Source organism: Bradyrhizobium sp. S3.2.6 (assembly GCF_040546885.1).
GTDB lineage: Bacteria > Pseudomonadota > Alphaproteobacteria > Rhizobiales > Xanthobacteraceae > Bradyrhizobium > Bradyrhizobium cytisi.
Window position 1 is genome coordinate 56,484 of sequence record NZ_JBEPOS010000011.1, and the last position, 115,343, is coordinate 171,826.

Consider the following 115,343-nt stretch of genomic DNA (forward strand, 5'->3'; position numbering starts at 1 on the left):
GGCGCGCTCGTCTCTCCTGAACCATCGTTCCGCTAACTCACACCAGCGCCTTGCCGCCGGCGAACGCCTTGGCCGTGGCTTCGTCGTTGGCCTGCTCCGGCAGCAGCATCTCGTTGTGCGCCTTGCCTGAGGGGATCATCGGGAAGCAGTTTTCGAGCGCCGCGACGCGGCAGTCGAACAGCACCGGGCGCTTGACCGAGATCATCTCCTTGATGGCGCCTTCGAGATCGCCAGGCTTGGTGACCTGGAGACCGACGCCGCCATAGGCTTCCGCGAGCTTGACGAAATCCGGCAGCGCCTCCGAGTAGGAATGCGACAAGCGGTTGCCGTGGAGCAGCTGCTGCCACTGCCTCACCATGCCCATGTACTGGTTGTTGAGGATGAAGATCTTGATCGGCAGCTCGTACTGAACCGCCGTCGACATCTCCTGCATCGTCATCTGCACCGAGGCGTCGCCCGCGATATCGATGACGAGGCTGTCGGGATGGGCGACCTGCACGCCGATCGCGGCCGGCAGGCCGTAGCCCATGGTGCCGAGACCACCCGATGTCATCCAGCGGTGCGGCTCCTCGAAGCCGTAGAACTGCGCCGCCCACATCTGATGCTGACCGACTTCGGTCGTGATGTAGGTGTCCTTGCCGCGCGTCAGCTCGAACAGGCTCTGGATCGCGTGCTGCGGCAGGATGACATCGTTGCTCTTCTTGTAATAGAGCGAGTTGCGGGCGCGCCACTGCGCGATCTGCTGCCACCAGGTCTTGACGTCGGGCTTCTTCGCCTCGGCCTTGAACACCTGCAGGATATCGCCGAGGATGTTGCCGCAATCGCCGATGATCGGCACGTCGACGCGGATGTTCTTGTTGATCGAGGACGGATCGATGTCGATGTGGATCTTCTTCGAGTTCGGCGAGAACGCATCGACACGGCCAGTGATGCGGTCGTCGAAGCGCGCGCCAACGCACAGCATGACATCGCAGTCATGCATGGTCATGTTGGCTTCGTAGGTGCCGTGCATGCCGAGCATGCCGAGCCAGTTCTTGCCCGACGCCGGATACGCACCCAGGCCCATCAGCGTCGAGGTGATCGGGAAGCCCGTGACCTCGACCAGCTCGCGCAGCAGCTTCGTTGCCTCGGGACCGGAATTGATGACGCCGCCGCCGCTATAGATCACCGGACGCTTAGCGCCCGCGAGCAGTGACACGGCCTTGCGGATCTGCGTCGCATCGCCCTTCACGCGCGGCGCATAGGAGCGGTGCACGTCGGACTTGCGCGGCGGATGATAGGTGCCGGTGGCGAACTGCACGTCCTTGGGAACGTCGACGAGCACCGGGCCCGGACGGCCCGTGGTCGCCACGTAGAACGCCTCGTGCAGCACTTTTGCGAGATCGTTGACGTCGCGCACCAGCCAATTGTGTTTGGTGCAAGGGCGCGTGATGCCGACGGTGTCGCATTCCTGGAATGCGTCGTTGCCGATCAGATGTGTCGGCACTTGGCCGGAGATGCAGACCAGCGGGATCGAATCCATCAGCGCGTCGGTCAGCGGCGTCACCATGTTGGTGGCGCCGGGACCGGAGGTCACCAGCGCAACGCCGGGCTTGCCGGTCGAGCGTGCGTAGCCCTCGGCGGCATGGCCCGCGCCCTGCTCATGGCGGACCAGGATGTGCTGGACCTCGCTCTGCTGGAAGATCTCGTCGTAGATCGGAAGCACTGCGCCGCCGGGATAGCCGAAAATGTCGGTCACGCCGTGATCGATGAGCGCGCGGACGATCATCGCTGCGCCGGTCATCTGGTTCGGATCGTGGCTCTTGTCGCTCATTGGCTTGCTCCGGATGCGCTGTTTTCAGCGGCTTCATTCGTGTCTGATTCGGGAAATAAAAAAGGCCCCGAAGAGGGACCCTGCACACCGCCTGTCATGTGGATGGCAGCTAGCCACCCCCGGCGGTGTGCCTGGGTACGACGACGATAAGGAGGTTGGTAATAATATTACGCATGGCAGGCGCTCAGCTTCCCAAAGGTTGCGCGAAACATAACGACCAAAGCCCCGATGTCAAGGCAAAGCGGCCGTTCCCGCGCGATTTTAGTAATGTAGCGTTGTTCCCGGGGCTCGGCGAGAGGTAAAATCGGGAACTCGAGCACAAAAGCGCGTTTAGCGGGAGGCTCGGGCCGCGTTGGTGGCGCCCGCGAGCCATCCCCTCGCCTCGTCCGGCTTCACCCACTCGAATTCGGGAAGCTGGTGCCGGAACCAGGTGAATTGCCGCTTGGCATAGTGACGTGTGTCGGCCCGGCCGATCATCGCGGCGTCCTCCAGACTGAGCTCACCACGCAGCTGCCGGATCAGCGCAGGCACGCCATGAGCCTTCATGGCCGGCAGCAGTGGGTCCAGGCCGCGGGCGGCGAGCTGCTCGATCTCGGTCAGGGCACCGGCGGCCAACATGGCGTCGAAACGGGCGTCGATGCGGGCATAGAGCTCGTCGCGCTCGGGCGCGAGAAACACCGCGCGAAAACTGTCCTTCGGCAGCAGCGGCGGCTGGCCCTCATGGTGCCAGTCGAGCAGCGAACGGCCGGTCGCCTCGATCACTTCGAGCGCACGCGCGATCCGCGTCCGGTCGCGGAGATTCAGTCGTTCGGCCGCACGCGGATCGCGGCGCGCGAGTTCCGCATGCAGCGCCTCGACGCCGTTCCGCTCCAATCGGGCACGTACGTCCTCACGTATTTCCGCAACGATCGGCGGCACCACCGAGAGACCCGCCGTCAGCGCCTTGAAATACAGCCCGGTGCCGCCGATGAAGATCGGCAGGCGGCCCTCAATCCGCGCTTCTTCGAGCGCCTTCGCGGCATCAGCCACCCAGGCGCCGGCGGAAAAGTTCACGGCCGCATCGACATGGCCATAGAGGCGATGCGGAATGCGCGCCTCCTCATCCTGCGTGGGGCGCGCCGTGATGATGCGGAGGTCGCGATAGACCTGCATGGAATCGGCATTGATGACGATTCCGCCCGCGCTCAGCGCAAGCTCCAGCGCCAGCGCCGACTTGCCGCTGGCGGTCGGGCCTGCGATAAGCACGGCCTTGCTCGAATGCCTCTCGCTCACGAAAACCTCAAATGTCCCTCGTCGCCACGCTGATCTGCAACCCAAACAATCCCGCCCTCGACTCGACCATCGTCGACGGCGCCCGCGCTGTGCTGCCGCAAGCGGCACCCGCGCACTGGCTGTTCGACGGGGTTGCGGTCGACATTCCCTTCGGCGCCGACAGTAACCTCGAAGGCGACCGTCACGCCATCGAAGAGCGGTTGCGCGAGCTTCGCGGCGACCTGCCCATCGACATCGTGGTGCAGCCTGCCGGCGTCCGGCGCAAGAAGCTTTTTCTCGCCGACATGGATTCCACCATGATCGGCCAGGAATGCATCGACGAGCTGGCCGATCTCGTCGGGATGAAGGCCCACGTGGCCGCCATCACCGAGCGCGCAATGCGCGGCGAGACCGAGTTCGAGCCGGCGCTGCGCGAGCGCGTCGCGCTACTGAAGGACCTCCCTGCCGGCGTCGTCGACAAGGTGGTGGCCGAACGCATCACGCTGACACCGGGCGGCCGCGAATTGGTCGCGACCATGCGCGCCCACGGCGCCTATACCTGCCTCGTCTCCGGCGGCTTCACCCTGTTCACGAGCGCGGTCGCCGCAAAGCTCGGCTTCCAGGAGAACCGCGCCAACGAGCTCGTCGTGCGCGACGGCAAGTTCACCGGCGAAGTGAAGGAGCCGATTTTAGGCCGCGCGGCCAAGCTCGCGACGCTGGTGGATCTCATGGAGTCGTTCGATCTCGACGACATCGACTCGGTCGTGGTCGGCGACGGCGCCAACGACCTGGCGATGATCCAGGCGGCGGGCTTGGGCGTGGCGTATCACGCGAAACCGGCAGTAGCTGCAGCGGCAGCCGCGAGGATCGATCACGGCGATCTCACCGCGCTGCTGTATGCGCAGGGGTACAAGCGCGAGGAGTTTGTCGAGGGGTAGCGAACGCGGAGCCGCCGTAGGGTGGGCAAAGGCGCACTTGCGCCGTGCCCACCACTCTTGCTGCGACGGTAAAAAGGATGGTGGGCACGCTTTCGCTTTGCCCACCCTACAGGACGTTGCCTCGACTACTGCACGCTCAGCGCCACAAAGCGCAGCTCGCCGTCGCCGTTCGAGACCAGCAGCAGCGCGGACTTCTTGCCGTCCTTCTTGAGCTGCTCGATCCGCTTCTGGATATCGGCGCCGCTCGCGACCGCTTCCTGCGCGACTTCGACGATGACGTCGCCGGCGGAGAGCCGCTTCTCGGCAGCATCCGAATTGGCGTCGACATTGGTGACGACCACGCCCTTGACGGTGTCCTTGATCTTGTAGCGCGTGCGTAGATCCTTGTTCAGCACGGCGAGATCGAGGCCGAGCGCCTTCTGCGTCACCAGCTTCTCCGGCGGCGGCTCGTCGGTCTTTACGGCGGCCTGCACCTTGTCGGGATCCTGCAGGCGGCCGAGCGTGACCTTCTTGGTCTGCTCCTCGCCCTTGCGGATGATGACGACGTCGACCTCCTTGCCGACCGCGGTGTCGGCGACGACGCGAGACAGGTCCTTCGGGTCCTTGACGTCCTTGCCGTCGAACTTGACGACGACGTCGCCCGGCTCGATGCCGGCCGGCTTGGCCGGGCCCTTGTCGTCGATGCCGGCCACCAGCGCGCCGCGCGCCGGCTTGATGTTGAGGCTCTCGGCAATCTCGTCGGTGACGCTCTGGATGCGCACGCCAAGCCAGCCGCGACGCAATTCGCCGAACTGGCGGAGCTGGTCGACGACGCCTGCGACCGTCTTCGACGGCACGGCGAAGCCGATGCCGATCGAGCCGCCGGAGGGCGAGATGATCAGGGTGTTGACGCCGATGACGTCGCCTTCGAGGTTGAACAGCGGGCCGCCGGAATTGCCGCGATTGATCGCGGCGTCGGTCTGGATGTAGCTGTCATAGGGCCCCGAGGAGATGTCGCGGTTCTTGGCCGAGACGATGCCCGCGGTCACCGTGCCGCCGAGACTGAACGGGTTGCCGATCGCCACCACCCAGTCACCCAGGCGCAGCTTGTCGGAGTCGCCGAACTTCACCGAGACAAGCGGCTTCGGCGGCTTGAACTTCAAGACGGCAAGATCGGTCTTCTTGTCGACACCGACGAGGTCAGCCTTGATCTTGGTGCCGTCGTTGAGAATGACGTTGATCTCGTCGGCATCGGCGATGACGTGGTTGTTGGTCACGACGACACCGGAGGTGTCGATGATGAAGCCGCTTCCGAGCGAGTTGGTCTTGCGCGGCGGGCCGCTGCCGTTATCGCCGCCCTTGCTGCCGCCACCGGGTCCTTTCCGGTTCTTGAAGAAGTCATCGAAGAATTCCTCGAAGGGCGAACCGGGCGGCAGTTGCGGCATGGTGTTGCTGCCGCCGCCCTTGGCCTCGACCGTCTGCGAGGTCGAGATGTTGACGACCGCGTCGATCACCTTCTCGGCGACGTCAGCGATGCCCTCCGGTCCGCGCGCCTGCGCCGGCGAGCCGAACACGCTGAAAGCGCCGACGGCGAGCGCGGCCAGCCCAAACCGCGCATGTTGGCGCAAGCGGGTCGTGACAATGGTGGCAGCGGTCATTGTGGTCTCCAGGGAATAAGGATTCGGCCTCAAGACTGCGCTCGAACGGGGGCACGGCGCAAGCGCGTAGCTTAACGGGCCTCAAGACTCGAATAATACGGCGAAAACCCGCCTCCCGCCTTCACTTTGGCGTTGGCTGTGCGGCTAGATCGGCCGTCGCATCACCCAGATCAGGATCAGGCCGGCCACGGCCGAGCCGATCCCGACCGCCCGCAGGATATTGTCCGGCGTGGCGATGGCGCTTTTCATGGCCTTGCGCATCCAGTTCGGACTGGCCGCGAACATCAAGCCTTCCAGCACAAACAAGATGCCTAAGCCGATGAGGAAGTCGGCGAACGCAATGGACCTCATCGGATTGGAACCTCCCGTGGTGCTGTTCTTGTCTGGACGAAGGGCGGCCAAACCTGCCGCCCTTGTCTAGCTTACGGTTTCGCCGGCGTCCCGGTCGCCGTCTTGCCGGACGGGTTACCAAAATACCGGAAGAAATCCGAGTCCGGCCGCAGCAGGAAGCGGGTGTCGTCCTTCTTCAGTCCGTTCTCGTAGGCCGTCATCGACCGGTAGAAAGCGAAGAAGTCAGCATCCTTGCCATAGGCTTCGGCGAACAGGCGGTTGCGCTCGGCGTCACCCACGCCGCGCGTCTGCTCGGCGGTCGAGTTCGCTTCCGCGATGATCACCGTCGCTTCACGATCGGCCTTGGAGCGGATCTCCTGCGCCTTCTGGCCGCCCTGCGCGCGGAACTCGGCTGCTTCGCGCTGACGTTCGGTCTGCATGCGCTGGTAGACCGCCTGGCTGTTCTGCTCAGGAAGATCCGCACGGCGGATCCGGACGTCGACGACCTCGATGCCGTAGCCGTCGGCCTCGTGGTCGAGCTGCTCGCGGATGCGTCCCATCAGCTTCTCGCGCTCATCACGCACCACGGTGATGAAGTTGACCTCGCCGAGCACGCGGCGCAGCGCTGCGTTCAAGAGCGAAGTGAGCTGGAGGTTCGCAGCCTGGATCGAGCCGACGCTCTGATAGAAGCGTAGCGCGTCCTTGATGCGGTAGCGCGCAAAGGCGTCGACCACGAGCCGCTTCTGGTCGGAGGCAATGACCTCCTGCGACGGGTTTTCCAGATCGAGGATGCGCTTGTCGATGTTGATCACGGAGTTCCAGGGTGCCTTGAAGTGCAGCCCGGGGTCAGTGACGACGTCCACCGGCTTACCGAATTGCAGCACGATGGTCTGCTCGGTCTGTTGCACCGTGAACAGCGACATGTAGGCGACGATCATCACCAGCAGCAGCGCAAGCAGCGCGACAATGCCTGTAACCGGAGACCTCATCGTGTGCCTCCGCTCGACTGCTGACCCGTCGTGGTGGGCCGCTTGGTCGTCAATTCGTTGAGCGGCAGATAGGGCACGACGCCCTGGCCCGAGGAGCCTCCGTCATAAATCAGCTTCTCGGAGCCACCGAGCACCCGCTCCATCGTCTCCAGATAGATCCGTTCACGCGTCACGTCGGGCGCCTTCTTGTATTCCTCGTACACCTTCAGGAAGCGGGAGCTCTGGCCCTTGGCCTCGGCAACCGCCTGCTCCTTGTAGCCTTCGGCCGCCTGCACGATCTGCGCCGCGCGGCCTCGCGCGTCCGGCACGACCTTGTTGGCGTAGGTCTGGGCTTCATTCTGCAACTGCTCGAGATTGGCGCGCGCCGCCTGCACGTCGCGGAACGCGTCGATCACCTGTGCCGGCGGATCGACCTTCTGCATTTGCACCTGGGCGATCTGGATGCCCGCGCCGTAGCCGTCGAGCGTCCTCTGCATCAAATCCTGCACGGTGGTCTCGGTCTGCGTCCGCGCGCCGGTCAGGATCGGCTGGATATTGGAGCGGCCGATGACCTCGCGCATCGCGCTTTCGGCGACCGCCTTCACGGTGCCCTCGGGGTTCTGGATGTTGAACAGGAAGTTGCCGACGCCGTTGGGCTTGATCCGCCACAGCACGGTGAAGTCGACATCGACGATGTTCTCGTCGCCGGTCAGCATCAGGCTCTCTTCCGGCACGTCGCGGATCGAGCGGCCGCGGCGGGCGGGATCGTCGATCAGGGTCATGCCGATGGAAATGGTCGACACGCGCAGCGCCTTCGGCAGCAGCACTGTCTCGATCGGATAGGGCAGATGGTAGTTCAGCCCGGGGTCCACGGTGCGCACGTGCTTGCCAAAGCGCAGCACGACGCCCTGTTCTTCAGACTGCACCCTGAAGAAGCCCGACAGCAGCCAGAGCGCGACGATGATGAGCAGGATCAGCGTGATGCCGATGCCGGAGAAATAGCCGCCCGGCATGATCTGCTGCAGCCGGTCCTGGCCACGCCGCAGAAGGTCCTCCAGATCCGGCGGCCTCGGCCCGACCGGTTGTGGGCCTGTGCCCCATGGTCCTTTCGGACCCGAGCCCCATGGGCCACCGCCCTGATTCTTCCACGGCATTCGACGCTCTCCTCGGCAGGCCGGGACTAGAACTTAAGCCGGCCCGCATTGTCCGGTCCGGCTTTATAGGGGACCGAAAGGACCCTTACAACGCAAGCCTAACCGACCCACGAGCTATGCTCGGGGGCGGAAAAGTCAATGTAAACATTGGCGAATGCAGTTAATGGGACCGCCGCCGACGATATGTCACATAGGAGAAGTCGGCGCTGTCGTCGGGGCCGGCGGGATGGCGGACGCGCCCGGTCTCATCCCACCGCGCCCTGTCGATGTCGAAATGCGTGTCGCCGTCGGGCCGCGCATGCACTTCCGTGATCTCGAGGCGATCGGCGCGATCGAGCCATTGCCGGTAGATTTCGGCGCCGCCGATCACGGCGATTTCAGCGGCTGAACGCCGCAGGGCATCCCCAAGCGCAACCGCGCCCGCATCCGCCGCCGATGTCGTGACGACAGCGCCGGCGGCGCGATAGGCCGGATCGCGCGTGATCACGATGTTGGTGCGGTTCGGAAGCGGCCGGCGCCCAGGCAAGGATTCAAAGGTCTTGCGGCCCATGATCACGGGCCTGCCGATGGTGAGCGCCTTGAAGCGCGCCATGTCGGATTTCAATCGCCACGGGATCGCGTTGCCGGCACCGATGATGCCGTTCTCCGCAATCGCAACGACGAAGACGATCTCCATCAGGACGCGCTCCCTGCAAGCCGCGTCAGCGCAGGACCAGAGACGCGGCACAGCGTCCAGTCGTCCAGCCACGCCGCGCCGAGCGATTTGTAGAACGCGATCGACGGCGCGTTCCAGTCGAGCACCGCCCATTGCAAGCGCGACCAGCCGTTGTCGACGCATTCCTTCGCCAGATAGACCAGCAGCGCCTTGCCGAGGCCCCTGCCCCGATGCGACGGCCGCACATACAGATCTTCGAGATAGATGCCGTGGCGCCCGCTGAAGGTGGAGAAATTGAGGAACCAGACCGCAAAGCCGACCGGCTCGCCGTTCCACTCGGCAATCGCGCAAAACAGCCGCGGGTCGGCGCCGAACAAGGCGTCGGCGATGTCAGCCTCGGTCGCCTCGACCTCATGCGACAGCTTTTCGTACTCGGCGAGTTCGCAGATGAACGAAAGAACGAGCCCGGCTTCGCCCGGACGCGCGCGGCGGATGTTGAGCGACATCGGCGCTAGACCGCGACTGCCGCCTTGATATGCGGATGCGGATCGTAGCCGACGAGCTCGAAATCCTCGTAGCGGAAGGAGAAGATGTCCTTCACGTCGGGATTGATCCGCATCACCGGCAGCGCTCGCGGCGCGCGCGTGAGCTGCAGCCGCGCCTGCTCCAAATGGTTGGAATAGAGATGCGTGTCGCCGAACGAATGCACGAAGTCGCCGGACTTCAGGCCGGTGACCTGCGCCACCATCATGGTGAGCAGCGCGTAAGAGGCGATGTTGAAGGGCACGCCGAGGAAAACGTCGGCCGAGCGCTGGTAGAGCTGGCAGGACAGCTTACCGTTGGCGACGTAGAACTGGAACAGGCAGTGGCACGGCGGCAGCGCCATCTTGTCGACCTCGGCCGGATTCCAGGCCGAGACGATCAGGCGGCGCGAGTCCGGATTGCGCTTGATCATGTCGACGACATTGGCGATCTGATCGATGCTGCGTCCGTCCGGCGCCGGCCAGGAGCGCCACTGATGGCCATAGACCGGGCCGAGATCGCCGTTGGCGTCCGCCCATTCGTCCCAGATGGTGACGCCGTTGTCGCGCAGATATTTGATGTTGGTGTCGCCCTTCAGGAACCACAGCAGCTCATACACGATCGCCTTCAGCGGCAGCCGCTTGGTGGTCAGCATCGGGAAGCCGGCGGACAGATTGAAGCGCATCTGATGGCCGAACACCGACAGCGTGCCGGTACCGGTCCGATCGGTCTTCTCGGCGCCGTCTGAAAGAATCCGCTCGAGCAGGTCCTGATACTGGTGCATGTGCCAATGAGCCTTTGGGGAAGGCGGCAAACTTAACGGCCACCCCCGTGCTACGACAGCGGCGATTCGCTGGTCTCGCCGATTATACCCGGAAAAGTGAGTGTTCTCGGCGCAAACGACAAGGGGCGGAACTAGCGTCCCGCCTCACGCCTATCGGCTTGATTGTACTGATTAACTTGCCGGCTTGAGCACCGGGGTCCACTTCGCGATCTCGGATTTGACGAGGGCAGCGAGCGCCTCCGGCGTCCGTTCCGCAGGGGTGGGAATGACGCTGCCGAGTTCGAGCAGGCGCTTCTTCACGGTCTCGTCGTCGAGCGCCTTGACGGCTGCGGCGTTCAGGCTCGCCAGGATCGCGGGCGAGGTTCCCTTCGGGGCGAACATCGCGTTCCAGGCCTGGGCCTGGAATGTGGTCAGGCCCGCTTCCGCCGTCGTCGGCACGTTCGGCAGCGACGGATTGCGTTCCGGCGTTGCGATCGCATAGGCCTTGATGGTGCCGGCATTGATCTGCGGCACGGCGTTGACGATCTGGTCGCACATGTAATCGACCTGGCCCGCCACCAGCGCGTTCATCGCAGGCCCCGTGCCGTTGAAGGGCACGCCGACCGGCTTGATGTCGAGGATGGAGTGCAGCAGCTCGCAGGACACGTGCGAGACCGAGCCGACGCCGGCATGCGCGGCGTTCACCTTCTCGGCGTTGGTTTTCACGTAAGCGACGAACTCCTTGAGATCCTTCGGCGGGAAATCCTTGCGCGCCAGGATCAGGATCGGCGTGCCCGCCAGCAGCGCGATCGGCTCGAAGTCTTTCTCGGGATGGTAGGCGAGCTTCGGATAGAGCGGCACGGAGGCGGCGTGCGTGCCCATATGCCCGGTGATCAGCGTATAGCCGTCATTGCCAGCACGCGCAGCGCGCGTGGTCGCAGTGGTGCCGCCGGCGCCGACGGCATTCTCGATGATGATGCTTTGTCCGAGCGTCTGCGCCATGTGCGACGTGACGATGCGCGAGATCACGTCGGTCGGGCCACCGGCCGCGAACGGCACGATCATGGTAATGCTGCGGGTCGGATAGGTCTGCGCCTGAACCGGTGCGACAAAGGAGCACAGCGATGCAAGCACGGCTGCGCATGTGCCCGCGGCAAGCGTGCGAATAGACGTCATCTCGATCCCCTTGCCGTTCCCTTGCAACACAAAAATGCCGGCCTCACGGCCGGCATTCTCATTTCACGAAGCTGTCACGCAAGTCGATTGGACTTCCGAATGCGGCGCGCCGACGCAGGCGCGATCAGTTCTCGGATTCGGTGAACACCTCGTCGCGCTTGGCCCGCAAGAAAGGTAACACCGTGAGGACCAGCAGGAAGCCCGCGATCGCCAGCAGCACGGCCGATAACGGACGCGTCAGGAACACGGTCCAGTCGCCGCGCGAGATCAGCAGCGCGCGGCGCAAGTTCTCTTCCATCAGCGGTCCGAGCACCATGCCGAGCAACAGCGGTGCCGGCTCGAAATCGTGCTTGATCAGCCAGTAGCCGACCAAGCCGAACACACCTGCGAGGATGACGTCGACCGGCGCATTGTTCACCGAGTAGATGCCGATCGCGCAGAAGATCACGATCGAAGGGAACATCAGCCGGTAGGGAACGCGCAACAACCGCACCCAGATGCCGACCAGCGGCAGGTTGATGATGATCAGCATCAGATTGCCGATCCACATCGAGGCGATCATGCCCCAGACCAGATCAGGCTGCTTCTGCATCACCTGCGGACCCGGCACGATGCCGTGAATGGTCATCGCGCCCACCATCAGCGCCATCACCGCGTTCGGCGGGATGCCGAGAGTGAGCAGCGGGATGAAGGAGGTCTGCGCTGCGGCGTTGTTGGCGCTTTCCGGAGCCGCTACGCCCTCGATCGCGCCGCGGCCGAACCGCTTCGGATCCTTCGCAAGCTTCTTCTCGAGCGTGTAGGCAGCGAACGACGCAATCACCGCGCCGCCGCCCGGCAGGATGCCGAGGATCGAGCCGAGCACGGTGCCGCGCAGGATCGCCGGCGCCGAGTCGACCAGATCCTTCTTGGTCGGCATCAGGCCGGTGATCTTCTGCTGCACGAGATCGCGGTTCATCTCGGCACCGGCATCGAGGTTGCGGATGATCTCGGCAAAGCCGAACACGCCCATCGCCACCGTCGCAAAGCCGAGACCGTCGGCAAGCTCCGGAATGTTGAAGGCCATGCGCGAGGCGCCGGTCTCGATGTCCGAGCCGACCATCGACAGCAGCAGGCCGAACACGATCATCGCGATCGCCTTCAGCACCGAGCCCTTGGCCAGCACGACCGCGAAGATCAGGCCGAGCACCATCAGCGAGAAATATTCGGCCGGGCCGAACGCCAGCGCGAGCTTGGTCAAGGGCGCACCGAGCACCGCGATGAGCACGGTCGCTACGCAGCCGGCGAAGAACGAGCCGATGGCGGCGATCGCCAGCGCCGGGCCGGCTCGGCCCTGCTTGGCCATCGCGTGGCCGTCGATGGCGGTGACGACCGATGTCGCCTCGCCGGGGATGTTGACCAGGATCGACGTGGTCGAGCCGCCATACTGGGCGCCGTAATAAATGCCAGCGAGCATGATCAGCGCGCCGACCGGCGGCAGTCCGAAGGTGATCGGCAGCAGCATTGCGACGGTTGCGATGGTGCCGATGCCCGGCAGCACCCCGACCAGCGTGCCGACGAGGGCGCCGATCAGGCACATCAACAGATTGATCGGAGAGAATGCGACGGCAAAACCGTGAGCGAGGTTGGCAAAGAGCTCCATGACAGCCTCACTGAGCCAGGAAACGCGGGAACATCGGCATCGGCAACCCGAGCACGTACGGGAATAGAAGTGCGCAGCCGAGCGTCAGGCAGGCGCCGACGATGATCGTTTCGACCCAGCGCGTCTCATGCGTCCCCATCGCCGCGATCAGGAAGCTCACGAACGCCGAAACCACCACCCCAAGCGGACGGATCGCCAAGGCAAAGAAGACGATCGAGGCCATCACGAACAGCGGCCCGCGCCAGGAGTAATGCGCCATCGCCGGTCCATCGGCCAACAGTCCCGTCAATGCGATGCCGGCGCCAAGCGCAACGAGCAGCCCGCCGAACATCCGCGGCGCCGTGCCTGCGCCAAAGGAGAAGCCGCGCATCCCCTGCAAATCGCTCGAGGCCCACAGCGCGAACAGGGCGAGCGCCATCAGAACGATCCCGCCGACATAGTCCTGTGCCGACCTGATCGTCATGAAGATCGTCAGGATCGCCACCGCGAACAGCGGATAGGAATAGATCAGCGCCAGCAGCACATCCGATGACGCCTTCTTGGTGTCACCACCGACCGCGCCGAGCAACGCGCCGGGAGCACCCGCGAGCAGCGCAGTGGCATGGCTGACCACGACGGTGGCCGGGCCGCGGCCCACGCCCCAGCCGAAGATGGTTCCTATCGACCAGATGAACTCGAAAATCTGCGGCGCGAGCGCCAGCAGGCAGAACCCGATCGCCACCGAGGTGTTTCGTGTGGCTGTCGCCGAGTGGCCCATTGTATCGGCCATGCATGTCTCCTCCGCGACTCCTAAGTCACGAGCACTGTTGTTCTAATCGGCTGGAAAATGGATCCCCGGCCCGGATCATTGCCTAGCGATTTTCATCACACAATGCCAGCGAAACCCAACAGCCCCCCTGCGAGCAGAAGCCACAGCGGATTGATGCGCGAGACGGAGGCGATCAGGGCAACGGTCGCGGTCAGAAGCAGTGCAGCAATGGTGCGATCGGTCGATTGGGCCAGGATCAGGGCACTCGCCGCCATCAGTCCGATCGATAGCGGAACCAGTGCAGCCTGGATCAGGCCGGGCCAGCGCGATTGGCTCGGCCGGTTCAGGAGCCGGCTGACAAAATAGGCAAGCAGCGCCGTCGGCAGGCACATCGCCAGCGTTGCGGCCAGCGCGCCGGGGATGCCGGCAACGGCATAGCCGATTAGCGTGACGATAAGGACGTTGGGACCCGGCGAGAGCTGCGCTATCGCATAGGCGTCGGCGAACTGCTTGTCGGTCATCCAGTGATGCACATCAACGGCGATGCGGTGCATCTCGGGCACCGCCGCCGCCGCGCCGCCAACCGCGAACAGCGACATCAGACCAAAGATGGAGATCAGCGCCCAGATCGGGTTCTCGCTGGTCATGCTGCTACCTTCCGTCGCATCAGTGAGGTGACGCCGATGCTGAGCGGGATCGCGACCAGCAGCACCGCCTGCAACGGCAGGCAGAGCACGCCGATGGCTGTGAACACCGCGAGCATCAGGATCAGCGCGGCGGCATCCATCCGCTTGAGCAGCGGCGTCATCATCCGGAAGACCACCGCGATCAGGAGGCCGACGGCAGCGCAGGAGATGCCGGCAAGGCTGCGGCGCAGCACATCCACATCGCCGAACCGGGCGTAGATGATCGCGAGCACAGTCATGATCAGCGTCGGTGGCAACAGCAGCCCGGCGAATGCGGCAACGCCGCCCGCGATCCCACGCAGCCGCGACCCGAACACCATCGACAGATTGACGATGTTGGGGCCGGGCAGGAAGTGGCAGAGCGCAAAGGTCTCGTTGAATTCGTCCGCCGTCATCCAGCGGTGCTGCTCGACGATGGCCCGCCGGGCAAACACCAGGACCCCGCCGAAGCCCGCCAGCGACATCCTGGCAAAGGCCAGAAACAGCGCCCATAGGCTCGGCGGAAGGCGATGAACGGCGGCAGGAATATCCGGCTCTTGGGCGGCCGGTGCTGAATCCGGGGACATGTCAGGAGCTTAGAACGTGGACCTCTTTGCGGCCAAGTCCGTCCGGAACCTATCCAAAGGGAACATCGCCATGGCCGCGCCAAACCCCTGTCTTTCGAAACCTTTGCCCCCTATATTGGGGGTGCCGGTTCGCCGGCTATGGAAATAAACGGTCGTCGCAATAAACCATTCGGACCCGGGGGCGGTACCCGGCGCCTCCACCAAAGCCCACCGATTTTCGGGCTTCAGCCTGCCGAGAGGCGGGTTTTGGCGGGGGCGAAATAGGATCGACGAGGGCGTAAAGGGCGAACTTTTTCCCGGTATTGTTCCGCCGTTATCGGGCTATGCAATAGTTGCCAACGACAACTTTGCTCCGGTTGCTCAGGCTGCGTAACGCAGTTTGAAAGACCATTCTGAAGTCCTAACGGGTTAAGCTCCGTTAGGCGGGGTTCGGAGGCACCTGGCAACAGAAGCCTCCACTTACCTCTGATTTCCTTCCCGGCGGGGACTCCTGCTGACCCGTCAGGCGCGGTACTATTGCGGCTTGGCGAGTCGGGCCGGCAGGGCCCGCCTCCTGGAATGCAACAGGACCACCATGGCGACCGATCATATCCGATACGATGTGCTGGCCCGCGATGCGCTGCGCGGCGTGCTGCGCAAGGTGCTGACCGATGCCGCGGCCCATGGCCTGCCAGGCGAACATCATTTCTTCATCACCTTCCTATCAAAGGCCGAGGGCGTGAAGATCTCGCCGCGGCTGCTCGCGCAATATCCCGAAGAGATGACGATCATCCTCCAGCACCAGTTCTGGGATCTAACCGTGCTCGAGGACCGCTTCGAGGTCGGCCTGTCCTTCGGCGGCATTCCGGAGAGACTGATCGTGCCGTTCAGCGCGATCAAGAGCTTCCTCGATCCGTCCGTGAAGTTCGGCCTCCAGTTCGACACCTCAGATGTCGCCGAGGTGGCGGGCGAGAATTTGCCGGCGACCCCGGCACCATCAGCCGCAGCAGTGCCCGCACCGGTCACTGAAGCTGCGGAGACCGCGGAAGAGCCGACCCCGCCGAACCAGGGTGGCGCCGAGGTCGTGCGGCTCGATCGTTTCCGCAAGAAATGATCCAGGTTGGCCGCGAGACCGTCGCACCCGGCCAAACTCCCTATATAGAAGAGCACATGAAGAGGCCGCGCGGCGTTCGTGCGGCAGAATGGATGTGCTCATGGCCAAAGCTGCCCGCGCGAAGACCGCCCGCCCAGCGACCCGCATCGAGACCGACAGTTTTGGTCCCATCGAGGTCCCCGCCGATCGTTATTGGGGGGCGCAAACCGAACGCTCACGCCAGAATTTTCGCATCGGCATCGACCGCATGCCGATCTCGCTCGTGCATGCGCTCGGCATCGTCAAGCTTGCGGCCGCACAGTCGAATCTCGACCTTGGCCTGCTCGACAAGCGCCGCGCCAACGCCATCATCCGCGCCGCGCACGAGGTGATCGAGGGCAAGCTCGACGATCATTTCCCGCTTGTCGTGTGGCAGACCGGCTCGGGTACCCAGAGCAACATGAACCTCAACGAGGTCATCGCCAACCGCGCCAACGAGCTGCTCGGCGGCGACCTCGGCAGCAAGAAGCCGGTGCATCCCAACGACCACGTCAACATGAGCCAGTCGTCGAACGACTCTTTCCCGACCGCGATGCACATTGCGGCCGCAAGCCGCGTCACCGCCGATCTCGTCCCCGCCCTCGGCGAGCTGCACCGCGCGCTGCGCAACAAGGAGAAAGAGTTCGCCAAGATCGTGAAGATCGGCCGCACCCACACCCAGGATGCGACGCCGCTGACGCTCGGCCAGGAATTTTCGGGCTATGCCGCGCAGGTCGAGAGCGGCATCGCTCGGCTCAAGGTCGCGGTGAAGGACCTCTATCCGCTGGCTCAGGGCGGCACCGCCGTCGGCACCGGCCTCAACTCCAAGCCGCGCTTCGCAAAGCTGTTTGCAAAGCACGTCGCCGGGATCACGAAACTTCCCTTCACCAGCGCCGCCAACAAATTCGAGGCGCTGGCCTCGAACGATGCCTATGTGCTGGCGCACGGCGCCATCAATTCCGTCGCGACAGGCCTGTTCAAGATCGCCAACGACATCCGCCTGCTCGGATCGGGTCCGCGCTCGGGCCTCGGCGAATTGATCCTGCCGGAGAACGAGCCGGGCTCATCGATCATGCCTGGCAAGGTCAATCCGACCCAATGCGAGGCAATGACCATGGTGTGCTGCCAGGTGTTCGGCAATCACACCGCGATCACGGTCGCCGGCAGCCAGGGCCATTTCGAGCTCAACGTCTACAAGCCCGTGCTCGCCTACAACATGCTGCACTCGATCCGCCTGATGGCGGACGCCGCGCGCTCATTCACCGAGCATTGCGTCAGCGGCATCCGTGCCGACCAGAAGCACATCAAGGATCTGATGGAGCGTTCGCTGATGCTGGTGACCGCGCTCGCGCCGAAGATCGGCTACGACAACGCAGCCAAGGTTGCCAAGACCGCGCATGCCAACGGCACCACGCTAAAGGAGGAAGCGCTGCGGCTCGGCTTCGTCTCGGCGGATGAATTCGACCGCCTGGTGCAGCCGGAGAAGATGACGCGGCCTGGATGAATTCCGAATTCCGACAGTCATCCGTAATGATACGGAGCCCCAAGGCTCATAATTATAAGGCTTAAAGGACAGGATTTGATTACCGTCAATGTGGCATTGGGGCGCGTCCTACGCAAAGCCCCGCTGCCCCTGACGGGGCGGAATTCATCGTTTGATGGCCCCTAGAGGCCGATTGACGAGGACGAGCGAATGACGATCAAGTCTTGCGAGGCGCAACGCGGCGCCCTGTTTCTGGAAATTTCATCCAACCTGAAGAGGAGCGGGTGATGGAGACGCGGCATGGGGAACGTCATCAACCTGAATCGTTTCCGGAAGCGCGCCGAGCGGGAAGCCTCGGCGAAGCAGGCGGACGCCAACCGAACGAAGTTCGGCCGCACGAAGGCGGAGCGGTCGGCGGAGGAGACCCGCGCGGACCAGGCGAAGGAGCATCTGGACCAGCACCGGATCGATCGCGAGGAGCAGCCATGAAATCGCCCGTCGTGAAGCGTTCGATCGTGGTCGCTGGCCACAAGACCAGCGTCAGCCTGGAAGAGGCGTTCTGGAACGGCATGAAGGAGATCTCCGGCCTGCGCAACATGACGCTGTCCGAGCTCGTCGGCGAAATCGACGGCGCCCGCCAGCAGGGCAATCTGTCCTCGGCGATCCGCCTGTTCGTGCTCGACTACTTCAAGAGCCGCGCCATGGCCGCCATCCAGCAGGAAAAGGTCCCGGCGCAGTAGCGCCGGGGCGTTCCGCCCACGGCTTCGTGATCTGCACTTTAAAATCCCTCTAAGGTGCAGTTTCGACGAGCGTGCGCGCTTGACCTCAATGCCCTGCGTTGAAAATACAGGGCATGACCGACACCCATGATACGCGCCGCGAGATGCCGCTGGGCCTGGCCAAGCGCGGCTATACCGGCGTCATCCAGCACCTCTCCGCCAAGGACGCCGGCTCGGCTCTCTCCGACATCGAGCTCGAGAGCCGGCTGATCGAGCTCGGCTTCGTCGAGGGGGCCAGGGTGGAGGTCCTGCACGAGGGGCTGGTCGGACGCGACCCGATCGCCGTTCGTGTCGACAACATCACCATCGCGGTGCGCCGCCGCGAAGCCATGGCCATCATCGTCGCCTGAGATCGCGACCGGACATCCGATCCCATGGAATTACCCCTTCTGCATCTCGCCCTGGTCGGCACGCCAAACAGCGGCAAGACCTCGCTGTTCAATGCCCTGACCGGCAGCCGGCAGAAGGTGGCGAACTATCCGGGCGTCACCGTCGAGCGCAAGGAAGGTTTTTTCGTCACCCCGCAGGGCCGCCAGGTCTCCGTCGTCGACCTGCCCGGCACCTATTCGCTGCGCGGCCGCAGCCCGGACGAGGAGATCACCCGCGATTTCGTGCTCGGCAAGGCCTCCGGCGAGACCTTGCCGGACCTCGTGCTGTGCGTGGCGGACTCGACCAATCTGCGCCTGACCATCCGCCTGCTGCTCGAGCTGAAGCGCACCGGACGGCCGATGATCCTCGTGCTCAACATGTTCGACATCGCGAGCCGCCGCGGCATCTCGGTCGACGTCGAGCGGCTCGCCAAGGAGCTCGGCGTGCCCGTGGTCACCTCGATCGCGGTGCGCAAGGGCGGCACGGCCGACCTGTTGGCGCTGACCGACGAGATCTCGGCGAAGCTCGCGGCCGAACCTGCCGAGAACAGCTGGCGCGCACTCAGCGTCGCCGAGTTGCGCGCCACCCAGCGCGAGGCCGATCGCATCATCTCGGACTGCGTCAGCCTGCCTGCTAGCCCCGACACCTGGACCGCGCGGATCGACGCGATCGTGCTCCATCCGGTCGGCGGCCTCATCGTGCTCGCGCTCATCCTGTTCGTGATGTTCCAGGCAGTGTTCGCCTGGGCGCAGCCGCTGATGGAGCTGCTGCAATCGGGCTTCGACGCGCTCGGCGACATCGTCCACGCCACCCTGCCCGAGGGCCTGGTGCAAAGCTTCCTGCAGAACGGCGTGATCTCCGGCGTCGGCAGCGTCATCGTGTTCCTGCCGCAGATCATCATCATCTTCCTGTTCATCCTGCTGCTGGAAGATTTCGGCTACATGGCGCGCGCGGCGTTCCTGATGGACCGCATCATGGGCGGCGCCGGCCTGCACGGCCGCGCTTTCATTCCGCTGCTATCGAGCTTTGCCTGCGCCATCCCCGGCATCATGGCGACGCGCGTCATCGACAACAAGCGCGACCGGCTGACCACGATCCTGATCGCGCCGCTGATGACCTGCTCGGCGCGCATCCCGGTCTACACGCTGATCATCTCCGCCTTCATTCCGGCCAAGGACGTCTGGGGCTTCATCAACCTGCAGGGCCTCGTGATGTTCGGGCTCTATACGGCCGGCATCGCCAGCGCGCTGATCGTCTCGTTCGTGATCAAGTTCTTCATGCTGCGCGACTACGCGCCGGCGCCCTTCATGCTGGAGCTGCCGGACTACAAGATGCCGAGATTGAAATCGATCGCGATCGGCATCTTCACCCGCGCAAAGATGTTCCTGCAGCGCGCCGGCACCACGATCTTCTCGATGATGGTGCTGATCTGGTTTCTGGCCTCGTTCCCGCAGCCGCCCGCGGGCGCGACCGAGCCCGCGATCGATTTCAGCCTGGCCGCCATCATCGGCAAGGCGCTCGCGCCGCTGCTCGCCCCGGTCGGCTTCAACTGGCAGATCGCGGTGGCGCTGATCCCGGGCATGGCGGCGCGCGAGGTCGCGGTCGCCGCACTCGGCACCGTCTATGCGATCGAAGGCGGCAAGGAAGCGGCCGAGCAGATCGGCCAGGTGCTGGCAACGAAATGGTCGCTCGCGACCGCGCTGTCGATGCTCGCCTGGTACATCTTCGCCCCGCAATGCGCCTCGACGCTCGCCGTGATCCGGCGCGAGACCGGAAGCTGGGGCTGGATGGCGGCGACCTTCGCCTACATGCTGGTGCTGGCTTATGCGGCGAGCCTCCTGACCTACAACGTCGCGGTCGCGTTAGGGGCCGGCTAGCGTCCCACTCGAAACTGAAATGGCGAAAACAACCCCATGCACAGTAGATTGGGGGCGCCGGGATGTTATCCGGTGGCTTTTGCGAAGCCGTTGATGCGTCCGAAGAAATAGACGTAGCCGGTAGGATGGGTAGAGCGAAAGCGAAACCCATCACGCTTCAGCTCGGAGGCAACGATGGGTTTCGCAAGAGCTCTATCCATCCTATGCACTCGATGCGCGCTACGGATTACGCGGCGCTTGACCCGTCGGGCAAAACAGGCGCACGATGCCATCATCAATCTTCATCGATATGGCGAGGATGTCGTGATCTACCGTATCAGGCGGTGATACTCGAATCGCCGGCAGCTCGCAGCGTCATGAGGGCCGCCACGAGCCGCTCGGGCTGAAACGGCTTTTCGAGCAGCACGCTGTTGGGCACGCCCTGTGACTTCCACAATGCAGCGTCAGCGCCGCTCGTGATGTACACGACCGGAAGGTTTGGATCCTTCTCTCGCATGCGCCGGGCCAGATCCCAGCCGTTCAGCTTGCCGCCCAGATAGACATCAGTCACGAGCGCCTTGTGATTTTTTCCGCGCGCTATGAACACCGTGATCGCCTCCTCGCCGGAGGCGAGGATGTCGGACGTAAAGCCAGCCTGCGCCAGCGCCATTTCGAGCACGCCCTGAAGCAGATATTCGTCCTCGACGATCAGGATCGAAGGCTGTCCCGACATGTTTGCCTTTTGCTGGCCGGTTATCCGAAGCGGCGCATGTTCCAATTCGCGCGCAATCCAGCACGTGGGTTTGGCATTCTCGCGGCAGACCGCATGAAACCTGAACAGCCATTCAAGAAAGTTTCTTGCCAGTTCCAGCAACAGGCGATCGCGGCAGAAGTTGACCTTTCGACGATGCAGAAGGAGGAGGAACAGATGAGGAAGCTGACTTACGCTATCGCGGCAATCGCAACGCTTGCAATCGGTGCCCCCACCATCGCCAATGCGGGTGGCGTCGGCGTCTATGTCGGCGGCGACCGCGACGATTATTATGGCCCGCGCGCACGCTTCTACGAGCATGACCGCGGCTGGCATCATGGCTGGTACCACCACGATCGCGACTACGACCGCGGCTTCGTGATCCGTCGCCATCACTGGGATGACGATTAAGTCATGCCAGCACGGTGCAACGAGGAGGCCTCGCTTCGGCGAGGCCTTTTTGTATCTGATGCGGAACAGCTGTCAGTTCCGCCGAGAACGGCGCGACGCTTCACGGCTCCAGCGTGTAGGGCCGCCCGGGTTCAAGCACATAGATCGTCAGAAAGCGGAGCGGACGGTCCGGGTCGCAATTGCGAAAGTGCGTATGTGGAAGATCCGCGCGGTCCTGCAGCGTCTCCCCCGCGCGATACTGCCGGGGCGCGTCGCTGCCATAAGCGGACTCGGCAACGCCTTCGACGATGTAGATCGCGCCTGCAACGGGATGGCGGTGAAGCGGAGCGACGCCGCCGGGCGGATAGGTGACCTCGACGACCATGAGCTCCTGATTGCCAGGCAATGGAAGGCGTTCGAGAATTTTGCGCGTGACACCGGCAAAGCCTGCTAGTGGCGCGCTTGCGTGAGCGTCTGGACGTTCAGCCATACAGCACCTTTTCGTCGGCCTCAGATTTGAACGCAGCCCGGCAAAGGTCCGGCTGCGCGCACGGTAGTTCTCTATAAATCCCCGCGCGAATGACAGGAACAGTCCCACTCGAATTTGAATGGCGTTCCCGCAATCGACTGTCTATGGTCGGTACATGTCGCGCATTCTATGTCTATTTGTTGCTGCCATCCTGTCGCTGCTGCCGGTCGTTGCGCCCGCGGCGTCGGCGCCCAAAAAGCCCAAGCAAAGCTGGCATGGCTACGGTTTCCTGCCGGGCTATCGCCAGCCGCTCAGCAACAGCCAGCCGATCTTCATGCAGAAGAACGGCTTTCGTCGCTACGCGCGCGAGAACCAGCGCCCCTGGTATATCGATCCCGTGCCGAGCTATTACCGCTACATTGACGGCGAATGGCACTATTTCGGCCGGCCCGGCTTCGGCGGCTCCCGCTACAATGGCGGCAGCTTCGGTCCGTGCTGGACCCGGACGCCGATCGGCGCGATCTGGAATTGCGGCTGATCCGTCCGTCGCAATTCAATCAGGATCGAGCCGGCTATTCAGAACAAAACGTTCCGAAGACGCGATCCCACATGCTGGTGACCACGCCGAAATTGCACGGCCGCTTGCCATAGTGATGGCGCGTATGGCGGCGCTTCAGGCGCCAGAGATAGCCGCCGCGCTTCACGGGGTGATGATGGATGATATGGTGAAGCGCACCGAAATAGATGTAGCCCAGCATCAGCCCCGCCGTGACGGTGCAGGCGCTGCCAAACCCGACCAGCAGCCATATCGGCAGCAGCGATCCGCAACAGATCGATCCCAGGCTCAGCCACAGCGGCGAGCCGACCAATGCGCGCGGATCGGAATGGTGCATGTCGTGCAAGGCGGCCAGATAGGCCGGACCATGCAGGGCGAACCGGTGAATGACGTATTCGGCGAGGCTCCAGAGCAACAGCCCGCTTGCGAAACCGATCGCCGCTTCGTCCCAGCGCAGCGGCTCCCGCAAGAGCAAAGCGACCGCGACCAGCGCGGCACTTGCCAGCGGATAGAAGACGAAATCGGCAAAGTACAAGAACTTTTTCAGTCGCATGGGTTTGCGCATGGGCTGGTCTTGCTGGAACGCTCCATGGCCGCCCGTGCTTCGAAAATCTCCGGCAACTCCTGTGCGTTGGCGAACATCCCGATCACCGGACCGAGGACGCTCCGCGCCTGCGCATCCGTTCCGCTCGCCTGATACAGCCTGGCAAGCGAAAGGGCTGCGCGCAGCTCGTACGTCGCGGTCTGCTGCGCCCGCGCGGCCTCGATGGCCCGCGTGAACGCCGCCTCCGCGGCGACGATATCGATGGGATCCTTGCGCAGCAGCAGCTCGCCGCGCCGGCGCTGGATTTCCGGGGTGAACCATTCCTGTCCGGTCCGCTCCACCTCGACGAGCTGTTCGTCGAGAATCGCGAGCGCCTCGTCGAACTGTCCTTCGCCGGCCTTGGCCTCCGCGAGCAGCGTCCAGGTCAAGGGCACGTAGAGCCCGGTCGCCATTTTTCCGACCAGCGGCAGCGCGATGGAGTCCTCCATCTCCCGGAGCCCGGCCGCACGCTCGCCGAGACGGCAACGGATCCAGCCGTTCCAGAATTTACCGGCTCGCGTGTAGAGCAGAAGTCCGTGCTCGCGGCTGAGCTCGATCACTGCATCGACATGCGGCCTGGCGCCTTCAGGGTTGCCGCGCACCGCCTCGAGCACGATCTTGTGGAAATGCGTGTAGACCATCGTCGCGACATGGCCGCTATCGGCCGCGCGGCGGATCGCCTGCTGCGCCAGTTGCTCGGCGCGATCGACTTCGCCGAGCGGCCACAGCACCAGCGCGAGGTAGATCGCCGCAGCGATCCCGCAATCGTGGCCGTACAGGAAGGCCAGATTGCGATCGTGCTCGTCGCGGTCAATCGCGAGCGCCTGCTCGAGATGCTGCCTGGCATCGACGAAATTGCCCTCGAACCAGCGCGTCATGCCGCAGACGCGATGCGCGACTCCCGCCTCCGGCGCATCGGGGCGGTCAGCGGTATCGTGCAGGAATGCCTGCGCGAGCTCCTGCATCGATCCGAGCTCGCTGCGAACGAGGCTTCCGACCCACAGGCCGTAGGTGGCGGCGAAGCGCTCGGGCGCGCCCTTGAGGCTGGACGCGAGCTCCCGGGCGCGTGCGAACGCGACCGACGTCTCCGGCGCGCCATAGCCGCGTGTCGCGATCAGCGCGTTGCCATAGGCGATCTGCAATTGCAGCCGGCGGCTCTGCCCGGCCGGGCTTTCGCTCAAGCCTTCGGCAAGACCGATAGCCTTGGTCAGATGCGCGATCGCCTCGGGATAGGCCGAGCTGCGCAGCGCGCGATCGCCGGCCTTGCCCCACCACTCGACGGCGTCCTCGACGAGACCGGCCTGCGTGAGATGATGCGCGGCGATTTCGGGCGCTGCTGCGGCGGCATCCGGGAATTTCTCCTGGAGCACGGCTGCGATCCGCTCGTGCAATCGCCGCCGGCTGCTCCTGAGCAGGCTCTCATAGGCAGTGTCCTGCACCAGCGCATGCTGGAACGTATAGACGGCTTCGGGGGCGGCCCCGCTGCGGAAAATCAACTCGGCGGCTTCGAGCTGGGCGAGCCGGGCATCGAGCTCCGCATCGTCCTTGTCCGAGATCGCACGCAGCAGCACGTCGGAGAATTCGCGGCCGATGACGGCGCTGACCTGCGCGACCTCCTTTGCGGGCCCGAGGCGGTCGAGCCGCGCCATCAGCGAATCCTGGAGCGTCGCGGGGATCGACAGGCGCGGCAGGCTGCCGGCCATCCTGTAGCGGCCCCCCGCCCCCTTTTCGAGAACGCCCATCTCCAGCACCGTGCGCGTCAGCTCCTCGACGAACAACGGGATGCCGTCGGTCCGGGTCGCGATCTGCGTGACCAGCTCGGAGGGGACCGCGCGGCTTCCGATCACCTCGGCGATCATGCGCTGGACGTCGGTCTCCTTGAGGCGTCCGAGCTCCAGCGTCGTCAGATTCGCCGGGCCCATCCATGGCAGCGCGAATTCGTCGCGGAACGTCAGCACGAGCAGCAGGCGAAGCTGGTCGGCAAGCCTGACCGCGAGCCCGAGCAGCTCGAGCGAGGTCGCGTCGGCCCAATGCAGATCCTCGACGATGCAGACCACCGGAGCCTCGGCGCACAGGCGCTGCAAGCGCTGGATCAACGCGGCAAGCGTGTTGCGCCGCAGCTGCTGTGGCGTCCAGTCGAGCGGCGGATAGCGTCCGTCGGTGGCAATCGAGAGCAGGTCCGCAAACAGCGGCACCAACGTCGGCGTCTTCAGATCAGTGCGCCCGAGCAGCGCTTCCAGCTTGCGCAGCCGCTGTGCATTGCTGTCGCCGGCGCCGAGCTTCGCGGCCCGCTGCAGCTGCGCGATGACAGGATAGAGCGCACTGGCGCGATGATGCGGCGAGCACTGATAGCGCAACCGGATGTGCGGCTCCGCCGCGATCCGCTCATTGAGGAAATGCGCCGCGAGCCGCGACTTGCCGATGCCGGGCTCGCCGGAGATCAGCACGACCTGGCCCTGGCCGCGCCAGGCCCGCTGCTTGCACTCGGCCAGCCGGTCGAGCTCGTGCTCGCGGCCGACGAACCCGGCGAGGCCTGCGGAGCGGTAGGCTTCGAAGCGGCTCCCGAGCGGCGATGGACGGTCCACCGCCCAGACTTCGGTCGCCTCGCTGAATCCCTTGATCGTGCGCGTGCCGAGCGCGCGCAGCTCGAACAGATTGCCGAGCAGCCGGCGCGTCGAGGACGCGATGATGACGGTGCCCGGTTCGGCGAAGGCCTGCATCCGCGCCGCGAGGTTGGGTGTCTCGCCGATCACCTCGAGCCGGCTCGAGGCGCCTTTTGCGAAGAGATCACCGACGACGACCAGTCCGGTGGCGATGCCGATCCTGACCTCCAGCCGCAAGCCCGGCTGCACGGCGATGGCCCGGACTGCGGCGGTGATCTCGAGCCCGGCGCGGACCGCGCGCTCGGCGTCGTCCTCATGGGCCGACGGATAGCCGAAATAGGACAGGATGCCGTCGCCCACCAATCGCGAGACGATGCCGTCATAGCGCGCGATGATCGCGGTCGCGGCCTCGCGATAGGCTTGCAGGATCTCGCGCATCTCCTCGGGATCGAACTGCTGCGACAATGCAGTCGAGCCGACGAGGTCGCAGAACATGATCGTGAGTTGCCGGCGCTCCGCGCCCGCGTCGATCTTCGGTGCGAGCAGACGCGCCTTCGGAACGTCGAGCTCGACAATCGAACGCAACAGCCTGCGCCGGTGCCCCAGCACGACGCCCATGGTCGCGAGATCGCGATCCGTAATCTCGGAAAGGATGTCGAAATCAATGCCGTGGTCGGAAAAGGACTTCAGGTATTGAGGGAGGCCGACCTTCTCCAACCAGGCAGCAACCTGCCCAGTCATCGCGCGGAGTCCAGCATCAATTGTACTAAACCTAAAGTATATCCCCCCTCGGAATGAAGTCAATCGTGGCAGGCAAGCGTCGCCATTGTTGACGCATTGAGGGCCTTGGCTCATGCTTTATGGTGGAAGCGTTCCCCATTTTCGCGCGAGAGTATTCATCCGTGAAGCAGGATCCGTATCCGACAGCGGCAAACCCGATCCATTCGGCCGTCGTGAAACTGTTTTATTCGCGCGCGGCGCGCCAGCTTTTCACCAACGCCTGGTACTCGCTGCTGAGCAACCTCGACAGGGACGCCGCGATCCGATTCCTCAACTACGGCTATGCCTCGCTGAACGGCGAGCGGGTCGCGCTGCAAGCCGCCGATGAGCCCGATCGCTACGCGATCCAGCTCTATCATCACGTGGCGTCGGGGTCCGCAATCGAGGGCAAGGATGTGCTTGAGGTCGGAAGCGGCCGCGGCGGCGGCGCGTCCTACATCGCGCGGTACCTCCATCCGAAGAGCTATACCGGGCTCGACATCTGCAAGCCGGCGATCCGCTTCAGCAAGGCGCGCTATGCGGGCCAGGACAATCTCGCATTCCGCGTCGGGGATGCGCTCAGCCTGCCGTTCGCGGACGAGAGTTTCGACGTCGTGGTCAACGTCGAGAGTGCGCAGCATTATGGCGACATGGGACGCTTTCTGGAGGAGGTCCACCGCGTGCTCAGGCCGGGCGGTGCTTTTCTGATGGCGTGCTTCGAAGACCGGTCGAAGGACGTGTATCCGCGCGAGTCCCTGGTCCGGTCGCGCTTGCGCCTCGTTCGTGAGGACGACATCACCGCCAATGTGGCGCGCGCGCTGGAGCTCGACGGCGCGCGGCGAACGGCGCTGGCGGACGAGATCGTGCCGCGGGTGCTGCTCGGCGTGTCGCACGAGTTCGCCGGCATTCCGGGCACGCAGCTGCATGCGTCCTTCGCCGAGGGCACTTGTCCTTATTATTGCTTCACCTGCCGCAAGGACTAAAGCGCCCGCTCAGAGCGTCTTGAGATATTCGATCAGTGCCTTGCGATCATCCTCGGTCAGATCCGTTCCGTAAACGTGCCCGGCATTCGAGTTACCGCGTACGGTCGTATCGAACAGGAACGCGCCCGGCATCTCGGCCTTCATGTCGTATCCCACGATGTCCGGATTGAACTCCCAATTGCCGACATAGAAGGTCTTCGGCCGCTGCCCTGGCGGTAGCAAAAGGTCGTTCAACGACGGCACCGAGCCGTTGTGCAGATAGGGCGCCGTCGCCCAGATGCCGTTGAGCGGCCTTGCCCGGTATGCGAGCGGCGCCCTGTACTGGTTTGGACGGCCGCAATTGATCTCGGCGGCGCTGGCCGCGTTATCCTTGGACCGACCGATCCATTGCGCGGCGATGTTTCCGGTGAGAACCTCGGCGGCCTTGTAGTTGGACATCGCGTCCGGACCACCGATCTTCGACAGCGCGATCTTGCGGCTGTTGAACGTCGTCGCCTGCTCGGGATCGGTGCCGATCTTGCGGAGATCGACCAGCGGGACCTGGATCTCGCTGCAGGCCCCGGAAGCCGCTTCGACAGGGGCGGCATCGTGGCAATTCGCGCACGCGCTGACATAGACGAGCTGGCCGCGCAGCGCCCGCTTCTGGTCAAGTCCACCGAGAATGGCTTCCGGCCAGCGCGGCGAGCGCAGATCCATCAGCTTCCGCTGCCCCCAGACGACATTCTCCATCTGGACCCCATGCATCACGTCGGGCGTGAGCATCGTCGCGTCATGCTTGATCGGCGCGAGCACACCGAGCGCCTCGACGATGTTGCGCGTCAGCGGCTGACGGATCGAGGCGTTGTACAGCACCCAGTTGAAGCGCGGCGTGTCCCACAGCGCCGGATATCGCACCGGCGCGGTCAGGTGCGCATAATTCCTGGTCTCGCCGGTGTCCGACGGGTCGGTCATCAGCCTGAAGGGTCCGGCGAGAAGCTGGTTCAAGCCGGCGCCGTGCGCGTCCAGCCTGCCCGCCCCGCCCGCCGTATCGCCGGAGTTTCCACCGACGTCCTGGTTGAACTTCGCGGCCGCCTGCAAGACGCCGCCGAAGCATTGCAATCCGCTCTGCACATCGGCAGGGGGCGCCTTCACCCGCGCCATGAAGCGCTGTCCGGCCCCGTCCTGATTCTGCAGGACCGCGGTAATGGATCCGACCAGCTGTCCGACGAACGCGTCGATATCGATGTGGGAAGGACCGCCCTCGATGCGGATCTGCTGGCCGCGGTAGCTGACTTGCCCGGTATGACAGCCGGCACAGCCGAGGCCAAGCCAGTTGCCTTTCCAGCACGCGTGCCTGCCGTCGGGAAGGTCGACCGGGGTGCTGTAAAGACCAATCGCGAGACCATCCGGATTGTTGGTCGGGCTGACGGGTTCGGGGAGGAAACCCAGACGCTGCAAATTCTCGGGCGCCTTGATCAGCGCGGTTTGGCCGGAAGGCTGCCCCGGCTGCTCCAGCGCGACGAACCATTCATAGGGGATCAGCGCCGTTCCCTGCGAGATGAAATGCCAGCGATCGGCGCTCTCGTCGCTCCAGCCCTGTTGCAGATGGACGGGACCATCCGGCGCGGGCTTGTCTTCAGCTGATGCGGCCATGAAAGCGGCAAGAAGGGTGGCGACGGCAATCAACGGTACGCGCACATCAAATTTCATCATTGGCTCCAATTATTGTGAAGCGCTCAATCATGACGGCGTGAATGCCGTCGCTACATGGCAATCAGCAATCGTGCGCCACCGATGGCGCTACGCGCAGCACCGGAGGCCTTCCAGATAATTTCGTGTTCCAGATATTTTCGAGCAAATGACAATGCGCAGCGAGCGCATGCGGTCGTGCCGTACCACCAGCAAGGAAGACACGCCGCCCCATAGCGACCGCTCCGAACCCCATTGCCTGCGGCTGCACTTCCGGCGCCCGCAAGTGCAGGCTACATCATGTCAGATATAAGCGCAAAGGTAGAGATGGGCATCAGGACGCGCTGCCGGGAAGCGCGATACTGCGGTTTCCGCGCCGTTACCGGAAATAACCCAGCACGAGATCGGTATCCGCGCTGGCGGCGACCTTGCCGTTCAGCTCGGCGTCGATGACGCGGCGGCTGGCTTCGATCGCGGCGTGGTCGCCGAGATCGTTGGCGGCTTCCAGCACGAGCCATGCGGCGTCGACCGTGGCCTTCTCCGGAGCCGATCCGCCGGTCTCGGCGGCGAGGTTCTTGGTGAGGCTCTTGGTCTTGCGAACTGCGGTGCCGAATTGAGGCAACATTGCAAATACTCCCTCGATGTCCCGTTCAGTGAACCTGGAGCTCGGGCTGACGACCCGTCGCGGGATCGGTGCCGGCGCTGTTCTTGCGCGACTGGTAGAATTTCAGAATGCTGCGTGACGTTTCGATCTTGAGCCGGCCGAAATCGCGCTCGTTGTCGTGGAGCTCGCGCGCCGTGATCAGATGATCCTTGGCGCCGAGGAACAGCAGCGACATCGTCGTGTCCCAGGAGAAGTCGAGCGCCTTGCACAGCACCAGGATCATCTCGCGGTTGCGGTCCATCAACGCGCGCTCGATCACGTCGACCGGCAGCGACGACAGCAGCGACAGGCCGATCTGCACCTCGTCGAAACGGTGCTGGCGCGCATAGTTCGAGATCGAGACCTGGTTGAGGTTACCCTGCCGGTACTGCGTCGTCACCACGCGCTTGGCGACAAAATAGCTGCGCGAGGACGGGCCGAACTTGGACTGCAGATCGCCGGTGACCCCGGTCACCGAGCTCTGGATCTGCGACATCATCTCGGGGCGCTCGGTCTCGAGCCGGCGGCGGACGTCCTCCGACGCCTTTGAGATGAGCTGCTGGAAGATGTGGCGCGGCACGTCCTTGCGCAGGCCGAGCTGCTCGGCAAGAATTGAATCGCCCTCGGCGCGCCGGACCATGTGCAGCAGGCCGGAGCCGGAGAAGCGCGCGCCCTCGTTCCTGGCGACCGAGGTGACAACCTCCTGGTTACCACGCTTGACGAGCACATCGGTCACGGCCTCGCCGATCGCATTGCGCTGGGCGATCGCGAGCAGATGCGCCTGGCCCTTGGTCATGGCGCTCTCGACCAACACCTTCTCGTCGATCCGGGTCGAGTCGCGCAGCACGGGACCCGCGACCTCGATCTCGTCGTCCAGGGCGAGCTTCTCGATGACGTTGAGCGGCGCATGATCGCAACCCGCCATCAGTTCGGAGAGCTGCGCCCGCGCGGCGACCTCGATCTCGTCGGCAAGCCGGCCGATGACCTCACCGAACATGCTGATCTCGTCGTCGACGTAGCGACCGGTGATCAAAAGATCGGTCGCGTGCCACAACGCCTTCGCCCGGCTTTCATCGGTGCCGCGCGCGATCGCGTCGTCCAGATCCTGTAGAAGCGATGGTGCCCCGTTCATCTCGATAACCCCAGTTCTTGGAATCTAAGTTCTTGGAATCTAAGTTCTTGGCGAGCCGTCCTGCTTGTGCGGGTAGGACTCCGAATTCCTCTGGGAACCAACACTAGGGATCAAACGCGAGAATCCAGTAAAACCGGCAGATCAGTTTTGCCGGGCAAAATTCCTTCAAATGCGAGCGAATGCGTTTACTCGCGCGCAAGCTGCCTCGCCCCTACGGATTCGACGGCGTCAGGACCAGCGGCGGCTTCGGCCGGGGTTTTGCGGGCGGCGGGCCCGGGGCGGGCCGCACGTCGATCGGCGGCGGCAGGGGCGCGACCTGCTGGCTTGCCAGCGGCGGGCTCGGCACGGCAGGCGCGGCAAGCGGCGCCTTCGGCGTCGGTGCCACCTTGGGCTCGACCCTCGGTTCAACCTTTGCCTTCGGCGGCAGGCGGCGCGGATCGCGGCCGGGCATCGGCACGTCGGTCAGCGCCGGCTCGGGCGCGGGCTCGGGCGAGACCAGCGCCGGCAGCGCGGCGGTCGCCGGCGGCGGCTCGCCGCGCTCGATGGCATCGAGCCTTCGCGTCTCGCGATCGATCGTGCGCACCGCAAGCCACGACGATAGCGGCGTGAGATCGACGGTGCGATTGAGCTTGTCGGGCGGGCCTGCCGCAAACAGCTGGATCTCCGGCGGCGCGCCGGAGAGACCGGTCATGATCGGCGTCAGGCTGGCGCGGATGTCGGCCTGGTCGGCGGGAATGTCGTAACCACCGGAGACGATGGCGCGCGCGTTCTTCGCCTCCAGCGGCGTTGCGCCGACGCGCAGCCGGCCGTCGCGGATCGTGAACGCGATCTGCGCCGAGGCGACAGCGATGGGAGCGGCCGACAATGCGGGCTCGACGAGCTGACGCAATCGGTTGTCGTCGGAGACCTGCCCGCCATCGCTGGCGCGGATGGCGAGCTCGAAGGCGCGCGGATTGAGCCCGCTGATCTCGGCCGCGTCCAGCGTCACCGTGCCGCTGCCGGCGAGCGCGCCGGTCAGCGCCGAGACGCTGCGGCCCTGGCTCGTCAGCGTCATCTGCACCGAGGCGCGTCCCTTGGGCAGAGCGAGATCGCGGTAGCGCAGCGAGGCCGCGTCGACATTGGTGAGATCGAGACGTGCGTTCAGCGCCAGCCCGTTGGCGCCATTGCGTGCATCGAGACTTGCCGTCATCTCGCCACCGCCGACGCCGCCCTTGAGCGCATCGAGCGCGAGCGACTGACCGTCGCTCCGGATCGTGCCGCTGAACGGACGCATCTCGATTCCACCAGGCAGGCTACCACGCAAGGCCTGGAACGCGATGCGGCCGCGCCAGCCGCTGACGAGACCTGCACTCAGCGGTTCGCCCGCGTCACGTCCGGCCGCGCCGACGGCAAGCGCGAGCGCAGGCGCCAGATCGAGCGTATCGAGCCCGACCTCGCCGTCAACGTTCTTCTCCTGATCGAGCGTCATGACGAGATGGCCGCGCAGATGCGAGCCGGAAGCGGTGCCGTCGAGATCGTCGAATGTCAGGCGATTGCCCGATAACCCGACGCGGGAGGACAGGCTCACGTTCCGGGCCGATTTGTCGGCCGGGCTGGTCCGGAACAGCGGCGCCAGATTGGCGTTGCGCACGCGCAGATTGACGCTGGCCTTCGGCTCCGGCGCCGACAATTCGACGCTGCCTTGCGCATCCGCATCCAGCCCGCCGCCGCTGATTTTGGCGTTCAGTTGCAACGGCCGGCGCCACGCGCCGCTCAGTCTGCCTTCGATCTGCGAGGCGCCCTCGCCTGCCGCGACCAAGCGATCGAGACCGAGCAGCGCCGTCAGCGAAGCGGCCTGCGGCGATGACAGTTTCGACTCCAGCGTGAAGTCGCTGTTGCGCAATTTTTCGATGTCGATGCCGTTGACCGCCGCCACCGGCGGCTGTGCGGCGAGCGTCGCGGTGGCCTTGAGCTGCGGCGCATCGAGGTCGAGCACGGCGCGGGCCTCGCTGCGATCGGCATGTTCGGCGTTCTTGTCGAGGCTGAGGTCGAGCTTCAGGCGCGTCGCGCCCGGCAGCGGTGCGATCGCGTCGAAGCGTGCACGCAGCGCAGGCGCGATCGGCTCCAGCAGCGCGGTGAGATCGCTCAGCGAATTGGCGGATGATTTCAGCGCGAGCTTGCCGGTGGCCCTGGTGCGATCGAAACTGCCGCTCGCCTCCGTGGTCACGCCGCTGGCCTGGCCGAAGCGCAACTGCTCCAGTGATAGCGAGGCCGGACCGTAGCCAAGCCTGGCCGCGAACGGCCGCAACTCCTGGCCGGCCGAGATCGCGCGCCCCACATCAAGCGAAAGCTTAGCCTCCTCCGGCCATTCGCCCTGCGGCCCGGCGAACGCGCGGACAAAACTCGCGGCGGCATCGAGATCGAGACGGTCGGCCTTGAGATCGGCATCGATCCGCGAGCCTTTGCTGGCGCCCGTCTGCGCGAAGGCAATGCGGCCCTCGACCGCGCCGCCTTCGATGTCGGCTTTCAGTTTGTCGATGGCGAGACGATTGGCGGCGATCGTCACGTCGCCGGCAAGGCGCAGCGGCCGCGTGCTGCGGCGGTTGACCTCGCTGCGGCCCTGGAGCCAGGCCACCAGCGTATCGGGATCGGACGACTCGACGCTGAGGTGGCCGCTAAAACTGTCGGCACCGGGCGCGGCGCCGTTGAGCGACAACTGCGTCATGCCGGGCGCGCGCAGCTCGAGCCGCTGGAAGGTCCAGGACCGGCCGTCGGTCTGCAGCTCGGCCGTGATGTTCTGGAGCGGACGGCCGCCCAGCATGATCTGGTCGGAGTTGAACTCGATCTGCGCCGGGATCGGCGCCTGCGGGATCGCGGCGAGAGCGGCGCGCAAGCTCGGCAGGATGCGCAGCGGCTCGGCGTCGTTCCGGCCGGCGAGCTTGTCAGCATCGACCTGCCGCGCCGACAGCACCGCGCGCAGCAGCGGCGAGGCGCCAAACCTGAGATCGCCGACGCCGCCAAGCTTCAGCGCGGTGTCCTCGGGGCCAAAGCTCGCGTCGACCTGGTCGAACCTGGCGCCAGCCGGATCGGCCTTGAGTTTCGCGGCGAGCTTCCAAGGTGTCGGTCCCGCCTCGCCCGGCTTCTTCGTCGGCGGCACAGCCAGCGTCAGCACCCCGTCGAATTTCGGCTGGCGGTTGTCGAAGGCAAGCACGCCTTCGAGATCGGCCAGGATGGCACGCTCGCCGGGATCGATGTTGAGGTGAAGACGGGTGGCGCTGCCGTCGGGGCTCGGGCCGGAGGAGACGCGGAACGGGTAGCGCACGCCTGCGGCGGTGAAATTGCCGTCGCCCCGCACCGAGCCCGCGAGCGAGCGCACGTCGCCGGAGAAAGCGATGTCGTTGAGCTCGAGCGTCGAGCGGCTGGCAGCGTCATGAAGCGCGATGCGGCCGGTGAGGTTCAGCCGCTCGATGGCGAGCGAAGCGAGATTGAAGGTGCCGCTTGCGATAGACGGCAACTCAACCTTGCCCTTGGCGTCGAGGCCGAGATCCACCGCCATGCCGCCGATCGAAAGCTCGGTGGCGCGCCACTCGCCGCGCATCAGCGAGCTCAGGCTGAACTCGACGTCGAGCTTGTCGGCACGCAGCCGGCCGAGATCGTTGTTGCCGCCGAAGCTGACCGAGCGCAGCCGCAGCGTCGGCGCCGGCAAGAGCCGCGCATCGAGCTCGCCCGCCACGCGCACCGGCACCCCGATAATCCGGGTCGCTTCCGCCTCGAACTGGGGCCGAAACTGGTTCCAGTCGACGAAATAAGGCCCGATCAGCGCGGCCAGCAGCGCTAAGATAAAGGCAATTGCCAATCCGAGCAGCGTCGTCTGCACGGGTCTCCCCTCGGCCAAGCCGGCACCCGGGTCAAACCCAAGCCTACAACCAAGCTTCAGGCGCACCGGAACTGCCCCTATATAAGGGGAAGTGTGGCGAAGTCACAGCGACTGTTGCGCGCGGAGGTTAATGCGCGCCCCGGCTCACCAGCTCGCCGGCAGGTGCTTCAGGCCCCGCAGCACGAAGGTCGGCCGCCATGCGGGGTTCTCGACGTCGTCGATGCGCAGATCGGGCAGCCGCCGCAGCAGCGTCGCAATGGCGATCTCGGCCTCGATGCGCGCCAATTGGGCCCCCAGGCAGAAATGGATGCCGCCGCCGAACGACAGCGGCCGGACGTTCGGCCGGGTGATGTCGAGCCTGTCAGGATGGTCGGGATAGACCGCGGGATCGTGATTGGCCGAGCCGAGCAGGCAGAGCACGCTCTCCCCCTTCGGGATCCGCTTGCCGCCGAGATCGTCGATCTCCTCCAGCGTGACGCGCCCGGTCATCTGCACCGACGAATCGTAGCGCAAGAATTCCTCGATCGCGTTGGTGATCAGGTCCGGCCGCGCCTTCAAGAGCGCGAGCTGGTCGGGATTGCGATGGAGCGCCAGCAGGCCGTTGCCGATCAGATTGACGGTGGTCTCGTGGCCGGCGCCGAACAGCAGGATGATGTTGGCCGTCAGTTCCTCGTTGGTGAGCTTGTTGCCGTCTTCCTCGGCCTGCACCAGTTGGGTGGTAAGATCGTCGGCGGGACTGCGGCGGCGCAACTCGAACAGCTGCTGGAAGTACATTTGCGCCATCATGTTGGCGGCGTTGCCCTTCGCGATCTCCTCGGGCGTCATCGGCACCGGATCGAGCAGCCGTCCGCCGTCGCGTGAGCTCTTGTAGAAGACCTCGCGATCCTTTTCGGGGATGCCGAGCATGTCGCAGATGATGGTCACCGGCAGGCGAAACGCGAAATCCTCGATCAGGTCCATGTGGCCGCGGTCGATCACCGCGTCGATGGTCTGGTCGACGATCTCCTGAATGCGAGGCCGCATGTCCTCGACGCGGCGGGCGGTGAACGCCTTCACGACGAGGCCGCGCAGGCGGGTGTGGTCGGGCGGATCGGCCTGCAGCATCCAGTAGCTCATGCTGCGGAACACCGGCTCGTTCATGATCTCGGGGCCATAGCGGCGCGTCGTGCGCTCGACGAAATCCTTGCCGAAACGCTTGTCGCGCATGACGAGGCTGACGTCGGCGTGACGGCTGGCGACGAACTGGCCGAACGGCGTCTCGTGGATCGGATCGATCGTGCGCAGCCGGTCGTAATACGGATAGGGATTGCGGATGAAGTCCGGCGCCAGCGGATTGAACAGCGGATCGCTCGCGACGCCTTGCACTTGCTCGTTCATGGTGGACCTCACATCGGTTGCCGCATGACACGAATACGCGAGGCTGCCCCACGCCCGGCGTAACCATCCCTGTTAATTTTCAACTCGATACATTGTTGTATCGAGTTGCATTCTGCCCTAAACTGGCCCGATGTCAAGGGTGAGAACCAGGCCGACCAGGGACGACACGCGCGACAAGCTGTTCGAGGCGGCAGCGCGGGTGTTCGAGCAAGACGGCATCGGCGGCGCCAGCATCGAGGCGATCGCGGCGAAAGCCGGCTTCACCCGCGGCGCGTTCTATTCGAACTTCAAAAGCAAGGACGAATTGATCATCGCCATGCTCGAGGACCACGTCGAGCAATCGATCCGGCGCAACATGGAGATCCTTGCGCAACACAACAATCTCGACGACTTCATTGCAGCGCTGAAGGCAATGGACCGCACCCGACAGGATCCCCTCGGCCGCTCGCCGCTGCTGCACATGGAGATGATCCTGTTCGTCGCGCGCGCCGAGAAGCGCCGGCCCGAGCTCGCCAAGCGCCTGCGCGCGCGGCGCAAGCTGATCGCCGACATCGTCGAGGCGACACTGAAGGACAACGCGAAGGGCGACACGCTGAACCCGCCCTGGATGGCTTCCGTCGTGCTGGCGCTGGAGGACGGCTTCCGCCTGCACCGGCTGATCGATCCAGACACGACGCCGGCCGACAGCTTCTTGCGCGCGATCACGGATTTGCGACGCAGGACGGGACTGGCGTCGGACAGCAGCTCATAAATAAAAGGAGAGGCCGTATTATGCGTTGCGGACAGCTTGACGCTGAAAACGCACGACTTTAGCGTTACGATCAGTAGCATTAAGCGATGGCGGCATGCCTGCAAGTCGAGGTCGCGAGACACCATGAAGGTCTGGTTCTGGCTTGTTTTGGCGGTCGTGCTCGGCACCTCGCCCGCGTTCGCCATCAGCGATAGCGATCTGAAGGCCGCGCTGTCGCAGCGCTTCAGCGGCGATCGTACCGGCGCCTGTGTTGCGGCCGGCGTGATCGACAACGGGATCGTCGCGACAGCTTACGTCTGCGCCGATCCCAAATCCGCGCGCTCCTTTGACGAACACACGGCCTTCGAAATCGGCTCCGTCACCAAGACCATGACCGCGGCGCTGCTCGCCGAGCTGATCGCAACGCATGACATCGCGCTCGACGATCCCATCGCGAAGCTTTTGCCTCCGGGCACAAGCGTGCCGTCGTTCAACGGCCACGAGATCACCGTCGGCGAAATCGTGACGCACACGTCGGGCATTCCTGCGAACCTCCCCGACTATCACCCGCCGGACCCCAGCAATCCCTATGCGGGCGCAACCGAGCGCGACTTGCTCGATATTCTGGCCGCGATCAAGCTGACGCGCGAGCCGGGCTCGAAATGGGAATACTCGAATCCCGCGATGATCGTCCTGTCCTATGCGCTCGCCAAACGCGCGGGCAAGAATTACGAGACGCTGCTTCGCGAACGCCTGCTCGGTCCGCTCGGCATGAACGAGACCTACGTGGCCACGCGCCCGCCGCAGGTGCATCTGGCGCAAGGCCATTATCCCAACGGCGAGGCCGCACCGCCTTGGGATTTTCATCCCGACATGGCCGGCGTCGGAGGGGTGCGCGCAACACTGGCGGACATGTTGCGCTACATGGAAGGCGAGCTCGGCACCCGCGACAGCGCGATCACGCCGGCGCTGACGCTGACACAGCAAGAGGTTGCGTATGTCGACGGACACCGCATGGGCATGAACTGGAATCTGCTCGTCATGAACCGACACACCATCGCCACCCACGAAGGTGCGACCGGCGGCTACTCGTCCTTTGTGGGATTCGATCGTAACGCGAAGCGCGCCGTGGTCCTGCTGAGCGATACGTCCCTGGTCACGCTCGGCGGCCTCGGACAATTCGGATTGCATCTGCTGGACCCCTCACGCTCGGCCGGCGAACCGCGCACCGCGACAACAGCCGATGCCAAGCTGATCGACGCGCTGGTGGGCAAGTATCGCCTGCGGGGCGGCCTCGGCATCGAATTGCGGCACAAGGACAGCGGCCTGACCATCCAGGCCGACGGCCAGAGCGAATTCGAGATGGGCTATGACAGCGCCGGCGATTTCTATCCGCACAGATTTGACGCGGTGTTGCGGCCCAAGCGCAAAGCGGACGGAACCTATGGATTCACCTGGTTTCAGGGCGGAGGCGCAGTCGAGGCCAACCGCATTGATCCGCTTCCGGCGACGGCGAGCAAGTGGATGCCAACCGACGCGCAACTCCCGGACTATGTCGGACTCTATCCGCTGACGCCGAAATTCGGGCTGCGCATCTTCGTCGCGGACGGGCGGCTCAATGTGCAGGGGACCAACCAGCGGCCGCTCAAGCTCGCGCCGGTCGAACAGGATATCTTCGTCGCGGAGCAGGTCGGCGCGGAGATCGATTTTGCCCGTGATAGCGGCGGCAAGATCGTGGCATTGACGCTCAGGCAGAACGGACAGGTCCTGAAGGGCGAGCGCGAGCAGGATACGACGACCGAACCGGCCAATCGCTGAGTCCTGCCGATTCGAGGGGACGCCAGCGACCTTTCGCCTGCGCTAAACCGTCGCAGTCAGGGGAACAAGCGCGACGCGATCTATGAGCGCGGAACAGCGGAACGCGCGCTCTCGCGAACGTGCGTTTGCAACTTTTGCCCATCATTGATGTTGGCACGACATTACAACACCAACCGGGAGGAAAGCACATGATGAAGAAGACCGCGCTGGTTCTGGCAACCGTCGGCACGCTCGGCTTGAGCGCCGTGGCAGCGCCAACGCCCGCGGAAGCCCGCTGGCATGGCGGCTTCGGTCCAGCGCTGGCAGGCGGATTGATTGCAGGCGCGCTATTCAGCGGCCTGACCTCTTCCGCTTACGCCTACGGTCCGGATTACGGCTACTACGGATACCCCCGCTATTACGACGGCGATTACGCACCGGCGTACTACGGCGGCTACGAGCCGTATTCCTGGGGCGGCTACACCACGACCTACTACAGCACTGGTTATGCCCCGGCCTATTACGGCTACCGCTATCGCCGCGTCGTGCGTCCGGCCTTCGCCTATTACGGCGCGCCGTTCCCGCGACGGCACTTCTATTACCATCGTTGGTGATGTGAAGCGGCAAGATGGGGCCGGCGCCGGCCGCTGAGCCCCCGATATCAAATACCAGGTCGATGCCTCCGGCTTCGACGGAGAGAGCACGAGCGGTCGCGGCGCGACGAAGCCGCGCAACAGCAACCAGGCAAACCCAAGGAGCAAACCCAGGGAGATTGAAGGGAGATTGAGATGACCATTGGAAAGAACAAGTTTCTGCTGACTACAGCGGTGCTGCTGGCCGGCGTCAGCCTGGCGTCGGTGCAAGGATCGGCGCAAGGCATGCGTGAAGGAGCCGGCGGCGGAATGAGCGCAGGCGGAGGAGCCGGCGGCAGCGCCAGCGGTGGTGCTGGTGGTGCTGCGGAACGCCCCAGCGGCGCGACGTCGCACGGTGCAGGTGGCGCCTTGCACAGCGAAGGCTCGCACAACCAAGGAATGACGCAGGGCCGCGCCGGCGGCCGGGCCGAGGGGCCCTCTGCGGCGCAAGAGAGCAGCCGGGCCTCCGACAAGGGCGACAAGCAGACCATGGGCCGCGACCGCGACAATTCGCGTCAGTCGCAATCCGAGCACCAGAAGCAAGGCAAGGAGCAGACGGTCGGTCAGTCGCACAGCGATCGCGACCGCGCGTATCAGTCCAAGTCCGAGAGCGACAAGAGAGGAAAGAAGGACCAGACCGTCGGACAGAGCCGCAGCGACCGCGACCACACACGTCAGTCGCAAGGCGCAGAGCAGAACAAGAGCACGACCACGGGCGCCAATGCCCGGGACAATGCCCGGGATAAGAGTGCGCAAAACAAGAATGCGCAAGGCAAGAACGCACTAGACAAGAATGCCCAGGGCAAGAATGCCCAAGGCAAGAATGAGCCGGGTCAGACCACCACCACGACCGGCGCGAACACCAGGAGCGATGCTCAGAACAAGAACGCGCAGGATCAGAGCAAGACGACCACCGGCGCGAACACTGGCAGCAACGCCCAGAGCCAGAACGCTCAGGGCACAACGACCGGCGCCAACACGCAAGGACAGACCAACGCCCAGGCGCAGACAGCGGGCGGGGCCACCCAGAGCTTGTCCGGCCGCGTGCAGGTGAACGCACAGCAGCAGACGCAGCTGCAACAGTCGGTGCTGAGCTCGCGCAATATCGAGCGCGTGCGGGTCAACAACAATGCGATCAACTTCCGCGTCGATGCCGGCGTGGTCGTGCCGCGGAACATTTCCGTGGTTTCGGTCTCGGCTTTTCCCGTGCTGATCGACATCTATCCGGACTACCGCGACGACAGCTTCTTCGTCGTGAATGACGAGATCGTCGTCACCGACCGCAGCCGCCGGATCGTCGACGTTATTCCAGCGGGCCCGCGGACGCACTATGCCCACCGCGGCAGCTCCAGCGGCGGCAGCAGCAGCGTCGCTGCACTGAATCTCAGCCCCGACGAGATTCGCGTCGTTCAGCGTGTCCTGATTCAACGCGGCATGCTGTCCGGCGAAGCGGACGGCGTCCTCGGACCCGATACGCGCCGTGCGCTGATGACCTTCCAGAGACAGGAAGGATTCCAGGCCACCGGCTCGATCGATACCCGCACCGTCGCTGCGCTTGGCGTATCCAACCAGATCAGCGCTACCCAGGGCCAGTCGACGACCGTTGGCCAGGGCGGAAGCAACCAGTCGATGCCGCAGAACACGACCGGGCAAGGCACCGGCGAGAGCAACGCGCCGGTGCAGCAGAATCAGACCACGGGTCAGGCTCCGCAGAACCAGCCGTCCACAACCGGCCAGGCTCAGCAGAACCAACCGGCAAACTCGGGCGAGGCCAATACGAATCGCCCGTCGGGCCAGACCACGGGCCAGGCTCCGGCCCGGAGCAACAATCAGAGCAACAACCAGGACAACAATCAGTCCACCAGTCAACCCAGCGCCAACCAGAGCACGCAAACTGAACAAACCAACCAGAACAATGCCCCGCCGCCTTCGACGACGTCAGAGCAGCCGGCCAAGAAATAATCCGGCCGGCAACGCGCTCGGAGCCCCGCCTCTGGCGGGGCTCTCTCACGAACATTCACCGAAAAATCCTCACGGCGCCCGCGGGCAACTTTTTTCATTCGGTCCGGAGCGGCGAAAGGCGATTAAGCCAGCCGCTTCACCGCGGGCACTCCCGCCGGCTTGACGTCGAGCCGGCCGAGCATCGCCCTCGCCTGCGCGGCGCAATGCTCGATCAGCCAGCGCTCGAAGGCGCCCGGCGCGAGCGCGGGGGCATAGAGGAAGGCCTGCACGACGTCGCAGCCAAGCTCGGCCAGCATCTTGCGCTGGCCTTCGGTCTCGACGCCTTCGGCGACGACGGTCATGCCGAGGCCCTGGCCGACGCGCACCACGGCGGTGGCGATGGCGAGTGCGCCGGCGTCCTTCTCGATGTCGCGCATGAAACTGCGGTCGATCTTGAGCTCGCGGATCGGCAGCTGCGCGAGGCGGCTGAGGCTCGAATAGCCGGTGCCGAAATCATCCACGGACAGGCCGATGCCGAGCGCGCGAATCGCGTGCATCGTCTCGAGCGCGGCGGCGCCGTCCTGCATGAAGGTGCCTTCGGTAATCTCCAGCATCAGGGCATCCGGCGGCAGCTGGTATTCGGCGAGGACGTCGGCAAGCCGCGCGGCCAAGGTGACGTTGCGGAAATTGAGCGGCGACAGATTCACCGAGACGGAGGGAATGTTGAGCCCGGCGCGACGCCAGCTCGCCATCTGCCGGCAAGCCTCGCGCACCGACCACAAGCCGATCTGCTCGATCAGGCCGCATTCTTCGGCAAGCGGAATGAATTTTGCCGGCGAGACATCGCCGAGCTCCGCATCGTGCCAGCGCGCCAGCGCCTCGACGCCGTGGATGGCGCCGTCGCCACTGCGGATCTGCGGCTGATAACTGAGGCTCAGCGCATTGTCGGCGATGGCGCGGCGGAGTGCTGCGATCATCGCCAGCCGCTGCTCGGCCAATCCGTTCATTTCAGCACTGAACATGCGATGGGTCGATCGGCCCGCCTGCTTGGCCATGTACATGGCGGCGTCGGCCTGCTGCATCAGTGTGTCGATATCGGTGGCATGGTCGGGATAGAGGCTGATGCCGATGCTGGCCGACATCGGCATCAGCTTCGATCCGAGCCGCAGCGGCGCGGCCAGCGCTTGGGCGACGTCGGCCGCGACGCGCGCGGCGCTCTCGGCGTTGCGGTTCGGCAGCAGAATGACGAACTCGTCGCCGCCGAGCCGGCCCAGCATGTCCTCGGGCCCGATCTGCTCGCGCAAACGCTGCGCGAGCTGAATCAGCAGCTCGTCGCCCGCGGCGTGACGAGCGTGTCATTGACGTCCTTGAAATGATCGACGTCGAGGAAGGCGAGCGCAACGTGGCTGCCAGTCGGACAGGCATCGATCGCGGTGGTGATCAGGTGCCGCAATTGTGCGCGGTTGGGCAGCCCGGTGAGGATGTCGTGATAGGCGAGCCGCGCAATCTCGGCGCGCGCTTCCTTGCGCTCGATCGCGAAAGCGCCGAGGTTGACGCAGGCATCGACGATGCGCCGGTGCCAATTGCTCGGCGCCCGCGGCTCACGGAAGTAGAAGGCGAAGGTGGCGATGACGCGGCCGTCCTTGGCCTTGACCGGCGTCGACCAGCAGGCACGCAGGCCGATTTCGAGCGGCATGGCCTTGTAGGGCTGCCAGCGCGGATCGGTGTCGAGATCTTCAGCCAGCACCGGCTCGCCGTAGAAGGCGGCGGTGCCGCAGGAGCCGACATTGGGGCCGATCGGGATGCCGTCGAGCGCACGGGAATAATCCTCGGGCAGGCTCGGGCCGCCGAGCGGATGGATCAGTCCGGCGGAATCGACATGGAGCAGCGAGCAGACGACATCGGGCGCGATCTCTTCGACGCGGCGGCACAGCCGGTCGGCGATCTCGGCGATCGGCACCTCGTCGGCCAGCGCGCCCGTGATGAGTTGCTGGAGCGAGCGCAGCTGCCGCGACTCGGTGATGTCCTCGAGCAGCGCGAAGATGTGCTTGACGCGGCCCTTCTTGTCGCGGAAGGCATCGACCCGGGCGCAGACCCAGATCTCCTCACCGTCCCTGGTGTAGACCAGCGTCTCAACCTCGCCGCGCCGGCCTCCGTCGAGGAGCCGCTTGACCAGCTTTGCAATGCCGGTGCGATTGGTATGGCAGCCGGCGATGAGCTCGCCAGCGCGCCGTCCCTCGGCTTCCTCGCTGGTGTAACCGAACAGCGTCGTGAAGGACGAATTGACGTAGCGGATGTTCTGTTCGACGTCGGTGATGATCACCGCGCGATTGGTCTGGTCGGAGACCGCGTTGAGCAGCCCGATCCTGACGCGACGCTCGGCATCGGCCGTGACGTCGCGCGCGAACACGATGTGACGGGGCGCGCCGTCGATCGTCGCCGACGACAGCGCGATCGTCGCCTTGATCCGGCTGCCGTCGCGCCGCACCAGGCTGATCTCGTCGCGAAAATCCGCGATCGGATCGGCCTGGAGGCATCTCAGCGCGAGAATTTCGGCATCGCGGCCGAGGACATCGGCGCGTGCGAGCTTCCATATCCGCTCGGCACCGGCGTTGAAGTGCGTGACGCGATGCGCACCATCGACAATGACGATGCCGTCGTCGGCGCATTCGAGCGCCGCGCGCAGCACGTCCGGCATTTCGGTCACTGGGCAATCGGAGGCGGACATCGTTGGGCTCGGCAGCATCAGGAAAATGCGGCAATCGGCCCCAAGCTAATGCTCCGATGGTGTCCAAGGCGTTTTTGCAACCGGCTCGCGCTCCGCCAAGCCGCGACATGCTTAACAGTCCGCGAAAGCGGCGCCGGTAATGCGGTGCGTACGGAACCTACTTTGCAGCCTGGAGCTTGTGCAGCCGCCCGGCCACGGCCCGCACCTTGCCCGGGGAGGCCTGCCAGACCGACAGCGCCGACAGCAGGCTGACGACGATGGCGATGCCGAAGGCGAGCGTGTAGTCGCCGGCGCGATCGTAGAGCAGGCCGGTCACCCACGGGCCGGCCGCGCCACCCGCCAAAGCCGCGAGCATGATCATGCCGAAAATGCTGCCCTGGTGCCGGCCCTGAAAAATCTCGAACACCACCGCGCCCATGATCGAGGTGAGGCCGTAACCGAGCGCGCCTTGCGTGAACACCATCAGCCAGACCAGCCAGAACGAGGGTTGGAACTTCAGCGCCATCAGCGCCGCGAAGCAGATCGCAAAGCCGGCGCAGCTGATCGCCCACACCCATTCCCGCCCGATCCGGTCGGAGATATGGCCAAGGAAAATCTGGCCGGGGATGCCAAGCAGGCTGACGGCGCCGAGCGCCCAGACCGCAACGCTCGGGCTGAAGCCGATGTCGAGCAGGAATTTCGTTTGGTGAACCTGCACCGCGTACCAGATGTAGAGGCCGCAGAAATAGCCGAGCGCGATCCACCAGAAGCGTGCCGTCGCAACCGCCCGCCTCAGCGTCCAGTCGGTGGCGGCCCAGACGGGGTCGACGATGTTGGAGACCGGCCTTGCGGTCCCTGCGGCCGGCGCCGCGTCGCCGTCCGGCTGAAGGCCGATGTCTTCGGGGCGCTTGTGCAGGAGCAGATTGATCGGCGCCAGCACGATCAGGATCATCAGGCCCATCGCGGTGCAGGCGGTGCGCCAACCGGTCTGCTCGATCATGTGCTGCACCCATGGCAGCAACGTCATCGAACCGATGCCGACGCCGGCAAAGGCGATGCCAATGGCAAAGCCGCGCTTGCGGATGAACCAGTTCGGCAGGAACAGCGATTGGCCGGAATAGCCGAGACACACCGAGCCGGCGCCGACCATGACGCCGATCGTCAGATAGAGATGCCAGGGCTGGCTGGTGAGAGGCGCGAGCAGCAGCCCCCCGGCCATCAGCAACACGCCAAGCTCCATCACGGCGCGCGGTCCCGCGCGATCCATCAGCCGTCCGATCAACGGACTGGCCACGCCGGAGGCGACGAACCCGAAGGAGAAAGCGCCCGCGGTGACGCCGCGTTCCCAGCCGAATTCGGAAATGATCGGCGGAAAGAACAGCGAGAAGGAGGTGCGCGCGTTGACACCGATGGCCATGGTGACGAACGTCACCGCAACCACGATCCAGCCGTAGAAGAACGGAAGCCGCATTTTTGTTTATTTCATCCCGGGCCGCCGCGTCCAGCGGTCGGCGTTGACGGCACCCTGCGGGGCCTCGCCCTTGATGATGGCGTCGACCTGCCGCACCGTTTCCAGCGACTGATATTCGATTGCCTGCGGCGTCAACCCGCCGACATGCGGCGTCGCCACGACGTTGGGGAGCTTCGCCAGCTCCGGCGTCGGCATCTGGTCGGGCGCGCGGCCGACATCCATCGCAGCACCAGCGATGCGGTTCTCCAGCAGCGCCTTCGCGAGCGCGGCCTCGTCGACGAGATTGCCGCGCGAGAGATTGATGAAGACGGCGTGCTTCTGCATGCGCGCCAGTGCCGCCTCCCCGATCATCTTCTCGGTCTGCTCGTTGGCGATTGCGAGGCAGACGACGTAGTCGGAAGCCGCCAGGAGCTCGTCGAGGCCAAGCTGCTTGATCGCGCCGTCGCTGACATCAGCGAAGGGATCGGAGACAAGCACCTCCATGCGCATCACCTTGGCGATCTCGGCGAGGTAACGACCGATGCTGCCATAGCCGATGATGCCGATTGTGCTGCCGGCGAGCTGACGGCCCATCCGCGCCTCGGGTTTGCGGCCGGCATGGTAGTCGGCGGCGGCCCGCGACACGCCGCGGGAGAGATCGACCATGAAGCCGACCGCGAGCTCTGCAACCGCCTGCACGAAGCCGGGACCGGCGCGCGTCACCAGCACGCCGGCTTGCGAGGCAGCATCGACATCGACATTGCGGATGTCGACGGCGCAGCGGACGAAAGCATGCAGGCGCGGCAGTTGCCCAAATATCTCGCCGCGCCCTTCCGTCATGCGATCAGCGACGATGATGTCGGCGTCCTTTGCCGCGTTCACGAGGCTTGCCGCATCGAGCGCCCGGTCGCCTTCGTGCAGGATCACGTCCGCAATCGCCCGCAGGCCGCTCAGGCTGCGATCGCCGTAATAATTGCGGCGCATCTCCGGCGTGTGGGCCAGCAGGACTTTCACGGCGACACTCCCTCAGTAGCCGAACGCGCGCGGCAACGCGGTCGAGAGCCATGGCACGAAGGCGATGACGAGCAGGCAAAGAAACAGCAGGCCGAGATAGCCCAGGATCGGCTTCACCGTCTGCTCGATCGGCACGTTGCCGATCAGGCAGGCGCCGTAGAGCCCAAGCCCGAGCGGCGGCGCAAACAGGCCGACGCCCATCGCGATCACCAGCACGACGCCGAAATGCAGCGGATCGATCCCGAGCTGCACCGCCACGGGAAGAAGCAGCGGGCCGAAGATGATGAGCGCAGCCGCGCCTTCCAGCACCGAGCCCATCACGATCAGCACGGCGATCGCGAGCAGGATGAACAGCCAGGTGCCGCTCGTTTTGGACAGTCCCAGCATGAAGTCGCCGACCGCGTGCGGCACCTGCTGCAAGGTCAGCGTGAACGCCAGCGATTGCGCGGCGGCGACGATGAACAGCACCAGCCCGGCGCGCGTCGCCGCCTGAACGAAACTATGCGTCGCCGATCTGAAGCTGAGCTCGCGGAATACGACGCTGCCGACGACGAGCGCGTACGCGACCGCAAAGGCCGAGATCTCGGTTGCCGTGGCAAAGCCGCTCTTGAAGCCGAAGAAGATCATGAAGATCAGGCCGAATGAGGCGATCGCGCCGCTCCACAATCCTGACACCGGCACTTGCGGCTCGATTTCCCCGGCGGTCGCCGGCGTCTTGCCGAAGATGATGGAGAAGGCGATCAGCACCGCCGCCATCAGCGCCGCCGGCAGCAGCCCTGCCATGAACAGGCCGCCGATCGACAGGTTCGCGACAAAACCCAGAATGATCGGGTTGATGCAGGGCGGAATCGTCTCCGCCATCACCGCGGACGCCGCGAGCAGGGCCACCGCGCTGCCCGGATTCTGCTTCGAGCGGCGCGCCGCCGGGATCAGCACGGAGCCTACGGCCGCGACATCGGCCATCTTCGAGCCCGAGATGCCGGAGAACAGCACCATCGAGGCCACCATCACCACGTTCAAGCCGCCGCGCATGCGGCCGACCCCGCGCTGCAACAGCTCGATCAGACGCACCGACATGCCGTTGGCTTCCATGAGGTAGCCAACGAGGATGAAGAACGGGATCGCGAGCAGCACGAAATTGTCGATGCCGCGCGCCATCTGCTGGGCGAAAATGACACCGGGCAGCGCGCCCTCGACCCAGATGAAGATCAGCGCGGCCAGCGCCAGCGCAAAACCAATCGGCAGGCCGCCGAACAGCGTGGCAAAGAAGCCGATCAGCATCAGCACGCCCGCCGACGGCGCCGAGGACGGCGACAGATAATCCCAGGCGAGATAGAGGACGGTCACGACGCCGACCGCAACAAGGCCTCTCACGACGTCATGCAGCGGTCGCGCGCAGAGATGGTCGATCGCGAACACCGTCATGAACAACGCGCCGACGCCCATCGGATAGAAGGTCAGCTCCAGAGGCAGGCCGGAGCCGGTTGTCTGCCCCGCCGTCAGCGAGCCCAGCTTGATGGCGTTATAGGCGACGTAGCCGGAGATCAGCACGACGAGCACGGCGCTGGCGGCGTCGACCAAGGTGCGTAGCCGCAGCGCCAGCAGATCGCGGAAGAAGGACACGCCGACATTCTCGCCGCGCGCCAGTGCACTTGCCGCGCCGAAGAAGGCCGATCCGACCATCAATCCGCGCGCGACGTCGTCCGACCATTCGACCGGCGCGTTGAAGCAGAAACGCAGCAGCACGGATCCGCAGACGACCGCGAGATCGGCGGCCAGAAGGATGGCCGCGATCGCGTCGCTCAGGCGAAGCAGAAGGGCGATGCTTCCGTGGCGACCGCCCGCGAGCGGCACGGCTTCTGTCACCGCCATCTCAGGCTTGAATCGAACGAATGATGTCGATGACGGCCTTGGACTCCGGGCGCGCCTTGATGAAGTTCTCAATCTGCGGCGCCACGCGCTTCTTGAACGCCTCGCGGTCGCATTCGGCCACCGTCACGCCCTTCTCGGTCAGAGCCGTCAGCGCTTCCTTCTCGACCGCAAGCCCATGGGCCCGCGTGTCGATCGCGGCCTTCTTCGCGGCGTCGAGAAAGCCCTCGCGCAGCTTCGGATCCATGCGGTTGAAGGTCATGTCGCTGAAGTAGACCGCGAGCGGCGAGAAATTGTGCTGCGTCAGCGCATAGAACTTCGCCGTTTCGAAGAACTTGCTGGCGAGGATCGTCGGCGGATCATGCTCCAGGCCATCGAGCACGCCGGCCTGCAACGCCGTGTAGATTTCGCCGAATGCCAGCGGCGTCGCGGCGGCGCCCATCAGCCGCAGGCATTCCGTGATGACGGGATTCGGCAGCGTCCTGATCTTGAGACCGGCGAGATCCTCCGGAGTCTTCACCGGCTTCTTCGCAAAGACGCTGCGCGAGCCGAAATTATAGGCCCAGGCGATGATGCGGATGTTGCTGCCCTTGAGGAGCGCGTCCTCAATCGGCTTGGCGGCACCGGCGTCGAACGCCTTGGTCTGCTGCGGGAAGCTCGAGAACAGAAAGCCGAGGTCGTAGGTGCCGACCAGCGGCACCAGATTAGCCGAGATCGACGAGCCCGACACCATGAGGTCGATGACGCCGAGCTTCACCGAATTGATGACGTCGATCTCCTGACCGAGCTGATTGTCCGGGAAGAAGGCGACCTCGACCTGCTCGCCGAGCCCGTTGCCCTTCAAATTCTTGACGAGGTTGTCGTAGTAGACGCGGCCGTTGGCGAATTTCGGATCGTTCGGCAGCGAGGAGGAGCATTTCAGCTTCAGCGTCGCGGCTTCGGCGCGGCCGACGATGGCGGGAGAGAGCACGAGGCCGGCGGTCACTGCCGTCGACGACTTGATGAACGTGCGGCGGCTGACGGGCACGATAGTCATGGTGTCTCTCCCCGATATTTTTGTTCGCGGCCGCGGTCATAGCCATGGCCTGTTGCGCGGACTCTATGGCCAAAGCGACGGGGCAGGCAAGGGTTGCGGCCGGCGCAGCCGAGACGGGAGGAGAGCAAGGCGTGCCGGCAGAGATTGCAGCGAAAGGGCTATGTCTGCCGGGGTTTTCGATCTTGCCGCATCGCGACCGAACAGCGGGCTCTGGCAAGGTCGACGCAGATCGATCCAATTCAGGTATGGATCAATGCCGAACGCAGATTGATAAGCTTTGGCTGCTGCACACACGTTGGCAGGTAACAAAAAGCTGCGGGACCGTGATCCCGCAGCTCTCGCGTTTCAATGATGCGACGATGTCAGCGCGACGACGCGACGCTCAACTGTCCATTCGCGGCCTCGACATCGCGTGAAGGCCGCAGCGCGAAAGCACCATCGCCGAGCAGGGCCTGCGCGGCCAGCGCGATCGCCCAGAAGGCGGGGAATTCCCAGCCGCCCTTCGGATTGGTGAAGAAGAAGCCGGCGGCGCCGTGTACCGTGAAGATGGCTCCGAGCAGGACCGGAATCCCGGCCAGCGCCGCATAGCGAGTCCAGACACCGAGGATGAGAGCGATGCCGCTCAGCACTTCAACCGTCATGATGAGATAAGCGAGCTCCGGCGGGAAGCCGAGGCTGCCGAAGAATTTTGCCGTACCGGCCGGGGTGAAAACGAACAATTTCAGGCTGGCATGGGCCAGGAACAGCGCGCCCAGCGTCACGCGCAGCACCAGCGCGGCGTAGGGAGCGGTACGGGAATCGATCATGGTGGTCTCCATTGTTGGCCGCACGTATGATCTATTCTTATTAGGATGATAATCGCCTATTCTGAAAATATACTTCACACTAATGGAGTGAGATAGATGCTCGACCGGCTGACCAGCCTGGAAGTCTTCGCCAAGGTGGCAGCGAACGGCAGCCTGTCCGGTGCGGCCCGAGCGATGGGCCTGTCGCAAACCATGGTCACCAAGCACGTGGCCTCGCTGGAGGCGCGGCTCGGCATCAAGCTGTTCCACCGCACCACGCGGCGGCTGTCGATCACCGAAGCCGGCCGCCTCTATCTGGAATCCTCCGAGCGGATCCTTGCCGACATGGAGACGGCCGATGCCGCCGTCGCGCGGGAGCGCGCCGAGCCGCGCGGGTTGTTGCGGGTCAACGTTCCCGTCGTGTTCGGCACGCGGCAGGTCGCGCCCCTCATGGCAGACTTCTCGGAACGCTACCCCGAGGTCATCATCGAGCTCGGCCTCAACGATCGCCTCGTCGACCTCGCCGAGGAAGGCTGGGACCTCGCGATCCGCATCGGACGCTTGCGCGACTCCAGCATGGTGGCGCGAAAGCTCGCGCCAAACCGCCTGGTGGTCTGTGCCGCCCCGTCCTATCTGGCAAAGCACGGCACGCCGCGCACCGTCGCCGACCTCGCCGCGCATAATTGTCTCGGCTACACGCTCACGCAGCAGGGCAGCGCCGCGGAATGGCCGTTCGGCGTCGATGGCGAGATCCGCATCCAGATCAGCGGCACCTTGCGCGCCAACAATGGCGATGCGCTGCGCGCCGCGACGCTGGCCGGCCTCGGCCTCGCCCGGCAGCCGACCTTCATCATCGCTGACGATTTACGCGCCGGCACACTGGTCGCGCTTCCGCTCGATCAGCCGGAGATGCAGTCCTCCGCGGTGCATGCCGTCTACCTGCCCGATCGCCGGCCGCCGGCGAAGGTGCGCGCCTTCATCGATTTCCTCGCCGCACGCTTTGCGCCCGTTACGCCCTGGGACCGTGGGCTATTCTGACGGCGCACCCCGGCAATCGCGCTGCCCAATTTTGCCGCAGCGCCTACGTGATCCAGTGCACAGACAGGGTCATGGCGCGCAATTAGAAAAGGTGACATCCTCGCGCCATTTCCAATGGAGGTGACACCATGCGCCGTCCACTTCTTTGTAATTTGATTGTTGCCTCCAGCCTCCTTGCGCTTTCGCAATTGGTGACACCGACAGATGCCGCGGCCGAAGCGCGGCTTGCGCTGGTGATCGGCCAGTCCGCCTATCGCACGGTGCCGGAGCTACCCAACGCCGCCAACGACGCCAAGGGCATGGCGGAGCTGCTCGGCAATGCCGGCTTCAACGTCACCACGGCGCCAAACCTGTCACAGAACGAGATGCGCCAGACGATCTCCGATTTCGCCGGCAAGGTCAGCGCCAGCGGCGCCGATACCGTCGCGCTGGTGTTCTATGCTGGCCACGGCTTGCAGATCGACGGCGAGAACTATCTGGTGCCGGTCGATCTCGATCCCAAGCGCGAGGCCGACATTCCGCTCCAGGGCGTGCGGCTGAACGATCTCCTCAACACGCTCGGCGCGCTGCCGACGCGCGCGCGCATCTTCATGCTCGATGCCTGCCGCAACAATCCGTTCCCCGCGCTCAGCGGCGCCGGCCACGGGCTCGCGATCGTCGACACCAAGGCCGGCGCGCCCGGTTCCTTCATTTCCTATTCGACATCGCCCGGTGCGGAAGCCGAGGACGGCTCCGGCGCCGACAGCCCCTACACGACCGCGGCTTTAACGGTTGCGAAGCAACCGAACATCCCGATCGAAGAGGTATTCAAGCGCATTCGCATCTCAGTGGCACAATCGACTGACGGGCGGCAGATCCCTTGGGAAAGCTCGTCGCTGACGACCGACTTCAAATTCTTCGGTGACAGCAGCGGCCAGCCCGCTGCTCCGGGCGCAAACTCGATGGCGCTCGCCAGTACCACGCGCAGTGTCGCGGACTGGCGCAAGGATTTGCAGGGCAAGGATGCCAAGGTCGCTTATGACCTCGTGATTGCCGACGACACAGTGGAAGCCTATCAGGCGTATGTCGAGCTTTACGCGCAGGCTTCCTACACGCCGCGTCTGCGCACCGTGCTGGAGCGGCGGCGCCAGATGCTGGCGTGGGACCGTGCGGTAGCGATCAACACCCGCGCCTCCTTCGAGGCCTATCTGGCAAATTGGGACAACAGCGATCTCGCCGCGACCGCGCGCCGGCTGCTGCTCCGCGTGCAGAACCGCAATTACAGTTTGCCCGTCGCAGCCGCTGCGGTCCCTGCTCCGATTGCCGTCGCGCTGGCGCCGACCTGTCCGTGCACAGCGCCGTCGACCCCGGCGACGCCGATCAATCCGATTGTCGCGCCTGTCATCAAGAAGCGCGTCGACGACACGCCGCCGAAGCGCAAGGTCGTCGACACGCCGCCGAAACCGCGCCGGCCGCCGCCTGACGAGGTCGTCGAGCGCGCCCCGCCGGGGCCATCGCCTGAAGCCGTCGGCGTCGGAATCGGTCTCGGAATTGGTCTCGGCATGGGCATGGGCGGCCATGGCGGAGGCATGGGACGCGGCGGCGACTACAACCGCGGCAGGTACTGAGGCTCCCGCGAGATACGGAGGACACATCTCTCCTCCGTCATTGCGAGCGCAGCGAAGCAATCCAGAGCCTTTCCGCGGTAGGATTCTGGATTGCTTCGCTGCGCTCGCAATGACGACGGATGTAGAGAATTTACGTCTACCGACTCCCAATCCGGAAATGCTGTAGTCTGATCGACCGACGCACGCTTCCGGGGATTCCACATCGATGCCGCAAGACACTCACGCCAAGCATGCATGGCCGCTCTTCCGCTCGCTCGCCTCCTATTCCCTGCCCGGCGATCTCATGGCGGGGCTGACGTTGGCGGCGATCGCGATCCCCGAGCAGATGGCGACCGCGCGGCTCGGCGGCTTCGCGCCGCAGATCGGCTTCTTCGCCTTCATGGCGGGCTCGCTCGGCTTTGCACTCCTCGGCGGCAACCGATTCCTGTCCTGCGGCGCCGATTCCACGATCACGCCGATCTTCGCCGGCGGGCTTGCAGCGCTCGCCGCTGCCGGCTCACCCGAATATCAGGGGCTCGCGATCGCGCTGGCGCTGATGGTCGGCGCAATGATGCTGGCCGGCGGCGCGTTTCGGCTCGGCGGCATCGCCAACCTGCTGTCGATGCCGGTGATGGTCGGCTTCCTCGCCGGCATCTCCGTCCACATCATCGTGTCGCAATTGCCTGGCGTGCTGGGACTGGAATCGCCGAGCGGGCCGACGCTCGATCGCATCGGCGTGCTCGCAACCGAGCTCGGCCGCACCAATCCCGTGACGCTCTGCATCGGTTTCGGCGTGCTGGCCGTGGTCATTATCTCCGAAAAAATCAGCGCAAAGATTCCCGGCGCGCTGGTCGGGCTCGCCGCCGCGACCCTGGCCACGATCGCACTCGGCCTCGAGAGCAAGGGCGTCAACGTCGTCGGCAGTGTGCCGGGCACGCTGCCGCGGCCGACCCTGCCCGAGCTTGCACCGGAGCTCTGGGTGCGCCTCGTGCCACTCGCTTTCGTCATCACGGTCGTCGTGATGGTGCAGACCGCGGCAACGACTCGGTCGTTTCCGTCCGATCCCGATAAGCCCGCCGATGTCGATCGTGACTTCCTCGGCGCCGGCGCCGGCAGCGTGCTATCAGGCCTGTTCGGCGCGTTTCCGGTCAATGCGAGCCCGCCGCGCACGGGCATCGTCGCCGAGACCGGCGGGCAATCGCAGCTTGCGGGCCTTGCGGCTGCAGTGATCGTATTGTTGTTGCTCGCGTTCGGAACGGGGCTGCTGCAGCACGTCCCGGATGCAGCCCTTGGCGGCATCCTGCTGTTCGTCGCGCTGCGCATCATCCGCATCAAGCAGATCCTCACGATCTATCGCCAGTCCTTCAGCGAATTCCTGCTGATCGTCGCCACCGCCGCGCTGATCATCGTGCTGCCGATCCAGCAGGGCGCGTTCCTCGGCATCGTGCTGTCGCTGCTGCACGGCATCTGGAGCACGACGCGCGCAAGGCTCATCGAGTTCGAGCGCGTGCCGGGCACCACGATCTGGTGGCCGGCACATCCGCACATCACCGGCGAGCGCATCGCCGGTGTCGCCGTGATCGGGCTTCAGGCACCGCTGTCCTTCCTCAACGCACCGGGCTTCCGCAGCGACGTGACGAAAGTCCTGGGCACGGCGACACCCCAATTGCTGGTACTGGAGGCAAGCGGCATGGTCGAGATCGACTTCACCGCCGCGCAGATCCTGCTCGACGTCTTCAAGACGTGCAATGAACAGGGCGTCACGGTCGCGCTGGCGCGGCTGGAATCGGTGCGCGCGCAGGATGCGTTCGAGCGCTTCAAACTGTTCGATGTGCTGCCGAAGGAGCACGTCTTCCACAGCGTGGATGAGGCCGTCCGCAAGCTGGCGAAATAGCAGCGTTCACTGCAACAGCACGGGATAGTCCCGCTGCACCGCCTCGCGGATCCAGCTGGCCTGGATCGCGCGCGACAAAATCTGCCCGGTCTTGACGTCATTGGCCTTCATGCAGAGATCGACGATGCGGCGGACCGCGTCGTCGCGCATCAGATCGTCGCAGATCTTCATCGCGATTTCCATCGCGGCGCGCGCCGCACGTTCATAGCGTTCGCTCTCGCGCCTGTCGTTGCGCGCCGAACCTCCGACCGTCGCTGCGCTCGCAGTCGCAGCGTCACAAATGGTGCGGATGCGCGCGGCGGCTTCGATGTCGCCGAGCGGGCCATGGATCACCTCTTCCCAGACGTCCCCCCGCTTCTGCTTCGCGAACCACTTCATGACCCTGCCACCCGTGGTCTTCCCGCCACCGTGTTGTCGTCCTTCAGTCCACCCAGCATAGAGAACCGCAGCGAGATCGGCGAGGCGGTTTTTTGCGCCACATTCCTTGGCTCGCGACGCGCTCACGACGTCCGACGTGGCCCGATCGCCTCGAATTGTGCCTTCTGCTCGTCGTTCAGCGTGGCGTAAAAATCCTCCAGCGCCGCGCGAACCGATTTGACGCCATCGACCATTACGTCGAGCCGCTTGCGGACCGCGGCCATGCGCGCCGGCGGCGTCATCACATCGTTGGGCTGGCAGGCCGCCTTGAGCGATGCGCTGACCTTGCCGCTGGTATCCTGGAGCACCTGTAGCGCAGCGCGCTGGGTGTCGTTGGGATGAAGCCTCGCCTCGATGTCGGCGCCGGGCCAATCGAGCGCGGCGGACGCGCCGCAATTCTGGACCAGCGATCCATTGGTATTGCCGGAAGCGGTGGCGCGACGCTGATCCTCGGCCAGCGCATTGAAACGCGCCTTCTGCTCGTCCGTGAGCGAGCCATAGAATTTATCCAGTGCGGGCTGAACGAGATCGACGGCTTTCGCCATCGCCTCGATGCGCTGCTGCATCGCCGCCAGCCGGCCCGGCGCCGTCGCCGCAACCTGCGCCGGACAGGACGCGCGGATCATCCCCGCCGCCTGGATCGAGGCATTGCCGAGCTCGTCGAGGCTTGCACCTTGCGTCTCCGTCGGCTGCACCGCGGCTGCGATCTGGTCGATTGGCAGGCCGACGATTTCGCGGCGGTCGCTGCCGCAAAGCTGATCGAGCGCAACGCCTCGCGCTTGCCGTCGTCCCTGCGGCCGCTGCGGCAGATAGGCCGACAGGCCGTCATAGCCATAGGGCCCGAAGATGCCGGCATAGATGTCCGGGTAGCCGTAGCCCCAGAAGCCGAGACCGTCGCCCCAGATCGTGTAGTCGTAGAGATCGTTATAGGCGAACGGCCAGAACAACGGTCCGACCCAGCCATAGCCGCCCCCCGCATGTTGCCACCATCCGCTGCTTGCGCCATGCCAGCCGGCAAGTGCGGCCGCGGCCGCGATCTGGGCCCGCGCCGCCGGATTGCTGATCAGTCGGCCGTTGCGGAACGCGCTGGAGTGCGCGTTGAAGGCATTGCGGAAATGCGCAGGACGGACGCCCGCATTGCGGATCCGACCGAAGTTCGGACCACCATGTCGAGCTCCGGTTGCGAACCGCACCCCGCCATGATGCCCGCCGCCGCCATGCCCGTGTCCGAAGCCATGACCGCCAAAATGGCCGCCACCATGATGGCCACCGCCGTGCCCACCGCCATGGCCACCACCATGACCGCCTCCATGCCCACCGCCATGTCCGCCGCCGCCCTTTCCCAGAGCCGCGCCTGCCAGCATGCAGGCAAGCGCCATCACGGCAATTCCAATGACCGGTCGCAACATCGCATCCTCCCGCAGAGCCGCGCCATTGAGGCATCGGAAGTTGACGGGAATGGAACCGGCGTGGTGGGCGAAAGTTCCGCGACCGCGATGCAGCGCCGTGCGCTACGCCTCCGGCACGATCTTGCCGGGGTTGAAGATGTTTTGCGGATCGAGTGCCTTTTTCAGCGCACGCATCGCATCCAGCGCCTCGGGGCCCAGCTCGGCCTTGAGGTATTTCTGCTTGCCCTGGCCGATGCCGTGCTCGCCGGTGCAGGTTCCGTCCATCGCCTGCGCACGCTCGACCAGGCGATGCATGAACTCCTCGCCGCGCGCCATCTCGGCCGCGTCGTTGGTGTCACACACCAGCGAGCAGTGGAAATTACCGTCGCCGACATGGCCGACGATCGGCGACAACAGGTTGAGCCGCTCGAGATCTTCCTCGGTCTCGCTGACGCAATCGGCAAGCCGCGAGATCGGCACGCAGACGTCGGTTGCGACCACGCCGATGCTGTCGCCGGGCCGCAGCGCCTTGACGGACCAATAGGCATCGTGCCGCGCCTGCCACAGTTTTGTGCGATCCTCCGGCTTGGTGGTCCAGGAGAAATCGCCGCCGCCGCAATCCCTGGCGATCTCGCCGAACGCCTTCGACTGCGCATCGACCTCGATCTCGCTGCCGTGAAATTCCATCAGCAGCAGCGGCGTCTCCGGCAGCGTCAGCTTCGAATAATCATTGCAGGCCTTCACCTGCGCGGCGTTGAGCAGCTCGATGCGCGCCACGGGAATTCCGGTCTGGATCGCCATGATCACGGCCTGACACGCCCCATGCACGGTCTCGAACGACACTGCGGCCGCCGCGATCGTCTCGGGAATTCCGCGCAGCCGAATGGTCAGTTCGGAGATGATGCCGAGGGTGCCTTCGGCGCCGACGAACAGATGCGTCAGGTCGTAGCCGGCGGATGATTTCTTGGCGCGCGTGCCTGTGGTGATGATCTCGCCGTCGCCGCGCACGACCTTCAGCGCCAGCACGCTGTCGCGCATGGTGCCGTAGCGCACCGCATTGGTGCCGGAGGCGCGCGTCGAGGCCATGCCGCCGAGCGAGGCGTCCGCGCCGGGATCGATCGGGAAGAACAGGCCCTGGTCGCGCAGATGCTCGTTGAGCGCCTTGCGGGTGACGCCGGGCTGGATCACGCAGTCGAGATCCTCGGCATGCACCGCGAGCACCTTGTTCATGTCGCGCAAATCGATCGAGATGCCGCCGGCGGGCGCGTTGACCTGGCCCTCGAGCGAGGTACCGGTGCCGAAGGCAATGACGGGCACGCCGTTGCTGGCGCAGATCCGCACCACGTCCTGGATGTCGGCGGTCTCCTGCGCCATCACCACGCCGTCCGGCGGCTGGTTGACGATCCATGTGGTGGTATGGCCGTGCTGCTCGCGGACGGCCTGCGAGGTGATGAGGCGGTTGCCGAAGCGTGCGGCAAGCTGCTCCAGCGCGCTTGCGAGGGCTTTCGGCGCCGGCCGCGGCGGATTATTGGTGATGGTCGTACCCACGGACACTCCTCCCGACACAGGAAACCGTGGCAAAGGACATCTCACCGGTCAAGTCAAGCGACCGGACGCATAGCCAGGGAATGAGACATGCCGGAGAGTGCCGCCACCGCCCCTACGCCTAAGCCGTTCCGCAGCTCGATCATGCAGATCGAGCCGCAATGGATCGACTATAACGGTCATCTCAACATGGCCTATTACAACGTGATGTTCGACCGGGCGATCGACGAACTCTGGCTCGAGCTCGGGATAGGGCCCGCCTACAAGAAGGAGCGCCACGGCTCGACCTTCACCGCCGAATGCCATGTGCGGTACTTGCGCGAAATTCACCTCGGCGATCCCGTGCAGATCTTCGTCTGGCTGCTCGAAGCCGATGACAAGCGGCTGCACACGTTCGAGGAGATGCGGCACGCCACCGAAGGATGGCTGTCGGCGACATCAGAGAACATGTCGCTGCACATGGACATGAATGCGCGGCGCGTGGCGTCGTTTCCGCCCGACATCCAGCAACGCATCGCGGGAATCGCCAAGGCCCACAGTGCCGTGCCGCGGCCCGAGGGCATCGGCCGGAACGTATCGATGCCCTCGAAACGGTGAGCGCCGCTAGATCCTGGTGCGGCGGCGGGCAACGCCGAACACGGCCGAAACCAGGAACAGAATGACCGCGATGAAGAAGATGACCTTGGCGATCTCGACCGAAGCGCCGGCGATGCCGCCGAAGCCCAGGATCCCGGCGATCAGTGCGATAATCAGAAACGTCACAACCCAGCCAAGCATGGTCAAACCCTCGTCTTGATGTCTGTCTGCGTTCGGCGCGGCTGGCCGCGCCACCTGACGAGACAATCTCGACGCGGAAACGATGGTTCCGGCTCGTGCAGGAGCGAAATTCGCGCCGGCGTCAGGAACAAATTGGCCTGCCGCGCACGTGGAAAACCCGTTCCGGCCGCCCCATATAGGCAGCAATCCCTGTTATGAAGGCTCCCTTCCGCGACCCCGCGGTGCCATCGTGGGGCCAATGATTCGCATGACCGAGCCGAGCAAGATCACAGGCGTCCCCGACCATCAGCCCGCAGCCGGCGGCATCGCCGCGCGTGCGCGCGCCTCCGTGGGTCCGAAATACCTGACCGGGCTCAATCCCGAGCAGCGCGACGCCGTGGAGACACTGGATGGCCCGGTTCTGGTGCTGGCCGGCGCCGGCACCGGCAAGACGCGCGTGCTGACCACCCGCATCGCCCACATCCTGAGCCAGGGCCGCGCCCGCCCCTCCGAGATCCTGTCGGTGACCTTCACCAACAAGGCCGCGCGCGAGATGAAGCACCGGCTCGGCCAGATGCTCGGGCAGGCCGTCGAAGGCATGCCGTGGCTCGGCACCTTCCACTCCATCGGCGGCCGTATCCTGCGGACCCATGCAGAGCTGGCACAGCTCAAGTCGAACTTCACCGTGCTCGACACCGACGACCAGGTGCGGCTGCTCAAGCAGTTGCTGCAAGCCGACAACATCGACGACAAGCGCTGGCCGGCGCGCATGCTGGCCGGGCTGATCGACGGCTGGAAGAACCGCGGCCTGACGCCGTCGCAGGTGCCATCAGGCGAAGCCGCCGTCTTCGCCAACGGCAAGGGCGGCAAGCTCTATGCGAGCTACCAGGAGCGGCTGAAGATCCTGAACGCCGCCGATTTCGGCGACCTGCTGCTCGAAGACATCCGCATCTTCCGCGAGCACCCGGATATTCTCCGGCAGTACCAGCAGCGCTTCAAATACATCCTGGTGGACGAATATCAGGACACCAACGTCGCGCAGTATCTGTGGCTGCGGCTGCTGTCGCAGGCGCCGGCGAAGCCAGCCTCGCCGACTGTCATTCCGGGGCGGCTCGAAGAGCCGAACCCGGAATCCGGAGATGAGTCCTCAGCTCGAGATTCCGGGTCTGCGCCTTCGGCGCATCCCGGAATGACGGCGGTGGGCCCCACAAAAAACATCTGCTGCGTCGGCGACGACGATCAGTCGATCTATGGCTGGCGCGGCGCCGAGGTCGACAACATCCTGCGCTTCGACCACGATTTTCCCGGCGCAAAAGTCATCCGTCTCGAGCGCAACTACCGCTCGACCGGCCACATCCTCGCGGCCGCCTCGCACCTGATCGCGCATAACGAAGGCCGGCTCGGCAAGACGCTGCGCACCGAGGACCAGGACGGCGAGAAGGTCACGGTGACCGGCTCGTGGGACTCGGAAGAGGAAGCCCGCGGTATTGGCGAGGAGATCGAGCAGATTCAGCGCCAGGGCGAGAAGCTCAACGAGATCGCCATTCTCGTACGCGCGTCCTACCAGATGCGCGAATTCGAAGACCGTTTTGTCACGCTCGGCCTGCCCTATCGCGTCATCGGCGGCCCACGCTTCTACGAGCGCGCCGAAATCCGCGATGCGCTGGCTTATTTGCGCGTCATCAACTCGCCGGCCGACGATCTCGCCTTCGAGCGCATCGTCAACGTGCCCAAGCGCGGGCTTGGCGATGCCACCGTGCAGATGCTGCACGACCACGCCCGCAAGCGCCGCATTCCGCTGTTCGAGGCGGCGCGGGCCGTGGTCGAGACCGACGAGCTGAAGCCGAAGGCGCGCGGCAGTCTGCGCGACGTCGTCGCCCAGTTCGACCGCTGGCGCGCCCAGCGCGAGGTCACCGCCCACACGGATCTCGCCCAGATCGTGCTCGACGAGAGCGGCTACACCGAGATGTGGCAGAAGGACCGTTCGGCGGACGCCGCAGGCCGGCTGGAGAACCTCAAAGAGCTGGTGCGCTCGATGGAGGAGTTCGAGAACCTGCAAGGGTTTTTGGAGCACATCTCACTGGTGATGGACCGCGACAGCGGCGCCGATGAGGACGCGGTGTCGCTGATGACGCTGCATTCGGCCAAGGGCCTCGAATTCGACAACGTGTTCCTGCCCGGCTGGGAGGAAGGCCTGTTCCCGAGCCAGCGCACGCTGGACGAACAGGGCCGCGCCGGCCTCGAGGAAGAGCGCCGGCTTGGCCATGTCGGCCTCACCCGCGCGAGGCGGCGCGCGAAAATCTATTTTGCGACCAACCGCCGGATCCATGGCACCTGGTCGACCACGATCCCGTCGCGCTTCCTCGACGAATTGCCGGCGGCCAATGTCGAGATCACGGAGTCCAAGGGCGGTTCAGCCTGGGGCGGCACCGGCGGCTACGGCGCCTCGCGCTTCGACGACATGGAGGCGTTCGGCTCGACCTATTCGACGCCGGGCTGGCAGCGCGCCCAGGCCAACCGCAACAAAGGCGGCAGCCGCAATGGCGGCGGCGGACGCGGCGGCTTCGAGGAAGAGGCCTCGAATTTTTCGTCCTCTTCGTCATCTGGCCCCGATTTCGGCAGCTTCTCCTCGCGCCGCCGCGGGCCGCTGACGATCGAGGGCGAGCTGGTCGCCAAATCGACCGGCACGACATCCGAGTTTTCGCTCTCCGACCGTGTCTTCCACCAGAAGTTCGGCTACGGCCGCGTCACCAGGATCGACGGCAACAAGCTCACCATCGCCTTCGACAAGGCCGGCGAGAAGAAGGTCGTGGACAGCTTTGTGCAGCGGGCGTGAGTACACCCGCGTCGCCCGCATTTAACCCCGGCGGCTACGTTTTAGTGTTCCGGTCAGATGATTCCTTGGGGAGAAAGTCATGCTGACCGCAAGCCGCGACATTATTCGTCGTCTGGAGCGAGAGGGCTGGAAACTCGTGCGTGTGACCAGGTCGCATCACGTGTTCAAAAGTCCCGCTTCGGGCGAAACGATCGTCGTTCCGCATCCCGAGAAGGACTTGGGAAAGGGCTTGGTCCGTGCCATTTATGGCGGGCTGGAAGCCCGATTGAGGTCGATATGGCTCACTACATTGCCATCATTGAGGACGCAGGCCCGGACCACGCCGTCGGCGTGTGGTTTCCAGACCTACCCGGCTGCATTTCTGGCGGCGACGACATCGACGAAGCCTTGGAGAATGCACCGGAAGCGCTTGAGCTCTACGCGCAGGAGCTGATCGGGGACGGCCGCCAGCTTCCCTCGCCGAGGACGTTGACCGAACTTAAGGCCGATCCAGAGGTTGCCGAGGACCTCAGGAACTACATGGTCGCCCTGATAGAGTTGCCTAGCCGCGCTCACGCTGCCGAGTGAGGACTGTTCGCCGCATTGGCCGGACTCTCGACAATTCCCGGGCGAACGCCCCTTGACCATCGCGAACTTCCCCGTATCAGATGCAACCATGGTCCGGGGCTCCATCACACTGATCGTGTTTGCATTGGGGATGCCGTCGCTTGCGACGGCGGAGACCATGAGCTTTGGCGATTCGATCGGCCTGCTGGCAAAAAGCTGCGGTGCGGAAATCGTCGCCAATTGCCGCGGCGTCAATCCGGATTCCACCCGGCTGAAGGAGTGCCTGTCCCGCAACCGGGACGTGCTCTCCCAGCAGTGCCAGAGCGACTACCTCACCGCGTTCGACGCCATCCAGAAGCGCGTCGCCGCCCGTGTCACGGTCGCGAACGCCTGCCAGCGCGAGATCGTCAAGGTCTGCGGCGGCTCGACCAAGGAGACCAGCAAGTCGGTCCCCTGCCTGATCTCGACGCCCAAGGGCATCAGCAACAACTGCCTGAAGGCCGTCGACGACGCGGGGTACCGATGATGCGCGCAGCCGGGCACATCACCGCCGGACTCGGTTTCGCATTGGGCCTCGCTCTGCTCGCGGGCGCAGCAGGCGCACAGACGGCGCCGACCCGTGACGACATCGTCGGCAAGCTCAATCATTTCGAGGAGGCCCCCGAGCTCGACCTTCCCGCGCTGAAGCAGCAGGTGATGGAGCGAGCCAAGGCCAGGATCAAGAACGATCCGGGTCCGGTGAACCGGCCGCTGATCGCGCCCGATCTGGCCAAGCTGCCCGCCTTCAACGCCCAGATCCAGTTCGACGCCGACACGCCGATCATCCAGCCGGACTCCTACCAGACCGTCGGCCGGATCGCCGACGCAATGGTTCACGCCTCGCTGCTGCCCTACACGTTCCTGATCGCCGGCCATGTCGAGTCCAATCAGAAGACGCGGGAAGCCAACGCGATCCTGAGCCAGCGCCGGGCGGATGCGATCCGCGATGTACTGGTCAACACGTTCAAGATTTCGACCAAGCGGCTGCAGCCGATCGGCCTCGGCGAGGAGCAGCTCCTCGACCGCGCCAAGCCGACCTCGGCGGTCAACGGCCAGTTGCAAATCCTGACCTTTGCCAAAGTGCCCGAAGAGGCGCCTGCGCATCCGGCAGCGGGGCCTGCGCCTGCGGCGAAAAAGCCCGCCAGGAAGCATTGAGCGCGCGGCCTTCGCGCCTGGCGGAACCCGTTGAAGTCTTGGCTGATTTGTGACCTGTCTCACAGCGCGACAGCGCGGTCCTGCGCGACAATAGCGCCAGTTTGTGCACTGCCCTATCAGGTGCTATAGGCAGTCTTCGCCCTTCCCCGCCCCCGTGCCGTATGAGACCAAGATGGCTGGCCATTTTCAACGCCAACTGGCCGATTATGTCGAATACCATCGCGATCCCTGGAATTGCGCGATGCATGTGGTCGGCATTCTCCTGCTCTTCACCGGCGCGACGCTGCCGCTGACGCTGGTCCATTTCTCCGTGTTCGGGTTCGAGGTCAGCCTGGCGGTGATTTTGGCCCTGCCGGTGCTGGTCTACTGGCTGATGCTGGACGCCGGGGTCGGGCTCGGCATCCTCGTGTCGATGATCGTGCTGCTTTCGGTCGCAATCGCGATCGGCAATCAGGTCTCGCTTGCCATGATGTGGTCGATTTTTGCGGTGCTGATCGTGCTCGGCGTCGCATCGCAGATCGTCGGCCACAGGGTGTTCGAGGAGCGGCAGCCGTCGATAGTCGACCACCCCACGCATTTTCTGCTTGGACCGATGTTCGTGATGGCAAAATTTTACATTGCACTGGGTTTTCGTCGCGACCTTGCCGCGATTCTCGCGCCTCTTCCGAGCAACTCCCTTTCAACCCGATAGCTTTCTCGAAGCGGAACAGCAAAACCTACTTCATGACTCTCGTACTGGTTACCGGTGGCAGCGGTTTCATCGGACAGCATCTCGTCGAAGCGCTCCGCGCCCGTGGGCAGCGGGTACGTGTTCTCGATGTGCGGCCGCCGGCGGCCGCGAACGCGGACGTTGAATATCTGCACGGCTCGGTGCTGGACGGTGCCGCGGTCGATGCTGCGCTGTCCGGCGTCGATCAGGTCTATCACCTCGCCGGCCTGCCCGGCATGTGGGTCGCCAACAAGCGGGATTTTCACGACGTCAATTTCCGCGGCACCGAGGTCGTGCTTGCGGCTGCGATGAAGCGCGGTGTGTCGCGCTTCCTGCACTGCTCGACGGAATCGATCCTGTTTCCTTATGCGAACCTCGACGGCGTTGCCGCCGAGGAGGCGCTGCAGCCGGCCGACGCGATGCCCGGCGCCTACACGCGCTCGAAGTCGCTCGCCGAGCACCACGCGGCGAAGGCCGCATCCAGGGGCTTCCCGCTCGTGATCGGCACGCCGACCATGCCGATCGGTCCCGCCGACCACAATCTGACGCCGCCCACCGCAATGCTGTGGTACTTCCTGCAGAAGAAGGTGCAGCCGCATCTCGACTTCCTGGTCAACCTCGTCGACGTTCGCGACGTCGCCATGGGCCTGGTGCTGACGATGGAGCGCGGCCGCACCGGCCAGCGCTACATCCTCGGCGGCGATTGCGTCAGGCTCGGCCAGATCCTGCGGATGATGTCAGCGATGAGCGGACGGCGGCAATATCCGGTGGTCGTTCCCGGCAAGATCGCCGAGCTCTCCGCCATCATGCTGGAATCGATCTCCGACCGCATCACGCGCCGTCCGCCCAACGGCACCGCCGAGGGCGTGCGCATCGCGCTTGCCGCGAGCGACCTTTCAATTGGCAAGGCCCGTAACGAGCTCGGCTATGCGCCGCGCCCGATCGAGCCGGTGCTGCGCGAAACCATCACCCATCTGCTCGCCCGCGGCGGCCAGGCCGCGTCCAATGCCATCGAGCATCACGCACTGTCGTCGCGCGCGAGCTGATCTGCTCCCCAACCCAAAGAACCTTTCCGCATGTCCTTCGATTTCAGCAAGCTTCTCTCTGTCGCCTGGGGCGGCTGGACCACGACCTGGCCGACCGAACTCCTGGCCCTGATCTGGCTCGCCTTTCTCGCCAGCTGGGTGGGCGCCTCGTTCTGGCAGGGCCGCACCAAGAAGCAGGTCATGACGCTGGAGTCGCAGCGCTATCGTCTGCCGATCCTGGTCGGCGGCATCCTGTACACGCCATGGATTGCGGAAGTCATGGGCTGGAAGCCGCTCTGGGTGCTCAGCAACACGGGCATCTCCATCGCCGCGGTTCTCTCGGTCGCCGGCATCGCCTTCGCCTGGTGGGGGCGGCTGCATCTTGGAAAGTTTTGGTCCAACACCATCACCCACAAGGAAGACCACCGCGTCATCGACACCGGCCCGTACGGCATCGTGCGGCACCCGATCTACACCGGGCTGATCTTCGGCATGCTCGTCACCGGCATAGCGATCGGTACAGTGACGACGATCCTCGGCGCAATCCTGATCTCACTCGGCATGTGGCAGAAGGGCCGGATGGAAGAGGTGTTTTTGTCGAAGGAGCTCGGCGAAGATGCCTACGGCGCCTATTGCCGTCGCGTCCCGATGATCATCCCCTTCCTCTCGCCGCGCTGAAGTTTAGTCTCGTGTCCCGGACGCGTTGCAACGCTCTTGGCGTTGCGACGCAGAGCCGGGACCCAACAGATGGCGGTCGTAAGATGGGCCCCGGCTCAGCAGCGCACCGCGGAAGGCGCGCTACGCTGCGTCCGGGGCACAGCGCACAGTTCGACGCGCTGATGGGAACCGCCCCTTCATTCGTCCGTTTACGCCTCGACGCATGCACCGCAGAGCATCGAGCCATGTCGGACACCTACGATTATTTTCGCGCGCACGCGATTGCGGCCGTCCGCAAGGCGCGGGCGTTGCCGCCCGGACGGCCGAAGCTGAAGCAGCGCACGGTCGCGCGCGTCTATCACCTCCTCTCCAAGGAGGCCGCGCTCGCGCCGAACATCCGTCACCTCGATCGTTTCCGCGCGCCGCGACGGCTGGAGCTGCAGGTCCGCCGCTAGTCCCCTCGCCCATGCAAATTCGATCAGCAGCCATTCCACGGGAATAGACCTCCGCGGAGTTCCGCCGCGGTTGACCTTTTGACCGCGACCCAGTTGGATGCGCGCGCAAAACGGCACGGCGACAGTTCATCGTCGATCTGGAGAGTTCGACGATCAGGCAGAGATCAGGTCCTGGCCCGCGCGGGGCTTTGGGCGATCCGCATTGGACAGCGCCGCAGGGTTCGACAGGGGATTTTCATGACATTTTCCAGCATCTTTGCGCAGTTCGTCGCGTTCGTGGGCGGCATCGCGCTGCAATGGCGAAAGCTGTCGGGCACCACACCCGCGCCGGCCTGGGGCCAAGCGCCGGCGATTCCCGAAGCGAAGCCGCAAGGCGCGCTGCCGACGCTGAAGATGCCGACCGCCCGCGGCTGGAGCGAGGGCCAGAAGCCGACGGTCGCACCCGGGCTCAAGGTCAATGCGTTTGCGACCGGGCTCGACCATCCACGCTGGATCGAGGTGCTGCCCAATGGCGACGTGCTGATCGCGGAAGCGACGCAGATCGCGGGCGCCCCGAGGTCGGTGTTCCACTACGCGATGCAGGCGACGATGCGGCGCGCCGCGGCGCTCGGCGAGTCCGCCAACCGCATCACGCTCCTGCGCGACAAGGACGGCGACGGCGTCGCTGAATATCGCGGCGCCTTCATGGAGAACCTCAGCCAGCCGTTCGGCATGGCGCTGGTCGGCGACACCTTCTATGTCGGCAACACCGACGGCGTGATGGCCTTTCCTTACGTCGCCAATGCCGATCGCATCACCGCGCCGGGCAAGCGGCTCACCACCTTCAAGCCGAGCGGCCACTGGACGCGCAGCCTGCTCGCCAGCCCCGACGGCAAGAAGCTCTACGCCGGCGTCGGCTCGCTCAGCAACATCGCCGAGATGGGCATGGAGGTCGAGGAAGGCCGCGCGGCGGTCTACGAGCTCGATCTCGCCGCCGGCACGCATCGCATTTTTGGTGCGGGACTGCGCAACCCGGTTGGACTCGCGTGGGAGCCGAACACGAACGTGCTCTGGACCGTCGTCAACGAGCGCGACGGGCTCGGCGACGAGACGCCGCCGGACTACCTGACCTCGGTGCGCGACGGCGGCTTCTACGGCTGGCCCTATTGCTACTGGGGCAAGACGGTGGACGACCGCGTGCCGCAGGATGCAGCGATGGTCGCCAAGGCGCTTCAACCGGACTACGCGCTCGGTGGCCACACCGCTTCGCTCGGCCTGTGCTGGATGCCTGCCGGCACCCTGCCGGGCTTCCCCGATGGCATGGTGATCGGCCAGCACGGCTCGTGGAATCGCAGCACGCTGTCCGGCTACAAGCTGGTGTTCATCCCGTTCGAGAACGGCAAACCCTCCGGCCCCGGTCGCGACATCCTGTCAGGCTTCCTGTCCCCGGACGAGAAGGAATCCTACGGCCGCCCGGTTGGCGTCGCGATCGGCCCCGACAAGAAGTCGCTGCTGATGGCCGATGACGTCGGCAACGTGATCTGGCGCGTCACCGGCGCTTAGAGAGTTACGTCCCGACGCAAAGCGTGGCGCGCTGCTTGCGCAGCAGCGCGATCACGGACAGCGCGGTGATCATCCCGGTCTTGGGATTTTCGGATGGGATGTTCTCGATGCCCATCGAGAACCGCGCCGAATCCGCTTCGACCTCGATGCGGTGAACATTGCGCGTCACGGTGGGGTCGGCCCAAACCTGCATCCGGGTGCGATCGGGGCCGATACCCGCCAGCGACAGCGCAACGGCGACATTGACGTTCGCCGGGAAGCCCTTCGCCGCGTCGCGCGCGCTGCCCTCGAACAGTTTTAGCGGCTCGCGCAGATTGTCGAGATCGATCTTGTTCTGAACGATGAACGGTGCGCCCTTCAGCCCGTCGATCGGCTTGCGCGTAACCATCTTCACCGAATGAACGGTGCCGACCGCAGCTGCGTTGACCGCATCGAGCCCGATCAGCGCACCGGTCGGGACGAGGATGCGGCCGCCATTGGAGCGGGCGATATCGACGAGATCAAAATTATCGAGCAATCCGCCAACGCTGACCACGACCGCGGACCTGCCGCGCGTCACCGCCGGCTCGACGATGGAGCGCAGCTGGCTGCTCGGCGCGCATTCGACCACGATGTCGGCGGCGTCGCCGAGCTGGTCGATCGGCAAAACCTGCGGCGGACGGCGCAGGCTGCTCAGGAAGCTCTGGTGTTTCGCGGGATCGCGTACCGCCACGGCAGAGAGCGTCAGCCCCTCAATGCCCTGATCAAGCGCAGCTGCAATCTTGCTGCCGATCGAGCCCAGGCCTGCGATGGCAACCCGCAATTCGTTCTGAGCCTTCTGATCAGTCATCGCATCCACCGTTTGTCCAGGCCACTGTCATAGCCGCTCACGCTTCCCGCGCATAGCTGCGCAGGCGCGCCTCCAACACCGACAGTATCGCATCGCGGGCCGGATCGCGCGATCCGCGCAACCAGGCCGCCGCCAGCGGCAGCCGGCCGACAGGGCCGCTCTGCTTCGGACGGAGCGGTACGAAGCGTACGCCGGAGACCGCCATCCGCGTGGTCCAGCGCGGCACGATCGCAACCCCGAGCTTCGTTGCCACCAGATGGATGATGGTCTGCTTCTCGTCGGCCACCTGCACGATGCGCGGCATCAATCCGGCCTGCTCGAACAGCTTTATCGTGAGGTCATGGCTGTGCGGCCGCGAGCGACGGTCCGGGACCAGCATCGGCTCGTCGGCGATGTCGGCCAGCGTGATCGACTTGCGCGTAGCGAGCGCGTGGCGCTGCGGAAACGCCACGATCGCGGTCTCCTGAAGCAGAGGCCGGAACTCCAGCCGCTTGTCCGGCCGGTCGGGCGGACGAACGAAGGCGAGATCGAGCGCGCCGGTCAGGATTTTCGGCAACAGCCGGACGGTCTTGTCCTCCAGCAGCTGGACCGCGACCTCGGGATGTCCGGCGCGGAAGTCACGCAGCAACGGCGGCAGCAACCCCGCCGCCGCGCTGTCGATGGCGCCGACCCGCAGCCGCCGCGCGGCGCCGGCGCGCGAGCGGTTGCGCAGGTTACTCTCCACGGCTTCGACCCGGGCGAGGATGGCGCGGGCGTCGCGCAGCAGCGTCGTGCCGTCCTCGGTGAGCGAGACCGCGCGGGTGGTGCGCGCGAACAGCCGCGTCCCCAGATCCTCTTCCAGCAGCCTGATCTGGCGCCCGAGCGCGGACGGCAGCATCTGGAGATGCTGCGCGGCGCGGCCGAAATGCAGATGCTCGGCCGCCGCCACGAAGCATCGGAGCTGATGCAATTCCATTCGCGGATCCCCTCGTCTCACCGTAGGAGGATTATATCATTTTTTTGTATAAACCAGCGGCAATTGAGTCCCACTCCTGCCCACGCCTAGGCTCGCTGCCACACAACGAGAATCAGGACTTGAGGGAGGCCAGAGTGGCGAGCGAGATTCAGACGCGCGTGCTGCGCAAGATCACCTGGCGCATCGTTCCCTTCATCATGCTGCTCTACTTCGTGGCCTTCATCGACCGCGTCAATATCGGCTTCGCCTCGCTGACGATGAACAAGGACATCGGCCAGTCGCCGACCGTCTACGGTTTTGGCGCCGGCATCTTCTTCTGGGGCTACTTTCTGTTCGAGGTGCCCTCCAACATCATCCTGCACAAGGTCGGCGCCCGGATCTGGATCGCGCGGGTGATGATCACCTGGGGCCTGGTCTCGGCGGCAATGGCGTTCGTGCAGGGTGCGACCAGCTTCTACATCCTGCGCTTCCTGCTCGGCGTCGCGGAAGCCGGCTTCTTTCCCGGCATCATCCTCTATCTCTCCTACTGGTTCCCGGCTCGCCAGCGCGCCGCGGTGACCGCATTGTTCATGGCGGCAGCACCACTCTCGACCGTGCTGGGCTCACCGGTCTCCGGCGCGCTGCTGGAGATGGACGGACTATTCGGCTTCAAGGGCTGGCAGTGGCTGTTCGTGCTGGAGGCGCTGCCGGCCGTGCTGCTCGGCTTCGTCGTGCTTGCGTTCCTCACCGACCGGCCCGAGAAGGCGAAGTGGCTCGCCGACGACGAGCGGCGATGGCTGGTCGAGACCATGAATGAGGAGACCACCAGCAAGGCCGCGACCGCGAGCCATAGCATCTGGCGCGGGCTCGCCGATCCGCGCGTGCTGGCGCTGTCGCTGATCTATTTCGGCACTTCGGCCGGCCTCTACACGCTCGGCGTCTGGGCGCCGCAGATCATCAAGCAGTTCGGCCTGTCCACGCTTCAGGTCGGCTTCCTCAATGCGTTGCCGGCCACGGCTGCCGTCGTCGCAATGGTGCTGTGGGCGCGGCATTCGGATCGCACCGGCGAGCGCACCTGGCACGTCGTGTGGGCCTGCCTGATCGCCGCCGTGGGCCTCGTCTATGCCGGTCTTGCGGCCGGAGTCGTCGCGGTGCTGGTGGCACTGGCGCTGGTCAATATCGGTATCTCCTCGGCCAAGCCGCCGCTCTGGAGCATGCCAACGCTGTTCCTGTCCGGTCCCGCGGCTGCGGCCGGCATCGCCACCATCAATTCGATCGGCAATCTCGGCGGTTTCGTCGGTCCTGCCATGATCGGCTGGATCAAGGACCAGACCGGGAGTTTTGTCGGCGGGCTCTATTTCGTCGCCGGCCTGCTCGTTCTCTCGGCGGTGCTGACCCTGCTATTGTCGCGCGCGCAGACCGCGCCCGTCGAACCCGTCCCGCAATCCCACTGATCTCTCCAACGGAGCTTTCTCATGCGCACCCATTCGATCGCAGCCATTCCCGCCGACGGCATCGGTCCCGAGGTCATCTCGGCCGGAATCCGCGTGCTGGAGGCGCTGGCCAAGCGCAGCGGCGACCTCGCCTTTACCATCAAGACCTTCGACTGGGGCTCGGACTATTACAAGAAGCACGGCGTGATGATGCCGGCCGATGGCCTCACAGAACTGAAGAAATTCGACGCCATCTATTTCGGTGCGGTCGGCGCGCCCGACGTGCCTGATCACATCACGCTGTGGGGCCTGCGCTTGCCGATCTGCCAGGGCTTTGACCAATACGCCAATGTGCGGCCGACCAAGATTTTGCCGGGCGTCGCCTCGCCGCTGCGCAATGTCGGCATCGGCGATCTCGACTGGGTGATCGTGCGCGAGAATTCGGAGGGCGAATATGCCGGCATGGGCGGCCGCGCTCACAAGGGCCTGCCGGAAGAGGTCGGCACCGAAGTCGCGGTGTTCACCCGCGTCGGCGTCACCCGCATCATGCGTTACGCATTCCAGCTCGCGCAATCGCGTCCGCGCAAATTCTTGACCGTGGTGACCAAGTCGAACGCGCAGCGCCACGGCATGGTGATGTGGGACGAGATCGCAGCCGAAGTCGCCAATGAATTCCCCGACGTCACCTGGGACAAGATGCTGGTCGACGCCATGACTGTGCGCATGACGCTGCATCCGAAGAGCCTCGACACCATCGTGGCGACCAACCTCCACGCCGACATCCTCTCAGATCTCGCCGGCGCGCTGGCGGGCAGCCTCGGCGTGGCGCCGACCGGCAACATCGATCCGCAGCGCCGCTTTCCCTCGATGTTCGAGCCGATCCACGGCTCGGCCTTCGACATCACCGGTAAAGGCATCGCCAACCCGGTCGCGACGTTCTGGACCGGCGCGCAGATGCTCGAGCATCTCGGCGAGAAGGACGCAGCCGCACGGCTGATGAAGGCCGTCGAGCAGGTCTGCGCCGCTGGCGTGCTGACACCTGATGTCGGCGGCAAGGCGAGCACGAAGGACGTGACGGATGCCGTGATCGACGCGATCCACGGCTCGAACGTGTGATCTTCTCCCTCCCCTCGCAAGCAAGGCGAGGTGATGAGGTGACGAAGCACTACTTCCGCCCAGCCGGCGGAGGCGCCGGCACCGCCATCGCGGCCGCGGCGTCCGGCGGCGTCAAATGGCGCGGGACGATGATCGACTGACCGGGGGTGAGCGTCGCATTCTCCGGCAGCGAGTTGCTCTGCGCGAGCGTCCACAGCGGCACGCGATTGGCGGCAGCGATGCTTGCCATGGTGTCGCCGCGGCGGACCGGCAGCCGCACGCCGCTATCCCACAACTCGACCAGCGTATCCGCGGGCACCAGATAGCGCAGCGGCACGGCATCGACCTGGGTCTGCGGCGGGATACGCGGCAACTGCGTCACCATGTCGACGATCTGGCGGTGAATGTCGTCCGACTTCTCGATGTTGATGTGCGAGACCCGCGAGTTCTCCTTGAGGTCGTAGCTCGCATAATGGCCGCGGAAGCCCGGCACGGCCACCACATTGCCGCCGCCGAGCACGCTGTCGGAGAGGAAGATGTTGATGAAGCGCTCGACATTGAGCGGCACGTCATCGGTTGCATGGGCGGGGTCGATGGTGATGACGAGGCTGATCGGGATGTTCTCCTTGGCCGCCATCTCGGAGATGATCACCGAGCACAGCCCGCCCATGGAATGGCCGATCAGCACGATCGGCGCCGGCGCTTCCTTGTAGCTCGCAATCGCACGATCGCCGATCCATCGGCAGATGGTGAATTCGTAGACGTCGGCCGAGAAGCCGGCCTTGGTCAGCTTCTCGGCAAGCCGGTCCATGCCGGTCGAGAAGATCGGCCCCATCGCGCCGCGAAACAGATAGATCTTCGGCGGTGGCAACGGCTCGGCCGGCGGAAGTGGCGCGACGGCCGGGACCGCAGCCGGCTTCGGCTTGGCGGGCGAGGCCGCGGCCATGCCGGGGTTCAAGGCGAGCAGCGCAACCGCTGCCAGCACCACAAGTCGCCTTGGATCAATCATCAAGTCCCGCAGTCCCACCACAGGAGGCAGAGGCCTCCCCGGGGCTTAGTGACCACCGATTGGGTGGTTTTTGGGGCACGGAACCGAGGCCGCCGTCATCACTGCCTGCTCTTGAGTCGGTTGCGATGCGCGGCCTGCTTGGCGCGGTTGCCGCAGACCGCCATGATGCACCACCGTCGCGCGCGCCTGCGGGTGTGGTCGGCGAACAGCATCGTGCAGTTATGGCCCTCGCACGCCTTCACGCCGGAAAAGTCCTCCTCGCAGACGAACTTCGCCATCGCCTCGCCGACCGGCAGCAACAGAGACTCGGGCGACCGCCAGCGCCGTATCTTTTGCAGCGCGAGGCCGTCACTGCTCTCACCGTGACGTGACACGATCTGCCGGAACGCTTCATCGCGTTCCAAAAGACTATTCAACGGACCAAGCTCTTGCAGCGCCTTCGCCGTGAGCGGCCGGCCTGCATGCTTGCGAACAAAGCCTCTGAACCATTCGCGCAAGGCGCGCGCCTGATCGGCGACCTTGTCCAGCTCGCCCGGCAAGGCGCGCGCTCTCATCGCATCGAGCTCGTCAGATGGAACGAGCTTGGCCTGGCCTAGCCAGTCAATCAGCCCGGCGCCATCGTCGATCCAATCGACGGGCGTATCGACCGGGGTCGCAATCGAATTGAGGAAATCGAGACCGAGCGAGTCGGCAATAAACATGGCAGGCGGTCTGTTTGGCATGTGCGGCTCCCCCAGCCGGACGGAATACATTAAGATAACCTGTAAAATGGTCGTTGACAAGTTACTGTCAAGGAACGTAACCTACAAATAGACTTGAACAGGTTACGACGGAGAGATGAAGATGGCCCGAGGCAATGTCACGGTGGTCCTTGCCCATGGCGCGTGGGCGGACGGATCGAGCTGGGCGCGCGTCATCACCGCGCTCGGGGCCGAGGGGATCAAGGCGCAGGCGGCGCCGCTGCCGCTGACCTCCTTGGCTGACGATATCGCGGCCCTGAACCGCAGCTTGGATCGCACCGAGGGGCCGATCGTGCTAGCCGGCCACGCCTATGCCGGCGCGGTGATCGCACTCGCACGTCCTGCCCGCGTGAAGGCGCTGGTCTATGTCGCGGCCCTTGCCCCCGACGAGAGCGAGAAGGTTGCGGACGTGTTCTATCGCCTTCCGCCGCATCCGCAGGCGCCGAAGCTTGCTCCCGACGACAATGGCCTGATCTGGCTGCCCGAGGACGCCTTCGCAGCGGCGTTCGCGCAGAACGCCCCGGCGGAAGATCGTGCCGTGCTCGCGGCCGTGCAGCGGCCGATCTCTCTGAACTGCATCACGGTCCCGGCCGGCCGCCCGCTCTGGAAGGATATCCCGAGCTGGGTCCTAATCGCCGAGCAGGATCGCATGATCGTGCCAGAGACGCAGCGCTACATGGCGGAGCGTATGAAGGCGAACATCCGCGCCTTCCCCGTCGATCACACGCCGAGCGTCACGGCACCGGCGGCCGTCACCGACATCATTCGCGACGCGGTCCGCACCGTGAGCGGCAACTAAGGCGCCCTGCGCCACCGGCGTCGCGCCGGTGCCGTTCCAACTTTCTTAAGGCAACCCCAATGACGGAGACTGCCATGACCTCCACCAGATATCGCACCGCCGACATCGACGGCTTCAAGGTGTTCTATCGCGAAGCCGGGCCTATCGACGCACCGAAGCTTCTACTGCTGCACGGCTTCCCGAGCGCCGGCCACATGTTCCGTGACCTGATCCCGCTGCTGGCCGACAGGTTTCACCTGGTCGCGCCCGATCTTCCCGGCTTCGGCCAGTCCGACATGCCGTCGCGCGAAGCGTTCAGCTACACCTTCGACAACTTCGCGCGCGTGATCGAGCGCTTCACCGAGGTAATCGGCTTCGACCGCTTTGGAATCTATGTCTTCGACTATGGCGCGCCGACCGGCTTCCGATTGGCACTCAGCCGTCCCGAGCGGATCACGGCCATCATCTCGCAAAACGGCAACGCCTATGAGGATGGGTTGAGCGACGGCTGGACTCCGATCAAGGCCTATTGGCAGGATCCATCGCCCGCCAATCGCGACGCGCTGCGCGCCTTCCTCACACCTGAGACGACGCGCTGGCAGTACACGCATGGCGTACCCGATCCGACCCTGGTGTCACCGGACGGCCAGAACCTCGACAATTTCTATCTGGCGCGGTCGGGCTCCGATGACGTGCAGCTCGACCTGTTCGGCGACTACAAAAGCAATGTCGCGCTCTATCCCGCCTTCCAGGAGTATTTCCGCAAGCACAAGCCGCCCTTCCTCGCGGTCTGGGGCAAGAACGATCCCTTCTTCATTCCGCCCGGCGCCGAAGCGTTCAAGCGCGACAATCCCAACGCGGTCGTCAAATTCCTCGACACCGGTCATTTCGCGCTGGAGACGCATGCAAGCGAGATCGCGGATGCCATTCGCGCCTTCCTGGCGTAGCGAGAGCAGTCCGCTGCGGCGGCGTGCCTTCACCGCATGGACAAGACAATGCCGCCGCCGACATGGGTGTCGACGGCGGCATGATGAGGTCAGCCGCTACAGGCGAAAGGCTTCAGTTCCTGGCCGGCGCCACAGCTGCCGCCGAGTGCGCAGCCCGCGGAGCGCCGGGTTCGGCGACCGGTCCAGCCGGACCGCGCGAGCGGGCGATCGCGGCATCGATCTCGGCGATCACGCGGCGCTGGATTGCCTCGTTCTTGTCGATGGTGATGTGACCGACGCCGCTGCCGCGCACGTCGACATTGTCGAGCTTGCCGCGGAGACCGGACGCGGCCCGCACCGGCTCACCCGGACCGTCGCCTATATAGATGTTGATGTAGCGCTCGGCGCCGGTCGTCAGCTTGGTCTTGAACACGGAGTCGAGCCCGATCGCGAGCTTTACGGGCACGCCGAGCTGGTTAAGCTTGGCGATCATGTCGGGCAGCGCGGTCGCGCCCGATGAATGCCCAACCAGCACGATGGTCTTGAGCCGGCCCGCCTTGTAGTTCGCAGCCGCCTCATCGGCGAGCGAGGACCAGGACACGAAGTTCGCGACGGTCACCGGGATGCCCTGCGCCTGGAGGCGGGCGCCGATCGTGTCGAGCCCGAGCGAGAAGATGTTGAGCACGCCGCGGAGCAAATAGACATGCGTCGTCGCGGCAGCCTGGCTCGGCGCCGCCTTGGCGGTGGTCGGGCTCATGGCAACAGCTGACAGCAGAAGCAGGCAGATCGCCCACATACGGAGGGTGGACAACTGGCTGGCGCCGGCGGTGTGACGGCCGTTCGGTCTCATCGATCTTTTCCCTGGGGACATACGCTTCGCGATTGGCTGGAATCGTAGCCACGGGCCGCTCGCAGACGCAACAAAGAGCCGCGTGAACGGCGATCTTAGCCGCAATCCGTGACCATCGCGCAACACTTGCCTGAAACCTGCCACCGAAGCGCCTGTTTTGAGACCAATTTTCTCCAGCCAATTGCGACGGGGCAACGGCATTCCTATTTCAGGGCTCCGCTGCTCCCCGCCCGACAGGGTGCGGGTTCCAGCGCCTCCCTCCCCACCCCACCGGCCATCATGTCCTCCATCATTTCCGTCGCCAATCTGTCGAAGACCTATGGGTCCGGCTTCAAGGCGCTCAAGAACGTCAATCTCGACATCAAGCGCGGCGAGATTTTTGCGCTGCTCGGCCCCAACGGCGCGGGCAAGACCACGCTGATCTCGATCATCTGCGGCATCGCCAATCCCAGCGAGGGCAAGGTTCTCGTCGGCGGCGAAGACATCCAGACCTCCTATCGCAAGGCACGCTCGCTGATCGGCCTGGTGCCGCAGGAGCTGCACACAGACGCGTTCGAGAGCGTGTGGGCGACCGTGAGCTTCTCCCGCGGCCTGTTCGGCAAGCCGAAGAATCCTGCGCACATCGAGAAGATCCTCAAGGACCTGTCGCTCTGGGACAAGAAGGACAACAAGATCATCACGCTGTCCGGCGGCATGAAGCGCCGCGTCATGATCGCGAAAGCGCTGTCGCACGAGCCGCAGATCCTGTTCCTGGACGAGCCGACCGCCGGCGTCGACGTCGAGCTACGCAAGGGCATGTGGGAGGTGGTCCGCACGCTTCAGCAGTCCGGTGTCACCATCATCCTCACCACGCATTACATCGAGGAAGCCGAGGAGATGGCCGACCGCATCGGCGTCATCAACAAGGGCGAGATCGTGCTGGTCGAGGACAAGGCCACCTTGATGCAGAAGCTCGGCAAGAAGCGGCTGACGCTGCATCTGCAGCCCACGCTCGCCGCGCTGCCGGAGAGCCTCGCTCATTACGAGCTCGACCTTTGCGACAGCGGTGCGACGCTGGTCTACGATTACGACACCAAGGGCGAGCGCACCGGCATCACCAGCCTGCTCAGCGACCTCCGCACCGCCGGCATCCGTTTCAACGATCTCGACACGACCCAATCGTCGCTCGAGGACATCTTCGTCGACCTCGTGAGGGCGTCATGAATTACCGCGCCGTCCGCGCCATCTATCTGTTCGAAATGGCGCGCACCTGGCGCACGCTGCTGCAGAGCATCGTTTCGCCCGTGGTTTCGACCTCGCTCTATTTCGTGGTGTTTGGTGCTGCGATCGGCTCGCGCATCAGCCAGGTCGAGGGCGTGAGCTACGGCACCTTCATCGTACCGGGCCTCATCATGCTCTCGGTGCTGACGCAGAGCATCGCCAACGCCTCGTTCGGCATCTACTTCCCGAAATTCACCGGCACGATCTACGAGATCCTGTCGGCGCCGATTTCTTACTTCGAGATCGTGCTTGGTTATGTCGGTGCGGCTGCGACCAAGTCGATCATCCTCGGCCTGATCATTCTCGCCACCGCCGGGCTGTTCGTGCCGCTGCACATCCATCATCCGGTCTGGATGCTGACCTTCCTGGTGCTGACGGCGGTGACGTTCAGCCTGTTCGGTTTCGTCATCGGCATCTGGGCCGACGGGTTCGAAAAGCTCCAGATGATCCCGATGCTAGTGGTGACGCCGCTGACCTTCCTCGGCGGCAGCTTCTATTCCATCGACATGCTGCCGCCCACCTGGCGCACCGTCGCGCTGCTCAACCCGGTCGTCTATCTGATCTCGGGCTTCCGCTGGAGCTTCTACGAGATCGCCGATGTCAGCGTCGCCGTCAGCATCGGCATGACGACGGCGTTCCTGGTGATTTGCCTCGCCGTGATCTGGTGGATTTTCCGGACCGGCTATCGGCTAAAGAACTGACCGTCATTCCGGGCGCGCTCCGCGCACCCGGCGTGTTACCTGTAGCAGCGGAAATGGTGGTACCCATCATAATAGCCGCGACAGTGGCGGTGGCCGTGATAGGGGATACCCAAAATACCATCGACAGCACCAACAGCACCACCGACACCGGCGCCAACGACACCGCCGACAGCGCCGCCTACGGGACCAGCGATGCGGTTACCCTCGTAAGAACCTTCCTGAGCGCCACGCACGATGCCCTGGGCGTGGCTGGCTTGCGGCACGCAAGCCAGGGCAAGAAGGACGGCGGCGGCCGCGAAGAGCAGGCGGACGGGCAGACCCGCCGGCAACTGCGCAGCGGCAATACGAGCTTTGTTCATCTTGAATCCCCAAGGGTAAGTGGCGGCGACAGCCGCCAATTGGCAGGCCGTGTTCAACGCCCGAAGCGGCCAAATGGTTGCGCCTTTGTGACGAATTGTCGGCGTTGTGAAAGCAGCTTCCGCTCGCGAAAATGTCAGCATCGCCAGAGCCGGCGCGGCACAAAGCGGCCTTGCTTACGCCCGGCATCACGTTAACGATGGGTGCGGCAGGCCGCTGGAACGAAAGCCGGATTGCAGCCATAGTGCACGCCGGGGGACGGAGAGCCGCGGCGTTATTGTTTGAGCATGATCTTTTCGGAAAACCGCTACACACTTTTCCGGATCATGCTCTAGCGCGAACAGGCCGGAGGCCAGAATTCAAATGCGTTCCTTTTTCATTGCGTTCACGTCCCTGATGCTTTTGAGCGCGGGCACCGCGCAGGCCAAGGTCGACATTACGATCGACAAGGACAATCAGCAGATGACCGTCGTGGTCGACGGCGTCACGCGCTACCACTGGCCGGTGTCGACCGGCATCCCCTCGCGCGAGACGCCGGGCGGCGCCTTCCGCGCCTTCCGCATGGAAGAGGATCACTACTCGAAGGAATTCGACGACGCGCCGATGCCGCACTCGATCTTCTTCACCAAGATCGGGCACGCCATCCACGGCACCGACTCGGTCGGACGATTGGGCACGCCCGCCTCACATGGCTGCGTGCGGCTGTCACGCCAGAACGCTTCGACGCTCTACGCGCTGGTGCAGGAGCAGGGCGTGCTCAACACCACGGTGACGCTGACCGGGTCGGCGCAGGTGGCGCTGGCCCGCAACCCACGCGGTCGCGCCAACAATGCGGTGGCCCGCGCCCAGCAGCCAGCTGAGGAGCAATATGCGACCTCGGGCGATCCCGTGAATTTGACGCCGCCGATGCAGCCGGCCCGCCGCTACATGCCGCAGGACGACAACTACATCTATCCCGCCGACGGCAGCGACACCGGCGCGCGCTATCCGGCGCCGCGCCCGGTCACCCGCCCCTATGGCACGCAGGTCTACCAGCAGCTGCCGCAACCGCAGCCGACGTACGACCAGGGCTATGGCCAGCAGGGCTACTACTATCAGCAGCAGCAACAGCCCCGGCAGTATTATCAGCCGCGCGGCTATTACCAGCAGAACTGAATCTATCGTTTGAGATCGGCCCCGGGGTGGCGAGCGCGGCTTTGAGCTTGTCGACGGGCTCGCCGCTTCTGAGCAGCCGCCAGCCCCTCGGTCCAGCGCCCTCCTTGCGTCGCTGCGTTCATCTGCGCAAGTAGCGAATCAAAATCGTCGCCGCGCTGGGCGACGGCTGGCTTGGATATGGCCAGAGCGGCGAACAAGCGGGGGCGGCTCAATCGCGTCGCAGGCGTCAAACTGCAACTTTCGGAGCATACGGCGGCCGTTGCCCCTGTTGACCGCAGGAAATCGCGCCAACCTGGGCACGAAATGAGCAGCCGTGCGGCGCAGGAAAGCAACAGTCCCCAACCTTCAACGCCGCGGCGTTTGGGCCAAATTGACAACCTTGAGGTCGCCCGTATTGTCGTTCCGACTGTTTCTGGGAAATGACATGACACGCGAGCAGATTTCGGATTTCTGCGTTACGGCGCTAGCCAATATCCTGCGAATTTCGAAGGACCGCGTCGACACCGGCACGAAATTCAGCCGCCTCGGCCTCGATTCGGCGATGCTCGTCTATCTCATGATGGAGCTCGAGGAGAAGCTCGACCTCGAACTGTCGACGGATGACTTCTACGACCACCCTACAGTTGAGGCGCTGTCGCGATTTCTCGCCGACAAGCGCGCGCTCCGCTCCGCCGCCTGAGGGCGGCTGAAGCCGGCGCAATCCAGATGGACAATCTCCGCTCACTCGTCGCGCTGCTGGCGCGGCGCGCGGTGGAGCAGGCTGACGATCGCGCCTATGTCTTCGTCTCCGATCGCGCGACGGAGGAAGCAGTCCTCACCTTCCGTCAACTCCATGAGACCGCAACCGCCCTCGCCGCGTGCCTGAGCGCGTCCGCACGGCCCGGCGACCGCGCGATCCTGGTGTTTCCGCCAGGCATCGAATTCATGGTGGCGTTCTTCGGCTGCCTGATGGCGGGGATCATCGCCGTGCCGATGATGATGCCGCGGCGAAACAGCGCCCGCGATTCCAGCGCAGCGATTCTCGCCAATTGCACTCCGGCGCTCGCGCTGACGACCACCGCATTCGCAATGCGCGGTGACCTGCAGGCGCGCTTTGCGCAGGAGAATATCCGGTGGATCGAAGTCGACCTCACTGAAGCGGCCGGTGCGACGATCGATCTGCCGGAGCCAGCGCCCGACGACATCGCGTTCCTGCAATACACCTCCGGTTCGACCTCCGAGCCGAAGGGCGTCATGGTGAGCCACGCCAATCTGCTCGCCAATCTCGAGATGATCCGGATCGCGCTCGGCAACACCGGGCAATCGACCTATGTCAACTGGGTGCCGCTCTATCACGACATGGGGCTGATCCTGAATGCGCTGCAGGCCCTCTATGTCGGATCGACCTGCGTATTTATGGCGCCGAACGCGTTCATGCAGCGGCCGCTCGGCTGGCTGCGCGCGATCTCGCATTATCGTGCGGAGGTCGCCTGCGGGCCCAATTTCGGCTTTGACCTCTGCGTCAGCCGCTATCGCGCCGATCAGATGGAGGGCGTGGACCTGTCCTCGCTCCGGATCGCGCTCAATGGCGCCGAGCCGGTGCGCGCCGATACCATCGCGGGCTTCATCGAAACGTTTGCGCCGCACGGATTCGATCCCCGCGTGATGTATCCCGCCTATGGCATGGCAGAAGCGACGCTCCTGATCTCCGGCGGGACGCGCGGTGGCGGCCACGTCACACGCAGCGTCAGCCGCGCCGCGCTTCAGGCCCATGCGGCCGAGGCGCCGGCGGATCCCGGCGACGCGCAGCTCGTCGTCGGTTGCGGCCGCGCGCTTGTCGGCGAGCGGATCGCCATTGTCGACCCCGAGCAGCGCCGACGGCTTCCGGCCGACCGCGTCGGCGAAATCTGGGTCAGCGGCGCCAACGTCGCACGCGTCTACTGGTGCAACGATGCGGCGACGCGCGAAGAGCTCAATGCGGAGATCGCGGATGAGGATGGCCGGTGGCTGCGCACCGGCGACCTCGGCTTCCTCGATCATACCGGCGAATTGTTCGTCACCGGCCGGATCAAGGATCTCATCATCATCCGTGGCATCAACCATTATCCGCAGGACATCGAGCGCACCGTGCAGTCGCTGGACAACGCATTGCGTGAGAACTGCGGCGCCGCCTTTTCCGTGCCGGATGAACATGGCGAGGAAAGTCTCGTCATCGTCCAGGAGGTCGAACGCACTGCGCGCCATACGATCGACACGGCCGAGATCAAGGGCCAGATCCGCGAGGCCATCGCCGACAGCCACGAGCTCTCCGCCCGACATGTCGCGCTGATCCGTCCCGGCGCGCTGCCAAAAACCACCAGCGGCAAGATCCAGCGCAAGCTTGCGCGCAGGCTCTGGCTCGACGGTGGATTCGAGGAGATCGGCTGAGCCGGCTCAGAAATCGATCGTCGCGCTCTCGCCATCGCGCAGGCTGGCGATAATGCCTCGCTCGATCCGGCGCGCGAGTTTCGGGCGGTAGTGGATGAAGTCGGCAAAGTTGTCGCGATCGCGGGTCAGCGCGTTGTCGACGCGATAGCTGATGAAATTGCTGTGCGGGCGCCCCGCGATGACGGCTTTCAGCGCGGCATCACAGGCGACGCGCTCCAGCGCCACATCCGTGCCGGGCTTCGGCACGGTAGCCGCGAAAGTCGGCGGCACGATGATGACGATCGGCACGTCGGCCGGCAGCTTCCTGACGATCTCTACCAGAGCAGCGATCTCCGGGAATGTCGCCCGCGTCCCGGCGGATGTAGCCGGCGCCGGATCCCTGGGCCAGCCGACCTCCTTGAATTGGCCAGGCGGCCAGATGTCCTCATAGCTGACAAAGCCGTCCGGATTCATCCGCTGCCGCCAGCCGAGCCCGATGCTGAGCCGCTGAAAGGCCTGCTCGATCGCCTGCCAGGAGATCAGCCGCACCGCGTAGGTGACGACACTTCTGTCGTAGAGCCAATAGGGAAACGGAGCGCCCTCCTCCTTCGGCCGCGCATGGACGCACCAGCCGGGATCGGCCGCGAGCACCAGCGCGCCGACCTGCTTGTGATTGCGCAGGAAGAAATCGAGCACCGCGAGCTGCTCGCGCGGAGCCGAGCCGGTGGTGTAGAGCTGCACGAAGCGCAGGCCCGTCGCGCCGGACAATTCCGCCGGCGCGATCAGCTGCGCCGTCGAGTTGCCGAGGATGGCCGCGTTGAAATTCGGGTCTCTGGCGCGGCTCGCAGCCGTGATCTGCGTGAGACGATTGTCGACGCCATTGATGCCGAGCAGGCCGAGCTTGCCGCTGTCATAGGGATCGACGACCACCATCAGCGCCAGCACCAGCACGGCCGCGCCGATCAGCGTACCCATGCAGGCTATGATGCCCCTCCCCCAGCCGGGATCGGTCTCAGAACTTGAAGTAGACGAATTCATGGAGATCCCGACCACCCATATGGAGCAGCAAAGCGAAAAGGCAGATCCCGAGCACGCCCGCAAGCCAGGGACTCGGGCGGCGCGTGAAGAATGCGACGATGTCCTGACTCGCCGGCAACAGGAAGGCGAACAACGGCGCCACGATCAGCGGCCAAAGGTGCCGCCCGCGCGCGAGCGGCAGCGGCTGGGCGAGCCCCGCGAAAACATGCCAGGCGGCCTCGACCGAGCCGGCGCGAAAGATCACGCCGGTTGCCAGCACGAACAGCACGGTGAGAGCCCAGCCGAGCCATGACGGGAAGTGCGGGCCATAGCGCCGCCACAGAGAACAAACGACCTGCGCAAGACCGTGCAGCACGCCCCAAAGGACAAAAGCCCAGCTCGCGCCATGCCACAAGCCGCACAGCGCCATGGTGATCAGCATTGCGCCGAAGAACTGCACCGGCAGAAAGCGCCGCGGCAGGATACGTAGATTGACCAGCGGATAGAACACGTAGTCGCGCAGGAACAGCATCAGCGTGATATGCCAGCGCTGCCAGAAATCCTGGATGTTGGTCGAGCGCAGCGGCGCATTGAAATTGTAGGGCAGCTGCACCCCGAACAGCAGCCCAAGGCCGATCGCGATGTCGGAATAGCCGGAGAAGTCGAACAGGATCTGGAACGAGAAGCAGAAGGCGAGCCAGCCGTCGCCGCTCGCAAGCGGCCCAGCCGTCGCCTGCATGTAGATGGGATCAAGCAGGTGCGCGATGCTGTCGGCGATCACGATCTTCTGGAACAGGCCGAGCGCGATGAAGCAGATCGCGATGCAGAATTGACGCTGCCAGCCCGGCACATAGACCTGCCTGCCGAACTGATGCATCACCTCCGACCAGCGCGCCAGCGGCCCCGCGATCGCCTGCGGGAAGAAGGCGATGTAGAGCGCATAGCGATCGATCGCGTAGAGCGGCGCCTTGCCGCGCCGGAGATCGACCAGATACATGATGTGATGGAAGGTGAAGAAGGAGATGCCGAGCGGCAACCCGATGTCGAGCGTCGGCAACGTGGCACCCAGCACATGCCCGAGATTGGCGAGGATGAAGTTGGCGTATTTGAACAGCGCGAGCACGCCGATATCAAGCAAGATGACGAGCGTCAGTAACGCCTTCCACTTCACCCGCGCATAGGCGACCGAGGCGAACCAGTTGATGAGGATCGACGCAATCAAGAGCGCGATGAAGGACGGACTGCCCCAGGCGTAGAAGGCCAGCGACAGCGCCACCTGCACGACGATGCGCAAGCGCGGATAGGGATCGAACAGGCGGTAGATCAGCAGTGCCGCCGGCAGGAACACCAGGAGGAAGGGATAGTCGTTGAACAGCATCGGTTCAGCGCTGCGCCGTCATCGCCGGATGCCGATCCTCAGCCCGTTTCCAGATCGGGCGCGGCATCGCCCGGCTGCTGCAGCATGCGCCGGGCGATCTTCTCCTCGCTCGGCACCTTGACGTCCCAGGCGAGTCCGAGCGCCTCCAGCGCGCGGATGAAGATGAAGCCGGGATCGAACTCGAACCAGCGCAGGCCGAAGGCCGCCGAATACGGGAACGCGTGGTGGTTGTTGTGCCAGCCCTCGCCCCAGGCGAGCCAGGCCATCACGCCGAGATTGCGGCTGTTATCGTCACGGGTGACGAAGGGCTGCGCGCCAAACGTGTGCATGATGGAGTTGATGGCGGACATGGTCTGCTCGACCACGAACATGCGCACCACGCCGCCCCAGAGCAGGCCCGTCAGCGCGCCCCACAGGCTCACGGTGGCGAGGCCGCCGATCGCCGCCGGCAGCACCAGGCCGAGCGCGACCCAGCTGTAATAGTAGCTGTTGACCGCAACCAGGGTGCGGTTGGCCATCAGATCCGGCACGTAATGGGCGACGTTGGGATAGTCGTGCGCGATCATCCAAGTCAAATGCGCGTGCAGGAAGCCGCGCAGGCGGCCCAGCACGCCGCCGCCATGCAGACGCGGCGAATGCAGATCGCCGTCATGGTCAGACAATTCGTGGTGCCGCCGGTGCATCGCCGCCCAGGACAGCATCGGGCCGCGCCCGGCCATCGATCCCATCACGATCAAGATCGCGCTCATCCCGGTCGAGGTGGCAAAGGCGCGATGGGTGAACAGGCGGTGATAGCCGACGGTCAGCCCAAGCCCGGTGATCAGCCAGAAGCCGAACAACAGGCTGAGCTCAACGATGCCGATCGGACGATAGAAGAGGAGGCCCAGCGCAATCAGCGTACCGACAAAGGGCAAAACGTCGAAAATGATGAAATGCCGCCGCTGCATCTTGTGAAAATGCCGACTGCGAATGATGCGGTGATCGCGTTTCTGATGCACGGTCGGGATTCCAAGGCGAGGTCTATGAGTACATACCGGCAGAGCGGACGCAACCGCAAGCTGCGGCCCCAGGTTTCAACAGGCGCAAAAGGCTGTAAAACAGGCTGGACGCGCTCGGCCGCGTTCAAGCATTGTTGTTTCACTTGCCACCGGAACTGTGATGACGTCACGTACTACGACAATATTGACTTTGCTGTCACTTCTCATTTCGGGAAAGGCCATGGCTTTCGATCTCGAGGCGCATCGCGGCGGGCGGGCGCTGCTGCCGGAGAACACCCTGCCGGCCTTTGCCAATGCCCTCGCGATGGGCGTGGACACGCTGGAACTGGACGTCGGCGTCACCGCCGACGGCGAGGTCGTCGTGTCGCATGAGCGCGGGCTCAATCCCGATCTCGCGCGGGATGCGAATGGCGCCTATGTCACGGCGCCCGGCACGCCTTTCGTGAAACTGCGGTTCGCCGATGCCAGGGCCTACGACGTCGGCCAAATCCGGCCGGACAGCGCCTATGCGAAGCAATTTCCCGACCAGCGCGCCGTGCCGGGGACCCGCATTCCCACGCTGAAGGAGCTGTTCGCGCTGGTGCGCAAATCCGGCAACGAACGCGTGCGCTTCAATATCGAGACCAAGATCGATCCGGATCATCCGGATGAATCGCTTGGCCCACAGGCCTTCGTCGCAAAGCTGCTCGGGGTGATCGCAGACGAGAAATTTTCCGACCGCGTCATGATCCAGTCATTCGACTGGCGGACCCTGCTGCTGGTCCAGCAGCAGGCCCCGACAATTCCGACCGTGTACCTGACGCTCCAGCGCGGCTCGGCACCGACCGTCGTCCTCGACAAGGCTACCAGCTGGACGGCGGGTTACAGCCCGGCCGATCACGGCGGCTCGCTGCCGCGCACGATCAAGGCCGCGGGCGGCGCGGTGTGGTCGCCCTATTTCGGCGACGTGACCGCGGCGCTTGTCACTGAAGCCCAGACTCAGGGATTGCGCGTGGTGGTCTGGACCGTCAACAAGCCCGACGACATGGCGCGTATGATGGAGATCGGCGTCGACGGCATCATCTCCGACCGGCCCGACCTGTTGCGGCAGGTCGCCGGCGAGAAGGGAATTGCGCTGCCTGCGGGAACGCCGGTCGAGCCGTAAGTCCGAGCGTTACTGCTCGCCGAAGCGCAAGCGTCGATACAGCGCGCCCAGGATGTTGGAATAGTCGTCGGTCCAGACCCGCACCTTCTCGTCCGCGTCGGTCTCCTCCCATTGCTTGGAGGACGCCAGCTTGCCGACGTCATCAGCTTCGCGCGCGGAGATGACGACGTCGGTGGAGAAGATGTAGTCGGCGTCGCGGCCCGAATCCTCGTCGTAGACCCAGCTCTTCAGATCGTTGGCATCGGCGATCCCGACCACGACGGGCTCGAGATCGAGGTGCCGGTTGGAGACGTGCATCACCACGGCGCCGTGCGGGGCGAGCTTGTCCTTGTAGATCTTCATCGCCTCCTCGGTCGCGAGATGGATCGGGATCGCATCCGACGAATAGGCATCGACGATGATGAGGTCGTAGACGCCGTCGGGCTCCCTGGCGAAGGTGAGACGCGCATCCCCAATCACCGGCTTCAGGTCCGGCAGGCAGCTCGAGATGTAGCGGAAATTCTTGGGGTCACGCGCGGCATCGACCATGGACTGGTCGATCTCGAAAAATTTCCAGTCCTCGCCGGGCTCCGCGGCGCAGGCGAGCGTGCCCGATCCGACACCGATCGCCGCGACCTTCAACGGCGCGCCCTTGCGCTCGCGCATCGCGGTGACGGCCTGACCGATGCCGCCATCCTTATGATAATAGGTGATCGGCTCGGGCCGGCCGGTGACGGGCGTGCCGTCATTGTTGCGGAAGCGCTCGGCGCCGTGAATCGTGGTGCCGTGCATCAGCACGTGGAAATAGCCGCCCGGCGTCACCACGATCTTGTGCACGCCGAAGAAGCTGCGCACCGTGGTGACGCGGCCCTCGTCGGCCGGATAGATCCGCATCAGGGCCAGCGCCAGCGCGACTGTTGCAAAGATCTTCCAGCGATCCGCATTGAGCGCCAGCGCCAGAAGCGCTGCGAGCACGCCGACGGCGCCGGCGACCCAGACGCGGTGATCCTCGAACCAGGTCGAAAGATCCCCTGTCATGTACGTCGGTGCAACCAGCGCCGCCGCGAGAACGGCAAGCGCCAGCCAGTACCATCTCACGACGCCCGCAAGACGCTCGCTCGCCGACGGCCGGCAGAGCGCGGCGAGCGCGACCAGGATCGGATACTCGGCGATCCATGAGAAGGTGAATGGCGCAACGAGGCCTGCAAAGAGACCGCCGACCATGCCGCCGAACGACAGAGCGACATAGAATCCGGTGAGATATTTGGCTGCGGGCCGGGTCCGCGCCAGTTCGCCGTGGCAGGCCATGGCGATGACGAAGAAGCACAATTGATGGCCGCCGAGCGTGAGCAGCAAATTCTGCTCGCCGCCGAAGGCGAGCAAAAAGATGACGCCCGCGATCGCGACCGGCTGGAGCATCAGCATCCATTTGTGCGGCAACAGCGGCCGCGACTGGAACACTAGCACCCAGGTCAGCAGATATAGCGACAGTGGCAGCACCCACAGCAGCGGCGCCGCCGCGACGTCGGTCGAGATATGCGCGGTGACTGCGATGAGCAGCCCTGACGGCACCGCGGCGAGGAAGATCCAGCGCAGCCGCGTCGCCAGCGTCGGCGCCGGCGCGTTTGCGTCCTCGGTGCGCGCGTCGGCCACCGTGAGCTTCGGCGAGCGCAGCAACAGCACGCCACAGGCCGCAATCAGAAGAATCAAGACGCCATAGCCGCCGGTCCAGAGCCCGTTCTGCGTGTGGAGCGTGTACATCGGCTCCAGCAGGAACGGATAGGACAACAGCGCGAGGAAGCTGCCGATGTTGGAGGAGGCATAGAGGAAATAGGGATCGCGGCCATCAGGATGGCCGGTGCGGACGAACCAGGCCTGCAGCAGCGGGTTGTTGGCGGCAAGCGCGAAGAACGGCAGGCCGATCGACATCACGAACAGTCCGAGCAGCCAGAATGCGTAACCGGACGCTGGTGGCTCGCCATAAGCAGTGGCAATCCCGAGCGGCAGCGTGACGAAGGCCGCGATCAGCAGCACGAGATGCACAACCACCGGAACCACGCGATTCCTGATCTGCATGAGGAGATGCGCATAGGCGTAGCCCGCCAGCAGCAGCGACTGGAAGAACACCATCGCCACCGACCACACCGCCGGCGAGCCGCCGAGCCGCGGCAGCACCATTTTCGTGAACAGCGGCTGCACCGAGAACAGCAGCAGCGCGCTGACGAAGATCGCGGCGGTATAGACCGTCAGCAGCAGCCGGTTGCGCGACGTGGACGGCTGCTCCGTGGCGGCGGGTTGCACGATCGAATCCATGGAAGCTCCGGCTTACCCCCGGCGGCCGCCGGGCGCGCGCAATGGAGCACACCGCGCCTGAACGGGCAATAAATGGTCTCGTGATGTTGCATCAGGAAATGCCTGATATACAGCTGTTATTCCGGGCGCGGTCCTCTGGACCATCTGGAATGACCGTGGAACATTCTGAAATCAATCATGAGCGAAACCGACGTCGTCATCATCGGCGCTGGCCATAACGGCCTCACCTGCGCAGCCTATCTCGCGATGGCGGGCTTGCGCGTGCATGTGGTCGAACGCCGCAAGGTGGTCGGCGGGGCGGCGGTCACGGAGGAGTTTCATCCGGGCTTCCGCAATTCGGTCGCGGCCTACACCGTGAGCCTGCTCAACCCGAAGGTCGTCCGCGATCTGGGCCTTACCGAGCAGGGCCTGCGCGTCGTCGAACGGCGCGCCCAGAATTTTCTGCCCGCACCCGACGGCAACTATCTCCTCACCGGCGAGGGGCGGACGAAGGCCTCCGTCGCGCGGCTCAGTACGCGCGATGCCGATGCGCTCGACGGGTTTTCGCGCGAGCTCGAGGACATCGCCGACGTGCTACGGCAGTTCGTGCTGCGGGCGCCACCGAACCTGCTCGGCAGCTTTGGCATTGGCGCGATCCGCGAGGCCGCGAACGCGTTGAGTACGGCCAACATCCTGCGCGGCCTGACGCTGGAGCAAAGCCGCAGCCTGCTCGATCTCTTCACCCGCTCCGCCGGCGAGATGCTGGACGAGCGGTTCGAGCACGATCTGGTCAAGGCGCTGTTCGGCTTCGACGCCATCGTCGGCAATTATGCGAGCCCCTACGCCGCCGGCTCGGCCTATGTGATGCTGCATCATGCCTTCGGCGAGGTGAACGGCAAGAAGGGCGTCTGGGGCCACGCCATCGGCGGCATGGGCGCGATCACGCAGGCGATGGCGCGCGCTGCGCGCGGGCGCGGCGTCACGATCGACACCGATGCCGGCGTGCGCGAGGTGATCGTCGAGCGCGACCGCGCCGTCGGCGTGGTGCTGGAGAATGGAACGACGATCCGCGCCAGATATGTCGCGGCCAACGTCAATCCAAAGCTGCTCTATACGCGGCTGGTCGCGGCCGATGCCCTTCCGTCCGATTTCCTCGCCCGCATCCGTCACTGGAAGAACGGCTCCGGCACCTTCCGCATGAACGTGGCGCTGGATCGCCTGCCCTCTTTCACCGCGTTGCCTGGCGATGGCGATCATCTCACCTCCGGCATCATCCTGGCGCCTGATCTCGGCTATATGGACCGCGCGTATCTCGATGCACGGGCGCAGGGCTGGAGCCGGCAGCCGATCGTCGAGATGCTGATCCCCTCGACGCTCGACGACACGCTCGCGCCCGCGGGACAACACGTCGCGAGCTTGTTCTGCCAGCACGTCGCGCCGGAGCTGCCGGACGGCAAGTCCTGGGACGACCACCGCGAGGAGGTCGCCGATCTCATGATCGCGACGGTGGACAGCTACGCGCCGGGCTTTGGAACAAGCGTGCTCGGGCGCCAGATCCTCTCCCCGCTCGATCTCGAACGGCAGTTCGGGCTCCTCGGCGGCGACATCTTCCACGGAGCACTGACCTTGAACCAGCTGTTCTCGGCGCGGCCGATGCTGGGCCATGCCGATTATCGCGGACCCCTGAAGGGCCTCTATCACTGCGGCTCCGGCGCCCATCCCGGCGGCGGCGTCACCGGCGCGCCCGGCCACAACGCGGCGCAGGCGATCTTGCGGGATCACCGCGGCCTGTTCGCAAACCGTGGATAAGTCTGTGGACGGGCTGTGGACAGGCCTGTTGGCAGAGCTGTGGTGAAGCCGTGGAAACCTGGCCGGGCGGCCTGGTACGGGCCGGGATCAAGCTGTGGAGAAGGGGTTGATAAGCCGCGTGTAAGCCGGCGGGTCGCGACCTGATCCATGAGCGGACAACCTGTGAAGCTCCTACCGAAACGAGCTCAAAAACGACTTCACCCGCCAGGAGCAATTCCTCCCAGCGGGCGGTCGTCGAAAAAGCCATCTATGAAGAAAGCGGCCCCGCTGGGAAATCGGAGGCAGAAATTACTTCAAGGAGCTGCTAATCGAACCGAACTTGTCGTTCATGGTGGTGCCCAGGCTGTTAACCACGGTGATGATCGCCAGTGCGATACCGGCTGCGATCAGGCCGTATTCGATCGCAGTCGCACCGGATTCATCGGACCAGAACTTCGAAACCATGCGCTTCAAGATTCGCCTCCATTTCCATCTCAAGGTGTGTTGGTTGGGTCTAACATCCGGGAAAGTACGGTCCACAACCTACGGCGGGGTTAATCTGGGAACTGCAAGTTACGCGGAAAATTGTGACTAAAAGTTCCAAAAATTGAAGCGGACGGACCCCTAGAATGCAGCCTTCCCCTACCCATCGCGCCAATTTTTCGCTTCCCAACGAGGCTGCCGCCAGGCGTGTCGTCGACGTGCTCACGGAGGTCTTTTTCGAGGGCGATGCGGCGGTCGCCGCCTTCGAGCGGCCCGACGGACAATGGGACGTCACGCTGCATTTTGCCGAGGCGCCGGATCAGGAATTGCTCCGCGAACTCGTTGCAACTTCAGCAGGAAATGACATCGCCGCCACGCTTGTCTTCGACACGATCGAGGCCAAGGACTGGGTCAAGGCGAGCCTGGAGGATCTCGTCCCGGTGCCGGCCGGACGATTCGTCGTCCATGGCAGCCACGACCGCGACCGCGTGGCGCAAAACAAGCTCGCCATCGAGATCGAGGCGGCGCTCGCGTTCGGAACCGGCCACCACGGCACCACGCGTGGCTGTTTACTTCTGCTTGACCATGTCCTGAAACACGCACGGCCGAAGCGCGTACTCGACCTCGGCACCGGCACCGGCGTGTTGGGGATCGCGGCAGCCAAAGCGCTGCATCGCGCGGTGCTGGCCTCCGACATCGACCCGCCTTCCGTGCGGGTCGCGGCCGAGAACGCGGCCCTGAACGAAGCTGGTCAATACGTGCGGGTGATCCGGGCCACCGGCTTCGCTGCGCCGGACTTTGCCAAAAGCGGCCCGTTCGACCTGGTGCTGGCCAACATCCTTGCCAATCCGTTACGCCAACTGGCAGGTCCGATGGTCCAACATCTTGCGCCCCGCGCCCGTGTCATTCTCTCCGGCCTGTTGACCCACCAGGCCCCCGCCGTGAACGCCGCCTATCGCGCGCGCGGCCTCGTGCCGTTGCGGCATCTGCGGATCGAGGGGTGGAGCAGCTTGTTGCTGCGGAAGATGGGGTAAGCTGCGTCCGCGGAAGGAAGGCCGCTTTACTCCGCCGGCTTGTCGTCCCGGCGCATCGCGCGCTCATCCCGCAACGCCCGCTTGGCGCGCCGCTCGGCGACGCGATCGATCATCTGGCTGATGAGGCCGCGCGGCTTCTTCGGTGTCGTTGCTGCGGGTGCGCGGCGCACCGGCGGCGAAATCTTCTCAAACGTGAACGCTGGCATCGTGTGTCCCCTCGCCGTTGAGATGAACCACTTGCTCGAATTTCCCTGTTATTCGGACGAAGCGCAACTGCTGCATCCTTTACTCCACTCAATTCGAATGGAACTATTTCAAGCACGGTCCATGCCAGATGCGACCTCAAATGCGTCTACATTGCGGACTGATCCTCATGATCCTAAACTGAGCCATGTTCGAAGCACACTTTCAGACGTTCGAGGAGCCCGAAGCCGGCGTCGCACTGGCGGCGCGGCTCGCCGCACTCCGTGAAGAGCTCGTCCGCCGCAAGCTGACCGGCTTCGTCATTCCGCGCGCCGATCAGCAGCAGAATGAGTATGTGGCCCCCTCCGAAGAGCGACTCGCCTGGGTAACCGGCTTTACCGGCTCGGCCGGGCTCGCCGTGGTGCTGAGCCAGGAAGCTGCATTGTTCGTCGATGGCCGTTACACGATCCAGGCGGCCAAGCAGATCGACGCCAAGGCGTGGGCGGTGGAGTCGCTGATCGATCCGCCGCCGGAGAGCTGGGTCTTGGCGCATCTCAAATCCGGCGATCGCCTGGGATTTGATCCGTGGCTGCACACTTTTGCGGCAACCGAGCGTCTCTCGGCCGCCTGTGCGAAGGCCGGTGCCGAACTGGTGGCGGTCGACAGCAATCCGGTCGACGCGGTCTGGCAGGATCGGCCGCAGCCGCCCGTCGCGCCGGTCGCGATCCACGGCCTGCAATATGCCGGTGTCGCCGAGGCCGAGAAGCTGGCCCAGATCAAGAGCGAGATCGAGAAATTGGGGGCCGACGCGCTGGTGCTGTCGGATAGCCACGCGGTCGCCTGGACCTTCAACATCCGCGGCGCCGACGTCGCGCATACGCCGCTGCCGCTGTCCTACGCGCTGGTGCCCAAGGTCGGCCGGCCAACCGTCTTCATCGACCACCGCAAGCTCTCCAACCTCTCGCGCGACCATCTCGAGCAGTCGGCCGATGTGCGCGAGCCCGATGCGCTGACGCCGACGCTGATGGCGCTCGCCAAGAGCGGCGCTGCGATTGCGCTCGACAACGCCACCGCGGCCGACGCGCTGAGTCGGTTGATCTCGGGCGGCGGCGGCAAGCCGGTGCGCGGCAGCGATCCGATTGCGCTGCTGAAGGCCGTGAAGAACGCGACCGAGATCAAGGGGACGCAGACGGCGCACCGGCGCGACGCAATTGCACTGGCGCGTTTCCTCGCCTTCATCGATCGCGAGGCAGGAAGCGGCAAGCTCACCGAGATCGATGCGGTCGAGGCGCTGGAGACGTTCCGCCGCGACACCGGTGCGCTGAAGGACGTATCGTTCCCGACCATATCCGGCACCGGTCCGAACGGCGCCATCGTGCACTACCGCGTCACCCGCAAGAGCAACCGGCGGATCGTCCGCGGCGACCTGCTGCTGATCGATTCCGGCGCGCAGTATGAAGACGGCACCACCGACGTCACCCGCACCATGGCGGTGGGGGAGCCCACCGAGGAGATGCGCGACCGCTTTACCCGCGTGCTCCGCGGCCATATCGCGATCGCGCGTGCGGTGTTTCCCGACGGCACCACCGGCGCACAGCTCGACACGCTGGCGCGGCAATATCTCTGGGCCGCCGGCGTCGATTTCGAGCACGGCACCGGCCACGGCGTCGGCAGCTATCTCAGTGTGCACGAAGGCCCGGCGCGGATCTCGAAGCTCGGCACCACGCCGCTGAAACGCGGCATGATCCTCTCCAACGAGCCCGGCTATTACAAGACCGACGGTTTTGGCATCCGCATCGAGAACCTTGAGCTGGTGGTCGCCGCCAACATCGAGGGTGCCGAGAAATCGATGAACGCGTTCGAGACGCTGACGCTGGCGCCGATCGACCGCCGGCTCATCGACGCGGCGATGCTGAGCAAGGAAGAGCTCGCCTGGCTCAATGCCTACCACGCGCGCGTCCGCGCCGAGGTGGGGCCGGCGCTGGACGAGGTGACGAAGGCGTGGCTCGATCAGGCCACGGTCGAGCTGACGTAGCGCCGCGCATAGCGCTACGCGATTTGCGCAACTCTCATCCTACGAGAAGTGTCATGCCCCGCGCAGGCGGGGCATCCAGTATTCCAGAGGCAGTAAACGCCTGCGGAAAAGCCGCGGGGTACTGGATTCCCCGCCTTCGCGGGGAATGACAGCGGAGGCCGGGGCGGTCATTCGCACCGTCGGCATAACCGTCCCGGAATCCGTATAGCGGCATTCCGAAACGCCGATATCCGTCTTGTGCAAGCACGCTACAGTCCGATTCGAAATTCGAAAGACGGACGCACATGCACGGCATGATCAGCAGACCGCCGGAGGCGGCGCCGAAGAACATCGCGACGTCGCGCGTGGTGTTGCTGCTGCTGGTCGTCATGACCGGGATCGCGCCGATCTCGCTCTACATCCTGGTGCCGGCGCTGCCCGTGCTGGCGACGAATTTCGGCCGGGACATCTCGATCGCGCAGATGACGGTGTCGCTCTATATGGTCGGCATCGCGCTGTCGCAGCTGATCATGGGGCCGCTGTCGGACAGGTTCGGCCGCCGTCCGGTACTGCTTGGCGGCCTCGCGTTGATGGTCGCGGCCAGCGTCGCCTGCATCTTTGCCGAAACCCTGCCGCAGCTGATCGCAGCACGCTTCTTCCAGGCGCTCGGCGGCGCCTCGGGCATGGTGGTCAGCCGGGCCATCATCCGCGACATCTACGAGCGCGACCGTGTCGCCTCCATGATCAGCCTCGTGATCGCCGCCCTGATGATCGGCCAGATGGTCTCACCGCTCACCGGCGGCCTGATCGAGACCGCGTTTGGCTGGCGGGCGATCTTCTACGCCGTCACGATCGGCGCGCTTGCAGTCGCCGTCGGCATCGCCATCGCGTTGCCTGAGACGCGCCGCGACCGCGCGATCGGCAGTGGCGGCTTTCGCAGCGACGTCGGCACCCTGATCAAGAGCCGGGCCTTCATCGGCTATGTGATGTGCCAGGTGCTGGCGTCGCAGATCATCTTCACCTTCGCCGGCGGGGGCCCCTACATCGTCGTGACGCAGATGGGCCGGACAAGTGCCGAATACGGCGCGTGGTTCGCCACAACGGGATTTGCGTATCTGGTCGGCAACCTGCTTTGCGTGCGCTTTGCGCCGCGGCACTCGCTGGAGAAGCTGATCTGGTTCGGGCTCGGCCTGCAACTCTGCGGCAGCCTGTTGAACCTGCTCTGGAGCTTTACCGGCTGGAACGAGGCGCCGGCCTGGCTGTTCGGCACGCAGATGATCGTGATGGTCGGCAACGCCTTCGTGATGGCGAACTCCGCCGCCGGTGCGATCAGCATCCGTCCCGAAGCCGCCGGTACCGCGTCAGGCGCGATGGGCTTTCTCCAGCAAGGGATCGGCGCGCTGATGTCGCAATTCGGCGCCTATCTCGGCGGCCACTCCGCAACGACGCTGCCGCTGACCTCGGCCGTGCTCGCCGTCTCGCTGCTCTGCGCCTGCATGATGATCTTCGTCGTCCCCCGCCGCGAACTGATGGTGAGCGAGGAATTGATCGAACAGACGGAGGGGGAAGAGAGCGTGATGATGTGAGGCGCGGTACGCCCTCTCCTCGTCATTGCGAGCGAAGCGAAGCAATCCAGACTGTCACAGCAGATGCAGTCTGGATTGCTTCGTCGCAAGGGCTCCTCGCAATGACGAGGAGAGACCTCACTCTCCGATCAGCTTGAGCCACTCGTCCTCGGTCAGTACCTTGACGCCGTGCTTGTTAGCCTCTGCGAGCTTCGAGCCCGCGCCGGGGCCGGCAACGACGAGATCGGTCTTCTTCGACACCGAGCCCGAGACCTTGGCGCCCAATCGCTCCGCGGTCGCCTTGGCTTCGTCGCGCGTCATCTTCTCCAGGGAGCCGGTGAACACCACGGTCTTGCTGGCGACCGCGGAGTTGCCCTTCGGCCTCTCCGCGTCGACGATCTCGACCTCTTTGGTCAGCCGCTCGACAATGCCGCGATTGTGACTCTCGCCGAAATAATCGGCGATGCTCTTGATCACGGTGTGGCCGATCTGGTCGAGCGCATCCATCTCCGCCTTCGCCTCCTCGTCGCCCTTGGCGACCTTGAGGCAGGCATCGTGAAAGGCCTCCCAGGAGCCGTAGCCGCGCGCGAGCGCCAAGGCGGTTGTCTCACCGACATGGCGCATGCCGAGCGCATAGACGAAGCGCTCCAGCGCGATCTTGCGCCGGCTCTCGATGGCACCGAACAGATTGCGGACCGAGGTCGCGCCGTAGCCCTCGATCTCCTCGAGCTTGAGCTTCGCGTTGCGCTTCTCCAGTGTGAAGATGTCGGAGGGCTCCTTCACCCATCCTTCATCGAAGAAATGCTGCAGCTGCTTCTCGCCGAGACCGTCGATGTCGAAGGCGCGCCGCGACACGAACAGCTTGAGATGCTCGATCTTCTGATAGGGGCAGGCAAACTCGCCAGTGCAGCGGGCGCGGGATTCCTCTTCGCCGGCGGCCGTCTCCCCGCGCACGACGTCGGTATGCAGCGGACACGGGCACTTCTTCGGGAAGTGGTATTCCCTGGCGCTCTTCGGGCGCTTGTCGAGGACGACGTCGACGATCTGCGGGATCACGTCGCCGGCGCGCTGGACTACGACGGTATCACCGATCCGGATGTCGCGCCCCTCGCGCAGCACCTCGCCCTTGTTGCCGATGCCCCTGATGTAGTCCTCGTTGTGCAGCGTGACGTTCTGCACGATCACGCCGCCGACGCCGACCGGCTCGAGCTTGCCGACCGGCGTGAACGAGCCGGTACGGCCGACCTGGATCTCGATGTCGCGCAGCACCGTCACGGCCCGTTCGGCCGGGAATTTGTGCGCGATGCCCCAACGCGGCGTGCGCGAGACGAAACCGAGCCGCTCCTGCCAGTCGATGCGGTCGACCTTGTAGACGACGCCGTCGATATCGTAGTCGAGCTCGGCGCGCTCTTCCTCGATGCTCTGATGGAACGCGATCAGCTCCTCGACCGAGTGACAGAGTTTTGTCAGCGGATTGGTCTTGAAGCCGCAGCGCTCGAACCAGTGGATCATGCCGCTCTGCGTATCCTCGGGCATCGCGCTCATCTCGCCCCAGGCATAGGCGAAGAAGCCGAGCGGGCGCGATGCTGTGATGGTCGGATCCTTCTGCCGCAGGGAGCCCGCGGCCGAATTACGCGGGTTGGCGAAGATGGTATCGCCAGCCGCCTTCTGCCGCTCGTTGAGCGCGAGAAAGGCCTTCTTGGTCATGTAGACCTCGCCGCGGACCTCGCAGATATCGGGAATGTTGCGGCCCTTCAGCTTCTGCGGCACGTCTTCGAGCGTGCGGATGTTGGCCGTGACATCCTCGCCGATTGCGCCGTCGCCGCGCGTCGCCGCGGTGACGAGCTCGCCGCCCTCGTAGCGCAGCGACATCGACAGGCCGTCGATCTTCGGCTCGGCCGAGAAATTGACCTTGTCGTCGTCGAGCTTGAGGAAGCGCACGATGCGGCCGACGAAGTCGCGGACGTCCTCCTCGGCAAAGGCGTTGTCGAGCGAAAGCATGGGAACGGAATGCCGGACTTTCCTGAAGCGCCCGGATGGCGCCGCGCCGACCTTCTGTGAGGGCGAATCGCCACTGACGAATTCCGGAAAGCGTTTTTCGATCGCATCGAGGCGCTGGCGCAGGGCGTCATACTCTGCGTCGGTCACGGTCGGCGCGTCGTCCTGGTAGTAGCGCTCGTTGTGTCCCTCGATCTCGAGCGACAGCCGCATGTGCTCGACCTTGGCCTGCGCCTTGGTGAGGTCGGCGACGTCACGAAGCGTCTTGGATTTTGCTGCTCTTGCCATGGTGCTTGGATACGACGGAGCGGGCGGGAGGGTAAAGGTGGGCGGAGGTCTTGTTCCCCGGACGCAATGCAGCGCTTCTTCAGCGGTGCGTTGCAGAGCCGGGGCCCACGGGGGCGGCATTCTGGGTCCCGGCTCGCGCTTCGCGCGTCCGGGACAAAAAAATCAGGCCGTCGCTGCCTTGAGCAGCCGGTCCGCGGCCGCCCTCGCCTCGGCCGTGATTTCGGCGCCGGCGAGCATGCGGGCGATTTCCTCGCGGCGGTGGTCGGCGGCGAGTGCGTTGACGCGGGTGGCGACGCGCTTGCCCTTGTCCAACGCATCCTTGGAAATCAGCAGATGCTGGTCGGCGCGCGCCGCAACCTGCGGGGCATGGGTCACGGCCATCACCTGAACCTTGCCGGCAAGCCGCGCCAGCCGTCCGCCGATGGCATCCGCGACCGCGCCGCCAACGCCGGTGTCGATCTCGTCGAACACGAGGGTCGGCGCCGAGCCGCGATCGGACAGCACGACCTTGAGCGCCAAGAGGAAGCGCGAGAGCTCGCCGCCGGAGGCGACCTTCATCATCGGCCCCGGCCTGGTGCCCGGATTGGTCTGCACCCAGAACTCGACCCGATCGAAGCCTTGCGGACCCGGCGCGGTCTCGTCGGTGGCGACTTGCGTCATGAATTTCGCGCGCTCGAGCTTGAGCGGGGCGAGCTCGGCATTGACGGCCTTGTTGAGCTTCTCGGCCGATTTCTGCCGCGCTGCCGAGAGCTTTTTCGCAGCCGCCGCATAGCGTGCATCGGCTTCGATCGCGGCCTGCTCCAGCTTCTTCAGGCGCGAGGCGCCGGCATCGATCAGCACGACGTCGGCGGCGTATTTGGCGGCAAGTGCCGCCAGGCCATCGACCGGCGTCGAATATTTGCGCGAGGCGGCGCGCAGAGCGAACAACCGCTCCTCGATGCGTTCGAGCTCGGCCGGATCGAAGTCGGTCGCGGCAAGTGCGGCCTGGAGATGCTGGTCGGCCTCCTCCAGCGCGTTGATCGCGATGTCGATTGCCTTCACCGCGGGCTCGACCAGAGCCGGCGAATTGACACCGCGGCGTTCCAGCCGGCGCACGGCGGTCGAAAGGGCGGCAACCGGCGAATGATGGCCGCCGACGACCTCCTGCGCCTCGCGCAAATCGGAGGCGATTTTCTCGCCCTGCATCATGGTGGTGCGGCGCGAGGCGAGCGAGGTCTCCTCGCCGTCCTTCGGCGCGAGCCGCTTCAGCTCGTCGGAGGCGTGGCGCAGATAGTCGGCCTCGCGCGCGGCGCGCTCCATGCCGGCGCGGTGCTCTTCCAGCTCGGTGTTGGCGGTGCGGCGCGCGTCCCAGAGGGCTTCGACGGCCGCGACATCCTTTTCGAGGCCGGCAAAGGCATCAAGCAGGCGGCGATGGGTGGCGGCATCGACCAGCGCGCGCTCGTCATGCTGGCCGTGGATCTCGACCAGCGCGGCGCCAACCGCCTTCAGGGTCTGCACGCTGATCGCCTGATCGTTGATGAAAGCGCGGGTGCGGCCGTCGGCGAGCTGCACGCGGCGGAGAATCATCTCGCCGGTATCGTCGAGCCCGTTCTCGGCGAGGATTTTCGTCGAGGGATGATTCTTCGGGATATCGAAGACGGCCGTAACCTGCCCCTGCTCCGCGCCATGGCGCACGAGGCCGGCGTCGCCGCGGCCGCCGAGCGCCAGCGCAAAGGCATCGAGCAGGATGGATTTGCCCGCACCGGTCTCGCCGGTCAAAACCGCAAGTCCGGTGGCGAATTCGATATCGAGCCGTTCGATCAGGACGATGTCACGGATCGACAGACGCGCCAGCATGGAACCAGATTTCCTAGCCGAGACCTAGAGGCCTATCCCCTTGAAGGTCCGGCTGATCCAGGACCCCTGATTCTCGCTCGGCTCGAGACCGCCGGATTTTACAAGATTATAGGCGTCCTTGTACCATCGGCTGTCGGGAAAATTATGCCCGAGCACGGCGGCGGCGGTCTGGGCCTCGCCGACGATGCCGATCGACATGTAGGCCTCGGTGAGGCGGTAGAGTGCCTCCTCGACGTGGCGCGTGGTCTGGTACTGCGTCACCACGGCCTTGTAGCGGTTGATCGCCGCCGTGTAGTCGCGCTTCTGCATGTAGTAGCGGCCGACATTCATTTCCTTGCCGGCGAGCTGATCGCGCGCGCCCTCGATCTTGGCCTTGGCGGAGGTCGCATATTCCGACGTCGGATATTTGCGCACCACCTCTTCCAGCGAGGCGATCGCCTTCTCGGTGCGGGCCTGGTCGCGGCTGATATCCGGGATCTGGTCGTAGTGCGAGGCGGCGATCAGATACTGCGCGTAAGCGGCGTCCGGGCTGCCGGGATGCAGGGTGACGTAGCGGGTGGCAGCGCCGATGCAGCTGTCATAGTCGCCGCCCTGGTAGGACGCGTAAGCCGACATCAGCAGCGATTTGCGCGCCCAGTCGGAATAGGGATGCTGGCGGTCGACCTCTTCGAACTTCTTGTTCGCCGCCTTCATGTCCTTCTTTTCGTTCATGAGGTACAAGCCCTCATTGTAGATCTTGTCGGCAGGCTCCTCGACGAAGGTATCGTCCTTGGCGATGAACTTGTCCCAGAGCGAGCCGGTGCCGCAGCCGGCCAGCGGCAAGGCGAGCAGAAAGAGGGTCGCGGCCTGAAGCAGCCGACGAATCCCGGTCGGAGCTTTTGGAGAGGCCAAGAGATATCCGCGCGTCATACGCTGTGCCGACATGAATTTAAGACCTGACGCCCTGTGATGCGGTGCCCGCCAGCCCATGATCCCCGTCACGGGCGCGAAATGTGACCGTGGTGCCTGCCATGCGACCACGTCGGTGTAACCGAAAAACGATTGTTAACCTATCGGATAGGCAGGCATTCCGCCCGGATTAAGGCGAAAACGCCGCAATGCTAGCCGATCATGGTTACCAGGAGTTTCCCGGACAAAACGCCAGCCGCAGCAGGCTTCAGGACACGTCCGGCCCATAGGCCGCAGCGATCCGGCCGCCAACAATACCGCTGCCGACTTCGGCCACAGGACGCGTGGTGCGGCGGGCCGCTTCGCCCTCGACCACCCGCCAGGCGGTACGGTCGGCGAGCAATGCGGTCAGGACGGCGTGGTTGAGCTTGTGACCGCCACGCACCGAGCGATAGGCGCCAAGCAGCGGCAGGCCGGCCAGCGCGAGATCGCCGATCACGTCCAGCACCTTGTGGCGGGCGCATTCGTCGGCGTAGCGCAGGCCCTCGGTGTTGAGCAGCCGCTCGTCGTCGAACACGACGGTATTTTCAAAGGATGCGCCGAGCGCATAGCCCGCGCTCCAGAGCCGGGCAACATCACCCATCAGACCGAAGGTCCGGGCACGGCCGACTTCGCGGCGGAAGCGCTCGGGGCTCACGTCGAAGCCACAGCTCTGCCGGCCGATGACGGGATTGGTGAAGTCGATCTCCACCTCGGCGCGGAAGCCGTTGGCGTAGGGCCGGATCTCGCCGAAGGCGTCGCCGATCTTGACCGAGACCGGCTTCAAAACCTGGATGAACCGGCGCTGCGCCGGCTGGTTGACGATACCGGCCTGATCGATCGCCGCGATGAACGCAGCGGCGCTGCCGTCCATGATCGGTACTTCGGGACCGTCGACCTCGATGGTGGCGTTGTCGACACCCATGCCCCGCAGCGCAGCCAGCACGTGCTCCGCGGTAGAAACCAGCGGACCGCTGCGATCACCGAGGACGGTCGCGAAGTCGGTCGCGATCACCTGCTCGGCGGTCGCCTGGATCTCGCGGTCACGTCCTTCGAGTCCGGTGCGGACAAAAATAAAGCCTGCATCGACAGGTGCAGGTCCAAGCGTAAGGGTGACTGGAAGACCGGAATGAACGCCGACGCCGGCCACACTGGCTTGCGCGCGAAGCGTTGTTTGCCGGCTAAATTTCATCAGGAACCGCCCCACTACGACCCATTGCGACTTATACTAAACCCGACTGATCGATCGAGATCGACCGTCCGAATCTCCGTATCCCCAAGTCACGCCGAACCATAGTCACTGCCTTAAACAGCGCCAACTCACGCTTTTTTACCGATTGTTACCCCAAACCAGCCGTATTCGCGCCAAGGCTTAACCAAATTGCGCCGGGGTTTAGGGCCGTTATCGGCAGCTTTACTGAAGCACCGAACCTGTAATTAATGATTTAAAATCAGTTGCTTGAACGCTCAATCCGGATATGCACGGCACCAAAGGAAAGGCCCCGGCAAGCTTCCCGCCGGGGCCTTTCTGCGTCTGCCTTATTGTAACAATCCTCAGGTCGCCTGCCGCCGCAGGAAGGCCGGGATATCAAGATGGTCGTCTCCCTGTGGCGCCGGCGCAACAGGCGCGGGGCGACCATGGGCGTCGAGACCCTGCGGCGCGGGCCGGCGGGCATATTCCGACACCGGTTCGCTGGCGGCGATCTGCTGCTGCACCGTTCGCTGCGCCTTGCGCTCGGGCAGCGCCGGCATGGCGGGACCGGCGGTGCGGGCGGCGATCGGGGCCTCGGTCTCCTCGTCGCGACGGCCGAGGCCGACATTGGCAAGGCGCTGGAGCAGCGACAGGCGGGTCTTTTGCGGCGTCTCTTCCTCAACCTCGCCACGGGCCTGACGCAGCTCGGCCTGGGCCGGCATCGGCAGCTCGTCGAGGCGCGGCATCCGCGGCGCGCGCGCCGGGGCACGCTCGGCCTGCGGTGGGATGAAGGTTTCCGGCGTCATTGGCTCATGCATGGCCATCGGCGCCTGCTCGGGCTCCGGAAACAGCGTGGGCTTCTGCGCGATCGGGCGCACGGTGACGTCGCCATAGGTCTGCATCGGCGCGGGCGCCTGCGGGACTTCGGAAACGGCAGCCGCGATGGCCGCAAGCGCCGCACGTTCGACATTGGAACGCGGCGCGATCGGAGCAGCAGCGACCGGCGCGGTACCCGGGATCTGCGATTCCAGCTTCTGAGCGCGCTCGGCCATGCGCTGGTTGTCGGCGCGGAGACGCGCGGTCAGGTCGGCGAGACGGCTCTCGGCAGCGGCGGCCGGAGCCGCGGGAGCCTGCTGGACCTGAGGTGCCGCGTTCGCAACCGGAGCGCTGGTGCCCTGGGTATTGCGGGCGATCGCAGCCTGCTCGATCCCGGTGGCGACGACCGAGACGCGGATCAGGCCGTCGAGCGCTTCGTCGAAGGTCGCGCCGACGATGATGTTGGCGTCCTGGTCGACTTCCTCGCGGATGCGGGTCGCGGCTTCGTCGACCTCGAACAGGGTGAGGTCCTTGCCGCCGGTGATGGAGATGAGGAGGCCCTTGGCACCCTTCATCGAGCTGTCGTCGATCAGCGGGTTGGCGATCGCGGCCTCGGCGGCGGTCAGCGCGCGCTTGTCGCCGGAGGCTTCGCCGGTGCCCATCATCGCCTTGCCCATTTCCCTCATCACCGCTCTCACGTCGGCGAAGTCGAGGTTGATCAGGCCTTCCTTGACCATCAAATCTGTGATGCAGGCCACGCCCGAGTAGAGCACCTGGTCGGCCATCGCGAAGGCGTCGGCAAACGTGGTCTTCTCGTTGGCAACCCGGAACAGGTTCTGGTTCGGAATAATCAGGAGCGTGTCGACAACCTTGTGAAGCTCGTTGATGCCGGCTTCAGCGGTGCGCATGCGGCGGCCGCCTTCGAAGTGGAATGGCTTGGTCACGACGCCGACCGTGAGGATGCCCATGTCGCGGGCGGTCTTGGCGATGACGGGAGCTGCGCCGGTGCCGGTGCCGCCGCCCATACCGGCGGTGACGAACACCATGTTGGCGCCCGAGAGATGGTCGCGCAGCTCGTCGATGACTTCTTCCGCGGCAGCAGCGCCGACGTTCGGCTGCGAGCCGGCGCCGAGGCCCTGCGTCACCGCGGTGCCCATCTGCACGATGCGCTGCGCCTTCGACATCGTCAGCGCCTGCGCGTCGGTATTGGCGACCACGAAGTCGACGCCCTGGAGGCCGGCCGTGATCATGTTGTTGACGGCGTTGCCACCGGCGCCGCCGACGCCGAACACGGTGATGCGGGGCTTCAGTTCGTGAATATCAGGAGCATTGATGCTGATGGTCATGTTTGCCTCTCGATCACGCGCGCGTGGGTTCGCCCCGGCCTGCGGCCGCGGGAGTTGGTGAAAATCGACAATTGCGGAAAGCGGTCATCAGAAGCCCTCGCGTAGCCATCGTCCGACCTTTCCGAAATAACCGCCTGTTCCTGTCCTGACCTGCTGCCGCGTTTGCCGCGGTTCGACATGTTCGTGGTGAACATATTGCGGGTAGACGAGAAGTCCGGCCGGCACCGCGAACGCGGCGTTCTTCGCCTCGTTGGGCAGCCGGCCAAAACCGAGCGGACGTCCGACCCGCACGGGCCGGCCGAGAATCTGGGTTCCGAGCTCGACGAGGCCGGTGAGCTGCGAGGCTCCGCCGGAGAGCACGACACGGCCCTTGGGCTCTGCCGCGAAGGGCGAATCCTTCAGCTTGTCCCGAACCATTTCGAAGACTTCCTCGGCACGATGCTTGACGATGGTGGCGATGGTGGCGCGCGAAACGATCTGCGGCAGATCCTGGTCGTCACCGGCTGTCGGTACAGACATCAGCTCACGCGAGTCCGATCCGCCGGTGATGACGGTGCCGTATAACGTCTTGATTCGCTCGGCATCGGCAATGGTCGCCGAGAGTCCGCGCGCGAGATCCATCGTGATGTGTTGCCCGCCGACCGCAAATCCGGCCGCGTGCACGAAACGTCCGCCGGAATAGACCGCGATGGTGGTGGTGCCCGCACCCATCTCGACCACGGCAGCGCCGAGATCGGCCTCGTCGTCGGTTAGCACCGACAGGCCGGCCACATAGGGGCTCGCCGCCATGGCTTCGACGTTGAGATGGCAGCGTTCCACCGCCAGCATCAGGTTCCTCGCCACGGTGGCGTCGCAAGTGACGACATTCATGTCGACGCCGAATTGATGCGCAACCATGCCGCGGGGATCGCGGATGCCTTTGACGCCATCGAGCGTGTAGCCGACCGGCAGCGCATGCAGCACGGTACGGCCCTCGCCGGTGGCGTGGCGCATGCCGGTGGAGGTGACGCGGCTGACATCGGCCGGCGTCACTGCGCCGCCGCGGATATCGGCTGCCGCCTCGACCAGCTGGCCCGCGAGACGACCGCCGGAGACTGACAGCAAAACGGACTCGACCCGGACCTTGGCCATTTTCTCCGCAAGCCCGACGGCCTGGCGCACCGCCTGCTCGCATTCGGCGAGATCGACCACCGCGCCGGCCTTCATGCCGCGCGACTGGATCTGGCTGTAACCGATCAGTTCGACCGCGTGGGTCCGGCCGCCCAAGGCCTCGCTCGGCGCCGACGGCTTCAGCCGCGCGATCATGCAGGCGATCTTGCTGGTGCCGATGTCGAGGCAGGCGACGAGACCGCCGCGCTTGTGCGGCATCGGGCGCGTCTTCGGCGTCTGGGTGCGATCAAGACCGGTCATGCGGCGTCCCCGGCCTTCTTTTTCTTCTTGTCCTTGAACAGATCCTCGCGCGCCTTTGCGGCGTCATCGGACAGCTGCACCACCAGACGGTCGGGCAGGCGCATGTCGATCGCGACGATATCCTTCGAGAACAGCCTGTCGTCCTTATCGAGCTTGGAGAGCGCAGCCAGTGCGTTGCCGACATCCTGCTCCGGAAGGCGAATGTCGAGGCCGTCCTTCAGCCTCAGGTTCCAGCGCCGCTCACCGACATAGATCGCGGCTTTCGTCACCGAGTTCACCTGCGGATAGCGGGCGAGCAGCGCGAGGAAGTCGCGGGCCTGCGTGTCGGCGCCCTTGCCGACCACGAGCGGCAGCGACAGGAACCGGCGCGAGACATAGGGTTCGAGTAGCGCGCCGTCGTCGGCGATGACGGAAAGCCGGCCGGCATCCTGCCACAGCGCGAACGCCTTGCGCTCGGTGATCTCGATCATGAGTCGGCCCGGATAGAGCTTCAGCACGGTCGCGTCCGCAATCCAGGGATTGGCCTTGAGCTTATCGCGGACGTCATCGGCAGCGAGGAACAGCAGCGAAGAGCGGCCGCTGACGCCGCCGATCGCAAGGATCTCGTCCTGGCTGAGCTGCTTGCGGCCGTTGATCACGACCGAGGTGATGCGGAAGCCGGCCGAATTGGCCATGGCGTTGCGCGCGTCGCTGACCGCCGTGATGAAATCCTGGAGATGGCCGCCCTTGACGGTGCCGAGGCCGCAGCTGCCGATCAGCAGCAGCACGGTCAAGCTGATCCCGACCCGGCGCGGCAGATAGCGCTCGACCAGCGCGACCAGGCGCGGTGGCGGCTCGCGCTCGACGACAGCCTTGGCCTTGATCCGTTGCTTGGCAGCAGCGCGCGTCTGTTCAAGTCTTTCCTGGCGCCTGTCCTGGACCCACTCGCGCAGAAGCACGACCGCTCCGATAGCGGCCGCCTTCAGGTCAGCTTGGGGCCTCAGCGATCTCAAAAACGACCGGGTGAGGCTTCCTGCACCATCCATTGCACGAGCTCGTCAACAGTTTGCCCACGACACCGCGCGGGTCCTGGCGAATGTGACATCTCGGTCTGCCGGGCCGGGTGAGGGTCTTCGGCAGAAGAAACCGCTCCCCTTCAAAGCGTTCGCCGGTCGGGGACAATCCGAAACAGCTCACGCACCGGCAGCCAAAACGCCATATGCGCCGCCAGCGTTAACCTTCGGACTTCCTGGTAAACAAAAGGTAAAGTTCGTTAACGGAGAATGCTTTTTGCCCAGCTCTGTGAGGCAGTTATGCCACGATATCCGGCATTTTACCGGTTTTGGGCACCAAACCGGCCGTTTTCGCCTGTCAGCCGTTAACCAATCCTAACTATTTCCGCACCCGCCGCACCGCCAGCTCGATCAGGTCGCGGAGGAAGTCGACAAACGCGATGCCCTCGGCTTTCAGCGCCTTGGGGTAGAGCGAGGACTTGGTCAGCCCGGGCAGCGTGTTGGTTTCGAGATAGACCAGCTCCTTCTCCGAGACGATGAAGTCCGAGCGGGAATAGCCGGCGCAGGACATCGCACGATGCGCCAGCATCGCCTGGGTCTTGAGCGCGGCGGTGACCTCGGGGGTGAAGCGGCCCGGGCAGATTTCCTGGGTCGACTTCAAAAGATATTTTGCGGCGTAGTCGAAACTGCCCTCGCCCGGAATGATCTCGATCGGCGGCAGCGAGATGATCGAGCCATCGGTGCGCTCCAGCACGCCGCAGGTCGCCTCGACGCCGGCGATGTACGGCTCGATCACATATTCCTCGTGTTTCGCGGCATTGCGGACGGCGACGAGATCCTGCTTGGCGTTGACGAAGATGAGGCCATAGCTGGAGCCATCGCGCGCCGGCTTTGCAATCAGCCTTCCGTACTCGGCGAAGGCATCATCGATATTCTCGAGTGCGATATTCTCGGGCGGCGTCACGCCACCGAGCGCGGCAAAGCGCTTGGCCGCGATCTTGTCGAAGGCGAGATGCGAGGAGGCCGAGCCGGAGCCTGTGAACGGCACGCCACGCGCCTCGCACATCACCTGCAATTCGCCGTTCTCGGCGCTGCCGCCATGGAGGCTGAGCACGAGGACGCGGTCTTCAGTCCTGGCCCTGTCGAGCGCCTGCGCCAGCGGAATGCCGCGCGTGCCAGGCTTGAACTCGTCCTCGAAGGGCCGGGAATGTTCGAGCAGCTGCTTGGTCTGCACGACGTGCACCTTGTCCTCGACGTCCCACCACCAAAGATCGGCCTCGGGCAGCGCCTGATGCAGCGCCTGGGCTGAAGCGACGGAAACCAGACGCTCTCGATTGGAGCCGCCAAAGAGGATCGTGGTGCGCATGTTCTCTCGTCGCCTGTTTGCCTCGTCGTTCAAGCGGAAACCCCGATCCGCTTGATTTCCCAGTGCAGCTCAATTCCGGAATTCGTCTTCACGCGTTCGCGCACCGTCTCGCCCAGCGTCTCGATGTCGTGCGCGGTGGCATCGCCCGTGTTGATCAGGAAATTGCAGTGCATCTCGGAGACCTGCGCGCCGCCGACGCGCAGGCCGCGGCAGCCTGCGGCATCGACCAGCTTCCAGGCGGAATGGCCGGGCGGATTCTTGAAGGTCGACCCGCCGGTCTTTTCGCGGATCGGCTGCGCGGTCTCGCGGTGGTTCTGCACCTCCGCCATGCGCGCGCGGATCGCATCGGTGTCCCTGATCTCGCCGCGAAAGCGTGCGGAGGTGAAGATGATGGAGGGGTCGAGGCCGCTATTGCGGTAGACGAATTTCATGTCGGCGTTGGAGAATACTTGCTTCGTGCCGTCGCGCCCGACGCCGCGCGCCTCGATCAGCACGTCCTTGGTCTCGCCGCCATTGGCGCCCGCGTTCATGCGCAACGCGCCGCCGATCGTGCCGGGAATGCCGGAATAGAATTCGAGCCCGCCGATATTGGCAGAAGCCGCGACCTCCGCGACGCGCTTGTCGAGCGCAGCCGCACCTGCGGTGACGACGTCACCGTTCGCAGCGGCCTCACCAAAAGTGCGCGGCGCCAGCCGGATCACCACGCCGGCAATGCCGCCATCGCGCACGATGAGGTTGGAGCCGACACCGACGACATAGACCGGCATATCCTTGGCGAGATGCGCGAGGAAATAAGCGAGATCATCCTCGTCCGCCGGCGTGAACAGCACCTGCGCCGGTCCGCCGACGCGAAACCAGGTCAGCTCGGCCAGCGACTGGTTGGCCAGCAACCGCCCGCGAAGATCCGGCACCGCGGCTTTGAGATCGGGCGTGATGTCGGGGAATGCCACCACCCTACCCCAGCGCCTTCAATTCGCCGGGCAGTGCGTACGCCCATTGCGTGATGTTGCCGGCACCGAGACAGACGACGAGATCACCCGACTTCGCCACGCCTTTGACGATGTCCGCAAGCTCGGAGGCTGCCGGCAGCGGGATCACCTCGCGGTGGCCATGCGCACGCAGGCTAGCTACGAAATGATCGCGGTCGATGCCGTCGATCGGCGTCTCGCCCGCGGCGTAGACGTCGGCGACGACAACAGCATCGGCATCGTTGAAGCAGGTGCAGAATTCCTCGAACAGCGATTGCAGGCGGGTGTAGCGATGCGGCTGCACCACGGCGATGATCTTGCCGTTGGTGGATTCCCGCGCCGCCTTCAGCACCGCCGCGATCTCGACCGGGTGATGCCCATAATCGTCGATCACGGTGATGCCGCTCCACTCGCCGGTCTTGGTGAAGCGGCGCTTGACGCCGCCGAATCCGGCAATCGCCTTGCGGATCGCGTCATCTGAAACGCCGAGCTCGCGCGCGACCGCGATCGCGGCCGTCGCGTTGGAGGCATTGTGACGGCCCGGCATCGGCAGCATGAGATCGGCGATCTCGTGCACAGCCCCAGTTTTGCGATCGCGGAACGCGACCTTGAACTTCGATCCGCCCCCCATCGGCGTGAGATCGACAAACTGCACATCGGCCTGCGGATTCGCGCCGTAAGTGATGATGCGTCGGTCCTCGATCTTGCCGACGAGGGTCTGCACGACGGGATGATCGATGCACATCACGGCAAAGCCGTAGAACGGCAGGTTCTCGACGAAATGCCGGAAGGCATCCTGCACGGCCTCGAAGGTCTTGAAGTGATCGAGATGCTCAGGATCGACATTGGTGACAATGGCAACATCGGTCGGCAGCTTCAGGAACGTGCCGTCGCTCTCGTCGGCCTCTACCACCATCCAGTCGCCGGCGCCGAGACGCGCGTTGGAGCCATAGGCGTTGATGATGCCGCCGTTGATCACGGTCGGATCGAGCCCGCCGGCATCGAGCAGCGTTGCGACCATCGTGGTCGTGGTGGTCTTGCCGTGCGTGCCGGCAATCGCGACGCAGCTCTTCAGCCGCATCAGCTCGGCCAGCATCTCGGCGCGGCGCACCACGGGAATGCGCCGCTCACGCGCCGCCATCAGTTCCGGATTGTCGCGCTTGATCGCGGTGGAGACCACGACGACCTCGGCCCCGTCGACATTCTCGGCCTTATGGCCGACCGAAACTTTCGCGCCCTTCTTGCGCAAACGGTCGAGATTGTAATTGTCGGAGGCGTCCGAGCCCTGCACGGAATAGCCGAGATTGACCAGCACCTCGGCGATGCCGCTCATGCCGATCCCGCCGATCCCGACGAAGTGGATGGGTCCGATCTCGCGCGGCAGTCTCATGCTCTATCCCATGGTTCCGTCGTCATGCCCGGGCTTGTCCCGGGCATCCACGAATCCCAAGCTACTTCATGCAAGACGTGGATGGCCGGGACAAGCCCGGCCATGACGGCAAAAATACGAAAATCGGTCCGTTTAGGCTCAGATTCCCGCGACTTTGACCACCAGATCGGCCAGCCGCTCGGTGGCGTCGAGCCGGCCCGCCCCCTTCGCCGCGGCCGCCATGGCGGCAAGGCGCGCCGGCTCGGCCGCGAAACCGGATATCTCTGCGGCGAGACGATCCGAGGTGAACTCGGTCTGCGGGATGCGAATGGCGCCGTCGACATTGGCCAGCACGCCGGCATTGGCGAACTGATCCTGGTCGATCGCGCCCGGCAGCGGCACCAGGATCGAGGGTCGGCCGATCGCGGCGAGCTCGGCGACCGTGCCGGCGCCGGAGCGCGACACCACCAGGTCGTTCGAGGCGAGCCGCGCCGGCAGATCCGTGAAGAACGGCGCGAGCTCGGCATTGATCTTGAGCTTGTCGTAGACCGCGCGCACGCGCGCCATGTCCTCGTCGCGGACCTGCTGGGTGAGGACGAGCCGGCCCCACAACGCGGGCTCGAGCCGCTCGATCGCGCCCGGCACGATGTCAGCCATGATCCGGGCGCCCTGGCTGCCGCCGACGACGAGCAGGCGCAGCGAGCCATTCACTTCGGGCGCGACATATGGCTCGGCCGCAGCGGCGAGAACCGTCGGCCGCATCGGCGTGCCAACCGTCGTAGTCTTGGCTGCCAGCGCTGGATCGCGATCGAGCACGCCCGGCAACGACGTCGCGATGGCGCGGACGCGGCTCGACAAGAAACGGTTGGCGCGGCCGAGCACCGCATTGGCCTCGTGGATGATGCCGGGCGCGCCGGCGAATTTTGCCGCGATCAATGGCGGCAATGTCGGATAGCCACCGAAGCCGATGACGGCAGCGGGCTTCAATCGCTTGATCAGGCGGTAAGCGGACAGCGTGCCGGTGGCGAGCGTGATGCCGGCATAAGCCAGCTGGACCGGATTGCGACTGCGCGCCGTCTCGCTCGCGACGACGTCGATCATGTCCTTGCTGAACAGCCCACTATAGCGCAGCGCGCGCTCATCCGTAACCAGGCGCACGCGAAAGCCGCGCCGGATCAGTTCGACGCCGAGCGCTTCGGCCGGAAACAGATGGCCGCCGGTGCCGCCCGCGGCGAGAAGAATCAAGGGGGAATTGTGCATGAATGCCCTTTTACAAGGCCTCCGCCGTCATTGCGAGCGAAGCGAAGCAATCCAGACTGTGCCCGTGGAGGGATTCTGGATTGCTTCGCTGCGCTCGCAAAGACGAAAAACTACGCGTAGCTGCGCATCGCCTCGGCATGGCCGCTGGCCTCGACCTCGGTGCGTGGGCGCAGCCGCGTCAGCGCCAGCATCATGCCGACGCCATAGGACAGCGATATGATCGAGGAGCCGCCATAGGAGATGAAGGGCAGCGTCATGCCCTTCGCAGGGATGAGCTGGAGGTTGACCGACATGTTGATCGCCGCCTGCACGCCGAACAGGATTGCAAGGCCGGAAGCCGCAAAGCGCGAGAACATGTCCTCGTTGGCATAGGCACGCGACAGCGTACGAATGACGACGAAGGCGAACAGCGTCAGCATCGCCAGGCACAGGATGATGCCGAACTCTTCGGCGGCAACCGCGAACACGAAGTCCGTATGGCTGTCCGGCAGGCTGCGCTTGGCAATGCCCTCGCCCGGTCCGAGGCCAAACCAGCCACCGTTGTAGAAGGCCTCCATCGCAGTATCGACCTGGAAAGTGTCGCCGGAGGCCGGGTTCATGAAGCGCTTGATGCGTCCGGCAACGTGGGGAACAAAAAGGTATGCGCTGAACAGGCCGGCCGCGGCCGCGCCGGCAAGGCCGAACACCCAGATCATGCGCATGCCCGCGATGAAGAACAGCGAGCCCCACACCATCAGGATCAGCATGGTCTGGCCGAAGTCGGGCTCCATCACCAGCAGCGACACCAGCATCAGCAGCAGCACCAGCGCCATCGAGGTCGCGGGCATCTCCGGCCGCTTGGTCGATTCCGCGAACAGCCAGGCGGCGATGACGACGAACGACGGCTTTGCGATTTCGGACGCCTGGATGTTGACGCCGAGCAGCGTGATCCAGCGCCGCGAGCCCTTCACTTCGGGGCCGATCGCGAGCGTCACCACGATCAGGATAATGCTGATCGTGAAGATGATCAGCGCGCTTCGCCGGATCGAGCGCGGCGACAGGAAGGAGACGCCGACCAGCACCATGAAGGACGGCGCCAGGAACATCACGTGGCGGCTGAAGAAGTGGAAGGGATCGAGCCCGATGCGGGTCGCGACCGGCGGGCTCGCCGCCAGCGACAGGATGACGCCGGTCAGCATCAGCACCAGGATCGCGCCGAGCAGCGGCTTGTCGACGGTCCACCACCACTCGGTAAAGGGGGTGCGTTCTTCACGGGAGAGCATGGGCGGCCGCTTTCGGACAGAGGTCGGCCCATTGGTCGCCGAGGTTGGTTACCGGGGGGTTAAGGCAATAGCTATCTTTCGAGATAGCATACGTCGGCCACCACAAATGCCCGTCATACCCCGCGAAGGCGGGGTATCCAGTACGCCGTGGCGTCGCGGCCCAAGCACCGCCTCTGGGATACTGGGTCACCCGCCTTCCGGGTGACGACAGCAGAGATTGTGCAGCAAGCGCGCCCTACACCACCGGCTTCACACCCGGCAGCGCCTGCACCAGCTCGCGGAACCTGGTGCCGCGGATCTCAAAATTGCGGTACTGGTCGAAGGAGGCGCAGGCCGGCGACAGCAGCACGACCGCATCGGTCAGGCCCGACGCTTCCGCATCGCGCGCGGCGTGCTCGACGGCAACGTCGAGCGTCTGGCTGATCTCGTGCGCGACCGAGCCGAGCGTGCCGGAAAACTCCTTCGCGGCCTCGCCGATCAGATAGGCCTTGCGGATGCGCGGGAAGAAGCCGGCGAGGCCGGTGATGCCGCCCGCCTTCGGCTTGCCGCCCGCGATCCAGAAGATGTCGGCAAAGGACGACAGCGCATGCGCGGTGGCGTCGGCGTTGGTGCCCTTGGAGTCGTTGACGAACAGCACATTGCCGCGGCGGCCGACCTGCTCCATGCGGTGCGCCAGGCCCGGAAAGCTGCGCAGGCCGTCCTGCAACACGTCCAGGCTGATGCCCATCGCAAGCGCGGCAGCGGCGGCGCAGGCCGCGTTCTGCGCATTGTGCAGGCCGCGCAGCGAACCGATGCCGCCGAGCGTTGCGATTTCGCTACGCGCGCCGCCCGAGGTGCGCACGATGGTGCCATGCTCGACATGAATGCCGCTCGCCAGCGGATTCCTGACGGAGATGCGCACCACGTTCTTGCCGGCGCGGTCGAGCCGGTCGGCGATGTCGCGGCAATAGCCGTCATCGACGCCGATAATCGACGTGCCACCTGCCTGCACGCCGGCGACGAGACGCTCCTTCACTGCGGCGTAGTGCGCGATGGTGCCATGACGATCGATATGGTCCTCGCTGACATTGAGCAGAATGCCGACGGAGCCATCGAGCGAGGGCGTGAGGTCGATCTGGTAGGACGACATCTCGATGACGTGGACGCGACCCATGCGCGGCGGCTCCAGCGACAGGATCGCGGTGCCGATATTGCCGCCCATCTGGGTGTCGTAGCCGGCGACCTTGGTCAGATGCGCGATCAGCGCCGTCGTGGTCGACTTGCCGTTGGTGCCGGTGATGGCAACGAACGGCGCGTTCGGCGCGTGGCGGCGGCGCTCGCGGCAGAACAGCTCGATGTCGCCGATCACCTCGACGCCCGCCTCGCGCGCCTTCAGCACGCTCCAGTGCGGTACCGGGTGGGTCAGCGGCACGCCCGGCGTGAGCACGAGCGCTGCGAAATTGCCCCAGGAAACGTTGCGCAAATCTGCGGTGATGAACCCGGCCTGCGCCGCCTTGGCGACGTTCTCGGCGCTATCGTCGGCGGCGATCACCTCGGCGCCACCGGCCTTCAGCGCGTGGCAGGAGGCAAGCCCCGAGCCGCCAAGGCCGAACACCGCGACCGTCTTGCCGGCGAAGGATGTGACCGGGATCATCGTGGTACCGTCAGCGCAGCTTCAGCGTGGAGAGGCCGGCGAGCGCCAGCATCACCGAGATGATCCAGAAGCGGATCACGATCTGCGGCTCGGTCCAGCCGAGCTGCTCGAAATGGTGGTGGATCGGCGCCATCCGGAAGATGCGCTTGCCCGTGAGCTTGAACGACACCACCTGCACGATGACGGAGACCGCCTCCAGCACGAACAGGCCGCCGATCACCGCGAGCACGATTTCGTGCTTCACCGCGACCGCGATCGCCCCAAGCATGCCGCCGAGCGCGAGCGAGCCGGTGTCGCCCATGAAGATGGAGGCCGGCGGCGCGTTGAACCAGAGGAAGCCGAGGCCGGCGCCCAATAGCGCGCCGCAGAGCACCGCGAGCTCGCCGGTGCCCGCGACATATTTGATCTGGAGATAGTCGGCGAACACCGCGTTGCCGGCGAGATAGGCGATCATCGCAAAGCTCGCGGTCGCGATCATCACGGGCACGATGGCGAGGCCGTCGAGACCGTCGGTGAGGTTCACCGCATTGCCGGCACCGACGATGACGAAGGCGCCGAACACGACGAAGAACCAGCCGAAATGCAGCACC

General features: G+C 64.9%; 99 protein-coding genes, 1 other RNA gene and 2 pseudogenes (1 of these 102 only partly in view). 43 read left to right on the forward strand and 59 right to left on the reverse strand.

The features are described from left to right. Positions 1–37 precede the first annotated feature (37 nt). Both ABID58_RS20275 and miaA read right to left on the reverse strand, forming a co-directional pair. Entirely contained in the window at positions 38–1,813 is a 1,776-nt protein-coding gene (locus ABID58_RS20275; protein ID WP_354034168.1) for an acetolactate synthase 3 large subunit, read from the reverse strand. A gap of 330 nt (positions 1,814–2,143) precedes the next feature. Next, positions 2,144–3,085, reverse strand: coding sequence for a tRNA (adenosine(37)-N6)-dimethylallyltransferase MiaA (gene miaA, locus ABID58_RS20280; protein WP_354034169.1), 942 nt, complete (start codon positions 3,083–3,085; stop codon positions 2,144–2,146). Between the two features lie 11 nt (positions 3,086–3,096). Between miaA and serB the strand changes: the two genes are divergently transcribed. After that, positions 3,097–4,002, forward strand: a complete 906-nt coding sequence (gene serB, locus ABID58_RS20285; RefSeq protein WP_354034170.1) for a phosphoserine phosphatase SerB — start codon at positions 3,097–3,099, stop codon at positions 4,000–4,002. A 125-nt stretch (positions 4,003–4,127) separates the two neighbouring features. On the opposite strand, the gene ABID58_RS20290 is transcribed toward serB, so the two are convergent. The 12 genes from ABID58_RS20290 to ABID58_RS20345 form a co-directional block, all read right to left on the reverse strand. Beyond that, positions 4,128–5,639, reverse strand: coding sequence for a Do family serine endopeptidase (locus tag ABID58_RS20290; protein ID WP_354034177.1), 1,512 nt, complete (start codon positions 5,637–5,639; stop codon positions 4,128–4,130). A gap of 144 nt (positions 5,640–5,783) precedes the next feature. Next, positions 5,784–5,990, reverse strand: a complete 207-nt coding sequence (locus ABID58_RS20295; protein ID WP_057747247.1) for a DUF2065 domain-containing protein — start codon at positions 5,988–5,990, stop codon at positions 5,784–5,786. A gap of 71 nt (positions 5,991–6,061) precedes the next feature. Further along, entirely contained in the window at positions 6,062–6,958 is an 897-nt protein-coding gene (gene hflC / locus ABID58_RS20300; RefSeq protein WP_148754175.1) for a protease modulator HflC, read from the reverse strand. Then, the gene (gene hflK, locus ABID58_RS20305; RefSeq protein ID WP_148754174.1) at positions 6,955–8,091 is read right to left on the reverse strand and encodes an FtsH protease activity modulator HflK; all 1,137 of its coding nucleotides are present in this window, start codon (positions 8,089–8,091) and stop codon (positions 6,955–6,957) included. Before hflK ends, hflC begins: the two co-directional genes overlap by 4 nt. 160 nt (positions 8,092–8,251) lie before the next feature. After that, complete coding sequence (locus tag ABID58_RS20310; protein ID WP_148754173.1) at positions 8,252–8,767, reverse strand: dihydrofolate reductase; 516 nt, start codon at positions 8,765–8,767, stop codon at positions 8,252–8,254. After that, positions 8,767–9,252 (reverse strand): GNAT family N-acetyltransferase, encoded by a 486-nt coding sequence (locus ABID58_RS20315; RefSeq protein WP_354034179.1) that lies wholly within the window; start codon positions 9,250–9,252, stop codon positions 8,767–8,769. Before ABID58_RS20315 ends, ABID58_RS20310 begins: the two co-directional genes overlap by 1 nt. A gap of 5 nt (positions 9,253–9,257) precedes the next feature. Then, positions 9,258–10,052, reverse strand: a complete 795-nt coding sequence (locus ABID58_RS20320; RefSeq protein ID WP_354034180.1) for a thymidylate synthase — start codon at positions 10,050–10,052, stop codon at positions 9,258–9,260. Positions 10,053–10,223: 171 nt separating this feature from the next. Further along, a complete protein-coding gene (locus ABID58_RS20325) occupies positions 10,224–11,207 on the reverse strand; it encodes a tripartite tricarboxylate transporter substrate binding protein BugD (protein WP_354034182.1) in 984 nt (327 codons plus the stop codon). A gap of 124 nt (positions 11,208–11,331) precedes the next feature. After that, positions 11,332–12,846: a tripartite tricarboxylate transporter permease gene (locus ABID58_RS20330; RefSeq protein ID WP_148754169.1), complete on the reverse strand. Its 1,515-nt coding sequence runs from the start codon at positions 12,844–12,846 to the stop codon at positions 11,332–11,334. A 7-nt stretch (positions 12,847–12,853) separates the two neighbouring features. Continuing rightward, positions 12,854–13,615, reverse strand: coding sequence for a tripartite tricarboxylate transporter TctB family protein (locus ABID58_RS20335; protein WP_354034183.1), 762 nt, complete (start codon positions 13,613–13,615; stop codon positions 12,854–12,856). Between the two features lie 95 nt (positions 13,616–13,710). Continuing rightward, positions 13,711–14,241 (reverse strand): chromate transporter, encoded by a 531-nt coding sequence (locus ABID58_RS20340; RefSeq protein ID WP_148754167.1) that lies wholly within the window; start codon positions 14,239–14,241, stop codon positions 13,711–13,713. After that, positions 14,238–14,846 carry a chromate transporter gene (locus tag ABID58_RS20345; RefSeq protein WP_354034185.1) on the reverse strand — a complete coding sequence of 203 codons (609 nt, stop codon included), beginning with the start codon at positions 14,844–14,846 and terminating at the stop codon, positions 14,238–14,240. Before ABID58_RS20345 ends, ABID58_RS20340 begins: the two co-directional genes overlap by 4 nt. Positions 14,847–14,930: 84 nt before the next feature. On the opposite strand from ABID58_RS20345, the gene ssrA reads away from it, so the two are divergent. From ssrA to feoB, 7 genes are all read left to right on the forward strand, one after another. Beyond that, positions 14,931–15,306, forward strand: a transfer-messenger RNA (tmRNA) gene (gene ssrA, locus ABID58_RS20350). A gap of 114 nt (positions 15,307–15,420) precedes the next feature. Continuing rightward, entirely contained in the window at positions 15,421–15,939 is a 519-nt protein-coding gene (locus tag ABID58_RS20355; RefSeq protein ID WP_354034187.1) for an SspB family protein, read from the forward strand. An 88-nt stretch (positions 15,940–16,027) separates the two neighbouring features. Further along, positions 16,028–17,461, forward strand: coding sequence for a class II fumarate hydratase (gene fumC, locus ABID58_RS20360; RefSeq protein WP_354034188.1), 1,434 nt, complete (start codon positions 16,028–16,030; stop codon positions 17,459–17,461). A gap of 279 nt (positions 17,462–17,740) precedes the next feature. Continuing rightward, positions 17,741–17,929: a DUF4169 family protein gene (locus tag ABID58_RS20365; RefSeq protein ID WP_354034190.1), complete on the forward strand. Its 189-nt coding sequence runs from the start codon at positions 17,741–17,743 to the stop codon at positions 17,927–17,929. Then, a complete protein-coding gene (locus ABID58_RS20370; RefSeq protein ID WP_092228351.1) occupies positions 17,926–18,180 on the forward strand; it encodes a ribbon-helix-helix domain-containing protein in 255 nt (84 codons plus the stop codon). The genes ABID58_RS20365 and ABID58_RS20370 overlap by 4 nt, the downstream gene beginning before the upstream one ends. Before the next feature lie 113 nt (positions 18,181–18,293). Then, complete coding sequence (locus tag ABID58_RS20375; protein ID WP_148754161.1) at positions 18,294–18,569, forward strand: FeoA family protein; 276 nt, start codon at positions 18,294–18,296, stop codon at positions 18,567–18,569. Between the two features lie 24 nt (positions 18,570–18,593). Next, positions 18,594–20,465 (forward strand): ferrous iron transporter B, encoded by a 1,872-nt coding sequence (gene feoB, locus ABID58_RS20380; protein ID WP_148754160.1) that lies wholly within the window; start codon positions 18,594–18,596, stop codon positions 20,463–20,465. 316 nt (positions 20,466–20,781) lie between these two features. Here the strand turns inward: feoB and ABID58_RS20385 are convergent, their stop codons facing one another. After that, the gene (locus ABID58_RS20385; RefSeq protein WP_347340243.1) at positions 20,782–21,318 is read right to left on the reverse strand and encodes a response regulator; all 537 of its coding nucleotides are present in this window, start codon (positions 21,316–21,318) and stop codon (positions 20,782–20,784) included. Positions 21,319–21,372: 54 nt separating this feature from the next. Between ABID58_RS20385 and ABID58_RS20390 the strand changes: the two genes are divergently transcribed. Continuing rightward, positions 21,373–21,606: a hypothetical protein gene (locus ABID58_RS20390; RefSeq protein WP_148754159.1), complete on the forward strand. Its 234-nt coding sequence runs from the start codon at positions 21,373–21,375 to the stop codon at positions 21,604–21,606. A 100-nt stretch (positions 21,607–21,706) separates the two neighbouring features. Here the strand turns inward: ABID58_RS20390 and ABID58_RS20395 are convergent, their stop codons facing one another. Beyond that, a complete protein-coding gene (locus tag ABID58_RS20395; RefSeq protein WP_354034192.1) occupies positions 21,707–21,970 on the reverse strand; it encodes a cupin domain-containing protein in 264 nt (87 codons plus the stop codon). A gap of 259 nt (positions 21,971–22,229) precedes the next feature. Between ABID58_RS20395 and ABID58_RS20400 the strand changes: the two genes are divergently transcribed. Further along, positions 22,230–22,592, forward strand: coding sequence for a hypothetical protein (locus tag ABID58_RS20400; RefSeq protein WP_354034193.1), 363 nt, complete (start codon positions 22,230–22,232; stop codon positions 22,590–22,592). A 34-nt stretch (positions 22,593–22,626) separates the two neighbouring features. On the opposite strand, the gene ABID58_RS20405 is transcribed toward ABID58_RS20400, so the two are convergent. Both ABID58_RS20405 and ABID58_RS20410 read right to left on the reverse strand, forming a co-directional pair. Next, positions 22,627–23,175 carry a sterol desaturase family protein gene (locus ABID58_RS20405; protein ID WP_354034195.1) on the reverse strand — a complete coding sequence of 183 codons (549 nt, stop codon included), beginning with the start codon at positions 23,173–23,175 and terminating at the stop codon, positions 22,627–22,629. Next, a complete protein-coding gene (locus tag ABID58_RS20410; RefSeq protein WP_354034197.1) occupies positions 23,154–26,537 on the reverse strand; it encodes an AAA family ATPase in 3,384 nt (1,127 codons plus the stop codon). The genes ABID58_RS20405 and ABID58_RS20410 overlap by 22 nt, the downstream gene beginning before the upstream one ends. A gap of 161 nt (positions 26,538–26,698) precedes the next feature. On the opposite strand from ABID58_RS20410, the gene ABID58_RS20415 reads away from it, so the two are divergent. After that, on the forward strand, positions 26,699–27,538 hold the full coding sequence (locus ABID58_RS20415) for a class I SAM-dependent methyltransferase (protein ID WP_354034198.1): 840 nt from the start codon (positions 26,699–26,701) through the stop codon (positions 27,536–27,538). A 9-nt stretch (positions 27,539–27,547) separates the two neighbouring features. On the opposite strand, the gene ABID58_RS20420 is transcribed toward ABID58_RS20415, so the two are convergent. The 5 genes from ABID58_RS20420 to ABID58_RS20440 form a co-directional block, all read right to left on the reverse strand. After that, entirely contained in the window at positions 27,548–29,230 is a 1,683-nt protein-coding gene (locus tag ABID58_RS20420) for a di-heme-cytochrome C peroxidase (RefSeq protein ID WP_354034200.1), read from the reverse strand. A 355-nt stretch (positions 29,231–29,585) separates the two neighbouring features. After that, a complete protein-coding gene (locus tag ABID58_RS20425) occupies positions 29,586–29,831 on the reverse strand; it encodes a hypothetical protein (protein WP_354034203.1) in 246 nt (81 codons plus the stop codon). Between the two features lie 25 nt (positions 29,832–29,856). Beyond that, a complete protein-coding gene (locus ABID58_RS20430; protein ID WP_354034205.1) occupies positions 29,857–30,981 on the reverse strand; it encodes a DUF2336 domain-containing protein in 1,125 nt (374 codons plus the stop codon). 211 nt (positions 30,982–31,192) lie between these two features. Beyond that, positions 31,193–34,837 (reverse strand): AsmA family protein, encoded by a 3,645-nt coding sequence (locus ABID58_RS20435; protein WP_354034207.1) that lies wholly within the window; start codon positions 34,835–34,837, stop codon positions 31,193–31,195. A 144-nt stretch (positions 34,838–34,981) separates the two neighbouring features. Continuing rightward, the gene (locus ABID58_RS20440; RefSeq protein ID WP_354034210.1) at positions 34,982–36,214 is read right to left on the reverse strand and encodes a cytochrome P450; all 1,233 of its coding nucleotides are present in this window, start codon (positions 36,212–36,214) and stop codon (positions 34,982–34,984) included. A gap of 130 nt (positions 36,215–36,344) precedes the next feature. On the opposite strand from ABID58_RS20440, the gene ABID58_RS20445 reads away from it, so the two are divergent. The 4 genes from ABID58_RS20445 to ABID58_RS20460 all read left to right on the forward strand — a co-directional run bounded on the left by ABID58_RS20445 (position 36,345) and on the right by ABID58_RS20460 (position 41,335). Next, positions 36,345–36,965 carry a TetR/AcrR family transcriptional regulator gene (locus tag ABID58_RS20445; RefSeq protein WP_354034211.1) on the forward strand — a complete coding sequence of 207 codons (621 nt, stop codon included), beginning with the start codon at positions 36,345–36,347 and terminating at the stop codon, positions 36,963–36,965. A 123-nt stretch (positions 36,966–37,088) separates the two neighbouring features. Beyond that, positions 37,089–38,762, forward strand: a complete 1,674-nt coding sequence (locus ABID58_RS20450) for a serine hydrolase (protein WP_354034213.1) — start codon at positions 37,089–37,091, stop codon at positions 38,760–38,762. A 188-nt stretch (positions 38,763–38,950) separates the two neighbouring features. Continuing rightward, complete coding sequence (locus tag ABID58_RS20455) at positions 38,951–39,355, forward strand: hypothetical protein (RefSeq protein ID WP_354034215.1); 405 nt, start codon at positions 38,951–38,953, stop codon at positions 39,353–39,355. A 213-nt stretch (positions 39,356–39,568) separates the two neighbouring features. Then, positions 39,569–41,335 (forward strand): peptidoglycan-binding protein, encoded by a 1,767-nt coding sequence (locus tag ABID58_RS20460; protein WP_354034217.1) that lies wholly within the window; start codon positions 39,569–39,571, stop codon positions 41,333–41,335. A gap of 122 nt (positions 41,336–41,457) precedes the next feature. Here the strand turns inward: ABID58_RS20460 and ABID58_RS20465 are convergent. From ABID58_RS20465 to ABID58_RS20490, 6 genes and pseudogenes are all read right to left on the reverse strand, one after another. Next, positions 41,458–44,042 (reverse strand): annotated as a pseudogene (locus ABID58_RS20465) (EAL domain-containing protein). Between the two features lie 157 nt (positions 44,043–44,199). Further along, positions 44,200–45,492, reverse strand: coding sequence for an MFS transporter (locus tag ABID58_RS20470; protein WP_354034219.1), 1,293 nt, complete (start codon positions 45,490–45,492; stop codon positions 44,200–44,202). 6 nt (positions 45,493–45,498) lie between these two features. Then, positions 45,499–46,485, reverse strand: coding sequence for a hydroxyacid dehydrogenase (locus ABID58_RS20475; protein ID WP_354034221.1), 987 nt, complete (start codon positions 46,483–46,485; stop codon positions 45,499–45,501). 12 nt (positions 46,486–46,497) lie between these two features. After that, positions 46,498–48,357 (reverse strand): TRAP transporter large permease, encoded by a 1,860-nt coding sequence (locus ABID58_RS20480; protein WP_354034222.1) that lies wholly within the window; start codon positions 48,355–48,357, stop codon positions 46,498–46,500. Position 48,358: 1 nt separating this feature from the next. After that, complete coding sequence (locus tag ABID58_RS20485) at positions 48,359–49,390, reverse strand: TRAP transporter substrate-binding protein (protein ID WP_354034223.1); 1,032 nt, start codon at positions 49,388–49,390, stop codon at positions 48,359–48,361. Positions 49,391–49,752: 362 nt separating this feature from the next. Then, the gene (locus tag ABID58_RS20490; RefSeq protein WP_354034224.1) at positions 49,753–50,196 is read right to left on the reverse strand and encodes a DoxX family protein; all 444 of its coding nucleotides are present in this window, start codon (positions 50,194–50,196) and stop codon (positions 49,753–49,755) included. Positions 50,197–50,292: 96 nt separating this feature from the next. On the opposite strand from ABID58_RS20490, the gene ABID58_RS20495 reads away from it, so the two are divergent. The 3 genes from ABID58_RS20495 (at position 50,293) to ABID58_RS20505 (ending at position 54,693) form a co-directional block, all read left to right on the forward strand. After that, entirely contained in the window at positions 50,293–51,213 is a 921-nt protein-coding gene (locus tag ABID58_RS20495; protein ID WP_354034225.1) for a LysR family transcriptional regulator, read from the forward strand. A gap of 128 nt (positions 51,214–51,341) precedes the next feature. Further along, positions 51,342–52,820 carry a caspase family protein gene (locus ABID58_RS20500; RefSeq protein ID WP_354034226.1) on the forward strand — a complete coding sequence of 493 codons (1,479 nt, stop codon included), beginning with the start codon at positions 51,342–51,344 and terminating at the stop codon, positions 52,818–52,820. A gap of 205 nt (positions 52,821–53,025) precedes the next feature. Then, complete coding sequence (locus ABID58_RS20505; protein ID WP_148754136.1) at positions 53,026–54,693, forward strand: SulP family inorganic anion transporter; 1,668 nt, start codon at positions 53,026–53,028, stop codon at positions 54,691–54,693. Positions 54,694–54,699: 6 nt separating this feature from the next. Here ABID58_RS20505 and ABID58_RS20510 read toward each other — a convergent pair whose 3' ends face one another. The 3 genes from ABID58_RS20510 to ABID58_RS20520 form a co-directional block, all read right to left on the reverse strand. Continuing rightward, positions 54,700–55,071 carry a hypothetical protein gene (locus ABID58_RS20510; protein WP_354034228.1) on the reverse strand — a complete coding sequence of 124 codons (372 nt, stop codon included), beginning with the start codon at positions 55,069–55,071 and terminating at the stop codon, positions 54,700–54,702. Between the two features lie 122 nt (positions 55,072–55,193). Continuing rightward, positions 55,194–56,519, reverse strand: a complete 1,326-nt coding sequence (locus ABID58_RS20515) for a Spy/CpxP family protein refolding chaperone (RefSeq protein ID WP_354034230.1) — start codon at positions 56,517–56,519, stop codon at positions 55,194–55,196. A gap of 102 nt (positions 56,520–56,621) precedes the next feature. Then, entirely contained in the window at positions 56,622–58,046 is a 1,425-nt protein-coding gene (locus tag ABID58_RS20520; RefSeq protein WP_354034232.1) for an FAD-binding oxidoreductase, read from the reverse strand. A gap of 87 nt (positions 58,047–58,133) precedes the next feature. On the opposite strand from ABID58_RS20520, the gene ABID58_RS20525 reads away from it, so the two are divergent. After that, a complete protein-coding gene (locus tag ABID58_RS20525; protein WP_354034233.1) occupies positions 58,134–58,640 on the forward strand; it encodes a thioesterase family protein in 507 nt (168 codons plus the stop codon). Between the two features lie 6 nt (positions 58,641–58,646). Here the strand turns inward: ABID58_RS20525 and ABID58_RS20530 are convergent, their stop codons facing one another. Then, a complete protein-coding gene (locus ABID58_RS20530) occupies positions 58,647–58,820 on the reverse strand; it encodes a DUF1328 domain-containing protein (protein ID WP_148754131.1) in 174 nt (57 codons plus the stop codon). A gap of 238 nt (positions 58,821–59,058) precedes the next feature. Here ABID58_RS20530 and ABID58_RS20535 point away from each other — a divergent pair, with 238 nt between their 5' ends. The 10 genes and pseudogenes from ABID58_RS20535 (at position 59,059) to ABID58_RS20580 (ending at position 67,763) form a co-directional block, all read left to right on the forward strand. Next, positions 59,059–61,635, forward strand: coding sequence for an ATP-dependent helicase (locus ABID58_RS20535; protein WP_354034235.1), 2,577 nt, complete (start codon positions 59,059–59,061; stop codon positions 61,633–61,635). Positions 61,636–61,714: 79 nt separating this feature from the next. Then, positions 61,715–61,819, forward strand: a pseudogene (locus tag ABID58_RS20540) (type II toxin-antitoxin system HicA family toxin); the annotation flags it as partial. 92 nt (positions 61,820–61,911) lie between these two features. After that, on the forward strand, positions 61,912–62,202 hold the full coding sequence (locus ABID58_RS20545) for a type II toxin-antitoxin system HicB family antitoxin (protein WP_148754129.1): 291 nt from the start codon (positions 61,912–61,914) through the stop codon (positions 62,200–62,202). An 88-nt stretch (positions 62,203–62,290) separates the two neighbouring features. Next, complete coding sequence (locus ABID58_RS20550) at positions 62,291–62,707, forward strand: hypothetical protein (protein ID WP_354034237.1); 417 nt, start codon at positions 62,291–62,293, stop codon at positions 62,705–62,707. Continuing rightward, the gene (locus ABID58_RS20555; protein ID WP_354034316.1) at positions 62,707–63,375 is read left to right on the forward strand and encodes an OmpA family protein; all 669 of its coding nucleotides are present in this window, start codon (positions 62,707–62,709) and stop codon (positions 63,373–63,375) included. Before ABID58_RS20550 ends, ABID58_RS20555 begins: the two co-directional genes overlap by 1 nt. A 172-nt stretch (positions 63,376–63,547) precedes the next feature. Then, positions 63,548–64,066, forward strand: coding sequence for an Mpo1 family 2-hydroxy fatty acid dioxygenase (locus ABID58_RS20560; RefSeq protein WP_354034239.1), 519 nt, complete (start codon positions 63,548–63,550; stop codon positions 64,064–64,066). Positions 64,067–64,098: 32 nt separating this feature from the next. Beyond that, complete coding sequence (locus ABID58_RS20565) at positions 64,099–65,130, forward strand: NAD-dependent epimerase/dehydratase family protein (RefSeq protein WP_354034240.1); 1,032 nt, start codon at positions 64,099–64,101, stop codon at positions 65,128–65,130. 30 nt (positions 65,131–65,160) lie between these two features. Further along, positions 65,161–65,787 carry a methyltransferase family protein gene (locus ABID58_RS20570; protein WP_148754125.1) on the forward strand — a complete coding sequence of 209 codons (627 nt, stop codon included), beginning with the start codon at positions 65,161–65,163 and terminating at the stop codon, positions 65,785–65,787. Positions 65,788–66,011: 224 nt separating this feature from the next. After that, a complete protein-coding gene (locus ABID58_RS20575; protein ID WP_148754124.1) occupies positions 66,012–66,221 on the forward strand; it encodes a hypothetical protein in 210 nt (69 codons plus the stop codon). A 237-nt stretch (positions 66,222–66,458) separates the two neighbouring features. After that, positions 66,459–67,763 (forward strand): PQQ-dependent sugar dehydrogenase, encoded by a 1,305-nt coding sequence (locus tag ABID58_RS20580; RefSeq protein ID WP_148754123.1) that lies wholly within the window; start codon positions 66,459–66,461, stop codon positions 67,761–67,763. 4 nt (positions 67,764–67,767) lie between these two features. On the opposite strand, the gene ABID58_RS20585 is transcribed toward ABID58_RS20580, so the two are convergent. Together ABID58_RS20585 and ABID58_RS20590 are read right to left on the reverse strand one after the other, a co-directional pair. Further along, positions 67,768–68,592: an aspartate dehydrogenase gene (locus tag ABID58_RS20585; RefSeq protein ID WP_148754122.1), complete on the reverse strand. Its 825-nt coding sequence runs from the start codon at positions 68,590–68,592 to the stop codon at positions 67,768–67,770. Positions 68,593–68,629: 37 nt separating this feature from the next. After that, positions 68,630–69,547, reverse strand: coding sequence for a LysR family transcriptional regulator (locus ABID58_RS20590; protein ID WP_148754121.1), 918 nt, complete (start codon positions 69,545–69,547; stop codon positions 68,630–68,632). A 134-nt stretch (positions 69,548–69,681) separates the two neighbouring features. Between ABID58_RS20590 and ABID58_RS20595 the strand changes: the two genes are divergently transcribed. Beyond that, on the forward strand, positions 69,682–70,980 hold the full coding sequence (locus tag ABID58_RS20595; RefSeq protein ID WP_148754120.1) for an MFS transporter: 1,299 nt from the start codon (positions 69,682–69,684) through the stop codon (positions 70,978–70,980). 21 nt (positions 70,981–71,001) lie between these two features. Further along, complete coding sequence (locus tag ABID58_RS20600) at positions 71,002–72,075, forward strand: tartrate dehydrogenase (protein WP_148754119.1); 1,074 nt, start codon at positions 71,002–71,004, stop codon at positions 72,073–72,075. 49 nt (positions 72,076–72,124) lie between these two features. Here ABID58_RS20600 and ABID58_RS20605 read toward each other — a convergent pair whose 3' ends face one another. Then, positions 72,125–73,063, reverse strand: a complete 939-nt coding sequence (locus ABID58_RS20605) for a LysM peptidoglycan-binding domain-containing protein (RefSeq protein WP_354034242.1) — start codon at positions 73,061–73,063, stop codon at positions 72,125–72,127. A 98-nt stretch (positions 73,064–73,161) separates the two neighbouring features. Continuing rightward, positions 73,162–73,785 (reverse strand): CGNR zinc finger domain-containing protein, encoded by a 624-nt coding sequence (locus ABID58_RS20610; RefSeq protein WP_354034317.1) that lies wholly within the window; start codon positions 73,783–73,785, stop codon positions 73,162–73,164. A gap of 121 nt (positions 73,786–73,906) precedes the next feature. Here ABID58_RS20610 and ABID58_RS20615 point away from each other — a divergent pair, with 121 nt between their 5' ends. Together ABID58_RS20615 and ABID58_RS20620 are read left to right on the forward strand one after the other, a co-directional pair. After that, positions 73,907–74,602 carry an alpha/beta fold hydrolase gene (locus ABID58_RS20615; protein ID WP_354034318.1) on the forward strand — a complete coding sequence of 232 codons (696 nt, stop codon included), beginning with the start codon at positions 73,907–73,909 and terminating at the stop codon, positions 74,600–74,602. A gap of 74 nt (positions 74,603–74,676) precedes the next feature. Further along, positions 74,677–75,528, forward strand: a complete 852-nt coding sequence (locus tag ABID58_RS20620) for an alpha/beta fold hydrolase (RefSeq protein WP_354034244.1) — start codon at positions 74,677–74,679, stop codon at positions 75,526–75,528. A 112-nt stretch (positions 75,529–75,640) separates the two neighbouring features. Here the strand turns inward: ABID58_RS20620 and ABID58_RS20625 are convergent, their stop codons facing one another. Then, positions 75,641–76,357, reverse strand: coding sequence for a hypothetical protein (locus ABID58_RS20625; RefSeq protein ID WP_354034246.1), 717 nt, complete (start codon positions 76,355–76,357; stop codon positions 75,641–75,643). Between the two features lie 279 nt (positions 76,358–76,636). On the opposite strand from ABID58_RS20625, the gene ABID58_RS20630 reads away from it, so the two are divergent. Continuing rightward, complete coding sequence (locus ABID58_RS20630; protein WP_148754116.1) at positions 76,637–77,560, forward strand: ABC transporter ATP-binding protein; 924 nt, start codon at positions 76,637–76,639, stop codon at positions 77,558–77,560. Further along, positions 77,557–78,318 (forward strand): ABC transporter permease, encoded by a 762-nt coding sequence (locus ABID58_RS20635; protein WP_148754115.1) that lies wholly within the window; start codon positions 77,557–77,559, stop codon positions 78,316–78,318. The genes ABID58_RS20630 and ABID58_RS20635 overlap by 4 nt, the downstream gene beginning before the upstream one ends. 35 nt (positions 78,319–78,353) lie before the next feature. Here ABID58_RS20635 and ABID58_RS20640 read toward each other — a convergent pair whose 3' ends face one another. Then, positions 78,354–78,677, reverse strand: a complete 324-nt coding sequence (locus tag ABID58_RS20640; RefSeq protein WP_148754114.1) for a hypothetical protein — start codon at positions 78,675–78,677, stop codon at positions 78,354–78,356. Between the two features lie 361 nt (positions 78,678–79,038). Here ABID58_RS20640 and ABID58_RS20645 point away from each other — a divergent pair, with 361 nt between their 5' ends. The 3 genes from ABID58_RS20645 (at position 79,039) to ABID58_RS20655 (ending at position 82,236) form a co-directional block, all read left to right on the forward strand. Continuing rightward, positions 79,039–79,830 carry a L,D-transpeptidase gene (locus ABID58_RS20645; protein WP_354034248.1) on the forward strand — a complete coding sequence of 264 codons (792 nt, stop codon included), beginning with the start codon at positions 79,039–79,041 and terminating at the stop codon, positions 79,828–79,830. Positions 79,831–80,254: 424 nt separating this feature from the next. Then, on the forward strand, positions 80,255–80,509 hold the full coding sequence (locus tag ABID58_RS20650) for an acyl carrier protein (RefSeq protein WP_148754112.1): 255 nt from the start codon (positions 80,255–80,257) through the stop codon (positions 80,507–80,509). Between the two features lie 26 nt (positions 80,510–80,535). Next, positions 80,536–82,236 carry a fatty acyl-AMP ligase gene (locus ABID58_RS20655; RefSeq protein WP_354034250.1) on the forward strand — a complete coding sequence of 567 codons (1,701 nt, stop codon included), beginning with the start codon at positions 80,536–80,538 and terminating at the stop codon, positions 82,234–82,236. Between the two features lie 6 nt (positions 82,237–82,242). Here the strand turns inward: ABID58_RS20655 and ABID58_RS20660 are convergent, their stop codons facing one another. From ABID58_RS20660 to ABID58_RS20670, 3 genes are read right to left on the reverse strand one after another with little or no spacing between them, the layout of a single operon-like run. Then, entirely contained in the window at positions 82,243–83,190 is a 948-nt protein-coding gene (locus ABID58_RS20660) for a hypothetical protein (protein WP_354034252.1), read from the reverse strand. A 37-nt stretch (positions 83,191–83,227) separates the two neighbouring features. Beyond that, positions 83,228–84,610 carry an MBOAT family O-acyltransferase gene (locus tag ABID58_RS20665; RefSeq protein WP_354034254.1) on the reverse strand — a complete coding sequence of 461 codons (1,383 nt, stop codon included), beginning with the start codon at positions 84,608–84,610 and terminating at the stop codon, positions 83,228–83,230. Between the two features lie 38 nt (positions 84,611–84,648). Next, positions 84,649–85,608 carry an acyl-CoA desaturase gene (locus ABID58_RS20670; protein WP_354034256.1) on the reverse strand — a complete coding sequence of 320 codons (960 nt, stop codon included), beginning with the start codon at positions 85,606–85,608 and terminating at the stop codon, positions 84,649–84,651. A 160-nt stretch (positions 85,609–85,768) separates the two neighbouring features. Between ABID58_RS20670 and ABID58_RS20675 the strand changes: the two genes are divergently transcribed. Further along, positions 85,769–86,752 (forward strand): glycerophosphodiester phosphodiesterase, encoded by a 984-nt coding sequence (locus tag ABID58_RS20675; RefSeq protein ID WP_354034258.1) that lies wholly within the window; start codon positions 85,769–85,771, stop codon positions 86,750–86,752. 9 nt (positions 86,753–86,761) lie between these two features. Here ABID58_RS20675 and ABID58_RS20680 read toward each other — a convergent pair whose 3' ends face one another. Beyond that, positions 86,762–89,044, reverse strand: a complete 2,283-nt coding sequence (locus ABID58_RS20680) for a spermidine synthase (RefSeq protein WP_354034260.1) — start codon at positions 89,042–89,044, stop codon at positions 86,762–86,764. A 177-nt stretch (positions 89,045–89,221) separates the two neighbouring features. Between ABID58_RS20680 and ABID58_RS20685 the strand changes: the two genes are divergently transcribed. Next, on the forward strand, positions 89,222–90,832 hold the full coding sequence (locus tag ABID58_RS20685; RefSeq protein WP_354034261.1) for a phytoene desaturase family protein: 1,611 nt from the start codon (positions 89,222–89,224) through the stop codon (positions 90,830–90,832). Between the two features lie 288 nt (positions 90,833–91,120). On the opposite strand, the gene ABID58_RS20690 is transcribed toward ABID58_RS20685, so the two are convergent. Then, positions 91,121–91,276, reverse strand: a complete 156-nt coding sequence (locus ABID58_RS20690) for a Flp family type IVb pilin (RefSeq protein ID WP_148754203.1) — start codon at positions 91,274–91,276, stop codon at positions 91,121–91,123. A 164-nt stretch (positions 91,277–91,440) separates the two neighbouring features. Here ABID58_RS20690 and ABID58_RS20695 point away from each other — a divergent pair, with 164 nt between their 5' ends. Continuing rightward, positions 91,441–92,328, forward strand: a complete 888-nt coding sequence (locus ABID58_RS20695; protein ID WP_354034263.1) for a 50S ribosomal protein L11 methyltransferase — start codon at positions 91,441–91,443, stop codon at positions 92,326–92,328. A gap of 26 nt (positions 92,329–92,354) precedes the next feature. On the opposite strand, the gene ABID58_RS20700 is transcribed toward ABID58_RS20695, so the two are convergent. Further along, complete coding sequence (locus ABID58_RS20700) at positions 92,355–92,534, reverse strand: hypothetical protein (RefSeq protein ID WP_148754104.1); 180 nt, start codon at positions 92,532–92,534, stop codon at positions 92,355–92,357. Positions 92,535–92,719: 185 nt separating this feature from the next. On the opposite strand from ABID58_RS20700, the gene ABID58_RS20705 reads away from it, so the two are divergent. Continuing rightward, entirely contained in the window at positions 92,720–94,546 is a 1,827-nt protein-coding gene (locus tag ABID58_RS20705; RefSeq protein WP_354034265.1) for an aminopeptidase P family protein, read from the forward strand. Positions 94,547–94,830: 284 nt separating this feature from the next. Further along, on the forward strand, positions 94,831–96,111 hold the full coding sequence (locus ABID58_RS20710; protein ID WP_354034266.1) for a multidrug effflux MFS transporter: 1,281 nt from the start codon (positions 94,831–94,833) through the stop codon (positions 96,109–96,111). A gap of 117 nt (positions 96,112–96,228) precedes the next feature. On the opposite strand, the gene ligA is transcribed toward ABID58_RS20710, so the two are convergent. From ligA to mraY, 14 genes are all read right to left on the reverse strand, one after another. Next, positions 96,229–98,376, reverse strand: coding sequence for an NAD-dependent DNA ligase LigA (gene ligA / locus ABID58_RS20715; protein ID WP_354034268.1), 2,148 nt, complete (start codon positions 98,374–98,376; stop codon positions 96,229–96,231). Between the two features lie 162 nt (positions 98,377–98,538). After that, positions 98,539–100,212, reverse strand: coding sequence for a DNA repair protein RecN (recN, locus tag ABID58_RS20720; protein ID WP_354034269.1), 1,674 nt, complete (start codon positions 100,210–100,212; stop codon positions 98,539–98,541). 24 nt (positions 100,213–100,236) lie between these two features. Further along, positions 100,237–101,136, reverse strand: coding sequence for an outer membrane protein assembly factor BamD (locus ABID58_RS20725; RefSeq protein ID WP_148754099.1), 900 nt, complete (start codon positions 101,134–101,136; stop codon positions 100,237–100,239). 232 nt (positions 101,137–101,368) lie between these two features. Beyond that, entirely contained in the window at positions 101,369–102,331 is a 963-nt protein-coding gene (gene lpxC / locus ABID58_RS20730) for a UDP-3-O-acyl-N-acetylglucosamine deacetylase (protein ID WP_354034270.1), read from the reverse strand. A gap of 362 nt (positions 102,332–102,693) precedes the next feature. After that, a complete protein-coding gene (gene ftsZ, locus ABID58_RS20735) occupies positions 102,694–104,493 on the reverse strand; it encodes a cell division protein FtsZ (protein WP_354034271.1) in 1,800 nt (599 codons plus the stop codon). 87 nt (positions 104,494–104,580) lie between these two features. Further along, the gene (ftsA, locus tag ABID58_RS20740) at positions 104,581–105,903 is read right to left on the reverse strand and encodes a cell division protein FtsA (RefSeq protein WP_354034272.1); all 1,323 of its coding nucleotides are present in this window, start codon (positions 105,901–105,903) and stop codon (positions 104,581–104,583) included. Continuing rightward, on the reverse strand, positions 105,900–106,928 hold the full coding sequence (locus ABID58_RS20745; RefSeq protein ID WP_354034274.1) for a cell division protein FtsQ/DivIB: 1,029 nt from the start codon (positions 106,926–106,928) through the stop codon (positions 105,900–105,902). Before ABID58_RS20745 ends, ftsA begins: the two co-directional genes overlap by 4 nt. A gap of 346 nt (positions 106,929–107,274) precedes the next feature. Beyond that, on the reverse strand, positions 107,275–108,261 hold the full coding sequence (locus ABID58_RS20750) for a D-alanine--D-alanine ligase family protein (protein WP_354034276.1): 987 nt from the start codon (positions 108,259–108,261) through the stop codon (positions 107,275–107,277). A gap of 29 nt (positions 108,262–108,290) precedes the next feature. After that, complete coding sequence (gene murB / locus ABID58_RS20755) at positions 108,291–109,211, reverse strand: UDP-N-acetylmuramate dehydrogenase (protein ID WP_354034278.1); 921 nt, start codon at positions 109,209–109,211, stop codon at positions 108,291–108,293. A 4-nt stretch (positions 109,212–109,215) separates the two neighbouring features. Continuing rightward, the gene (gene murC, locus ABID58_RS20760) at positions 109,216–110,619 is read right to left on the reverse strand and encodes a UDP-N-acetylmuramate--L-alanine ligase (protein ID WP_148754092.1); all 1,404 of its coding nucleotides are present in this window, start codon (positions 110,617–110,619) and stop codon (positions 109,216–109,218) included. A 138-nt stretch (positions 110,620–110,757) separates the two neighbouring features. Continuing rightward, entirely contained in the window at positions 110,758–111,858 is a 1,101-nt protein-coding gene (murG, locus tag ABID58_RS20765) for an undecaprenyldiphospho-muramoylpentapeptide beta-N-acetylglucosaminyltransferase (RefSeq protein WP_354034280.1), read from the reverse strand. A gap of 110 nt (positions 111,859–111,968) precedes the next feature. Then, positions 111,969–113,120 (reverse strand): putative lipid II flippase FtsW, encoded by a 1,152-nt coding sequence (gene ftsW, locus ABID58_RS20770; RefSeq protein WP_148754090.1) that lies wholly within the window; start codon positions 113,118–113,120, stop codon positions 111,969–111,971. A gap of 235 nt (positions 113,121–113,355) precedes the next feature. Next, positions 113,356–114,753 carry a UDP-N-acetylmuramoyl-L-alanine--D-glutamate ligase gene (gene murD / locus ABID58_RS20775; RefSeq protein ID WP_354034282.1) on the reverse strand — a complete coding sequence of 466 codons (1,398 nt, stop codon included), beginning with the start codon at positions 114,751–114,753 and terminating at the stop codon, positions 113,356–113,358. 10 nt (positions 114,754–114,763) lie between these two features. Continuing rightward, on the reverse strand, positions 114,764–115,343 hold the 3' portion of the coding sequence (gene mraY / locus ABID58_RS20780; protein WP_148754087.1) for a phospho-N-acetylmuramoyl-pentapeptide-transferase. The gene runs 524 nt beyond the window's last position; the window shows 580 of its 1,104 coding nt (coding positions 525–1,104); its start codon lies off the right edge, out of view — the gene reads right to left on this strand; it ends in the stop codon at positions 114,764–114,766.

Excerpts from the sequence above, each read along its gene's own strand:
- ABID58_RS20275 (WP_354034168.1), bottom strand. The coding sequence starts at position 1,813 with ATGAGCGACAAGAGCCACGATCCGAACCAGATGACCGGCGCAGCGATG.
- serB (WP_354034170.1), top strand. The coding sequence starts at position 3,097 with ATGTCCCTCGTCGCCACGCTGATCTGCAACCCAAACAATCCCGCCCTC.
- ABID58_RS20290 (WP_354034177.1), bottom strand. The coding sequence starts at position 5,639 with ATGACCGCTGCCACCATTGTCACGACCCGCTTGCGCCAACATGCGCGG.
- ABID58_RS20295 (WP_057747247.1), bottom strand. The coding sequence starts at position 5,990 with ATGAGGTCCATTGCGTTCGCCGACTTCCTCATCGGCTTAGGCATCTTG.
- hflC (WP_148754175.1), bottom strand. The coding sequence starts at position 6,958 with ATGAGGTCTCCGGTTACAGGCATTGTCGCGCTGCTTGCGCTGCTGCTG.
- hflK (WP_148754174.1), bottom strand. The coding sequence starts at position 8,091 with ATGCCGTGGAAGAATCAGGGCGGTGGCCCATGGGGCTCGGGTCCGAAA.
- ABID58_RS20310 (WP_148754173.1), bottom strand. The coding sequence starts at position 8,767 with ATGGAGATCGTCTTCGTCGTTGCGATTGCGGAGAACGGCATCATCGGT.
- ABID58_RS20315 (WP_354034179.1), bottom strand. The coding sequence starts at position 9,252 with ATGTCGCTCAACATCCGCCGCGCGCGTCCGGGCGAAGCCGGGCTCGTT.
- ABID58_RS20320 (WP_354034180.1), bottom strand. The coding sequence starts at position 10,052 with ATGCACCAGTATCAGGACCTGCTCGAGCGGATTCTTTCAGACGGCGCC.
- ABID58_RS20325 (WP_354034182.1), bottom strand. The coding sequence starts at position 11,207 with ATGACGTCTATTCGCACGCTTGCCGCGGGCACATGCGCAGCCGTGCTT.
- ABID58_RS20330 (WP_148754169.1), bottom strand. The coding sequence starts at position 12,846 with ATGGAGCTCTTTGCCAACCTCGCTCACGGTTTTGCCGTCGCATTCTCT.
- ABID58_RS20335 (WP_354034183.1), bottom strand. The coding sequence starts at position 13,615 with ATGGCCGATACAATGGGCCACTCGGCGACAGCCACACGAAACACCTCG.
- ABID58_RS20340 (WP_148754167.1), bottom strand. The coding sequence starts at position 14,241 with ATGACCAGCGAGAACCCGATCTGGGCGCTGATCTCCATCTTTGGTCTG.
- ABID58_RS20345 (WP_354034185.1), bottom strand. The coding sequence starts at position 14,846 with ATGTCCCCGGATTCAGCACCGGCCGCCCAAGAGCCGGATATTCCTGCC.
- ABID58_RS20355 (WP_354034187.1), top strand. The coding sequence starts at position 15,421 with ATGGCGACCGATCATATCCGATACGATGTGCTGGCCCGCGATGCGCTG.
- fumC (WP_354034188.1), top strand. The coding sequence starts at position 16,028 with ATGGATGTGCTCATGGCCAAAGCTGCCCGCGCGAAGACCGCCCGCCCA.
- ABID58_RS20365 (WP_354034190.1), top strand. The coding sequence starts at position 17,741 with ATGGGGAACGTCATCAACCTGAATCGTTTCCGGAAGCGCGCCGAGCGG.
- ABID58_RS20370 (WP_092228351.1), top strand. The coding sequence starts at position 17,926 with ATGAAATCGCCCGTCGTGAAGCGTTCGATCGTGGTCGCTGGCCACAAG.
- ABID58_RS20375 (WP_148754161.1), top strand. The coding sequence starts at position 18,294 with ATGACCGACACCCATGATACGCGCCGCGAGATGCCGCTGGGCCTGGCC.
- feoB (WP_148754160.1), top strand. The coding sequence starts at position 18,594 with ATGGAATTACCCCTTCTGCATCTCGCCCTGGTCGGCACGCCAAACAGC.
- ABID58_RS20390 (WP_148754159.1), top strand. The coding sequence starts at position 21,373 with ATGAGGAAGCTGACTTACGCTATCGCGGCAATCGCAACGCTTGCAATC.
- ABID58_RS20395 (WP_354034192.1), bottom strand. The coding sequence starts at position 21,970 with ATGGTCGTCGAGGTCACCTATCCGCCCGGCGGCGTCGCTCCGCTTCAC.
- ABID58_RS20400 (WP_354034193.1), top strand. The coding sequence starts at position 22,230 with ATGTCGCGCATTCTATGTCTATTTGTTGCTGCCATCCTGTCGCTGCTG.
- ABID58_RS20405 (WP_354034195.1), bottom strand. The coding sequence starts at position 23,175 with ATGCGCAAACCCATGCGACTGAAAAAGTTCTTGTACTTTGCCGATTTC.
- ABID58_RS20410 (WP_354034197.1), bottom strand. The coding sequence starts at position 26,537 with ATGACTGGGCAGGTTGCTGCCTGGTTGGAGAAGGTCGGCCTCCCTCAA.
- ABID58_RS20420 (WP_354034200.1), bottom strand. The coding sequence starts at position 29,230 with ATGATGAAATTTGATGTGCGCGTACCGTTGATTGCCGTCGCCACCCTT.
- ABID58_RS20425 (WP_354034203.1), bottom strand. The coding sequence starts at position 29,831 with ATGTTGCCTCAATTCGGCACCGCAGTTCGCAAGACCAAGAGCCTCACC.
- ABID58_RS20430 (WP_354034205.1), bottom strand. The coding sequence starts at position 30,981 with ATGAACGGGGCACCATCGCTTCTACAGGATCTGGACGACGCGATCGCG.
- ABID58_RS20440 (WP_354034210.1), bottom strand. The coding sequence starts at position 36,214 with ATGAACGAGCAAGTGCAAGGCGTCGCGAGCGATCCGCTGTTCAATCCG.
- ABID58_RS20445 (WP_354034211.1), top strand. The coding sequence starts at position 36,345 with ATGTCAAGGGTGAGAACCAGGCCGACCAGGGACGACACGCGCGACAAG.
- ABID58_RS20450 (WP_354034213.1), top strand. The coding sequence starts at position 37,089 with ATGAAGGTCTGGTTCTGGCTTGTTTTGGCGGTCGTGCTCGGCACCTCG.
- ABID58_RS20455 (WP_354034215.1), top strand. The coding sequence starts at position 38,951 with ATGATGAAGAAGACCGCGCTGGTTCTGGCAACCGTCGGCACGCTCGGC.
- ABID58_RS20470 (WP_354034219.1), bottom strand. The coding sequence starts at position 45,492 with ATGCGGCTTCCGTTCTTCTACGGCTGGATCGTGGTTGCGGTGACGTTC.
- ABID58_RS20480 (WP_354034222.1), bottom strand. The coding sequence starts at position 48,357 with ATGGCGGTGACAGAAGCCGTGCCGCTCGCGGGCGGTCGCCACGGAAGC.
- ABID58_RS20485 (WP_354034223.1), bottom strand. The coding sequence starts at position 49,390 with ATGACTATCGTGCCCGTCAGCCGCCGCACGTTCATCAAGTCGTCGACG.
- ABID58_RS20490 (WP_354034224.1), bottom strand. The coding sequence starts at position 50,196 with ATGATCGATTCCCGTACCGCTCCCTACGCCGCGCTGGTGCTGCGCGTG.
- ABID58_RS20495 (WP_354034225.1), top strand. The coding sequence starts at position 50,293 with ATGCTCGACCGGCTGACCAGCCTGGAAGTCTTCGCCAAGGTGGCAGCG.
- ABID58_RS20500 (WP_354034226.1), top strand. The coding sequence starts at position 51,342 with ATGCGCCGTCCACTTCTTTGTAATTTGATTGTTGCCTCCAGCCTCCTT.
- ABID58_RS20505 (WP_148754136.1), top strand. The coding sequence starts at position 53,026 with ATGCCGCAAGACACTCACGCCAAGCATGCATGGCCGCTCTTCCGCTCG.
- ABID58_RS20510 (WP_354034228.1), bottom strand. The coding sequence starts at position 55,071 with ATGAAGTGGTTCGCGAAGCAGAAGCGGGGGGACGTCTGGGAAGAGGTG.
- ABID58_RS20515 (WP_354034230.1), bottom strand. The coding sequence starts at position 56,519 with ATGTTGCGACCGGTCATTGGAATTGCCGTGATGGCGCTTGCCTGCATG.
- ABID58_RS20525 (WP_354034233.1), top strand. The coding sequence starts at position 58,134 with ATGCCGGAGAGTGCCGCCACCGCCCCTACGCCTAAGCCGTTCCGCAGC.
- ABID58_RS20530 (WP_148754131.1), bottom strand. The coding sequence starts at position 58,820 with ATGCTTGGCTGGGTTGTGACGTTTCTGATTATCGCACTGATCGCCGGG.
- ABID58_RS20535 (WP_354034235.1), top strand. The coding sequence starts at position 59,059 with ATGATTCGCATGACCGAGCCGAGCAAGATCACAGGCGTCCCCGACCAT.
- ABID58_RS20545 (WP_148754129.1), top strand. The coding sequence starts at position 61,912 with ATGGCTCACTACATTGCCATCATTGAGGACGCAGGCCCGGACCACGCC.
- ABID58_RS20550 (WP_354034237.1), top strand. The coding sequence starts at position 62,291 with ATGGTCCGGGGCTCCATCACACTGATCGTGTTTGCATTGGGGATGCCG.
- ABID58_RS20555 (WP_354034316.1), top strand. The coding sequence starts at position 62,707 with ATGCGCGCAGCCGGGCACATCACCGCCGGACTCGGTTTCGCATTGGGC.
- ABID58_RS20560 (WP_354034239.1), top strand. The coding sequence starts at position 63,548 with ATGGCTGGCCATTTTCAACGCCAACTGGCCGATTATGTCGAATACCAT.
- ABID58_RS20565 (WP_354034240.1), top strand. The coding sequence starts at position 64,099 with ATGACTCTCGTACTGGTTACCGGTGGCAGCGGTTTCATCGGACAGCAT.
- ABID58_RS20570 (WP_148754125.1), top strand. The coding sequence starts at position 65,161 with ATGTCCTTCGATTTCAGCAAGCTTCTCTCTGTCGCCTGGGGCGGCTGG.
- ABID58_RS20575 (WP_148754124.1), top strand. The coding sequence starts at position 66,012 with ATGTCGGACACCTACGATTATTTTCGCGCGCACGCGATTGCGGCCGTC.
- ABID58_RS20580 (WP_148754123.1), top strand. The coding sequence starts at position 66,459 with ATGACATTTTCCAGCATCTTTGCGCAGTTCGTCGCGTTCGTGGGCGGC.
- ABID58_RS20585 (WP_148754122.1), bottom strand. The coding sequence starts at position 68,592 with ATGACTGATCAGAAGGCTCAGAACGAATTGCGGGTTGCCATCGCAGGC.
- ABID58_RS20590 (WP_148754121.1), bottom strand. The coding sequence starts at position 69,547 with ATGGAATTGCATCAGCTCCGATGCTTCGTGGCGGCGGCCGAGCATCTG.
- ABID58_RS20600 (WP_148754119.1), top strand. The coding sequence starts at position 71,002 with ATGCGCACCCATTCGATCGCAGCCATTCCCGCCGACGGCATCGGTCCC.
- ABID58_RS20605 (WP_354034242.1), bottom strand. The coding sequence starts at position 73,063 with ATGATTGATCCAAGGCGACTTGTGGTGCTGGCAGCGGTTGCGCTGCTC.
- ABID58_RS20610 (WP_354034317.1), bottom strand. The coding sequence starts at position 73,785 with ATGCCAAACAGACCGCCTGCCATGTTTATTGCCGACTCGCTCGGTCTC.
- ABID58_RS20615 (WP_354034318.1), top strand. The coding sequence starts at position 73,907 with ATGGCCCGAGGCAATGTCACGGTGGTCCTTGCCCATGGCGCGTGGGCG.
- ABID58_RS20620 (WP_354034244.1), top strand. The coding sequence starts at position 74,677 with ATGACCTCCACCAGATATCGCACCGCCGACATCGACGGCTTCAAGGTG.
- ABID58_RS20625 (WP_354034246.1), bottom strand. The coding sequence starts at position 76,357 with ATGAGACCGAACGGCCGTCACACCGCCGGCGCCAGCCAGTTGTCCACC.
- ABID58_RS20630 (WP_148754116.1), top strand. The coding sequence starts at position 76,637 with ATGTCCTCCATCATTTCCGTCGCCAATCTGTCGAAGACCTATGGGTCC.
- ABID58_RS20635 (WP_148754115.1), top strand. The coding sequence starts at position 77,557 with ATGAATTACCGCGCCGTCCGCGCCATCTATCTGTTCGAAATGGCGCGC.
- ABID58_RS20640 (WP_148754114.1), bottom strand. The coding sequence starts at position 78,677 with ATGAACAAAGCTCGTATTGCCGCTGCGCAGTTGCCGGCGGGTCTGCCC.
- ABID58_RS20645 (WP_354034248.1), top strand. The coding sequence starts at position 79,039 with ATGCGTTCCTTTTTCATTGCGTTCACGTCCCTGATGCTTTTGAGCGCG.
- ABID58_RS20650 (WP_148754112.1), top strand. The coding sequence starts at position 80,255 with ATGACACGCGAGCAGATTTCGGATTTCTGCGTTACGGCGCTAGCCAAT.
- ABID58_RS20655 (WP_354034250.1), top strand. The coding sequence starts at position 80,536 with ATGGACAATCTCCGCTCACTCGTCGCGCTGCTGGCGCGGCGCGCGGTG.
- ABID58_RS20660 (WP_354034252.1), bottom strand. The coding sequence starts at position 83,190 with ATGGGTACGCTGATCGGCGCGGCCGTGCTGGTGCTGGCGCTGATGGTG.
- ABID58_RS20665 (WP_354034254.1), bottom strand. The coding sequence starts at position 84,610 with ATGCTGTTCAACGACTATCCCTTCCTCCTGGTGTTCCTGCCGGCGGCA.
- ABID58_RS20675 (WP_354034258.1), top strand. The coding sequence starts at position 85,769 with ATGACGTCACGTACTACGACAATATTGACTTTGCTGTCACTTCTCATT.
- ABID58_RS20680 (WP_354034260.1), bottom strand. The coding sequence starts at position 89,044 with ATGGATTCGATCGTGCAACCCGCCGCCACGGAGCAGCCGTCCACGTCG.
- ABID58_RS20685 (WP_354034261.1), top strand. The coding sequence starts at position 89,222 with ATGAGCGAAACCGACGTCGTCATCATCGGCGCTGGCCATAACGGCCTC.
- ABID58_RS20690 (WP_148754203.1), bottom strand. The coding sequence starts at position 91,276 with ATGGTTTCGAAGTTCTGGTCCGATGAATCCGGTGCGACTGCGATCGAA.
- ABID58_RS20695 (WP_354034263.1), top strand. The coding sequence starts at position 91,441 with ATGCAGCCTTCCCCTACCCATCGCGCCAATTTTTCGCTTCCCAACGAG.
- ABID58_RS20700 (WP_148754104.1), bottom strand. The coding sequence starts at position 92,534 with ATGCCAGCGTTCACGTTTGAGAAGATTTCGCCGCCGGTGCGCCGCGCA.
- ABID58_RS20705 (WP_354034265.1), top strand. The coding sequence starts at position 92,720 with ATGTTCGAAGCACACTTTCAGACGTTCGAGGAGCCCGAAGCCGGCGTC.
- ABID58_RS20710 (WP_354034266.1), top strand. The coding sequence starts at position 94,831 with ATGCACGGCATGATCAGCAGACCGCCGGAGGCGGCGCCGAAGAACATC.
- ligA (WP_354034268.1), bottom strand. The coding sequence starts at position 98,376 with ATGGCAAGAGCAGCAAAATCCAAGACGCTTCGTGACGTCGCCGACCTC.
- recN (WP_354034269.1), bottom strand. The coding sequence starts at position 100,212 with ATGCTGGCGCGTCTGTCGATCCGTGACATCGTCCTGATCGAACGGCTC.
- ABID58_RS20725 (WP_148754099.1), bottom strand. The coding sequence starts at position 101,136 with ATGTCGGCACAGCGTATGACGCGCGGATATCTCTTGGCCTCTCCAAAA.
- lpxC (WP_354034270.1), bottom strand. The coding sequence starts at position 102,331 with ATGAAATTTAGCCGGCAAACAACGCTTCGCGCGCAAGCCAGTGTGGCC.
- ftsZ (WP_354034271.1), bottom strand. The coding sequence starts at position 104,493 with ATGACCATCAGCATCAATGCTCCTGATATTCACGAACTGAAGCCCCGC.
- ftsA (WP_354034272.1), bottom strand. The coding sequence starts at position 105,903 with ATGACCGGTCTTGATCGCACCCAGACGCCGAAGACGCGCCCGATGCCG.
- ABID58_RS20745 (WP_354034274.1), bottom strand. The coding sequence starts at position 106,928 with ATGGATGGTGCAGGAAGCCTCACCCGGTCGTTTTTGAGATCGCTGAGG.
- ABID58_RS20750 (WP_354034276.1), bottom strand. The coding sequence starts at position 108,261 with ATGCGCACCACGATCCTCTTTGGCGGCTCCAATCGAGAGCGTCTGGTT.
- murC (WP_148754092.1), bottom strand. The coding sequence starts at position 110,619 with ATGAGACTGCCGCGCGAGATCGGACCCATCCACTTCGTCGGGATCGGC.
- murG (WP_354034280.1), bottom strand. The coding sequence starts at position 111,858 with ATGCACAATTCCCCCTTGATTCTTCTCGCCGCGGGCGGCACCGGCGGC.
- ftsW (WP_148754090.1), bottom strand. The coding sequence starts at position 113,120 with ATGCTCTCCCGTGAAGAACGCACCCCCTTTACCGAGTGGTGGTGGACC.
- murD (WP_354034282.1), bottom strand. The coding sequence starts at position 114,753 with ATGATCCCGGTCACATCCTTCGCCGGCAAGACGGTCGCGGTGTTCGGC.